46 protein-coding genes are annotated in these 96,770 nt (G+C 39.7%); 31 read left to right on the forward strand and 15 right to left on the reverse strand.

Annotated elements, in window-relative coordinates:
- Positions 1 to 516: 516 nt before the first annotated feature.
- Positions 517 to 2,208: a M3 family oligoendopeptidase gene (locus tag V7K55_RS16665; protein ID WP_334833140.1), complete on the forward strand. Its 1,692-nt coding sequence runs from the start codon at positions 517 to 519 to the stop codon at positions 2,206 to 2,208.
- A 6-nt stretch (positions 2,209 to 2,214) separates the two neighbouring features.
- Here V7K55_RS16665 and V7K55_RS16670 read toward each other — a convergent pair whose 3' ends face one another.
- The gene (locus V7K55_RS16670) at positions 2,215 to 4,314 is read right to left on the reverse strand and encodes an acylase (RefSeq protein WP_334833231.1); all 2,100 of its coding nucleotides are present in this window, start codon (positions 4,312 to 4,314) and stop codon (positions 2,215 to 2,217) included.
- Positions 4,315 to 4,667: 353 nt separating this feature from the next.
- On the opposite strand from V7K55_RS16670, the gene V7K55_RS16675 reads away from it, so the two are divergent.
- From V7K55_RS16675 to V7K55_RS16690, 4 genes are all read left to right on the forward strand, one after another.
- Positions 4,668 to 5,699, forward strand: coding sequence for a FecCD family ABC transporter permease (locus V7K55_RS16675; RefSeq protein ID WP_334833142.1), 1,032 nt, complete (start codon positions 4,668 to 4,670; stop codon positions 5,697 to 5,699).
- Entirely contained in the window at positions 5,696 to 6,736 is a 1,041-nt protein-coding gene (locus tag V7K55_RS16680; RefSeq protein WP_334833144.1) for a FecCD family ABC transporter permease, read from the forward strand. The genes V7K55_RS16675 and V7K55_RS16680 overlap by 4 nt, the downstream gene beginning before the upstream one ends.
- A 90-nt stretch (positions 6,737 to 6,826) precedes the next feature.
- Positions 6,827 to 7,645, forward strand: coding sequence for an ABC transporter ATP-binding protein (locus V7K55_RS16685; protein ID WP_334833146.1), 819 nt, complete (start codon positions 6,827 to 6,829; stop codon positions 7,643 to 7,645).
- A 230-nt stretch (positions 7,646 to 7,875) separates the two neighbouring features.
- Positions 7,876 to 9,687, forward strand: coding sequence for an ABC transporter ATP-binding protein (locus V7K55_RS16690; protein WP_334833148.1), 1,812 nt, complete (start codon positions 7,876 to 7,878; stop codon positions 9,685 to 9,687).
- Positions 9,688 to 9,850: 163 nt separating this feature from the next.
- Here the strand turns inward: V7K55_RS16690 and V7K55_RS16695 are convergent, their stop codons facing one another.
- Together V7K55_RS16695 and V7K55_RS16700 are read right to left on the reverse strand one after the other, a co-directional pair.
- Positions 9,851 to 10,972, reverse strand: a complete 1,122-nt coding sequence (locus V7K55_RS16695) for an iron-siderophore ABC transporter substrate-binding protein (protein ID WP_334833150.1) — start codon at positions 10,970 to 10,972, stop codon at positions 9,851 to 9,853.
- 128 nt (positions 10,973 to 11,100) lie between these two features.
- Positions 11,101 to 13,842 carry a TonB-dependent siderophore receptor gene (locus V7K55_RS16700; protein ID WP_334833152.1) on the reverse strand — a complete coding sequence of 914 codons (2,742 nt, stop codon included), beginning with the start codon at positions 13,840 to 13,842 and terminating at the stop codon, positions 11,101 to 11,103.
- 607 nt (positions 13,843 to 14,449) lie between these two features.
- Here V7K55_RS16700 and V7K55_RS16705 point away from each other — a divergent pair.
- From V7K55_RS16705 to V7K55_RS16815, 23 genes are all read left to right on the forward strand, one after another.
- Complete coding sequence (locus tag V7K55_RS16705; protein WP_334833154.1) at positions 14,450 to 19,843, forward strand: amino acid adenylation domain-containing protein; 5,394 nt, start codon at positions 14,450 to 14,452, stop codon at positions 19,841 to 19,843.
- A gap of 30 nt (positions 19,844 to 19,873) precedes the next feature.
- Positions 19,874 to 21,277, forward strand: coding sequence for an acyltransferase domain-containing protein (locus V7K55_RS16710; protein ID WP_334833156.1), 1,404 nt, complete (start codon positions 19,874 to 19,876; stop codon positions 21,275 to 21,277).
- 52 nt (positions 21,278 to 21,329) lie between these two features.
- Entirely contained in the window at positions 21,330 to 22,214 is an 885-nt protein-coding gene (locus tag V7K55_RS16715) for a 3-hydroxyacyl-CoA dehydrogenase family protein (RefSeq protein ID WP_334833158.1), read from the forward strand.
- Positions 22,215 to 22,233: 19 nt separating this feature from the next.
- On the forward strand, positions 22,234 to 22,485 hold the full coding sequence (locus V7K55_RS16720; protein ID WP_334833160.1) for an acyl carrier protein: 252 nt from the start codon (positions 22,234 to 22,236) through the stop codon (positions 22,483 to 22,485).
- Positions 22,486 to 22,528: 43 nt separating this feature from the next.
- Complete coding sequence (locus V7K55_RS16725) at positions 22,529 to 23,422, forward strand: cupin-like domain-containing protein (protein WP_334833162.1); 894 nt, start codon at positions 22,529 to 22,531, stop codon at positions 23,420 to 23,422.
- A 149-nt stretch (positions 23,423 to 23,571) separates the two neighbouring features.
- Positions 23,572 to 24,507 carry a cupin-like domain-containing protein gene (locus V7K55_RS16730; protein ID WP_334833164.1) on the forward strand — a complete coding sequence of 312 codons (936 nt, stop codon included), beginning with the start codon at positions 23,572 to 23,574 and terminating at the stop codon, positions 24,505 to 24,507.
- A 167-nt stretch (positions 24,508 to 24,674) separates the two neighbouring features.
- Positions 24,675 to 25,856, forward strand: a complete 1,182-nt coding sequence (locus V7K55_RS16735; RefSeq protein WP_334833167.1) for an acyl-CoA dehydrogenase family protein — start codon at positions 24,675 to 24,677, stop codon at positions 25,854 to 25,856.
- A gap of 3 nt (positions 25,857 to 25,859) precedes the next feature.
- Positions 25,860 to 26,930 (forward strand): HAD-IIIC family phosphatase, encoded by a 1,071-nt coding sequence (locus tag V7K55_RS16740; protein WP_334833169.1) that lies wholly within the window; start codon positions 25,860 to 25,862, stop codon positions 26,928 to 26,930.
- Between the two features lie 97 nt (positions 26,931 to 27,027).
- Entirely contained in the window at positions 27,028 to 31,548 is a 4,521-nt protein-coding gene (locus V7K55_RS16745; protein WP_334833172.1) for a type I polyketide synthase, read from the forward strand.
- Between the two features lie 11 nt (positions 31,549 to 31,559).
- Positions 31,560 to 32,969, forward strand: coding sequence for a condensation domain-containing protein (locus V7K55_RS16750; RefSeq protein WP_334833173.1), 1,410 nt, complete (start codon positions 31,560 to 31,562; stop codon positions 32,967 to 32,969).
- A 137-nt stretch (positions 32,970 to 33,106) separates the two neighbouring features.
- On the forward strand, positions 33,107 to 34,363 hold the full coding sequence (ectB, locus tag V7K55_RS16755; RefSeq protein WP_334833175.1) for a diaminobutyrate--2-oxoglutarate transaminase: 1,257 nt from the start codon (positions 33,107 to 33,109) through the stop codon (positions 34,361 to 34,363).
- Between the two features lie 49 nt (positions 34,364 to 34,412).
- Entirely contained in the window at positions 34,413 to 37,259 is a 2,847-nt protein-coding gene (locus tag V7K55_RS16760; protein WP_334833177.1) for a non-ribosomal peptide synthetase, read from the forward strand.
- Positions 37,260 to 37,289: 30 nt separating this feature from the next.
- Positions 37,290 to 42,029 (forward strand): type I polyketide synthase, encoded by a 4,740-nt coding sequence (locus V7K55_RS16765; RefSeq protein ID WP_334833179.1) that lies wholly within the window; start codon positions 37,290 to 37,292, stop codon positions 42,027 to 42,029.
- Between the two features lie 101 nt (positions 42,030 to 42,130).
- Complete coding sequence (locus V7K55_RS16770) at positions 42,131 to 45,394, forward strand: non-ribosomal peptide synthetase (RefSeq protein WP_442949096.1); 3,264 nt, start codon at positions 42,131 to 42,133, stop codon at positions 45,392 to 45,394.
- Positions 45,395 to 45,398: 4 nt separating this feature from the next.
- The gene (locus tag V7K55_RS16775; protein WP_334833184.1) at positions 45,399 to 51,476 is read left to right on the forward strand and encodes a type I polyketide synthase; all 6,078 of its coding nucleotides are present in this window, start codon (positions 45,399 to 45,401) and stop codon (positions 51,474 to 51,476) included.
- Positions 51,476 to 56,029, forward strand: coding sequence for an amino acid adenylation domain-containing protein (locus V7K55_RS16780; RefSeq protein WP_334833187.1), 4,554 nt, complete (start codon positions 51,476 to 51,478; stop codon positions 56,027 to 56,029). The genes V7K55_RS16775 and V7K55_RS16780 overlap by 1 nt, the downstream gene beginning before the upstream one ends.
- 170 nt (positions 56,030 to 56,199) lie before the next feature.
- Positions 56,200 to 57,837: a pyridoxal-dependent aspartate 1-decarboxylase PanP gene (panP, locus tag V7K55_RS16785; RefSeq protein WP_334833189.1), complete on the forward strand. Its 1,638-nt coding sequence runs from the start codon at positions 56,200 to 56,202 to the stop codon at positions 57,835 to 57,837.
- 15 nt (positions 57,838 to 57,852) lie between these two features.
- The gene (locus V7K55_RS16790) at positions 57,853 to 62,511 is read left to right on the forward strand and encodes a type I polyketide synthase (protein WP_334833191.1); all 4,659 of its coding nucleotides are present in this window, start codon (positions 57,853 to 57,855) and stop codon (positions 62,509 to 62,511) included.
- Entirely contained in the window at positions 62,504 to 67,063 is a 4,560-nt protein-coding gene (locus tag V7K55_RS16795; RefSeq protein WP_334833193.1) for a type I polyketide synthase, read from the forward strand. The genes V7K55_RS16790 and V7K55_RS16795 overlap by 8 nt, the downstream gene beginning before the upstream one ends.
- Positions 67,064 to 67,106: 43 nt before the next feature.
- Positions 67,107 to 71,183, forward strand: a complete 4,077-nt coding sequence (locus V7K55_RS16800; protein WP_334833195.1) for an amino acid adenylation domain-containing protein — start codon at positions 67,107 to 67,109, stop codon at positions 71,181 to 71,183.
- Positions 71,184 to 71,217: 34 nt separating this feature from the next.
- A complete protein-coding gene (locus V7K55_RS16805; RefSeq protein WP_334833197.1) occupies positions 71,218 to 72,597 on the forward strand; it encodes a cytochrome P450 in 1,380 nt (459 codons plus the stop codon).
- Positions 72,598 to 72,617: 20 nt separating this feature from the next.
- Positions 72,618 to 73,997 carry a cytochrome P450 gene (locus V7K55_RS16810; RefSeq protein WP_334833199.1) on the forward strand — a complete coding sequence of 460 codons (1,380 nt, stop codon included), beginning with the start codon at positions 72,618 to 72,620 and terminating at the stop codon, positions 73,995 to 73,997.
- Between the two features lie 37 nt (positions 73,998 to 74,034).
- Positions 74,035 to 75,063 carry a sucrase ferredoxin gene (locus V7K55_RS16815; protein WP_334833201.1) on the forward strand — a complete coding sequence of 343 codons (1,029 nt, stop codon included), beginning with the start codon at positions 74,035 to 74,037 and terminating at the stop codon, positions 75,061 to 75,063.
- Positions 75,064 to 75,392: 329 nt separating this feature from the next.
- Here the strand turns inward: V7K55_RS16815 and V7K55_RS16820 are convergent, their stop codons facing one another.
- From V7K55_RS16820 to serA, 3 genes are all read right to left on the reverse strand, one after another.
- Positions 75,393 to 76,709: a hypothetical protein gene (locus V7K55_RS16820; protein WP_334833203.1), complete on the reverse strand. Its 1,317-nt coding sequence runs from the start codon at positions 76,707 to 76,709 to the stop codon at positions 75,393 to 75,395.
- Positions 76,710 to 76,963: 254 nt separating this feature from the next.
- Complete coding sequence (gene prmA, locus V7K55_RS16825; RefSeq protein WP_334833205.1) at positions 76,964 to 77,884, reverse strand: 50S ribosomal protein L11 methyltransferase; 921 nt, start codon at positions 77,882 to 77,884, stop codon at positions 76,964 to 76,966.
- 78 nt (positions 77,885 to 77,962) lie between these two features.
- Complete coding sequence (serA, locus tag V7K55_RS16830; protein WP_334833207.1) at positions 77,963 to 79,543, reverse strand: phosphoglycerate dehydrogenase; 1,581 nt, start codon at positions 79,541 to 79,543, stop codon at positions 77,963 to 77,965.
- A gap of 399 nt (positions 79,544 to 79,942) precedes the next feature.
- On the opposite strand from serA, the gene V7K55_RS16835 reads away from it, so the two are divergent.
- Entirely contained in the window at positions 79,943 to 80,641 is a 699-nt protein-coding gene (locus V7K55_RS16835; RefSeq protein ID WP_334833209.1) for a Uma2 family endonuclease, read from the forward strand.
- A gap of 158 nt (positions 80,642 to 80,799) precedes the next feature.
- On the opposite strand, the gene V7K55_RS16840 is transcribed toward V7K55_RS16835, so the two are convergent.
- From V7K55_RS16840 to V7K55_RS16850, 3 genes are all read right to left on the reverse strand, one after another.
- Positions 80,800 to 81,654 (reverse strand): HIT family protein, encoded by an 855-nt coding sequence (locus V7K55_RS16840; protein ID WP_334833211.1) that lies wholly within the window; start codon positions 81,652 to 81,654, stop codon positions 80,800 to 80,802.
- Positions 81,655 to 81,826: 172 nt separating this feature from the next.
- A complete protein-coding gene (locus tag V7K55_RS16845) occupies positions 81,827 to 83,707 on the reverse strand; it encodes an ABC transporter ATP-binding protein (protein ID WP_334833213.1) in 1,881 nt (626 codons plus the stop codon).
- 208 nt (positions 83,708 to 83,915) lie between these two features.
- Complete coding sequence (locus V7K55_RS16850; RefSeq protein WP_334833215.1) at positions 83,916 to 84,812, reverse strand: ATP adenylyltransferase family protein; 897 nt, start codon at positions 84,810 to 84,812, stop codon at positions 83,916 to 83,918.
- A gap of 239 nt (positions 84,813 to 85,051) precedes the next feature.
- On the opposite strand from V7K55_RS16850, the gene V7K55_RS16855 reads away from it, so the two are divergent.
- Positions 85,052 to 86,317 carry an HhoA/HhoB/HtrA family serine endopeptidase gene (locus tag V7K55_RS16855; RefSeq protein WP_334833217.1) on the forward strand — a complete coding sequence of 422 codons (1,266 nt, stop codon included), beginning with the start codon at positions 85,052 to 85,054 and terminating at the stop codon, positions 86,315 to 86,317.
- A gap of 83 nt (positions 86,318 to 86,400) precedes the next feature.
- On the opposite strand, the gene aroF is transcribed toward V7K55_RS16855, so the two are convergent.
- From aroF to rpsO, 3 genes are all read right to left on the reverse strand, one after another.
- Positions 86,401 to 87,459 (reverse strand): 3-deoxy-7-phosphoheptulonate synthase, encoded by a 1,059-nt coding sequence (gene aroF, locus V7K55_RS16860; protein ID WP_334833219.1) that lies wholly within the window; start codon positions 87,457 to 87,459, stop codon positions 86,401 to 86,403.
- 272 nt (positions 87,460 to 87,731) lie between these two features.
- Positions 87,732 to 88,202 carry a PAM68 family protein gene (locus V7K55_RS16865; protein ID WP_334833221.1) on the reverse strand — a complete coding sequence of 157 codons (471 nt, stop codon included), beginning with the start codon at positions 88,200 to 88,202 and terminating at the stop codon, positions 87,732 to 87,734.
- A 12-nt stretch (positions 88,203 to 88,214) separates the two neighbouring features.
- Complete coding sequence (rpsO, locus tag V7K55_RS16870) at positions 88,215 to 88,484, reverse strand: 30S ribosomal protein S15 (protein WP_196526018.1); 270 nt, start codon at positions 88,482 to 88,484, stop codon at positions 88,215 to 88,217.
- A gap of 256 nt (positions 88,485 to 88,740) precedes the next feature.
- Here rpsO and V7K55_RS16875 point away from each other — a divergent pair, with 256 nt between their 5' ends.
- Positions 88,741 to 92,343 (forward strand): AAA-like domain-containing protein, encoded by a 3,603-nt coding sequence (locus V7K55_RS16875; RefSeq protein ID WP_334833223.1) that lies wholly within the window; start codon positions 88,741 to 88,743, stop codon positions 92,341 to 92,343.
- A 73-nt stretch (positions 92,344 to 92,416) separates the two neighbouring features.
- Here V7K55_RS16875 and V7K55_RS16880 read toward each other — a convergent pair whose 3' ends face one another.
- From V7K55_RS16880 to glyQ, 3 genes are all read right to left on the reverse strand, one after another.
- Positions 92,417 to 92,872 carry an NADAR family protein gene (locus V7K55_RS16880; protein WP_334833225.1) on the reverse strand — a complete coding sequence of 152 codons (456 nt, stop codon included), beginning with the start codon at positions 92,870 to 92,872 and terminating at the stop codon, positions 92,417 to 92,419.
- A 42-nt stretch (positions 92,873 to 92,914) separates the two neighbouring features.
- Positions 92,915 to 95,269: a ComEC/Rec2 family competence protein gene (locus V7K55_RS16885; RefSeq protein ID WP_334833227.1), complete on the reverse strand. Its 2,355-nt coding sequence runs from the start codon at positions 95,267 to 95,269 to the stop codon at positions 92,915 to 92,917.
- 405 nt (positions 95,270 to 95,674) lie between these two features.
- Positions 95,675 to 96,589, reverse strand: coding sequence for a glycine--tRNA ligase subunit alpha (gene glyQ / locus V7K55_RS16890; protein ID WP_334833229.1), 915 nt, complete (start codon positions 96,587 to 96,589; stop codon positions 95,675 to 95,677).
- Positions 96,590 to 96,770 lie beyond the last annotated feature (181 nt).

Raw genomic sequence — 96,770 nt, forward strand, 5'->3', positions numbered from 1 at the left:
TCACTAGGAGTCCTCTTATGCTCAAGCAAGCAACTCCAAAACTATTTTTCTCACTGCTGCTACTGTACTAGTTAGTCACGCAAAGTGCTGTATTTTTTGCATATTTCAGGTTTATAGGAATCATATTTGATTTTTGAAAAAATATAAGTATTTGTAGGGTGTGTTAGACGGAACGTCGTAACGCACCATAGGCTTGGGATGGTGCGTTACGCTACTAACGCACCCTACGCATATTTCAAAAATCAAATATGATTCTTATAGTATTACCTGGATCGCTAATTTTTCTCGTTATAGATGATTGTCTGATTGAATTGAAATAATTTTGGTTTTATCAAACTAAAAAGAATAATTGTAGTGAATAGGAATTCATACCAGTTTCATGGTAGGATTATAACAAATTTTACTGTTAATATCTTAATAGCTTTTTGGAAGAATGAAAGTTGGCGATTTCCTAAAATGAAAACTTTTTAGAACTCGCCCGATCGCTAAATATTTGATCGCTGAGGGAAATGATTGATGCAAGCTCCAGTAGATTTTGCCGACATCACAGCAGAAACTCCAACGCTTTTGGGCGTAACTGCCGAATACCAAGCTATCCAGGCGCAGTTTAACCAGGCTCAAACCTCACAGCAACGAAAGGCTGCCTTTCAACAGTGGGATGCTTTACGATGCAGACTCAGTACGTGGAAGGAACTCACGCAACTGCACTTTCACCAAGACACGCAAAATCCAGAGTACAAAATTGCCTTAGACTATTGCAGCGAACTTTCACCATCTCTAACTGCCCTTGAAGTAGATATAAAACTGTACCTAATTCACAGCCCCGATCGCGCCGAGTTAGAACAAAGCTTGGGACGGCAAGCCTTTTTGCTCTGGGAAGCAGACATCACAACTTTTGAAAGTGCGATCGCAGCAGATTTAGTTGAAGAATCCAAACTCATCAATGAGTATACCAAACTGATCGCCTCAGCAAAGCTAGAGTTTCGGGGTGAACAACTAAATTTATCGGGCTTGCAATTCTATATGCAAAGTAAAGAGCGAGACATTCGCCACCAGGCAGAACAGTGTCGTTGGCAGTTTTTTGAGCAGAATCAAGATCGCTTCGATCAACTGTTCGATCGATTGGTGAAACTGCGCGATCGCATGGCAAAAAAGTTGGGCGATGAAAATTACATTGCGCTAGGATATCGCCGGATGCGAAGGGTGGATTACAATCAAACCGATGTCGAACGCTATCGGGATCAAGTCGTGCAAGAGGTCGTTCCCTTAGCGATGGAGCTAATTCAGCAACAGGCAAAACGGCTCAATCTAGACACCATATATTTTTGGGATGAGTCTGTCTTTGATACAGAAGGTAGTCCGGCTCCGATGGGCGATTGTGACTGGATGCTGGAACAGGCACAAGAAATGTTTGATGCCATGAATCCATCGCTGGCAAGCTTTTTTAAGATGATGGTTGAGCAGCATTTACTGGATTTGCAAAACCGTCCCGGAAAAGCAGGAGGCGGATTTTGCACAAGCTTTCCAAACTATGATGCTCCATACGTGTTCGCAAATTTCAATGGCACAAAAAACGATGTGCAGGTGTTCGTTCACGAAATCGGTCATGCCTTCCAAATGTGGCGAAGTCGCCATTTGCCAGTTTTCGATTACCTCTGGCCCACCCTAGAATCGTGTGAAATTCACTCCATGAGCTTAGAGTTTCTCACCTATTCGCAAATGGAAAAGTTTTTTGGGGATCAAGCCGAGCGATTTCGGAGGCAGCATCTAGCGTGGTCGATTCTATTTCAGCCTTATGGTGTGGCAGTGGATCATTTTCAGCATTTAGTATATGCGAACCCAGAAGCAACGCCACAAGAACGACATCAAATGTGGCAACAAATGGAAGCTCGTTATCTGCCTTGGCGTAAATATGGAGATTTGAACTACCTCAACAAAGGTGGACTCTGGCAAGAAAAACAACACATTTACTGTTCGCCCTTTTATTACATCGATTACACCTTGGCGGGGTGTTGCGCCTTACAGTTTTGGGTGAAAGCAGAAGAAAATTATTCGCAAGCATTGGCGGAGTATATTGCATTATGCGATCGCGGTGGTTCTGCCTCCTTTCGAGAATTAGTGCGATCGGCAAATCTTATTTCTCCCTTTGAAACTGGCGCACTTTCTCAAGTCGTTGAAAAAGTGCGTCAGACTTTGAAGGCTGGCTGATTGACCTCAGAATACTTTACGTACTTCTAGATGGGCAAGAATATCTGAGCGATCGCGCCACACAGGACGTAACTTTTTGTTGGCAAACATCTGTAACTGGTCGCTAATGTGGGGCGATCCGGGTTGAGTTGCATTGCCGTAACTGGTGAGTGCCATTGCCCTTACAGGGTTAGAAAATTCAATTGCAGCAACATAAGAATCACCTCCAACAGCTTGGAACTGACCGTTTTCTCCGGGAGCGAAATCGAGTGTCCGAAAAATTCCCATGTTGCCATCCCCACCATTACTAGGCAAATCTACATCACCCAACCGTAGCCGAAAAACCTTGCCCCACGGGACATCGAGCGCACCATAAGTTTTTTCTACCTCTGCTGCAACTGCTTGCAGAGTTTTAACTGCACTTTCAGGATCGGCTAAACCATCGGGTGTGGTGCGTGGAGAATTTTCACTCCAGGGTTTACTAAACGTCTTATCCCAGTCCATCTGTTGAACCCAAAAAGCAAATAGTACTGCTCCCCGACTATCTGCATTAGCTTGTCGATCCCAGCTTTCTAAGACATTAGCTGCTTTTTCCTGACCATACTTGCGTGCAGCCGGAATTAAATCATCCAAAATCCGATCGGCTAGCTCCATCCGGGTAGAGTGTTTGTCTGCAACCATTTTGTCAAAAGAAATTTTGTCATCCTCAGCCAACATCCTTACAGAACGTTGGGAGCGGAAATCCATGAAACGAGGAGCCATGTAAGGCGGGTAATTATCTGCTTTAATCGCGGCTGGAAAGGTCGTTGTCCAAGGTGGATCGTTGGTATTTTGTAACCAGCCACTCTTAGGGTCAACTATGCGCGGTAAATCTTGGTAAGGATGTATTTTTGTCCACAAAGTTTTAGATGTATTCCCTGAGATTAGACCTTGCCAGTATTTAAAATCACCAAAGGAGCGCACTGGAACTTGACCGTTGAATAGGTGCATAATATGCCCTTCTCTATCTGCATACATCACCGTAAACATCGGCAGTTGCAAGCGTTTGAGTATTGTTTGAAACTGGTTAAGGTTTTTTGCTCGGGCCATATCCCACCACTCTTGGAGTACACCTGGCCGATCTAGACCTGCAACTCTCAGTGCTACGGCTTTACCATTTTTCTCGGTTAACACAGGCCCGTGAACAGAACTTTTCACTACTAATGGTTGTTCTTGTAAAGAGCCATCTTTCTGCTTCACCTTTAAGGAAAGAGTTTTTGTCTGGAAGCTACGAACTTTGTCATCAAAGCGGTATCCATTACCTGCCGATGTGAGTTCATAAACATCCCAACCATCGTAGGTGTTAACGGTGTGAGTCCAACCTAAGTTGTTGTTAAAGGCGATCGCTAATACGGGAATACCTACAAGTGTCGCCCCATAAGCATCAATACCTGGGGCGGTGATTTGGGCTTCGTACCACAAAAATAAATCTGACCAAGGTAGGTGGGGGTTTGCTAACAACATAGCATTCCCACTTGCAGAATGACTTGGTGCGATCGCCCAACCATTAGATCCCACTTGCAACTTTTTTTTGCTCAGGTCTAATGCTTCTCCAGGATTGACCACAAAAGTGAAATTGAGTACCCGATGTAAGTGAGCCATGACATCTTCTGCCTTGACCGGTAGCACCACCTCAACTTCATCATCAATCAAGTTAGGATTTTGGGAAGCATAAGCATTGATCCCCTTAGCAAAAGCATCCAGATAACTACGAAAACTTGGACTCTGGGCTTGATACCAAGAACGAGCGCGTTCTGGTACTCCCGCAGTCTGTACCCAACGATCTGAATCTAAGTATTCCTCTCCCCAATATTCAGCCGCGCGTCCGCGTGCTTGACCATAGAGACGCAAAAGTAAATTTCCATGACTTTGCATTTGTGCCCAGCCAAAGGCATGAAATGCACTCTGGTCATCTTTCCCGTATATATGCGGCACACCATAAGTATCCCATAATATCTCTGTGGATTTTGTTGGTACAGCTATAGTCCGGCTGCCGACAAACAAAACCAGTATCAAACTAAGTATTAAGGGTAAAACACGACGTATTGATTTTCTTTTGTAAACCCTAAATAAAATATCAATCCTCATAAACACCACCATGTCCAGATGTAATGCTGGGAATTGGGAATTGGGCATTGGGAATTGTTAGTAGTCAGTAATTATTTATTCTCCCTCATCCCCCTCATCTCCACCCAGTCCCCAATCCCCAATCCCCAGTCCCTAATCCCTAGTCCCCATTCCCCTTTGACAATACCACTTTATTGAGAAAGAATATCAAAGCTGAAACAGTATCCTTGATTCATTTTAAAAACTTGGGAAAAGTCTCCAGGATCATGTAATCTATATATTTATCAAGAAAGATTATCAATTTGCCATGCTTAAAAAGCTTTGAAAAAACAACCGACCAGTAGAGCGTAATATTTTCAAGTGACGGCAGGATCATGATAAAAGCGACTACAGTATCACCTAGAGGATTGAAAAAGCCACAAATATCACCCTTATTTGGTCTGGTTTTGGGAGTGTCTATGCTGCTAATTTGCTTGGTGTACAGTGTGATGCTAGGTGCAGCAGAAATACCTCTGGGTAAGATTTTGACATCTTTTATAGCCTTTGATGGTTCTTACGATCACTTAGTTATTCAGACTGTGAGATTACCGCGATCGCTAATTGCTATCCTTGTAGGTTCAGCCCTTGCTGTAGCGGGAGCATTAATGCAGGGTTTGACGCGAAACCCCTTAGCAGATCCAGGTATTTTAGGTATTGAGTCAGGAGCCGCCCTCTTTGTTGTTGTCGCAACTTTCGTTTTTGGCAGTTCATCCTTAAGTATTTACGCCCTTGTCGCCTTTTTGGGTGCGGGAGTAACAGCAGTATTAGTTTACACCCTTGGTTCTCTAGGACGTGGAGGAGCCACCCCACTGAATCTGACGGTAGCAGGAGCGGCCTTAACTGCTCTGATTTCTTCGCTCACTACGGCTGTCCTGATTCTTAGTCAACAAACACTTGAGCAAGTTAGATTTTGGTTAGCTGGTTCATTATCTGGTCGAGATTTTAATTTATTCTTACAAGTACTGCCTTTCGTCGGCATAGGATTAATCATAGCTTTTGCCCTTGGCAGACAAATTACCACTATGAGTTTAGGTGAAGATGTCGCCAAAGGCTTGGGTCAACAGACAGCTTGGATCAAAATATTAACTGCTATCTCCGTAGTATTACTAGCAGGAAGTTCCGTCGCCCTGGCAGGGCCAATCGGCTTTATTGGTTTAGTTGTTCCCCATATAGTGAGATTTTACATTAAAGCTGATTATCGATGGATATTACCTTATTGTGCAGTTTTGGGGGCTATTTTGCTCTTGGTCGCAGATATTGCTGCCCGTGTATTGCTCAAGCCACAGGAGATACCTGTAGGTGTAATGACAGCAATAATTGGCGCTCCTTTTTTTGTCTATCTGGCTAAATCTAAGGTGAAAAAATGAAGGTTGATTGGCTAGTCATTCGTTCGCCGGCGATATCTTTCCGAATTGACCGACGTGTACCAGTCATACTGTTATGTTTGGCAGTAGCGATTGTAGTGGCGATGGTGATGAATGTAGGGCAGGGTGAATACCCAATCTCACCTTTAGATATAGTGAAAACTGTATTGGGTATAGATACGGGAAACCCAGACCATGTATTCGTGATTGAAGATTTGCGTCTACCCCGCACCCTTGTAGCCTTTATGGTAGGAGCGGCGCTGGCAATTTCTGGTACTATCTTTCAAGGACTGACACGCAATCCCTTGGCAGACCCAGGTATTATCGGCATCAATGCTGGGGCGAGTTTGGCAGCAATTATCGTAATTGTGCTTATACCATCAGCGCCAATTTATATTTTACCTATATCAGCCTTTGGTGGTGCTTTGCTGATGGCGGCTTTAATTTACTCCCTGGCGTGGAATCAAGGTAGTTCTCCGATTCTATTAATTTTGATGGGTATTGGCTTATCTGCGATCGCAAGTGCCATAACCAGCTTGATAATTACCTATGGAGAAATTAATGATGTTAGTAATGCTTTAGTTTGGTTGGCTGGAAGCGTTTACGGCCGTACCTGGGAGCAAGTTTTTTCTTTATTACCTTGGTTAATTGTTTTTGTGCCAATGGCTTTGGCACTAGCAAGGCATTTGAACGCTTTGAACTTGGGAGATGATGTCGCCAAAAGTCTAGGTAGTCAGGTGGAATGGCAACGTGGTTTACTCATAGTGGTAGGTGTAGCCTTAGCTGGTTCAGGAGTCGCCACCGCCGGAAATATTGGTTTTATTGGTTTAATCGCACCCCATTTAGGACGACAGTTAGTAGGTGCAACCCATGAAGCCTTGATTCCTACTTCCGCCCTCTTGGGAGGAGTGATTGTTGTCATGGCAGACTTACTAGGAAGAACGCTATTTACACCTATTGAGCTTCCTTGTGGTGTGGTAACTGCTGCAATTGGCGCTCCTTATTTTCTTTATTTATTAATTCGTAACCGTAAAAAATAAGGGACTAGAGACTGGAATCGAGGATATTTTCTCAACCCCAAAATCAGGTTTTCATAAATCCAAAATCTAAAATCTAAAATGGTTTCACTTATGAAAGGGCTGTCAACCAAAAGTCTATCTTTAGCTTACGATGGGGCTACTATTATCCGTGACCTTAATTTAGCAATTCCCACCGGACAAATTACTGGTTTAGTTGGTGCTAATGGTTGTGGTAAATCAACATTGTTACGAGGTTTAGCTAGATTGCTCAAACCCAGTGGCGGTACGGTATATCTTGATGGAACGTCAATTTTTAATCTTTCCACCAAAGAAGTAGCACAGCAGTTAGGTATTTTGCCCCAAGGGCCAATTGCACCAGAAGGTTTGACAGTGCGAGATTTGGTAGCACAAGGACGTTACCCTTATCAAAATTGGTTGCAGCAGTGGTCAGCAAAAGATGAAAAAATTGTACAGCAGGCATTAGAAATTACAGATTTGTTGAAATTAGCAGATAGAGCATTAGATACTTTATCTGGTGGACAACGACAACGAGCTTGGATTGCAATGGCGTTGGCGCAAGATACAGATATTTTACTTTTAGATGAACCGACTACTTTTTTAGATTTGGCGCACCAGATAGAGATTTTGGATTTATTGTATGAGTTGAACCAAACTCAGGGACGAACAATGGTAATGGTACTACATGATTTAAATCAGGCATGTCGTTATGCTGATTACTTAGTTGCAGTCAAAGATGGTCGAATTTTTGCTGCTGGGGAACCAAAGTTAGTCATGACTCAAGAAATGGTTCAAGAAGTTTTTAAGTTAGAGTGTCAGATTATTCTTGATCCTATTGTAGGGACACCAATGTGTTTACCTATAGGGCGCAAGGGAAAAGCAAACAATAAACCAATTTACTTAAATTCATGATGCAATTTCTGGTAATACTAAACGGTGTAATCCAGCTTCGCTCATATTGTACTAAAGATATAGGAATCCGGTTTGATTTCTAAAAATATCCGTAGGATGTGTTAGCGACAGCGTAACGCATCAAACTCTTGATAATAGTGCGTTACTACAATACCTAATTTCGTTCAAAAATCAAAGAGTAATCCTATATCGCTCTCATCAATTACCCAACTACAAAGCTATAAACAGTCGTGACAATCACATCAAAATCTCCTATAGCACCTAATAAGGCTAGTAATTCAGCCCATCCTTTACAACGCGTGCTTAACTATGGAAGACGCTATCGCCCACAAGTTTGGCAAGCAATATCATTTTCAATCATTAATACCATATTAGATTTAGCACCACCGTGGTTAATTGGTACTGCGGTAGATATTCTCGTCAAGAAGGATGATTCCCTAATTGCAAAATGGGGAGTTAAAGATATATTTTCGCAATTTTTGTTGCTTTCATTGATCACTGTTATTATTTGGGTATTTGAATCACTTTCTCAGTATGCTTACGATCGGCTGTGGCGTAATTTAGCTCAAAATATTCAGCATCATTTACGCTTAGATACTTACAATCATGTACAAGAATTAGATTCAGCTTATTTTGAAGAAAGCAGCACAGGGAACTTGATGTCAATTCTGAATGATGACATCAACCAGTTAGAAGATTTTTTAAATTTCGGAGCCAATGACATCATTCAAATTAGCACCTCGCTGATAATTTTAACTATTGGTGCTTTCTGGGTTTTGCCTCCCTCCATTACCCTAGCAGTAATATTACCAATGCCCTTTATTGTTTGGGGTTCTTTAATCTATCAAAAGCGCCTAGAAGTTCGTTATGCTGATGTCCGTGATAAGGTAGGTTTTCTGAACTCACGACTAGCAAATAATCTCAGTGGAATTAACACAATTAAGAGTTTTACTGCTGAAGCTTATGAAAGTGCTAGATTAGCCGAGGAAAGCGAAGCATATAGAAAAAGTAACATCAAGGCAATCAAACTTTCGGCGGCATTTATTCCCATAATTAGAATGCTAGTTTTAATTGGGTTCACAGGCTTACTATTTTGGGGAGGTATGGCAACATCTGCTGGGATTATATCGATTGGTAATTACAGTGTTTTACTAGTTTTAGTCCAGAGGTTATTGTGGCCATTGGTATCATTAGGAGAAATATTTGACAAATATCAAAGGTCAATGGCTTCTGTCAATCGGGTAATGAATTTGCTGGATACTCCCATCAATATTATTAGGGGGGATATTTCTTTAAATGTTTCTCAATTACGTGGTGAAATTGATTTTAAAGAAGTAACTTTTGCTTATCAAGAGAGAGAACCAGTAATTAAGAAACTATCCTTACATATTCCCCAGAGCCAAACTATTGCTATTGTTGGCTCTACTGGTTCCGGTAAAAGTACTTTAGTTAAATTACTATTGCGCTTTTATGACATCTCTTCTGGAAAGATTACTATTGATGGGATTGATATCCAAGATTTAAATTTACATGATTTGCGCCGCAGTATCGGCTTGGTAAGTCAGGATGTATTCTTATTTCATGGTACGATTGCTGAGAATATTGCCTACGGTACTTTTGATGCTAACGATGAACAAATAATTAAAGCTGCCAAAATTGCTGAAGCCCATGATTTTATTATGCGACTCCCTCAAAAATATGAGACGATAGTTGGAGAACGAGGTCAAAAATTATCTGGTGGACAACGCCAAAGAATTGCGATCGCTAGGGCTGTGGTAAAAAATCCACCTATATTGGTCTTAGATGAAGCTACATCAGCAGTGGATAATGAAACCGAAGCGGCAATTCAGCGTTCTTTAGAAAAGATTACTGTTAACCGAACAACCATAGCTATAGCTCATCGTCTTTCTACTATCCGTAATGCTGACTGCATTTATGTAATGGAATATGGCGAATTAGTTGAGTCGGGAACCCATGAAGAATTGTTAGATAAGAACGGGATTTATGCTAATTTGTGGCGCGTGCAATCGGGGATAAAATAAAAGTGAGAGCGTTGCTCAAACTGGATATAAATTATCATTTTTGAGCAAAAAAAGGCGAGGCAATGCATTATCCTGATTGCCTCTTACCTACCCTCCCAAATAATTGTCAATGGTTCATAATTGGGCTTTAGCGCTAAAGCTATAATAAAATATTTGTGTGGATTTATTTTGCCTCTAAGGTGTTTTTTACTAAATATTTGAATAAGTCGTCAATTATTTTATTAGCTCCAATAGGCCCTCCAACATTCCAATTTACATTGTATACCTGTTTATTCTGAACAGCCTTGAGTTTTGACCAAATAGGCTTTTGCAAGAAAGATAAAAATTCAGGATTTGCTTGTTTAAAATCTTTGGTTAAGAAATCGGTCATAATAAATAAATAATCAGCATCGTATTCGGGTAAAACTTCAATGCTTAAAGTTAATTGACGCTCTTTTTGATTTTCTTGAATTAATCGTAAACCAGCGTCGGTAATAATTTGACCATAACCTAGAAAGTCTGCTCTGTAGCTATAGAAAACATCTGCCGAACCTGCAAGATAAATTACAGATATTGTTTTTGTTTCTAATTGTTTTCCTAGTTGCTGCCGCAATTTTTGGATGCGATTTTGGTAATGATTCAGAAGTTCTTCTGCGCGATTGCTCTTTCCCAACACCTGGGCTACATATCTTAGTCTTTCTTTAAAGTCATACATTTCGGGAAAATCGATCATTACTGTAGGTGCAATGTTGGAAAGGAGTTTATAAGAATTCTTGAGCCATGTTAACGCCAGAATTAAATCGGGTTTTAAAGTAAGAATTTTCTCTAGGGAAGGTTGGCTCCCAATACTGCCCACAATTGGAACGTCAGCAAGTAGCTCGTTGGGTATACCTCGAAAATTTTCCTCACAATCCCGACAATACATGACACCAACTGGTTTTATACCCAGCGCCAGTACAGAATCGAGAACCACATTTTCTTCTAACACAACAACTCGCTGCGGTTGAACTGGAATTTCAACTTTACCTAAAGCATCGCTAACCGTTTTTGTTTCTATGGGCGTTCGTGCAAGCGTTGACTTGTCAGTTTGTATTTGGCTTTTTTCTTGCTGCGGTGTGTTGTGGTTACAGGCTGCGATCGCTAAAACTAAAACTATTGTCAGAACGAATGGTAAAAATTTGTAATTACTCGAAATCTGTCGGGGTTGCCACAAGATACCCAAGCTAGAAAAAACAGTCTTGACAACCCAAACAAACTTAGCAAAAGTCAAAAAGCAAACAGCTTTAACAATAAGTAACAATAGCATAATTGTACTCAAGGCTCTCTTTCTCATTGCGAGGAATATTTTCCTTTAACTAATATTTGCTAGGTTGTCTACAAGACTGGTATTGCGTTTAGATAAGTCGCTCATTCAATTATCTACAGCAGAGAGAGTTAAAGCTCCCAGCTGATAGAGCCGACGATTGTAAAAGGCTCACCTGTTCTCACAAATGTTCTTAATCCCTGACTGGAACTGTAATATTCTGTATCAAATAGATTACGGATATTAATACCAGCCTTCCAACCATCTCTACGATAGTAAATTGCAGCATCGGTACGCAAGTAATCGGGTAGATCAAACGAGTTATCTAAATCTCCCGCCCGCTCACCCACATAAAATAGCCCTAGACCAAATCCCAAACCCTTCAAATCGCCATTCTGGAGTTCATAGGTTGTCCACAAACTGGCTTGATTCTCTGGTACATTCTGCAATCTATTGCCTACCGGAAAAGTGTTATCCTCACTAATTTCTGCATTGGTATAAGCATAGGAAGCACTCACTTTCCAGCCTGGTAAAATCTCACCTATCACATCTAACTCAATCCCTCGACTCCTTTGCTCACCCACCTGAATGGACAAATTTGGGTCATCACTATTGGGATCGTCTGTTGTCACATTCGTCTTGGTGATTTGATAAGCTGCCAACGTTGTCGAAAGTTTGCCTTCTAGAAAGTCACCTTTAATACCTACTTCATATTGGGTTCCTTTGGTCGGCTTGAATGCTCTATTATCAGCGTTAAATCCCTCAGTAGGGTTAAAAGATTGAGTGTAACTGGTATAGAGAGAAATAATTTTATTAGGCTGATATACCAACCCGATTCGGGGGCTGAACCCAGTATCATTCTGTTCTGGTTGATCTATGCCACTCTTTTGAGAAATCCAATCAAAGCGCCCACCAATTAATAGCTTCAGGTTATCTTGAAAGCTAATCTGATCTTGAATGTAGACTCCATAAGATTGAACAGTCTGAAAAGAACTAAAACCTCCAGTAGTAATTTGTGGCTCTGGGATATTGTAGTTTGGGTTGAAGACATCTAGAGTAGGTACACTCAGGCGAATAGCATTAAAATCTTGCACATAGCGGTTGCCATCAAAGCCGAACAAAAGTTGGTGTGCAATTGAGCCTGTATTGAACTTACCAAGCACATCGATCTGTCCGAAATAGTTGTCCGTCAAGTAGTTACGTCTTGCAGCATAAAAGCCTAAGAAGCGGTCATCCGTTAGACTTGTGCCGACACTATACTCTTCATTAGCATTAAAAGCAGATATAGAAAAATTATTACGGATCTGCCAGTTATCGCTAAACTTGTGGCTCAAGGTATAGCCATATTTTTGAGAAGTATAATCTTGACCATCAAGAGGATAAGCTAAATAGCGACTTCGAGGCAGTTTGAAGGTATTATCGCTGAAAACAGTAGCAAAACTCTCAGGAATACCATTGAAATTAGTATATTCATAATACAGATTTAAGTCTGTCCTATCTCCCAATTTCCAAGTGATTGAGGGTGCGATCGTGGTTAAATTTGAGGTGACAAAATCTTGAAACCCATTAGAACTTTGATAACTGGCGTTTAAGCGATAGAGCAGAGTTTTATCGTCATTCAATGGGCCTGAGAAATCCAAACTGGGCTGATAAAATCCCCGGTTTCCTGCCTCAAATCCCAATTTGTAATAAGGTTCACTGAGGGGTTGTTTGGTGATAACGTTGATGATTCCACCAGGTTCTACTGCTCCAAACAGAACTGAGGCAGGCCCTTTCAAAACTTCCACTTGCTCGATTGTTTCAATTCCTGTTATGGCATAGCTATTAACATCTCGATAGCCATTTCGGAAATTTCCTGCCTGTTCAAATCCTCTGATAACATAGCTGCCTCCAGGTGCGTTAAATAGAGTGCCTGCACTGGAAACGCCACTGACTGTTTCCACTGCCTGAATCACAGTTCTCACCTTGCGATCTTCTAGCACTTGCTTTGGTACTACCTGAATTGATTGGGGAATATCGCGCAAAGGTGTGTCGGTTCTTGTTGCAGTCGTAGCATCCTGCACCCGATATCCATCTTGCTCAGCTGTCACCACTAACTCAATCGGCTCATCTGGCTGTGCTGCTGGTTGCTCTTGTGGTGTCACTGGTTGCTGCGGTGGCTGCATCGCTGTTGCCGCAGAATTTATACCAAAAACTAGCCCTGCATTATCATCAAATAACTCAACTGTGGGCAAAGCCTTCTCACCTAACACTGTCACCCGCACAGTATTTGCATCAAGATTAGTAACTGTGATCTCAATGATTCCCGGACTCGGTTTATCCGAACGAAATGTATAAGTATCTCCCGATGGTAAACGCAATTGCCCGCCAGATACATCTGCAATAAAATTATTCCCTGTACTGCGATTTGTGACTTGCAGCCGAGTCCCTTGAATTGTTTCTAAAATCACTTCCACACCTTTGGCTGTGGAATTTGCCTTAACACCTGTGATTGGTACGACTCGATCCCCACCTCTTTGTTCTGGATTGGAGGGATTGGTTGGTGTTTGTACCAGCATTTGAGCGCTGGTAGCGGGAAGTTCAATTTCGCTTAGTTGGAGAATGTTTTTATTTACTTCATTCGATTTCACTCTTTGCAGTGAATTTGCAATTTGAGACTCTTTGAGTCGTGGTTTAGTGTTACTGGGAGCTAATATCGGAGATTTGGCGGTGGCTACACCCAAAGCAGACTTCGCAACTTCCCGATCTGTAACTGCAACATTTTCATCTGAAGATTTGTCTTCTTGCACTTCTTTGGCTGTAGCAGGAGCGTGAATAACAACAGCAACTGCACCTGTTAACAGCAAGCTTTGAAACAACTTATCTAACTTCATTTATCCGCTTACACTCAATCACACTACTTTGGCGTACCTGAAGACACAATGACGCTTTTTAGAAAGATTGTCATTTAAGTCTAAATTTAGTTGAATCATATTATGAAGCGATGCAAGATACAAGCTAATTAATAACTTTTTTCATTTAGGGTGAAATATCAAGCAATAATTATTCTTGAACCAGATGTTTGCTTGATACATAATCAATAGATTGTACTAGTCGCTAAAACTACTTGTGTAACAACTATTAAAAGCGCCAAAATAGCTTCTTTAATAACTAAATTGCGCTAAATAAGACGAAATAAATAATTGATGGAGTCCTAAGTAGAGCTTATAAATCTATACTCTAGATGAAAATTTAGATGTCTTCTCATTTTGTCATCTATCTAAAGTAGTATATATAATTAAAACTTATGTATTGAGGGTATTTGATACTAAATGTCTATATTTGCTCTATTGCTAAAGCCACTTATTCTCGATAGTGTAATCAAAGGTAAATAAAAGTTAGTCGCAATAACGTAGATATTTATCCAACTAAAATCAATATTTTCTGCGATCGCAATGAGAAAAAAGATCGGAAGTTTATCAGGGTTGCATCTGAGCTATTATGAATAATTTTTCTCATAGCTTCCTAGAGGCTTCTCGCAACTGCTCTACAGTTGTTGAACTCTTGAACTTCAGAAGCTCTACCCAGCCAAATCGAGATGCTTTCACCTTGTTGCTAGATGGGGAAGCAGAACAACAAACGCTAACCTATCAAGAATTAGATAGATTAGCGCGTAGAATAGCTGCTCAATTACAAGCATTGGGTTTGACTGGGGAACGAGCCTTATTGCTTTATCCCGCAGGACTAGATTTTTTAATTGCTTTTTTCGGTTGCTTGTATGCGGGAGTTGTCGCTGTAACTGCCTATCCTCCTAGAAATGAGCGCAATACACCCAGAATAAGGGCTATTGCGACAGATGCACAAGCAGCGATCGCTCTGACAACAACAGAAATTCTGTCTACAGTACGGTCTTTGATGACAGAGAAGACTGGACTAGAATCTTTACAGTGGTTGACTACCGATAATCTTGCTGTTGGAATAGAAGATACTTGGAAAGAACCCTCCATTGATGGGGATACTTTAGCTTTCTTGCAATACACCTCTGGTTCTACCGGCACACCCAAGGGTGTAATGATTAGTCATCGAAACCTACTACACAATGCTGATACAACTTACCAATTCATGGAGCATTCAGCAGAGAGTAAGTTCGTGACGTGGTTGCCGATGTACCACGATATGGGTCTAATTGGTGGGATATTGCAACCTTTGTATGGAGGTTTTCCTTGCATCTTAATGCCTCCGACTTCTTTTCTTCAACGTCCTTATCGTTGGTTGCAGACTATCTCTCAATATAAAGGTACAACTAGTGGTGGGCCGAACTTTGCTTATGAATTATGCACTCAAAAAATTACTCCTGAACAAAAACGAACTCTTGACTTGAGTAGTTGGAGTGTTGCTTTTAACGGTGCAGAACCGATTCGTCATGATACTTTAGAGCGATTTGCAGAAGCTTTTGCCGAGTGTGGCTTTCGTAAAGAGGCATTTTACCCTTGTTATGGAATGGCTGAAACGACTCTGATGGTATCAGGTGTTGACAAGGCAACATCACCAATTATCAAAACAGTCCAGAAATCTGCATTAGAATCAAATCTAGTCGTTGAATCATCCGATCGAGATGAGGATGTATACCATTTTGTCAGTTGTGGGCGTATCATCCCAGAACAAGAGGTAGTAATTGCCAATCCTGAAACATTGAGTAGTTGTAAGCCTAGCGAAATCGGGGAAATCTGGGTATCTGGGCCGAGTGTAGGACAAGGTTATTGGAATCGTTATCAAGAAACAGCAGAAACCTTCCGTGCTTATCTAGCTGATACAGGTTTAGGGCCTTTTCTACGAACGGGAGATTTAGGCTTTTTCAACAATGGTGAGCTTTTTATTACAGGTAGAGCTAAAGATTTAATTATCATTCGCGGTCGCAATCTTTACCCACAAGATATAGAATCAACCACAGAAGGCAGTCATCCATCCTTACGTTCTGGTGCTGGTGCTGCATTTGTAGTAGAGATTAACCAAGAAGAAAAGCTGGTAGTTGTACAAGAATTAGAGTTTCGTGCCAAGCCAAATTTAGCAGAAGTTGTTAGTGCAATTCGGCAAGCTGTTACTGAAGAGCATGAAGTACAAGTTTATGCAGTAGTTTTAATTAAACCAGGTAGTATCCCTAAAACTTCCAGTGGCAAGATTCAACGAAGTGCAACTCGCACTCAGTTTCAGAATGGCGAACTGAATGTAGTTTTCAGCAATATTCTCAAAATTAGTGATATTGCCAGAAAGGAAACTCGACTACAACGTTCTGAACTTTTGGCGCTTTCCCCAAAAGAGTGTCAGCCGCTTTTAGAAGCATATCTGATTGAACTCTTGGCGGCAGTACTTTCCATTGCACCAGAGGATATCAATATTGAAGAACCATTAAGCACTCTGGGACTTGATTCGTTAAAAGTATTTGAGTTGAAAAATCGGATTGAGGTTGATTTAGAAGTAGAAGTATCTGTTGTAGATTTCTTTGAAGGGATGAGTCCGATTAAGCTTGTCACTAAGATTCTTGCTCAACTGACAACAGATGCACTACCGTCAATATCCTTTATCCAAGAAGAGAAAAATACATCCATTCAGCCTCTATCTTTTGCCCAGCAGGGATTATGGTTTATCAATCAGCTAAATCCTGATGCGCCTACATATAACATTCCGATAGTTATTAGCTTCAAAGGTTGCATTAACTTAACAGCCTTACAAGATAGTCTGAACGAAATTATTAGACGACATGAAGTATTACGGACAAGCTTTGTAGTGGTTGATGGAGAATCCGTCCAAGTTATCAATCAAACTGTACCTTTAACTTTGGTGGTTGAGGATTTGGGTTGCTTTTCTGATAGCGAGAGTCTTTTGGACACGCTACGCGATCGCACCCAAGCAGCACAACGTTTGGCCATAGAATTAGCACAGCAGCCTTTTGACTTATCGGCTCAATCGCTTTTACGGGCTAAAATTTTAAAAATAAATGATAAAAATTATCAATTATTAGTCACTCTGCATCATATAATTGCAGATGGTTGGTCTATCAGCATTCTGATTAAAGAACTAGCTGCCCTATATGAAGCATTTTCCAAAGGTAAAGTCTCCCCACTAGCTGAATTACCCATTCAGTATAGAGATTTTGTTAATTGGCAACGAAAATCGCTTGAACACAGCGAGAGCGCTACGCGCACGCTACGCGATCGCATTCAGCCAAAACTGACCTATTGGAAACAAAAGTTAAGTGGTGAACTGACTGTATTAAATTTACCAACAGACCGGGCGCGATCGCCAGTTCAAACCTTCAAAGGCGCTCAAACGAAATTAGTTCTTCATCAAACTCTGACAAAAGAACTAAAAAATTTCAGCCGTCAGCAAGGAGTAACTCTCTTTATGACCTTGCTTGCAGCCTTTAAAACCTTGCTGCATCGTTACACAGGTCAGACTGATATTTTAGTCGGTTCGCCAATCGCCAATCGGAATAGAGCAGAAACCCAATCATTAATAGGATTTTTTGTCAATGTTTTAGTGCTGCGTACAGACCTTTCTGGCGATCTGAGTTTTCAGGAGTTGCTACAACGGGTGAAGTCAACAGCTTTAGAGGCTTACGTTCATCAAGACTTACCTTTTGAGAAATTAGTAGAAGAACTACAGCCAAATAGAGACTTGAGTTACAATCCCCTATTTCAGGTGATGTTCGTTCTCCAGAATGTGCCAATATCAAATCCCACACTGTCAGATGTCACTATTACTTGTGAGGAGGGTTACAACGGGACATCTAAGTTTGATTTGACATTGTACATGGAAGATTCCGAGCAAGGGTTAGTTGCAACTTGCGAGTACAACACGGATTTATTTAACGCAGATACCATCACCCGGATGTTGGGACACTTCCAGAGTTTACTGGAAAGTATAGTTAGCGATTGCCAACAACCCGTAGCAAACTTGCAACTACTAACCGCACCAGAAGTACAACAATTATTGATTGAGTGGAATGATACCAAGACAGACTATTCTCAAGATGAGTGTATTCATCAACTATTTGAAGCACAGGTAGAGAAAACACCAAATGCGATCGCGCTTATCTTTGAAAATCAGCAATTAACCTATCAGGAGTTAAATAACCGAGTCAATCAGCTAGCACATTACTTACAAGAACTAGGAGTAAAGCCAGAAGTAATTGTAGGTGTCTGCATCAAGCGCAGCCCAGAAATGCTGATTGCATTGTTGGCGATCTTAAAAGCAGGTGGGGCTTATGTGCCGCTAGATCCAGCCTATCCCCAAGAACGCTTGGCTTTCATGTTAGAAGACAGTCAGGCTAAGGTACTGCTGACTCAAAGCCATCTAATGGAGTTGTTTGATAACCCGAACGTGAATGTCGTCTGTATCGATAGAGACTCAGAAGTAATTAGCCAACAGAGTAGAGAAAATCTGTTTAGTGAAATCAAACCCCATCACTTAGCTTATGTCATCTATACTTCTGGTTCTACAGGTGTACCAAAAGGGGTTGCGATCGCGCATCAAAGTTGTGTTGCTTTATTAACATGGGCAAGACAGGTTTTTACTGATGAAGACCTAACTGGAGTTTTAGCATCAACCTCTATTTGCTTTGATTTGTCAGTATTTGAATTGTTTGTTCCTCTAAGTTGGGGTGGTAAAGTAATTCTAGTAGAAAATGCTCTCCATTTACCCTCTATAGCTGCTAAGGTTAGCTTAGTTAATACAGTCCCAAGCATCATTGCAGAATTACTACAAATAGATGGTTTACCAACTTCAGTTAGGACAGTTAATCTGGCTGGTGAACCATTACAAAATCGATTGGTGCAGCAGATTTATCAAAATCATCATATTCAGAAAGTTTTGAATCTTTACGGCCCCTCTGAAGATACGACTTATTCCACATTTACTCAAATAAATAAAGGAGATAATAGCGTAACCATTGGCCGTCCCATTGCCAATACACAAATTTATCTTTTGGATACTAAGTTACAACCAGTACCAATTGGTGTACCAGGAGAGATTTATATTGGTGGTGCAGGTTTAGCTAGAGGCTATTTGAACCGACCAGAGTTAACAAAAGAACGGTTTATACCTAACCAATTTAGCAATGATATTGACTCGAAACTATATAAAACTGGAGATTTAGCTCGTTATTTAGCAGATGGAAATTTAGAATATTTAGGTCGAATCGATCGTCAAGTCAAGATTAGAGGATTTCGGATTGAGTTAGGTGAAATTGAGAATGCATTGCTCCAACACCCAGCCGTGCAGACAATTGTAGTTTTGGCGCGAGAAGAGAAACTAGACGAACAGCAATTGGTGGCTTATATTGTTCCTTCGCTAGACAAAATACCCAAAATTAATGAACTACGAACCTATCTCAAAGAACTATTACCTGAATATATGGTTCCTGGTGTTTTTATCTTTCTAGACACCTTACCAATCTTACCTAACGGAAAAATAGACCGTCGTGCTTTGCCTGTACCAGAAGCCTTACGTCCAACATTGACAACTGCTTATGAAGTCCCTCAATCGGAAATGGAACAGCAGATAGCAAAGCTTTGGCAAGAAGTATTACATGTTGATAAAGTAGGCATTCATGATAACTTTTTTGATTTGGGCGGACATTCACTACTGATGCTTCAAATCAATCATAAACTGCGGGCAATTTTGCAGCGAGATATATCAGTTGTTACCATGTTTCAAAACCCAACTATTTACTCTTTAGCGCAATATTTAAGTAAAGCAAAAGAGGATAAATTAGCTTTTGAAAATCTCCGCGATTCTCCTTTTGAGAGGCTGCACCAACGCACCCAGAAGCAAAAAGAAGCGAACAATATGAAAAAACAATTACTAATGAGGAAATCACGCAATAATTCTCACTGAGATTAAGTGAAAAGTTTGGAGTTTTCAAAAATGCTTAATAGCCCTTCTCGTCCTTGGCAGTTATTAGTACTTTCCGCTCAGACTGACTCATCACTAAAAACTGCAACTGTCAACCTTGCAGATTATTTGAGAGAGCATTGTGACTTAAATATTGCCGATGTTGCTCATACATTGCAATGCGAACAACAAGCTTTTAAACATCGGCGGATGGTTGTTTGTCGGGATATAGAAGATGCTCTCATTGCCCTTGAAGATCCCAAACGGGTACTTACGAACATCCCAGAAACAAAAAAACGTCCTGTAGCCTTTATGTTTCCTGGACTTGGTACTAATTACGTCAACATGGGTTGGGAACTTTATCAAGTTGAACCCCTATTTCAAAAGCAAATTGATTATTGTTGTGAATTTCTTAAACCTCTTCTTGGCCAAGATTTGCGAGATGTAATCTATCCCCATAGAACCCAACAATACCAGCAGTCACCTCAAGAGAATTCTCCTGGTTTGGATTTGCGAAAAATGTTAGGTCGCAACCAGACACCAGGCGATGCAAAGATAGTAGCTGCAACATCTTTACTCAATCAAACTCACCTCGCTCAACCAGCTATTTTTGTTATTGAATATGCCTTAGCACAGCTATTGATATCTTGGGGAATTCGTCCATCGGCAATGATTGGCTATAGCATTGGTGAATATGTAGCAGCGACTTTAGCAGAGGTTTTATCTTTAGACGAAGGTTTAACCCTGATTGCCGCCAGAGCGCAGATGATTCAAAAGTTGCCAAGGGGAGCAATGCTTGCAGTTCCACTTTCGCAAACAGAGATATTCCCCCTACTCAATGACCAACTCTCGCTCTCTGCGGTGAATGGGCCATCTATGGGCGTAATCGCAGGTGAAACCAAAGCTATAGAAGTTTTAGAACAACAGTTGACTCAAAAAGGTTTAGCTTGCCGCCGTCTGGAAACTTCTCATGCTTTTCACTCCCATCTCATGGAGGGTGCTACCTCTGACTTACATGAGTTGGTAACAACATTTAACCTCCAAGCACCAAAAATTCCTTACATCAGTAACGTTACAGGAACTTGGATAACAGCAGCAGAAGCCACAAATCCCGATTATTGGGTTAAGCATTTGTGTCAACCCGTTTTATTTGCTCCAGGTATACAAGAATTGTGGAAAAAAGAGTATCCAATTCTGTTAGAAGTAGGCCCTGGACAAACTCTAGGTAGCTTTGCGCTGCAATGTATAGAAAATAATCCCGCAGTCAGCCAGATTATTTTGCCCTCTCTGAGATATTCCTACGATAGGAAACCAGACTTAGCATTCTTACTTAAAACATTGGGTAGGCTTTGGCTAGCAGGAGTGCAAATAGATTGGTCGGAATTTTATGCACAGAAACATCGTCATCCTATTCCTTTACCTGCGTGTATCTTTTAACCGAAAAACTACCTGAAATACAAGAATATCCAAGTGGAGATGAGTTGAAGTTATGAATATTCAAACAGTAGGTGTTGTTGGTGCAGGAGTTATGGGAATAGGGGTTGCACAAAACCTTGCTCAAACTGGTCATCAAGTTATTCTGGTAGATATTTCAGAAAATGTCCTAGATAAAGCTAGACACGAAATCAAGAACAATATCCGCTTTCAGGGTTTTTTCAAAAAAAGCTATAAAAGCGTAGGCGAAGCCAGCCAAAGGCATCGCCAAGAGTCTCCAGATAGTATCATTGAGAAAATAGATTTTTCAACAAACTATAAATTTTTAGAAAATGTAGATTTTGTTGTAGAAAATACCACCGAAAAATGGGATATTAAAAGAGAAGTGTATCCTCTTCTAGATTCTATCTGTCCAGCAGATTGTGTATTCGCTGCTAACACATCAGCAATTCCCATTACTCGAATAGGTTCAGTTACCAAACGTGCCGATAAAGTTGTTGGGATTCACTTTATGAATCCTGTACCTATGAAGCCGATGGTAGAGATGATTCGTGGATATCATACCTCTGAAACAACAATTGAGACAGCAAAGCAAATGCTGACTCAGATGGATAAAGAATGCATCATTGTTAATGATTCACCAGGTTTTGTTTCTAATCGCGTGTTGATGTTAACTATTAACGAAGCTGTTTTTCTGCTGCAAGACCAAGTTGCTACAGCAGAAGATATAGACAAAATTTTTAAAAGCTGTTTTGGTCATAAAATGGGGCCTTTAGAAACAGCAGATTTGATTGGTCTAGATACCATTTTATTTTCTATCGAAGTCTTGCACGAAAACTTTAACGATAGCAAGTACAGACCATCCCCCTTACTCAAAAAAATGGTGGATGCAGGATTATATGGTAGAAAAAGCGGTCAAGGATTTTACGTGTATCAATAATTAGGGAATATCAAGACTCATGAGCGAAATTCAAGCTAAAATCAAAACTTTTCTTTCCAAAATTTTCGGTAATCATGACTTACAGCCAGATGAAGATATATTTGCTTTGGGTTTTGTCAATTCTATGTTTGCCATGCAACTTGTTCTGTTTGTAGAGCAAGAGTTTAAGATTACCATTGAGAATGAAGACTTGGAGTTTGAAAATTTCCGAACAATCAACTCTATAGCCAATCTAGTTGAACGTAAAAGTATGCTCACAATCCATTCATAAATGAATAAAAGTTAGCATTCCTGAAAGTAGGTCTGGAGTATCTATGAATATTAAAACCAGTCAATCAATTTTAAGGTTAAACAATCCTAGTACAAGAGAATTTTTAGATAGATGGAAACAATATCAGCCTTTTATAATTGAAGATATTGCTAAAAATTGGGATGCTTGTAATAATTGGTCAAATGATTATCTGATAGAACACTGTGGAAACAGTATGGTTACTGTACGTTTTTTTAAAAAAGATTTTTTGGAGGATTACAAAAAATTTGCTTATCAAGATGGTTATAGCTTGGTCAAAGAAATGACATATAAAGAATATATAAATGACTATATAAAAGATAGAAAAAATGATGATTTAGGATGTTATTTACCTGAAGCAAGCTTTGAAGATTCTTTTTCTGAAATTATTGGAGATGTAACTTATCCAGAATATTTAAATAGTAAGCCATTCGTTAGTTTATGGCATGGATTTTCAAGTAATAACTTTACTTCAGCTAGTCCGCTTCATTTTGACAGAATACATAATCTTTTTGTTCAAATTCGGGGTAAAAAAAGAATCCTTTTATTTCCTCCTTCAAATTATTTATCATTCTATCCACCTCTTGAAGATAGTTCTGGTATGGGACATAATAGTAAGGTAAATCCAGATATGGTCAATTTGGAATTATTTCCAAAGTTTCCTTGGCAAGAAAGAATAGAAGTTGTACTTGAACCAGGAGAAATGCTTTATATACCACCTTTCTGGTGGCATCATGTCACAGCAGTTGATGAGAATATATCGTTATCATTTTGGTACGATGTCAAAATTAAAGATTTTTTTAAGCAAAAAAGAATATTTTCAAGTGTTTTAAATATCGCACCTCATTATCTTTATCATGCAATCTCTTCTGGAGAATCTTTAATGCATACTATAAATTTATTTAAAGGTATCGTCTGACAAGATAGTTTCATTTAGTAGTAAAAAATCCAACGGTGACTACTCTCATAATCAGTTTGTAAGTGAATTAAAAGTTAATATTTACTATGGCAATAGCCATAAAATAGCAAAAAAATCCCAGTAAAAGAAAGTAGAATATTAGGGTGTCTATGAAAGTTCAAGCTAGTGAATCAATTTTAAAGTTAAACAATCCTAGTACAAAAGAGTTTTTAGATATGTGGAAACAATATCAACCTTTTGTAATTAAAGATGTTGCTAAACATTGGAGTGCGTCTAAAAATTGGTCTAATGATTATCTGATAAAGCACTGTGGAAATAATCTGGTTAGTATACGTTTTTATACAGAAAAATTCTTTAATGATTATAATAACTTTGCACTTGAAGGTGGTGATTATGATGCTCTTGAGGAAGAAATGGAATATCAGGAATATATAAACAACTATGTAGAAGTTAGAGGTAATAATAAGAACGATCGTGATATTGTAGGATGTTATTTACCTCAAGCAGATTTTGAAGAACGTTTTCCAGAAATTGCTGGAGATATAATTTATCCCGAATACTTAAATAGGAAGCCATCTGTTTTTTTATGGCAAGGTTTATCAAGTAAAAACTTTTCTTCAACTACCAACCTTCACTTCGACGGATTTCATAATATTTTTGCTCAAATTCGAGGTAGAAAAAGAATACTCTTATTTCCTCCTTCAAATTATTTGTCATTCTATCCACCTCTTGAGGATAGTGTTGGCATCCCAGAGTATAGTAAGGTAAATCCCGATCTTCTCAATTTAGAATTATTTCCTAAGTTTCCTTGGAAAGAACAAATAGAAGTTGTACTTCAACCTGGAGAAATGCTCTATATACCACCTTTCTGGTGGCATTATGTGACAGCAGTAGATGATAATATATCATTGTCATTTTTTTATGATATTAAAATAGGAGATATTTTTCATCAGAAAAAAATGCTATCAAGTATTCTAAATATCGCACCTCATTTTATCTATCATGCAATCTCTTCTCCAAGGACTCTAATGAATTTCCTATCTTTCATTAAAGGTAGTTTGAGCAACGAAAGAATGCCAGGTTAAAAAGTGATTTCAAATTAGGATTTGCCCTGTTAGTTAACAAGATATACAGTGCAAAACCAAAGCAAATTTTAAACCAATTTCTTGGAATTGATTTAAAATCCCTGAATGAATATCTACAAGTCTCGCTACTTTGGAGCATTACTCGATTTGTTGAAAAAAGTCGTATTATGAAACTAGAACTATCTGCTCAACAAAAAAATGCTCAATATGAGTTTAGAGCTTTTGTAAATGAAGAAATATTTCCTAATGCAGGCGAATGTGATAGGAAAGAATTTACTCCGCCAGAAATAATTAAGAAAATAGCTAAATGTGGTTTTCTCGGTGCCATATTACCCCAAGAATATGGCGGTATAGGAATGGATATGATTACCTATGGCATTCTCAACGAAGAAATTGGACGTGGGTGTTCTTCCATTAGGAGTTTGCTGACAGTTCATAACATGGTTGCTCATGCTTTGCGTAAATGGGGTAATAAATCTCAAAAAGAGTATTGGCTTCCCAAATTTGCATCTGGAGAAATCATAGCTGCTTTTGCATTAAGCGAACCCAATGTAGGTAGCGATGCAAAAAGTGTAGAAACAACAGCAACGCTTGTTGGTGATGCTTATATCTTAAATGGACAAAAGAAATGGATTACCTATGGACAAATAGCAGATATATTTTTGGTCTTTGCTAAATGTGAGGGGAAACCTACTGCTTTTTTAGTTGATAAAAATAGTCCAGGGTTTTCAGTTAAACCAATGTCTGGTATTTTAGGTGTTAGGGCTTCAATGTCAGCAGAATTGCAGTTTAATAACTGCCAAATTCCTCAAGAAAACTTAGTCGGTAAATTAGGTTTTGGATTTTCTTACATTGCTGCTTCTGCCCTTGATTATGGTAGATATAGTGTGGCATCAGGTTGTGTAGGTATTGCTCAAGCTTGTTTAGAAGCTTGTCTCAAGTATACAAATGAACGCAAACAGTTTGGCGTTTATCTTAAAGAACATCAATTAATCCGTCAAAAGATTACTCAGATGATAACTCAAGTAAAAGCAGCAAGACTATTATGTTATCAAGCTGGTTATCTCAAAGATATTAACGATCCTAACTCGATTACAGAGACTTCTATCGCTAAGTACTTTGCATCCACAGTAGCTACCAAAATAGCAAATGATGCAGTGCAACTTCATGGTGGTAATGGTTGTAGCAGTGAGTACCCAGTTGAGAGATATCTACGAGACTCTAAAATCATGGAAATCATTGAAGGTAGTACTCAAATTCAAGAAATCACTATTGCAGAGTCAGGTTATCAAGATTATCTTTTTGCAATTACTACTGGTTTAGATAATAAATTAACTGAGAGAGTTTAAGATATGGTTAGTATTCAAGAACAAGACTTAGATAGTAAGCAAAAAGACAAAAAGTTTATTAAATGTGTCGTATGGGATCTAGATAATACTCTCTGGGATGGAGTTTTGCTGGAAGATAAAGAAGTTTCTTTGCGAGAAGATATAATAAATATTATTCACACGTTAGATAATCGTGGTATATTACAATCTATAGCTAGCAAGAATGATTATGCTACAACAATAGCTAAACTGGAAAAGTTTAGTTTAAAAGAGTATTTTTTATATCCCCAGATAAATTGGAATTCTAAAGCTTATTCTTTACAAGAAATTGCTAAGTTGATTAATATTGGAATGGATGCGATCGCATTTATCGACGACCAATTATTTGAGCTGGAAGAAGTTAAATTTACTTGTCCAGAAATTCTGTGTATAAATGCAGATGAAATAGGCAGCATTTTAGATATGCCAATCATGAATCCACGTTTTATTACGGAAGATTCACGAATTAGAAGATTGATGTATATTAGTGATATTGAGCGTCAAAATGCTGAGAAAGAATTTGTTGGCACAACGGACGAATTCTTGGCTACTCTCAATATGAATTTCACTATCTCTTCTGCTCAAGAAGAAGACTTGCAGCGTGCAGAAGAATTAACATTACGAACTAACCAGTTAAATACAACTGGTTATACCTACTCTTATGATGAACTTAATAAGTTTCGTCAATCAGAAAATCATAAGCTGCTAATTGCAAGTCTGGACGATAAGTATGGAAGCTACGGAAAAATAGGTTTGATTCTGATTGAATGCCAGTCTAAATTATGGACGATAAAGCTTTTGCTGATGTCTTGTCGAGTCATGTCGAGAGGAGTGGGGACAATTATGTTGAATCATATTATGAGTCTGGCTCAAAGCAATAATGTCCGTCTTTTGGCTGAATTTGTACCAAACGATCGCAATCGAATGATGTACATATCTTATAAGTTTGCTGGGTTTAAGGAAGTTGAGAAGAAAGGTAATTCGGTTATTTTTGAAAATGATTTGACTCGGATTCAGGCTGTTCCTGGGTATGTACAGTTTCAAGTGATTGATTAGGTTAGACGAACCGCAGAGACGCAGAGAACACAGAGGAAGAGAGAATTTAATTTTTAATATTGGTAATCAGTTCACGAGTTTTTAGGTAGCAAATGATATGAATAAACAAGATGAGACTGAGATAAATTATGAATTAATGGAGGGAGTGGCTATTATTGGGATGGCTGGGCGTTTTCCAGGAGCCACCAGCATAGAATCTTTTTGGAAAAATTTACAAGATGGCGTGGAGTCGTTATCCTTATTTACAGATGAAGAGTTAATAAATGCTGGTGTATCTCCGGTGTTTGTTAATGATAGTAATTATGTGAAAATTGGCGGTATTTTAGAAAATATTGATTTATTTGATGCTGCATTCTTTGACCTGAATCCGAAAGAAGCGGAAGTAACAGATCCTCAACATCGTCTATTTTTGGAATGCGCTTGGTCAGCTTTGGAAAATGCTGGTTACGACTCAAGTAAGTGTGAAAGTCGAATTGGTGTTTATGCTGGTGCTAGCTTAAATAATTATTTATCTTTTGATTTGAAAAATGACCAATTAGGGTCAGCGCAATCATACCAAAAGTTAATTGGTAATGATAAAGGGTTTCTCTCTACTCGTGTTTCTTATAAATTAAATTTAACTGGGCCCAGTATTACTGTTCAAACAGCTTGTTCTACATCATTAGTTGCTACTACTCTCGCGTGCCAAAGTTTGCAAAATTATCAATGCGATATGGCCTTGGCGGGAGGGGTTTCTATTCGATTGCCCCAAAAAACTGGTTATTTATATGAAAAAGGAGGGCCACTATCTCCTGATGGTCATTGTCATGCCTTTGATGCTACAGCGCAGGGAACAACTGTTGGTAACGGTGTAGGGATAGTTGTTCTTAAACGAGTCAGAGATGCGATCGCAGATGGTGATTGCATATATGCTGTAATTAAAGGCGCTGCAATTAACAATGACGGTTCGATGAAAGTTGGCTACACAGCCCCTAGTGTAGATGGACAAGCAGAAGCGATCGCAGAAGCGGTAATGTTAGCAGAGGTAGAACCGGAGACAATCAGCTATATTGAAGCCCACGGTAGCGGTACAGCGCTGGGAGATCCGATTGAAATTGCTGCGCTGACTAAAGTTTTTCGTGCCAGTACCGAGAAAAAGAATTTCTGCGCCATTGGTTCAGTCAAAACGAATATTGGACATTTAGATGCCGCCGCCGGAGTTGCAGGATTAATCAAAACGGCTTTGGCTCTCAAGCATGAGTTAATTCCGCCAAGCTTAAACTTTGAACAGCCTAATCCTGAAATTGATTTTGCCAACAGTCCTTTTTACGTCAACACCAAGCTAACGGCATGGAAAACAGGCTCGACTCCGCGCCGTGCCGGTGTTAGTTCTTTAGGGATGGGTGGAACTAATACCCACGTAGTTCTAGAAGAAGCCCCAACACTTCCAGCTTCTAGCCCTTCCCGTCCTTGGCAATTGTTAGTCCTCTCTGCGAAAACCGAGTCTGCATTAGAAACTGCCACGCAGAATCTAAGCCAACATCTAATGCTACATCCCGATTTGAATCTTGCAGATGTAGCTTACACCTTACAAATGGGGCGTAGAGACTTTAATTATCGGCAAATATTAGTTTGTGCCGATACCCAAGATGCAATTAAGGCATTGAATCAGCCAGCATCAGAGCGAGTTGTAACTCAATTTCAAGAGTCAGGAACTCGTTCCGTTACCTTCATGTTTCCTGGAGAAGGTGCGCTGTATGCAGACATGGGCAAAGAAATTTACGAAACAGAGCCGATGTTCCGCAAGCAGATAGAAGAGTGCTGCCTCATCTTAAAACCACATTTAGAGTTAGATTTGCGTTCCGTAATTTATCCCAACGAATCTGAGCAGAAAACCGCAGTAGAAAAACTTCAACAAACTTGCTTTTCTCAAAGTGCGCTGTTTGTTATTGAGTACGCTTTAGCTAAATTGTGGATGTCCTGGGGAATTTCTCCTCAAGCAATGATTGGGCACGGTATTGGTGAATATGTTGCTGCTACTTTAGCTGGTGTTTTTTCTCTTGAAGATGCTCTTGCGTTAGTCGCAAATGAATCTTCCACAGAGTTATTAAAAAAAGTCAGACTCAATCCTCCAGTAATTCCATTTATATCTAATATTAGTGGCACTTGGATTACTAAAAATGAAGCAATAGATCCTAACTATTGGGAACAAATACAGCAATCCAAAAAAATAAATGCAGAATTTCCAGAGTTACTCAAAGACAATCAGAAAATTCTACTAGAAATTGGTTGTGGAAAGACTTGGAATCCTGAAGAATTAACTATGCTGTCCTCAATCCCTCATCCTCACAACCAGCATTCAGATGTAGCATTTTTACTTAACACTTTGGGTCGCTTATGGATGTTGGGAATTAAGATAGATTGGTCAAGTTTTTATGACAACGAACGCCGTCATCGTCTTCCCTTACCAACCTATCCCTTTGAACGTCAGAGTTACTGGATTGAGTCAATACCATTAGATAAAAATTCACCGATTCATCCCGTTGAAAATCAGCGTTATTCTATTGAACTAGATTCCATTTCACAAACAGGATCACAGCAATCATTAGATAAAAAATCAAATATTGCTGACTGGTTTTATATTCCAGTATGGAAACAATCCATCCCTTGTGACTTTTTTCAAGAACAACTAATCCAAGAAAAGTTGCGTTGCTTAGTCTTTGTGGATAACTATGGAGTAGCATCTGAATTTTCTCAACGACTTGAACAACAGAATCAAGATGTAATTACTGTACGGGTGGGTGAACAATTTAGCAAGCTCGACGAAGGGATGTATATCATCAATCCTCAACAAGCAGATGATTATGATATGTTACTTCAGGAACTTCAAAAGCAGGGTTTTAAACCAAATGCGATCGCTCATTTTTGGAGCGTTACGCCAAACGATTGTTTGCTCAACAACGAGCTTGCAGATTATCAACATCTCGGCTTCCATAGCTTGCTATTTTTAGCACAAGCAATAGGAAAACAAGATATTTGGGATTCCCTCAAGCTGATGGTTGTAACTAGTAACATACATGATGTCATTGGAGATGAAAATTTATGCCCAGATAAGGCTACGGTATTAGGCCCATGCAAGGTAATTCCCAAGGAATATCAGAATATCAATTGCAGTACTATTGATTTAGTAATGGATTCTGCTCAAACTCCTGTATCTCAAAAAATCATAGATAATTTAGTAGCAGAATTAACATTACAACAAACTAATAAAATAGTTGCTTATCGTGGTTCTCACCGTTGGATTCAAAGCTTTGAAGCATTGCCATTAGATGAGTCTATCGCCGGAAAAACTAAGTTAAAGCCAGATGGAGTTTATTTAATTACTGGGGGACTTGGAGGCATTGGTTTAGTATTAGCGGAACATCTAGCAAAAACACTAAAAGCTAAGTTAATCCTCATCGGACGAGGAGGGCTACCTGAGCGCGAGGAGTGGCAACAATGGCTAGAAACCCATGATAGTCAAGATTCTATCAGTCGGAAGATCCAAAAAGTGCGATCGCTTGAAGAATTAGGGGCAGAGGTAGAAGTTAAAAGTGCCGATGTAACTAATTTTGAGCAGATGCAAGTAGTAATTGCTGAAGCATTACAAAAATTTGGTCAAATTAATGGTGTAATCCATGCAGCTGGTATTGCTGGTGGTGGTGTTACCCAAGTCAAGACGCAGGATATAGCCAGCAATGTTTTAGCAGCAAAAGTCAAAGGTACATTAATATTAGAAGAGGTTTTAAAGAATATCAATCTCGATTTATTTGTGCTTTGTTCATCTAAAAGTTCTATTTTAGGTGAATTTGGACAGATAGATTATTGTGCAGCTAATGCTTTTCTAGATGCTTATGCTCACCATCATACTTCCACGTCCAACCGATTAACAGTATCGATCAGTTGGGATACTTGGCAAGAAGTTGGGTTTGCAGTAGAAACAGTATTACCAGATAATATTAAACAAGAGCGTGCGGAAATTATCAAAAAGGGCATATTACCTCAAGAGGGTATCGATGCCTTTAATCGCATTCTGGGAATTAAACTACCTCATGTTGTTGTTTCAACCCAAGATTTACCAGCTTTAATTAGGCAAAATAATTCTCCCCAATATTTACAAGAAAAATTAAGGCTTTTGGATTCAACATTATCTACAGTCAATCTTTCCAAAGCCGAACATCCTCGCCCGAATTTAGGGAATGATTACATTGCTCCAGAAAACGAAATAGAGCAAATGCTAGTTGATATTTGGCAAGAAATTTTGGGAATTGACAAGATAGGTATCCATGACAATTTTTTTGAGTTGGGCGGAAATTCTATCAACACAATTCAAATTGCTGCCAAAGCTAACCAAGCAGGTTTAAAGTTAACATCTCAACAGTTTTTTCATTATCAGACAATTGCTGAGTTAGCAACAGACTTATGTATTACTGAAATTATCCAACCCGAACCGGATTTAAAAACAAAAGAGTTATACCTCACACAAATTCAAGATCAGCCTGTAGAAGCAGAAAAATATACACCATCTGACTTCCCAAGAGCCAAATTGAACCAACAACAATTGGATAATTTACTCTTAAAAATTAACCAAAAGAGGTAAAAAGTAGCTAAATGGAAACAAAAAGTATTGAAGACATATACGAACTAACACCTGTACAAAAAGGTATGCTATTTCACTGTTTATTTGATAGTGAATTATCCTTATACTTTTTCCAGCATGTCTTTACAGTGAGTGGCAATCTGAATATAGAGGCGTTTGAAAAAGCTTGGCAACTTGTAATAGATCGACATCCAATTTTACGTACTGGGTTTTATTGGGAAGAAATTGAAAATCCACTACAAATTGTGTACAATCAAGTAAAAGTTCCCCTAAATTTTTATGATTGGTCTAATATAAATTCATCTAAACAAAAGGCGCAACTTGACTCTTTCATTGTTAGCGATCGCCAAAAAAGTTTTGACTTTTCTCAACCATGTTTGATGCGTCATACTTTAATTCGCTTTACTGATGATAAGTATCTATATATTTGGAGTTTTAACCACATCATTATCGATGGTTGGGGTGGTTCATTAGTATTCCAAGAGTTTGTAGAAACTTATGGAATACTTTGTCAGGATAAAGAAATTTATTTAGCACCTATTCGTCCTTTTAGGGATTATATTGATTGGTTACAGCAACAGGACATATCAAAAGCGGAGCTTTTTTGGCGGCAAGCATTACAGGGTATCAAAGCACCAACTTCTTTAACTTATATAGAAAAAATAGATCAAATTGACCAATCATCTACCGAGAAAGTAAGGTATAGTGAAGAAATAATTCAGTTATCATCGACTAGTACACAAGCCTTACAGTTTTTTGCTACACAAAATCGTCTTACATTTGCTACCATAATTAATGGTATTTGGGCGATTCTTCTTAGCCGCTATACTTGTTCCAAGAATATATTGTATGGCTGCACTGTTAGCGGACGACCAGCAGATTTGCATGGAGTGGAATCAATGGTTGGTATGTTTGTTAATACCTTACCCATCCATGTCAATATAGATAGCGAACAACTTTTCTTATCATGGCTACAACGTTTCCAGCTTCAATTAGTTGAGGTGCGCGATTATGAATACACTCCATTAACAGAAATTCATCGTTGGAGTGAAGTTCCTCAAAAATTAACTTTGTTTGAAACTATTGTGGTGGTTGAAAACTTTCCAGTCAGCGAATTTATCCGAGATTGGCGAGGAAATATAGAATTTCAACATACAGAATTATATTACCGAAATAATTACCCTTTGAACGTGGTTGTATATCCAAATAAAGAGTTATTAATAGCTCTTTCTTATGATTCTAGGAGATTTGAAACTACTACTATTGCTGGCATACTCAAAGATATTCAAATGCTGCTGCAAGGGTTGATCGATAATCCTAATTTCAAAATTAAAAACCTACCACTATTGACTCCAGAACAACAAAAGATCGCATCAGTATTAGAGAAAGAAGCAAAAATTAATTGGGCTTTTGCTTCATAGAGTTAGATGTTATCAAAACCCACTTATTGGGGAATAATAGGTTTTAGTTTATCCAAGTCTTGAACTGAAATAATGCCAAGCCAAATATATGTAAATTCATCAATTACTGTACTTTGTCACTACAACACAGCAATATCATGAATGTATTTGAAAAATGTGAATCAAACGTTAGAAGCTATTGTCGTAATTTTCCTGGTATATTCCATAGAGCCAAAGATTCTATAGTTTATGCTGAGTCAGGCGAAGAATATATTGATTTTTTTGCAGGTGCAGGTGCTTTAAATTATGGTCATAATCATGACTATATAAAACAAAAGGTCATGTCATATTTAGATGCTGATGGGATTGCCCATGCTTTAGATATGTATACCTCTGCCAAAGAAAGGTTTTTAACCAAGTTTGATGAGGTAGTATTAACTTCAAAAAAACTAGATTATCGCATTCAGTTTTGCGGGCCAACAGGAACAAATGCAGTTGAAGCAGCTTTAAAGTTAGCGAGAAAAGTCAAACAAAGATCCGGCATTTTTTCTTTCATGGGAGCATATCATGGAATGACTTTGGGTAGTCTAGCTATTAGTGGTAATGTCGGAATTCGAGCAGGTGCAATTGGGACATCGAGTGATGTAACTTTTATGCCTTATCCTTATGGATTTATGGAAACTTTTGACACAATAGAATATATAGAAACAGTATTAAATGATGTAAATTCGGGAATTCAAAAACCAGCAGCAATCATCTTTGAAACAGTGCAGGCTGAAGGTGGAGTTATTGTAGCCCCGATTGACTGGATGCAACGACTCAGAAAGTTATGCAACGAGCATGATATTTTATTAATCTGCGATGATATTCAAGTCGGTTGTGGTCGAACGGGGTCTTTCTTTTCTTTTGAAAGAGCCGATATAGTTCCTGATATGGTAGTACTCTCCAAGTCTATCAGTGGGTATGGTTTTCCTATGTCGCTATTATTAATTAAGCCAGAGTTAGATATATGGGAACCAGGCGAACATAATGGCACTTTTAGGGGTAATCAATTGGCATTTATCGGAGCAACAGCTGCTCTTGAGTATAGAGAAAGTAGCAATCTTGAGCAGGATGTCAAAACTAAAGAGCTTTTCTTAAAAAGTTTTTTATCTCAAGAGATAGCATCAATTAGTGAAAAAATTGCAATTCGGGGAATTGGGATGATTTGGGGAATTGATGTTAAAAACTTTGGCGGTAACACTTTTGCCAAAAGCATAACTTCTCGTTGTTTTAAACTAGGATTAATAGTTGAGCTAGCAGGTAGAAATGATACTGTAATTAAAATTTTGCCCCCGTTGGTAATTGATATGTCTACATTACAAAGGGGTTGTGCAATTATCAAAGCAGCTTTTAATCACTCTTTGGCAGAATAGATGATTATTACTAGCTTTTTCAAAATTTAATTATAGTGAGGGAGTAAAAATGATTTCCAATAAAATTAGAAATAGCCTGACTGCGGAAGATTTATTTTCTCAGAAAATTTACTGGTTAAATCAAATCTCTGACGAGTTACCTGAGACTGCTTTCATTACAGATTATGTCCGACCAGTAATATTTGAAGGTAAAAAAAAGTCAGTAAGCTTTGAAATACCAAGTAATTTATCGGAAAAAATCCTTAAGCTTGCAGATAACTCTGATTTTTCTGTTTATTTATTTCTAGTAGCAGTATTAAGTATTTATCTCCAAAAATATAATGGAACTAGCGATATTATAGTTGGCTCTCCAACTTATAAAAAAATCAAAAGCAGTGAAGATTTACTGACTAAATTAATTCCTTTACGCTTTAACGTTGACAATCAGCTTACTTTTAAAGATTTACTTATCAAAATTAAAGAAGTAGCTATTAATGGCTATATTCATCAAAATTATTCTTTTGAGAAGTTTATTGAGTTATTAAAATTACCAAACAATCCAAATCGCTGTTCATTTTTTGACATAGTAATTTTATTAGAAAACATACATTCCTTGGAGGATGTTATAGAAATACCAAATGATTTAACTTTTTCTTTTAGAATTAATGCTAGTTTAATTGAAGGAAGCATCTATTACAATAATTCATTGTTTCTAGAAGAAAATGTTAAAGCGATTGCAAAATATTACATCAATATATTAGAGACTGTTATAAATAATTGTTCAATCTCGATCTCAGACATCCCTGTTTTAAGCGAACTTGATATAAACAATTTATTGCAAACCTTTAATAATAATACAAAAGTATATCCAACAAATCAGACAATTGATAAGTTATTTGAAAAGCAAGTAGAAAAAACACCTAGCAATTTTGTTGCTGTTTTTGCAAATACTCAAATAACATATCAACAATTAAATCAAAAAGCGAATCAGCTAGCTACTTTTTTGTCTAAGTTAGGAGTCAGAAAAGGTGATTTTATCGGAATTATTAAAGAAAGAGATATAAATTTTTTAATAGGCATACTTGCTATAAGTAAGGTTGGTGGAGTCTATGTACCAATTGATAGTACATATCCGCCAGATAGAATCAAATACATGATATCTAATAGCCAAGTGAGAATTCTATTAACAGACTCATCCTGTTTAGATGTTTTAGCTAGTTCACAAGAAGATTGTCTGCATTTGGAATGCTTAATATGTTTAGATATCAAGTCAAATAAGCAAGCGATACCTGTAGTAAATTCCTTGGGTAACGGGCTAATAAATGGTATCAAAATATATGATGAACTAGATTTTGCTAATTTCTCTAAAGAGAATTTGGAAGTAAATCATCAGGGAACCGATCCGGCTTATATGATTTATACGTCCGGTTCGACAGGATTACCAAAGGGGGTAATTATTAGGCATGGTAGTGCGATTAATCATATATATGCTGAATTTGATGCTCTTGGGTTAACTGAAAACTTTAATTTTCTCCAAACTGCTCCGGCTTCATCTGATATTTCTGTTTGGCAGTTTTTAGCGCCTGTTTTAATTGGTGGTAAGACTATCATCGTCGGTACTGAAACTATTTGTAATCCAGAAAATTTATTCCAAGTTATCAAAGAAGAAAAAATTACTATTGTTGAGTTAGTGCCAGTCGTTCTTTCAGGTTTACTAGATTACATCTCCCGTCTACCAATAAGTGAAACATTGTTACCTAACTTGAAGTGGATGATGGTGACAGGAGAATCTGTATCAGTAGAACTGGTAAATAAGTGGCTGAGAATGTATCCTTCAATTAAGGTAGTGAATGCTTACGGGCCAAGTGAAGCTGCTGATGATATTACTCAATATATCATTGACAAACCCTTACCAGAAAATCAACGTACAGTTCCCATTGGTAAACCATTAGCAAACCTAAATATCTATATTCTTGATGCTCAAATGCAACTGCTACCAATTGGATCTCCTGGGGAAATTTGTGTATCAGGATTTGGGGTAGCTGAAGGATATTGGCAGAATGAAGAGATGACAAAATCAAGTTTTGTTCCTAATCCGTTTTCTACTAATGCCAAACCACTACCAGGAATACAAAGAGATTTAATTTATAAAACTGGAGATTTAGGAAGATGGCTTCCTGATGGAAATATTGAATTTCTGGGACGTATTGACCATCAGGTAAAGATTCGTGGTTTCCGAATCGAATTAGGAGAAATTGAGATGCTACTGAGTCAGCATCCGGCTGTGGGTGAGAATGTAGTTGTTGTCACAGAAGATAGTCTAGGCGACAAACGCTTAATTGCTTACATTGTTCCCAGTGCTGAATATACAGATTTTCAGGATAGTTTAGCATTCAAAATTTATGATTCAGAACTACGAAATTATTTGAAAGAAAGATTACCAGACTATATGTTGCCCTCTACTTTCATGATGTTAGAGTCACTACCTTTAACTCCCAGTGGAAAGTTAGATCGTCGGGCATTACCTCAACCAGATTATCTTCGCCCGGAATTAGAAACTACTTATGTAATGCCGCGAAACGACGTGGAACGTATAATCGCTGAGGTTTGGCAGAATATACTTAATATTAAAAAAGTAGGTATTCAAGATAACTTTTTTGATATCGGCGGTCATTCGTTAAATATACTTCAGGTTTACAGTAAGCTGCGCGAACTGTTGAAAGCGAATTTAGCAATAACTGACCTGTTTAAATATCCGACTATTAGTGCTTTATCACAATATTTTAGTCAAGAAGAAAATCATGATGAAGCATTTGTTGCGGAAAGTAATGAACTAAATGAAAAGTTAGAAGCTGGTAAAGCTAGATTCAAACAACGTCTAGTACAAAAACAACGACAAAATATTGAAATGGTTTAGAAGTCTTTTTATAAAAATAGGAAATTATTGATGGCAAATTTAGTAGATTATATAAACGAACAAACTGGGTTAGAAATAGCTATTATTGGTTTAAGTGGCTGTTTTCCAAAAGCTCAAAATATTGAGCAATTTTGGCAAAATCTCCGAAATGGAGTTGAGTCAATTCATTGTTTTACTGAGCAAGAGCTAAAAGATTTAGGTGTAGATGCTGCTGTTATTGCAGACCCTAATTATGTTAAGGCGCAGGGTGTAGTTGAAGGCATAGATTTGTTTGATGCTTCATTTTTTGGCATAAGTCCCAGAGAAGCTGAAATCATGGAGCCATCAATGCGTTTCTTTTTGGAATATGCCTGGACAGCACTTGAAAATGCTGGCTACAGTTGCGAAGCTTATAATCAGCCTATTGGAGTTTATGCTGGGACTAATTTCGGCAGTTATTTACTAAATATTTATTCAAATTACGATATTGTCACTTCTGTTGGTGAGAAACAAATAGAAAAAGGTATTTCTCCGGCTTACGTTACTACACTTGCTTCTTACAAATTAAACTTGCAGGGGCCAAGTTATGGAGTTCAAACTACCTGCTCAAGTTCATTAGTGGCTTTACATTTAGCCTGCCAAAGTTTGCTCAGTGGAGAATGTGATATTGCTTTGGCTGGAGGAGTGTCAATATCAGAAGCAGTTGGTTATATGTATCAGCAGGAAGGAATTGAATCTCCCGATGGGCATTGTCGTGCTTTTGATGCCAAGGCTAGGGGAACTGTCAGAGGAAGAGGCTTAGGTATTGTAGTCTTAAAACGTTTAGAGGAAGTGATCGCAGATGGGGACTGTATCCATGCAGTTATAAAAGGTTCTGCCATCAATAATGATGGTGCTAACAAAGTTAGTTACACTGCACCCAGCATTTATGGTCAGGCCAAGGTGATTAGAGCCGCTCAGGTTATGGCTGAGGTTGAACCCGAAACAATTACCTATATAGAGGCTCACGGAACTGGAACAACTCTTGGAGATCCGGTTGAAGTTGCGGCGCTGACACAAGCTTTTCGCGCCAAAACTCAGAAAAAGGGCTTTTGTGCAATTGGTTCTGTGAAAACTAATATTGGACATTTAGACGAAGCGGCTGGGATTGCAGGTCTAATCAAAACCGTCTTCGCCCTGAAAAATAAACAGATACCGCCTAGCTTGAACTTTGAAGAACCCAATCCTCAAATCGATTTTACTAACAGTCCTTTTTATGTCAACAATACGCTGTCTGAATGGAAAACCAACGGCATTCCCCGTCGTGCGGGAGTAAGTTCTTTTGGTTTTGGCGGGACAAATGCCCATGTAATTCTAGAAGAAGCGCCAGAAGCTAAACCGTCTAGTTCTTCTCGGACTTGGCAGTTATTATTACTTTCAGCTAAGACGAGTACAGCGCTGGAAACTGCTACAGAAAATTTGGCTGATTATTTTCAGAAGCATCCAGATTTAAATCTCGCTGATGTTGCTCACACTCTGCAACAGGGTCGCTGGACTTTTAATCATCGCCGAATGGTAGTTTGTCAAGACCAAGAAGATGCTCTCATAGCGCTGCAAGATTCTCAAAGAGCTTTCACTCAGTATCAAGAACCTTGTAATCGCTCTGTAGTATTTATGTTTTCTGGGCAGGGTACGCAGTATGTAAATATGGGTCGGGAATTATATGAGAGTGAAACAGTATTTAGAGAGCAGGTTGATTACTGCTGCGAACTGCTCAAACCTCTCTTGGATGTTGACCTGCGGACAATTCTCTATCCCAGCGAAGAACAAGTGTTAACAGCAACGCAAAAGTTGCAGCAAACAGCAATTACTCAACCAGCGCTATTTGTAATTGAATACGCTGTAGCTAAGTTATGGATGGCGTGGGGCGTGCAACCTGAGTCGATGATTGGTCACAGTATAGGGGAATACGTAGCTGCAACTATAGCCGGAGTTTTCTCTGTGGAAGATGGCTTGGCGATCGCAGTAACACGCGGAAAACTAATGCAGCAAATGCCAAGTGGTGCTATGCTCTCAGTTCAGCTTCCAGAACAAGAGCTACAACAACTCCTAGAAAAGGAGATCTCTCTAGCTGCAAGCAATACACCTTCTTCTTGTGTGGTATCCGGTTCAGAAGAAGCAATAGAGCAATTGCAACAAAAGCTACAACAAAAAGGTGTCAGCCATAGGCGTTTACGTACTTCCCACGCCTTTCATTCTCGAATGATGGAACCCATTATTGAGACTTTCACCCGGTCGTTACAAAAAGTAAAACTCAATCCTCCAAAAATTCCGTTTGTGTCCAATGTTAGTGGTACTTGGATTACCGCAACCGAAGCAACAGACCCTAACTATTGGGCGAAGCATTTAAGGCAACCAGTACGCTTCACTCAAGGGATAAGTGAGTTGCTCAAACAGCCAGAGCGAATCCTGTTGGAAGTTGGGCCGGGACGGACGTTAAGTAGTTTGGCTAAACAACATCAAACAGATGAACTGATAGCACTAACCTCTATACGGCATCCTCAAGAGCAACAATCAGATGTCGCATTTTTACTTGATACCTTGGGTAGGCTTTGGTTGCTAGGGGTTAAAATTGATTGGCAAAGTTTTTACGCAAACGAAAAGCGTCATCGTATACCCTTACCTACTTATCCTTTTGAGCGCCAGCGTTACTGGATTGAGGTAAATCGAAATGCGGCTCTGGCTATGATGTCACCAAAAACTTCCGATAAAAAGCCAGATATTGCTGATTGGTTCTACGTTCCTCGCTGGGAAGAATCTACACCGCTCGATCTGATCCAGAAGGAAAAACTGGTAGAACAAAAGTCACGTTGGTTAGTTTTTATTGATACCTATGGAGTTGGAGCAGAAATTGCCGAACGACTCAAACAACAAGCTCATGATGTAATTGTCATTAGGATTGCAGATAAATTTGCGAAACTTGATGACTGCACATATACAGTTAATCCCCAACAAAGGGATGACTACGATCGCTTACTGCAAGCATTACAACAACAGAATTGGATTCCCCAAGCGATCGCTCATTTTTGGAGCCTTACTCCCAAGGATATTTTATCCAATCAAGAGCCAGACGAACAAACACAAGATAAATTTTTTGAAGATTGTCAATCTCTTGGTTTCTGGAGTCTGCTTTTTTTAGCGCAGGCGCTAGGAAAACGAAATGTTCGAGATTCTCTGAAGCTGATGGTTGTAACCAGTAATTTATATGATGTAACTGGCGAAGAAAAATTATGTCCCTCGAAGGCAACTATATTAGGGCCATGTAAAGTCATTCCCAAGGAATATTCAAACATAAATTGCCGTATTCTTGATGTAATAATTTCGTCTTCAGAAACTCCACAACGGCAACGAGTTTTAGACAATCTGATAATAGAATTTGCTGCAAATGAAACTGATGATATAGTTGCCTATCGTGGGTATCATCGCTGGATTCAATCTTTCCAATCGGTGCGTTTAGAACAGAGCATTGCTGAGAAAACTAAGTTAAAACAGCAAGGTGTTTATTTAATTACTGGTGGGCTAGGTGGCATTGGTTTAGTATTAGCAGAACACCTAGCAAAAACAGTACAAGCTAAGTTAGTTTTAGTCGGACGAAAGAGTATTATCAAAAAAGATAATTGGCAAGAATGGTTAACAACTCATGATGAACAAGATAGAGTTAGCCAGATAATTACGAAAGTACAATTATTGGAAACTCTTGGTGCAGAAGTACTGGTAATTAGCGCCGATGTAACTAATTACGAACAAATGCAATCTGTAATTGCTCAGTCAGTAGAAAAATTTGGTCAAATTAATGGTGTCATCCATGCAGCTGGTATTGCTGGTGGCGGAATCATTCAACTCAAAACTCAGGATATCGCAAGTAGCGTACTAGCACCAAAAGTTAGAGGAACAATAGTACTAAAGCAAGTTTTTCAAAATATCAATCTAGATTTTTTGGTGCTTTGCTCATCGCAAAGTTCGATTTTAGGTGAATTTGGACAGGTAGATTATTGTGCGGCTAACGCATTTTTGGATGCTTATGCATATAACGCTTATAAATCTGGGCTATTAACAATATCAATTGATTGGGACACTTGGCAAGAAGTAGGTATGGCAGTGGAGACTGTTGTACCAGATAAAATTAAACACATTAGGGAACAAGAGCGGAACAAAGGAATAATATCTCAAGAAGGAAGTGATGCTTTTAATCGCATTTTGGGAACTAATTTACCTCATGTTATTGTTTCAACCCAAGATTTTCCAGCTTTAATTGAGTATAATCATGCTTTCAAATATCTGGAAGCAGGATTAACAGTTTTAGAAGATAAATTAGCTTCAGGAAGTGTTTCTCAACAAAGCCATCCCCGCCCTAATCTCCGTAATGATTATGTTGCTCCTCGCAATGAAATTGAAGCAACTATGGCTCAAGTCTGGCAAGAACTCTTGGGGATTGAGCAAGTAGGCATTTATGATAATTTTTTGGAATTAGGAGGAGATTCTTTATTAGCTACTCAAATTATCTCTCGGTTATATAAAAATTTCGATGTAGAACTTCCTCTACATAGCCTCTTTGAAATACCTACTATTATTAAACAGGCATTAATAGTTGAACAGAGACGAGGTTTGAGAGAAAGTAATAATATCAACACCATTACAAGAGTCGAGCGGGATAATGCTTTACAGGTGTTAGCAAAGCTTGATGAAATTTCCAATCAAGAAGTTGAGTTATTGCTGAATCAGATATTAGCAGAAAAGGAGGCTAGCTCATGACTAATACTCACGGAAATCTGACTGGGCTTTCACCAGAAAAAAAACGTGAAATCTTGACACAACTCCTTCAAGAAAAGGTGAGCCAGCCTCAGATTTTCCCAATGTCTTTTGCTCAACAACGACTTTGGTTTATAGATCAATTACAACCTGGTAACTTTGCTAATCATATCTGGGCAGCTTTGCGTCTTACAGGTTTCCTTAATCAAGCTGCATTATTGCAAACCTTAAATGAAATCGTGCGCCGTCACGAGGTTTTGCGATCTACTTTCACAATCATGGCAGAAAAACCTGTTCAGGTAATTCTTCCTAGTTTAAGCTTGACTTTACCTATTATCAATATTGAAGATTTATCTGAGGTTGAGCAAGAAGTTGAAGTTAAAAAATTAGTTATACAAGAAATACAGCAACCCTTCAATTTAAGCCAAGCTCCATTACTGCGAGCTACTTTGCTGCGTCTAAAGGAAACAGAACACATTTTGGTGTTCACAATGCACCATATTATTTCTGATGGTTGGTCAGTAGGAGTATTAATTAAAGAAGTTGCAGCACTTTACGAAGCCTTCTCGAAAGGGCAAGCGTCTCCACTTTTGGAACTGCCAATACAGTATGTAGACTTTACGAATTGGCAGCGCCAATGGTTGCAAGGAGAGGTTTTACAATCACAAATATCTTATTGGAAAAACCAGTTAGAGGGCGCACCAACATTATTAGATTTACCCACTGACTACTCAAGACCTGCCGTTAGCAGTTTTCAGGGTGCTACATATTCATTTCAGTTATCTAATGAGTTATATGCAGCTTTAAATAAGTTGAGTCAGCAGCATGGAAGTACTTTGTTTATGACCATGCTAGCAGCTTTTCAAACATTATTATGGCGTTATACAGGTAGTGAAGATATTGTTGTTGGTTCACCAATTGCCAATCGGAATCGCACAGAGTTAGAAGGATTAATTGGTTTTTTTGCTAATACAATTACGCTACGAACTAATTTAGCAGATAATCCTACTTTTGAAGAATTATTAACTCAGGTGCGGAAGGTCGCAATAGGAGCTTATGCCCATCAAGATTTACCTTTTGAACAACTAGTAGAAGAACTGCAACCACAACGTAACTTGAGCTACACGCCAGTATTTCAAGTTATGCTTGTGCTTCAAAATACACCAATATCGGTTTTAGAATTGCCTGGTTTGACTATAACTCCCTTGCCAATTGATAATGGTAGTACCAAGTTTGATTTGACCCTAGAAATAACAGAAACAGCAGAACAAATTTTTGCTAGTCTAGAGTTTAATAAAGATTTATTCCAAGAAAGTACTATCAAACGGATGGCTGGACATTTCCAGACCTTGTTAGAAGGAATTGCTTTAAATCCGCAGCTACGGCTTTCAGAATTATCACTGCTAACAGAAACTGAAAAACATCAATTACTACTGGATTGGAATAATACAGAGGTTATATATCCTCAACAACAATGTATTCATCAATTATTTGAGGTTCAAGTAGAACATACGCCTGATGCGGTAGCAGTAGTATTTGAAGATGAGCAGTTGACCTATTGCGAACTGAATACTAAAGCAAATCAGTTAGCGCATTATTTGCAAAATTTAGGAGTAAAACCAGAGGTATTGGTAGGGATTTGTGTAGAGCGATCGCTATCTACGATTATTGGAATTTTAGCCATCCTCAAAGCAGGTGGTGCTTATGTGCCACTTGACCCAGCATATCCACCAGAACGTTTAGCTTTTATATTGCAGGATGCTCAGGTTTCTGTATTACTTACACTGCAACATTTTATAGAGAATTTCCCGCAACACCAAACTAATGTTGTTTGTTTAGATACTGACTGGGAAAGGATCGTTCAGCAAAGCCCACAAAATCCAATCAGTGGATGTACAAGCGATAACTTGGCTTATATCATTTATACATCCGGCTCAACAGGTCAACCCAAGGGCGTGTTAGTCAATCATAGCAATGTAGTTCGTCTGTTCGCAGCAACAGAAGACTGGTATAAATTTAATCAAAATGATGTTTGGACACTGTTCCATTCCATAGCCTTTGATTTTTCCGTTTGGGAACTTTGGGGGGCGCTGCTGTATGGCGGCAAAATAGTTGTAGTACCTTACTGGCTAAGTCGTTCGCCGGAAGATTTTTACAAATTGTTGTTAAAGCAGCAAGTGACGGTACTTAACCAAACGCCTTCCGCTTTTTCTCAACTCATACAGGTAGAGGAATCTTTGGGAACTGCCGAAGGGCTAAATCTGCGATTGGTAATCTTTGGTGGAGAAGCGCTGCAACTGGAAAGCTTAAGACCTTGGTTTGAGCGTCATGGTGATGGCATTCCCCAGTTAGTCAATATGTACGGCATTACAGAAACAACCGTCCATGTTACATATCGTCCACTGACAAAGAGAGACTTAGAATTAGGATTAGGCAGCATTATTGGCCGTCCGATTCCTGACTTGCAAGTTTATTTGTTAGATGAATATCGCCAACCAGTACCCATTGGAGTAAAAGGTGAGATGTATGTTGGTGGTGCTGGTGTGGCACGGGGTTATTTAAATCGACCAGAATTAACAACTGAAAGATTTATTTCTCATCCTTTTAGCGATGGGCTACGCCCCGCCGTAGGCGATCGCCTTTATAAATCCGGTGACTTGGCGCGTTATCTCCCCAATGGAGACATTGAATACCTGGGACGAATTGACGATCAGGTGAAAATTCGCGGCTTCCGCATTGAATTGGGAGAAATTGAAGCACTCATCAGCCAACACCCAGCAGTACGCGAAACTGTAATTGTGGTAGCCGAATCTCAGCGAATAGTTGCTTATGTAGTCCCGCAAACCGAGCAAACACTTGAAATCCTTGAATTGCGAAGCTTTCTAGAATCAAAGCTACCAAGTTACATGATGCCAGCAGCTTTTGTATTACTAGAGGCATTCCCACTTACACCTAATGGGAAAATCGATCGCAAAGCTTTACCCAAACCTGATACAGCGCGTCCAGAATTGGAGGCGGCTTATCAACCACCCCAAACTGAGATAGAAAAAACTATTGCTGAAATTTGGCAAAAAGTACTTCAACTTGAAGATGTTGGAATTCATGATAACTTCTTTGAACTTGGTGGTCATTCATTACTTTTAGTTCAAGTTCATAATCAGTTACGGGAAATATTTCAGAGAGATTTATCTGTACTCGACCTATTTAGATATCCTACTATCAACTCTTTAGCCAATTATTTGAATCAAGTTAAAGAGCAACAACCATCTTCTTCTGTGACAGATATTGTCATCGAAAAAATTACAGATGGGAAAGCTCAACAAAGAAAGCGATTACAAAAACTTAAATCTATTGGAAATATTATTTAAAATTATGAATATTACTACAAAAGCAAATTCTTTCACTGGTTCAGAAATAGCAATTATCGGCTTATCAGGGCGTTTTCCGGGAGCCAAAGATATTGATGAATTCTGGGATAACCTCCAAAATGGCGTAGAATCAATTTCTTTCTTCACTGATGAAGAATTATTGTCAGCAGGGATAAGTTCATCGATATTAAATGATCCTAACTATGTCAAAGCCCAAGCTGTATTAGAAGATGCAGAATTATTTGACGCAGAGTTTTTTGGCTTTAATCCCAGAGAAGCAGAAATTACAGATCCACAACACCGAATTTTCTTAGAGTGTGCTTGGTCAGCCCTAGAAAATGCGGGATATGATTCCCAAAATTATCAAGGTGCGATTGGGGTTTATGCTGGCTCTGCTTTGAACACTTATTTACTTAACATTTATCTCAATCCAAATATCATTAACTCTATCGATCCTCAGCAATTAATTCTTGCAGGTAATAAAGATTTCTTAACTACTCGCGTTTCTTACAAACTCAACTTAGAAGGGCCAAGTTATGCGGTGCAAACTGCTTGCTCAACTTCATTGGTTGCTGTCCACTTAGCTTGTCAAAGCTTACTCAATGGTGAATGTGATATCGCTTTAGCTGGTGGAGTTGCTATCAGCGCCACAAGAAAAGAAGGGTACGCATACACAGAAGGGGGAATATTGTCCCCTGATGGACATTGCCGAGCTTTTGATGCTGATGCACAGGGTTCTGTGGGCGGTGAAGGTGTGGGCATTGTCGTGTTGAAACGATTGGAAGATGCTTTGAACGATCGCGATCGCATTCATGCTGTAATCAAAGGATCGGCAATCAATAATGATGGTTCATTCAAAGTCAGCTACACAGCGCCCCGCATCGATACCCAAGCAAAGGTAATTAAAACTGCCCAAATAGTTGCCGAAGTAGAAGCAGAAACTATCACTTATGTGGAAACTCACGGTACTGCAACAGCTTTAGGAGATCCCATTGAAATCGCTGCTCTAACACAAGCTTTTCGCTCTAGTACCGAAAATATTGGATTCTGCGCCATTGGTTCTGTGAAAACGAATATTGGGCATTTGGATACTGCGGCTGGTGTGACGGGATTAATCAAAACCGTTCTCGCACTCAAACATAAACAAATACCTCCCAGTTTACATTTCGCTTCCCCTAATCCCGAAATTGACTTTGCCAATAGTCCTTTTTACGTCAATACCAAACTTGCGGAATGGGAAACAAATGGCAGTCCCCGACGTGCGGGGGTTAGTTCTTTTGGGTTAGGGGGAACTAATGTGCATCTGGTTGTTGAAGAAGCTCCAGTTGTGGAGGAGCAGGGGAGCAGGGGAGCAGGGGAGCAGGGGAGAAAATATCATCTATTAGTTCTTTCTACTAAGACGGAATCGGCACTAGAAACTGCTACAAGAAATCTTGCTAATTATCTGCAAAAGTATCCCGATTTAAATCTTGCTGATGTCGCTTATACATTGCAGGTTGGACGGAGAAATTTCGATTATCGGCGTGCAGTTGTCTGCCGAGATATGCAAGATGCTGTCAATGCACTTCAAGAACCAAAGCGAGTTTTAACCAGTACTCAGAAAACTCAGGAACGTCCTGTTGCTTTCATGTTTTCTGGGCTGGGAACTCATTATGTTGATATGGCTTTGGAACTTTACCAAACTGAGCCAACATTTCGCGCCTGTGTTGATAAATGCTGCGAACTTCTCAAACCCCAGCTTAGTCTTGATTTGCGAGATATCCTGTATCCTCAAAATGGAAAGAAACCAAGTACTCTCTCTGCTGGGCTAGATTTGCGAAAAATGTTAGGACGAGGAACGGAACAAACTGATGTCAGCAGTCAAAAGCTGAATCAAACTTTTCTCACCCAACCAGCTATTTTTGTCATTGAATACGCTTTAGCTCAGTTGTGGATATCATGGGGAATTCGCCCTTCGGCAATGATTGGCTACAGCATTGGGGAATATGTAGCGGCGACTTTAGCCGAGGTTTTATCTCTGGAAGACGCTTTAACTTTGGTAGCGAAAAGAGCGCAAATGATTCAAGAGTTACCAAGTGGGGCAATGCTAGCGATCGCTCTTTCAGAACAAGAAATAAAGCCTCTACTAAATGATAAAATCTCCATGTCTGCAATTAACGGCTCATCGTTATGTGTAATTGCAGGTTTCACCGACGCGATTGAAGAATTAGAACGACAGTTGAGTGAACGGGATTTAGTTGGTAAACGTTTACAGACCTCTCATGCTTTCCATTCTGTGATGATGGAAGCGATCGCACCAACTTTTCACGATTTAGTTAACACATTCAGCCTCAAACCCCCAAAAATCCCCTATTTATCCAACGTTACAGGAACTTGGATTACAGCAGACCAAGCAACAGATCCCAGTTATTGGGTAAAACATCTCTGTCAAGCAGTATGCTTTGCTGATGGGGTAAAACAGTTATGGCAAAAAGATCATCCAATTTTGCTGGAAGTCGGCCCCGGTCAAGCATTGAGCAGTTTTGCATCACAATGTCTAGAAAGTGACGAGAGAGCTAAATCTGTGATGCTCCCCTCCCTGCGACATTCCTACGAGCAACAGTCAGATGTCGCCTTTTTAATGAACACATTAGGCCGCCTTTGGCTGGCAGGAGTAAAAGTAGATTGGTCTGGTTTTTATGTTCGTGAACAACGCGATCGCATTCCCTTACCGACCTATCCTTTTGAACGTCAGCGTTACTGGATTGATGCTAATCCTGAAGCTCAGTTAGCGTTCGCATCGCCACAAGCATTACACAAAAAACCAAATATTACCGACTGGTTTTATATCCCTTCTTGGAAACGCTCGCCACATCTAGGAGCAAAATCAACACAAAAGCTACGTTGTGCAGTATTTATTGATACTGTTGGATTTGGTTCACAAGTTGCCAAACAGTTGGAATTGCAAGGACATGATGTGATTACGGTGACTGTGGGAGAGAAGTTTAAGCAACTCAGTGATAACTCTTACGCAATTAATCCCCAATCGAGCCGCGACTATGATGCTTTGGTGAAGGAACTATGGAATTTTAAATCAAATGCGATCGCAGGATGGCATTTCGTCCATCTTTGGAGTCTCATCCCCAACGCGCAATCATCCCATCAGTTCTTTGAAGAATGTCAAAATTTAGGTTTTTATAGTCTACTTTTCTTGGCGCAAGCATTGGGTAAACAAGAAGTTACCGATGTCCAAATTTTGGTAGCAACCAACAATGTCCAAGAAGTGAACGGTGATGAACAATTGTGTCCAGAAAAGGCGACTGTCTTGGGAATTTGTAAAGTGATTCCCCAAGAGTATCCGAATATCACCTGTCGTCAAATTGATGTAGTTATTCCTGAATCAGGGACACGTCAAGAAAATCAACTCATCGACCAACTTGTAACAGAATTCACTCAAACCGCATCTGAAAATATAATTGCCTACCGTGGCAAACATCGCTGGGTACAAACTTTTGAACCAATACAACTAGAAGAACCAAATCAAGAAACAATTCCCATCAGAGAAGGGGGAATATATTTAATAGTCGGCGGTTTGGGGGATGTTGGGTTGGTGTTGGCAGAATATCTTGCCCAAACAGCGCGTACCAAACTAATTCTCACAGGGCGTTCAGGTTTGCCCCCAAAAACAGAGTGGTTGCAATGGCTAGCAACTCATGATGATAACGATGATATCAGCCGCAAAATCCAGAAAATCCAAGCATTAGAAGCCTTGGGTGCGGAAGTTTTGATTTGTCGTGCCGATGTTGCTAATCTCGAACAGATGCAAGCGGTAATAACTCAAGCATCAAACTGCTTTGGTGAGATTCATGGTGTCATTCATACCGCAACCGTGAGAGTGTACAACACTGTTCAACATATAAGTAAAACTGAGTGTGAAACTCAATTACGCTCCACAGGCTACGGGTTATTTGTATTAGAAAAAATACTACAAGAAAAACAACTCGATTTCTGCGTAATCATATCATCATTAGCATCAGTTCTGGGCGTAATGGGCATGGCTGCCTATCCAGCAGCGCACATATTCACAGATGCTTTTGTACACAAACATAATCAAACAAATCTTGTTCCTTGGTTGAGTATCAATTATGGCGATTGGATAACTCAAGAATTCTCAGAATCTATGACTGTGCCCAAAGGTGCAGACTCGATGATGACGCGGACAGAAGGTTTGGAGGTTTTTAAACGTACTTTAATAGTAAATAATTTTACGCAGATAGTTACATCAACAGTAGACTTACAAACTAGTATCAAGAGATGGATTCAACTAGAATTTAATCAAAATTCTCAACCTGCATCAAAAAGCAATTCCGCTTCATCTTATGTAAGACCTAATTTAGATAATGCTTATGTTGCTCCCAGAAGTGAGGTAGAGGAAACTATTGCTCATATCTGGCAAGAACTCCTTGGCATTGGACAAGTAGGCATTGACGATAGCTTTTTCGAGTTGGGTGGGGATTCGGTACTTGGCATTCAAGTTAGCGCTAGAGCCGCTAAAGCAGGTTTTCGGCTAACTCCTCAGCAATTATTTGAGCATCAGACGATCGCTAAATTAGCAGGGGTAATCACTACCAGTCAAGCTGTCCAGGCTGAACAAGGCTTAGTAACTGGTTCACTACCCCTTACGCCGATTCACCATCGGTTCTTTGAACGGAATATATCAGAACCGCACCACTGGAACCAGTCAATTTTTTTAGAAGCCGCAGAAGTTATCGATTCAGCAGTGTTAAAGCAAGCGTGGCAGCAATTACTATTACACCACGATGCATTGCGCTTACGGTTCAAGTTTTCTGAGTCTGGCTGGCTGGCAATGAATACTGGCTATGAAGAGATTCCATTTACACACATAGATTTATCGCCATTGTCATCGGATGCTCAAGAAGTAGAAATAAAAACAATTACTGTTCAACTACAAACTAGCCTCAACCTGTCAGCAGGGCCGATTGTGCGGGTAGCGCTTTTTGACTTGGGTGCGAATAAATCCAGCCGCTTGCTTATCGTCGCCCATCACTTGGGAGTAGATCCTGGTTCTTGGCGAGTCTTGCTAGAGGATTTGCAAACGGCTTATCAGCAAATCCGTCAGGGTAAGGCGATTGAACTGCCACCAAAGACAACTTCTTACAAACAATGGGCTTTGCGGCTAGAAGAATATGCTAACTCGGCAAATTTACAGAAAGCCCAAAATTATTGGTTGAGCGATCGCCACAAGCAAGTTTATCCTCTGCCAATAGATTATTCTGATAGCATCAACAATGTGGCATCAGAGCAAATTGTATCAGTAACGCTGAGTGCCAAAGATACTCAAGCCCTGCTTCAAGAAGTTCCAGCAGTATATCGAACTAATACCCAAGAAGTTTTGCTCACTGCTTTTGTTCAGGCTTTTGCCCAATGGACGGGCGAAAATTCACTCCTAGTTGACTTAGAAGAAAATGGGCGAGAAGTTAGTACTAGTGGTATAGATAATGTTGATATATCTAGAACTGTAGGATGGATTACTACTACCTATCCTGTACTTTTGGACTTGGAAAAAGCTGACAATCCAGGCGATGCATTGAAAGTAGTAAAAGAGCAACTGCGTAGTATTTCTGGCGAAGGTCTGGATTATGGAGTGCTACGTTATCTCAGTCAGGATGAGGTAATTCAAGAGAAAATTTGGTCAATTCCTCAAGCAGAAATAGCGTTCCTTTATGTTGGTCAGCTTGCTAAAAGTTTAGCTCAAGATTCTTTGTTCCAATTGAGTGAACAAATACCAGAAGGAATGAGTAGTTTAGAAGCTACTCGTCAACATAAATTACATCTGATTGCGTCAGTTGTGGAAGGTCAATTGCAACTAGATTGGTACTATAGCAAGAATGTTCATGAACATCAGACAATAGAAAATTTATCAGATAATTATGTCCAAGCGCTATTATCTTTAATTACTCACTGCCAGTCTTTAGAAGCAGGAGATTATACCCCTTCAGATTTTTCAGCAGCAAATATTAATCAAGACAATTTAAGCAAGTTACTAGCTCAGGTGGGTCAATCAAGTAGGAGGAATTCTTAATGAAACAAAATAATATTGAAGATATATATGAACTTTCATCTATGCAGCAGGGTATGCTTTTTCACAAGCTTGCTGCCCCCGATTCAGTAGTATATTTTGAGCAAAATTGCTTGACTTTGCAAACTCAGCTTAATATCCCAGCCTTTCAGAAAGCTTGGCAACGAGTTGTAGATCGCCATCCAATTTTACGTACTTCTTTCTATTGGGATAATCTTGATAAACCATATCAGGTTGTTCATCAACAAGTAGACTTGCCATGGGAATTCCAAGATTGGCGAGAATTATCTTTTCCAGAACAACAAAAGCAGCTAAAAGAGTTCTTAAAAATAGATGGCGATCGCGGCTTTGCACTTTCCGAAGCTCCTTTAATCCGAATAACATTAATTCAAGTGGCTGATGACACTTATGAATTTGTTTTCAGCTTTCACCACATATTAATGGAAGGATGGTCTATAAATTGGCTGTGGAAGGAATGCTATGAGTTTTATAATGCTTTTTGTCAAGGTCAAGATTTACATCTAGAACGCCCACGTCCCTACAAAGAATATATTGCTTGGCTACATCAACAAGACCTAGATAAAGCAGAAATTTTTTGGCGGCAGAAGCTGAAAGAATTTACACTACCAACACCAATTATCACAGCAAAAAATTCTGCTAGTGACCAAAAAGAAGATTATCAAAGGCAAGAAGTTTTGATATCAGCAGAGATGACAACTGCTTTAAAATCCTTGGCGCGAAAACATCAGCTTACCTTAAATATCCTAATTAAAGGAGCTTGGGCTTTGCTGTTGAGCCGTTATAGCCAAGAGTCAGATATAGTTTTTGGATCTACATCTTCAGGGCGGCCGACTGCGCTAGCAGATGCAGAGTCTATGGTGGGACTTTTTATCAACACACTGCCACTCAGAGTTGAAGTAGATAGTAATGCTTTTCTCACACCTTGGTTGAAAAAAGTACAAGCTGAAGAAGTTCAGATGCGTGAATATGAATACAGCCCATTAATCAAAATTCAACAATGGAGTGAAATCCCCCGTGGATTACGACTATTTGATAGTATTTTAGTTTTTGATAATGAGTTAGTAGATTACAATCAAGGAGAGCTTGCTGAAAGTATAGGGGTTGTTGAATCTCAGTTATTAGGCGAATCTCGCTCATTATTTGACTGGACAAACTACCCTCTAACCTTGGGCGTAGTACCTAATTCAGGTTTATTAAATCTCTCCATTTCTTATGATATCCGTCGTTTTGATAGTGATACCATTAGCCGGATGTTGGGGCATTTAAAAACCTTGCTAGAAGAGTTTATCGCCAACCCCGAAAGAAAACTTCGAGAATTGCCGATGTTGACGGCAAAAGAAAGTGAGCAAATTCTTCAAGAATGGAATAATACAAAAGCTGAGTATTCTCAGGATAAATGTATCCATGAATTGTTTGAAGCACAGGTAGAAAAAACACCCCACGCGGTAGCAGTTGTTTTTGAAGATCAACAATTGACCTATCAGGAACTCAACACAAAAGCTAACCAATTGGCACATCAGTTGCAATCGCTCGGAGTCAAGCCAGAAGTCTTGGTAGGGCTTTGTATGCAGCGCTCAATGGAGATAATAATTGGGTTATTGGCTATCCTAAAAGCTGGGGGAGCCTACGTACCAATTGACCCAACCTATCCGCAGCAACGATTGGAAATGTTGCTAAATGATGCTCAAGTGTCAGTATTATTTACCCAAAATTACCTCCTCGATAAGTTACCAGCACATACAGCAAAAGTCATCTGTTTAGACGATATTCATTGGCAATCAGGAATCACAGAAAATCCTGTCAATCAAACCACCCCGACAAATTTAGCTTATGTAATTTATACATCAGGCTCTACTGGAATACCCAAAGGTGTGGCCATTCAACATCAGTCTTTGGTAAACTTTGTGCAAGCTGCGATCGCAGAGTACAAAATACAACCACAAGACCGCATCTTACAATTTGCCTCTATTAGCTTTGATGCCGCTTGTGAAGAAATTTTTCCTTGTTTGCTCAACGGTGCAACTTTGGTATTGCGAACTGATGAAATGTTGGTTTCCATCAAAGCTTTCAATGAAAAATGTCAACAGTATGGTATATCAGTTTTAGATTTACCTACTGCTTTTTGGCATCAACTAACATCTGAACTGGCAACATCAGCGTTAAAGTTACCAGAATCACTACGCCTAGTTATTATTGGTGGCGAAAAAGCTTTACCAGATGCAGTTAACACGTGGCGAAAGCAAGTAGATTCACGTGTACGTTTAATTAATAGCTATGGGCCAACAGAAACTACAGTAGTGGCTACAATTTGCGATGTGGCAACTGTAGAAGGGGAAGTGCCAATTGGACGAGCGATCGCTAACATGCAAACATATCTGTTAGATGCTGATTTACAACCAGTTCCCATCGGCGTTTGGGGCGAATTGCATATTGGCGGAGTTGGCGTAGCCAGAGGCTATCTGAATCAACCAGAACTCACAGATCAGAAATTTATACCAAATCCTTTTAGTGAGCAGCCAGGTTCTCGTCTTTACAAAACAGGCGATCGCGTCCGCTACCGCAACGATGGTCAAATTGAATTTAGCGATCGCATTGATAACCAAGTCAAAATTCGCGGCTTCCGTATTGAATTGGGGGAAATCGAAGCACTCATCAACGAACATCCATCTGTTCGGGAAGCTACAGTGATTGCTAGAAAAGATGTCTCCTCTAAGCAGTTAGTTGCTTATGTGGTTGGCAATACATCTGATGTTGTCAAAGGACAGACAGCAGGCGTTGATTTGAACACTCAACAAGCCTCCCATTGGCAGGCAGTTTTTGATAGTCTTTACAACGAATTAGACTCAGAGCAACAGTCAGGTTTTTATATCAAAGGTTGGGAAAGTAGCTATACAGGCTTGCATATCCCTGATGAAGAAGTACGCGAGTGGACAAAGCAAACAGTTGAGCGAATTTCAGCTTTACAACCAACCCATGTACTAGAAATTGGCTGTGGTGGTAGCGGTCTTATGCTCTTGCGTTTTGCTCCCCATTGCAGACAATACTGTGCAACTGATATTTCCCAAAATGCTCTCAATATTCTTCAGCAACAATTGGGCAACTTAGGGCAAGATTTATCGAGAGTCAGTTTTATCAACAGAGGAGCAGATGACTTTACTGGGATGAGTCCAGATACTTTCGATTCTGTATTCATCGTCTCAGTAGCTCAGTATTTTCCAAGTATTGACTACTTATTAAAAGTCTTGGAAGGTGCTGTAAATGTAGTAGAACCTGGAGGCTTTATATTTTTAGGAGATGTTCGTAATTTCAGCTTACTAGAAGCTTTTCACACCTCTGTTCAACTATATAAAGCACCAGACTCTCTCTCTGTAGCAAATTTACAGCAACATGTGAAAAAGCAAATATTAGCAGAGAAACAATTAGTTATTGATCCAGGATTCTTCATCGCCTTAAAACAGTATCTACCCAAAATTAGTCATGTGGAAATTCATCTCGAACGCGGGCAGTTTCATAATGAATTGACTAAATTCCGGTACGATGTGGTTATCCATGTCGGACATGAAATTTATCCCACAGTAGATATTTCATGGTTAGATTGGCAGCAAGAAAAGTTTACCCTTGCATCTGTTCGCCAATTACTCATAGAGACTGAGCCAGATATTTTAGGAATTGTTAATGTGCCTAATGCTCGTGTCTTACCAGATGTCAAAGCTGTGGAATTACTCAAAAAATCCAAAGGTGTGACAACTGTTGATGAGTTACGCCAAGCTATCCAAGCGATCGCAACAACAGGTGTAGACCCTGAAGAACTATGGACTTTGAGCGAAGAATTACCTTATATCGTCGATATTAGCTGGTCAGAGAATAGTGTTGATGGTCAATTCCAAGTAGTATTCAAGAAGCGCACCTTAGCATCACAAATCCAGCATATAGCGATCGCTCCTCCAAGAAAAACAATTAGCTCTCAGACTTGGAGTGATTTTGCTAATACTCCACTACAACAGATGTCTAATACTCAGGTTGTGTCCTTATTACGGCAGCATTTAGAAGCAACGCTGCCGAACTACATGATGCCATCAGCCTTTGTAATGCTAGATAAGCTCCCACTGACACCCAATGGTAAAATCGATCGTCATGCATTACCTGCACCGGATACAACAAGACCTGAATTAGAAGCAGCTTATCAGCCACCCCAAACCGAGGTAGAAAAAACTATTGCTAGCATTTGGCAAGAAATACTAAATATTGGGGACGTAGGAATTCATGACAATTTCTTTGAACTTGGTGGTCATTCATTGCTCTTAATTCAAGTTCATAGCAAATTACAAAAAGTATTTCAGCGAGATTTCACCTTAGTTGATATGTTTGAATATCCCACTATCAGCCACTTGGCTAAATATTTTAGTCAGGAATCTAGCGAAGAAATATCTATTTCACCCCATCCTCATCACTCAGAGAACAGAACAGCCTCAGTACAGCGACGAAAACAAGCGAGGAAAGAGCATCGAGCAGCAACAAACCAAAAAAATGTTTAGTTTTAAGTAACTTACAAATAAAAAATATCCCAAAGTCGATCGCAAAATCTCTCTATTCCTCTTCACTCTGCGTTCTCTGCGTCTCTGTGGTTCGTTTATTTCTTAGAAAGCCCTAACCAAACAACCTCTAATCCCAACAATCAACTAAAAAATATTGCGGAAAACACAACATGACATTAAGCAAACAAGAAATGCTAAATAAAAGTTACTTTGTTGAATCTGAACAGTTAGATGATGGCATAGAAGAAAAAGTAATGCAAATGTTTGCTTCATGCAATCAGGTAAGCTCTCTTGAAAAACAAATAGATGAAATAACCGATCAAATATCTCAAGATTTTTTAAACACTATTGATTCTAATACCAACATTGATTTAGACTCATTACTAGAAGAATTTTCAGATAGTAAAATTCCTGTCCAACCGACTAACTTTGAAACCTATCTCAAGTACATAGGCAACAATGTCGTTGCCCATTCAATACATACATCTTCACCACGATTTATTGGTCACATGACCTCGGCGCTCCCTAGTTTTGTGCGCCCTTTAGCTAAACTAATGACGGCAATGAATCAAAACGCCGTCAAAATAGAAACCGCTAAATCCCTCAGCTTCTTTGAACGTGAGGCTTTAGCAATGTTGCATCGACAAATTTATAACCTTTCTGAAGGTTTCTACACTCAACATATTCAAAATAACTTAAGTACGCTAGGAATCTTGGTTTCTGGCGGAACAGTGGCAAATATTACAGCCCTTTGGTGTGCGCGAAATGCTGCATTAGGGCCAAAAGATGGATTTCTTGGTGTAGAGAAAGAAGGTTTAGCAGCTGCTCTAGATTTCTATGGCTACAAAGGAGCGGTGATTATTGGCTCTGACTTAATGCACTACTCTTTTGATAAAGCTGCGGATTTGATGAGTATTGGTACACAGGGGTTGCTCAGAATTCCTGCTGATTGTAATAATCGAATTAACTTACCAGCACTGCGCCAAACTGTTGCAGAATGCCGTAAGCAAAACTTACTAATTATCGCAATTGTTGGGGTTGCTGGTACAACAGATTCAGGTGGAGTTGATTCCCTAAAAGATATTGCAGAAATTGCACAAGAAGCCAATGTTCATTTTCATGTAGATGCTGCTTGGGGTGGGCCGCTAATTTTTTCTGAACAATATCGGCATAAGCTTGCTGGTATAGAAGAAGCTGATTCAGTCACTATTGATGGACATAAACAATTGTATCTGCCAATGGGGATTGGTATGGTATTTTTTCGCGATCCCTATCTAGCTTCTTCAATTGAAAAGCAGGCTAGTTATACCATGCGTAAGGGATCATTTGATTTAGGTAAACGTGCTTTAGAAGGTTCTCGTCCAGGCATGGCCTTATTATTACACGCTGGTTTAAAGCTGATTGGACTTAAGGGATATGAGTTTTTAATTGATGAAGGAATCCGAAAAACTCAATATATGGCTGCTTGTATTTCAGCTATGCCTGAATTTGAATTACTGGCAGAACCTGATACAAATCTACTAATTTATCGGTATATTCCAGGGCAATTGCGAGGGCTGGTGGCTAAAAAAGCATTGACAGACGTAGATAATCAAATAATCAATAATGTCAATGAATCTTTACAAAAAAATCAGCGCCAAATTGGTCATACTTTTATATCCAGAACTATCAAGAAGAATATTAATTTTGGTAATGACAATCCTGTGGTTGCAATGCGGGCAGTTATTGCCAATCCTTTGACTACTGAAGAAGACATTCAAGCAGTTTTAAACGATCAAATACAAATTGCTGCCACAATATCAATTTAAAATTTTATAAAAACTATGGATAACTTAAATGCTTTGCAAAGTTTCAATGAGCAAGATGAAATAGCAATTATCGGTATGTCCGGGCGTTTTCCTGGATCAAAAAACGTTGATATTTTCTGGCAAAACCTGCGAGATGGCGTAGAGTCTATTGCTTCTTTTACGGATGAAGAATTAATATCTGCTGGCGTGAATCCAACATTGCTGAATGACCCTAGTTATGTGAAATCAGGCGGTGTATTAGAAGATATAGAGTTATTTGACGCTTCATTTTTTGGCTTTTCTCCCAGAGAAGCCGAAATTACAGATCCTCAACACCGGCTTTTTATGGAGTGTGTTTGGCAAGCTTTAGAAAATGCTGGTTATAACTCGGAAATTTATAGTGGTTCAATTGGTATATTTACAGGTGTTGCTATCAGCACATACTTACTATCGAATTTATATCCTAATCGGGATTTAATGGAATCAGAAGATGGTGTTATTATTGGTAACGAAAAAGATTTTTTACCAACACAAATATCTTATAAATTAAATTTAAAAGGGCCAAGTATTAATGTTCAAACTGCCTGTTCTACATCATTAGTTGCTGTTCATTTAGCTTGCCAGAGTTTAATGAATGGTGAAAGTGATATTGTTTTAGCGGGCGGTGTTTCTGTTGGAGTACCGCAAAAACTTGGTTATCTCTATCAACCAGGAGGAATTCATTCTCCTGATGGACACTGCCGAGCTTTTGACGCTCAAGCAAAAGGAACTAATGGTGGCAATGGTTTAGGTGTAGTAGTTTTGAAAAGATTAGAGGATGCCATTGCTGATGGTGACTTCATTCATGCAGTAATTAAGAGTTCAGCAGTTAATAATGATGGTTTTTTAAAGGTTGGATATACAGCCCCCAGCGTTGAGGGACAAAGGCAGGTAATTTTAGAAGCTTTAGCTTTAGCTGGAGTTGAACCTGAAACTGTTAGTTATATAGAAGCTCATGGTACAGGAACTATCTTAGGAGATCCGATTGAAATTAAGGCACTCACACAAGCTTTTGCTGCTAGCACAAATAAAAAAGGCTTTTGCGCTATTGGTTCAGTAAAAACTAATATTGGACACTTAAATACAGCAGCAGGTGTGACAGGCTTAATTAAGACAGCCCTAGCATTAAAGCATCAACAAATACCTCCTAGTTTGCACTTTCAGCAGCCAAATCCTCAGATAGACTTTGCTAATAGTCCGTTTTATGTCAACACTAAATTATCGGAGTGGAAAACTAACGGTACGCCACGCCGAGCAGGTGTGAGTTCTTTTGGGATTGGCGGAACTAATGCTCATGTCATCTTAGAAGAAGCGCCAGTGATTGCAGCTTCAAGTCCCTCACGTCCTTGGCAATTATTATTACTATCAGCCAAAACAAGCACAGCCTTAGAAACTGCGACAGCAAATTTAGCTGCTCATTTGGAGCAAAATCGAGATATTAACCTACCGGATGTTGCTCATACTTTACAAGTAGGTCGTTGGGCTTTTGAACATCGTCGCATAGTAGTTTGCCATGACTCAGAAGATGCAGTAAAAACGCTGACTTCTCTTGATCTTCAACGTATTTTTACTTACTATCGGAAACCAAGTCACTGTCCAGTAATCTTCATGTTTTCAGGACAAGGAGCGCAATATGCAAACATGGCACGAGAACTGTATGAAGTAGAACCAGTATTTGCTCAACATGTAGATACTTGCGCCGAAATTTTGGAAGCATACCTTAACCTTGATATCCGCTCTCTACTTTATCCCAAAGAAGAAGATATTGAAATTGCTGCAAAGCAACTACAGCAAACAGCCCTGACTCAACCAGCATTATTTGTGATTGAGTACGCCCTAGCTCAGTTATTAATCTCATGGGGAATACATCCACAAGCCATGATTGGGCATAGTATCGGGGAATATGTCGCAGCTGCGATCGCAGGCGTATTTTCCTTAGAGGATGCTCTACTAATTGTCGCAAAAAGAGGACAACTAATGCAACAGTTGCCTTGGGGAAGTATGCTGGCAGTAGGATTACCAGCAAATAATGTACAGTTGCTATTAAAAGAAAACTTAGAAATCGCAGTTATTAATAGTCCATCTTCATGTGTTGTTTCTGGCACAAATGAAGCAGTTGTACAACTGCAAAAGCAATTAATCTCTCAAGAGATTGAATGTCGGCTGTTGCATACATCTCATGCCTTCCATTCGGCAATGATGGAGCCAATATTAAACGAGTTTGTGCAGTTGGTGAAAATATGTAAACTCCATTCTCCAAAAATCAAGTTTATTTCTAATGTTACTGGGAATTGGATTACTGATGCCGAAGCGACAAATCCCAACTATTGGGGTCAACATTTACGCCAAACGGTGAGATTTTCTGATGGTATATCTATATTGATAAAACAGTTTGAAGGTGTTTTTGTTGAGGTGGGACCGGGACGAACTTTAAGTACTTTGACGACACAGCATTTAGATAGAAATGCTAAACAACAAGTGTTGACTTCATTACGCCATGTTAAAGAGCAACAATCTGATATTAGCTTTTTATTACAAACGTTAGGTCGCTTGTGGCTTTCTGGTGTAGATATCAACTGGTCAGGATTTTATGCTCACGAGCAACGCCATCGTTTACCTTTGCCTACCTATCCTTTTGAACGGCAAAGATACTGGATTGAGCCTCAAAAGCAACAAAATAGTGACGAGCTACGCTTACTCACTCCTGCCTCACTGGGCAAAAAACCTGATATAGCCGACTGGTTTTATATTCCCTACTGGAAACCTTCTTTACGCCCTGTACAACTCGAACATCAAGAATTCCCGTCTCCAAAATCTTGCACTTTGGTGTTTCTCGATGAGTGTGGCTTGGGTATCAACTTGGTAAAACAATTAGAAGAACAAAACCATGTAGTTACGGTAAAACGAGGTGACAAATTTACCCTAATAAATGAATCTCAATATATTATCAATCCTGCAAATAATCGGGATTACGATGTATTGATTCAGGAGCTTATTAGAGTAAATCAGTTACCAAAAACTATTGTTCACTTATGGAGTGTTACACCAACTAGTGACCAAGAATTAGAAATTGGAAATGTAGATCAAGCCCAGACAACAGGATTTTACAGCCTCCTATATCTTGCCCAAGCTTTAGGAAAGCAAGAAACTACCGATGATTTTAAAATCACAGTTATTTCTAACAACTTACAGCCAGTCACAGGAACTGAAGTTATTTGTCCAGAAAAAGCTACTTTGCTTGGAACAATTAAAGTTATCCCTCAAGAATATTTAAATATAAACTGTCGTAGTATCGATGTTATTCTTCCTGTAAGTGGAAGCTGGCAAGAACAAAAACTCATAGAAAACTTACTAGCAGAATTAACAGTTGTTGATTCTGAAAAGCTCATTGCTTATCGAGGCTTAAATCGTTGGGTGCAAAGTTTTGAGCCAGTGCGCTTTGATAAAACTAAGCTAGAAAAGCCTCGACTTAGAGAAAAGGGAGTCTATTTAATTACAGGTGGACTCGGAGGGATTGGATTTGTTTTAGCAGAATACTTGGCTAGAAATTTACAAGCAAAGCTACTGCTGGTAGGACGTTCTGCTTTTCCTCAGCGAGACGAATGGGAAAAATGGCTAGCTAATCATGATGATACTGACAGTATTAGCTGCAAAATTCGCAAAGTTCAAGAACTTGAAGATTTAGGTGCAGAAGTTGTAGTGGCGATCGCTGATGTTAGCAATACAGAACAAATGCAAAGTGCGATCGCTCAAGCTGAACAACAATTTGGTTCGCTCAACGGTGTCATCCATGCTGCTGGAATTACTAAAGGTGAGTCTTTTGAAGCGATCGCAAAAATAAATCGCAGCAATTGTGAGGAACAATTTCACCCAAAAGTACATGGGCTTATAGTTTTACAAAATGTTTTACAAAATAAAAAACTTGATTTTTGCTTTTTATTCTCTTCATTGTCTTCTGTTTTAGGAGGATTAGGACATATTGCTTACTCGGCAGCAAATGCCTTTATGGATACTTTTGTATACCAGCATAATCAGAGTTATCCTATTTCATGGAGTAGTATAAGTTGGGATGGTTGGCAAATTGAAAAACCTACATCTTCAGATATAAATTTGATGGAGCTAACTCTTAATTCTGAGGAAGGATTAAAAGCTTTTCAAGCTATTATAAATACTAGTCAATATAACAATATTGTTGTTTCAACTGGAGATATTCAAGCTAGGATTAAAAAATGGATTAAGCTTGAATCATTAGAAGAAAAAGAGAGTAGTCCAGCAAATTTAGTCTTACACTCCAGACCAGATTTGCAAAATCCTTTTGTTGCTCCTAGAAATGAAATTGAGCAAAATATAGCTAATATTTGGCAGGAACTACTGGGAATAAAAAACATAGGATTATATGATAATTTCTTTGAATTAGGAGGAGATTCTCTTTTAATAATTCAGGTTCGAGATAAAATTTTAAAGAAATTAAATAAAAACTTGTCAGTTGGCGAGATATTTGAATATTCAACAATAAATGCATTGGCTGAATATATAAGCGGAAATAATATTGAGAAGCCAATATTTCAGCAAGCTGATGAACGTGCCAATAAAAAAGAAATGGCTATGCAAGAAAAACGACAATTGATGAAACAAAGGAGAAAGATAGATGTCTAATCAAGAAATGGACAATTCTATTAAAGGCATAGCCATAATCGGTATAGTTGGCCGTTTTCCAGGAGCCAAAAATGTTGGTGAATTTTGGGAAAACTTGTGCAATGGACAAGAGTCAATATCTTTCTATAGTGATGAAGAATTAAAGATTTCAGGTGTAGATCCAACATGGCTGAGTAACCCTCAGTATGTAAAAGCTGGTGCTAGTTTGTCAGATATTCAGATGTTTGACGCTTCTTTCTTTGATTTCTCACCAAGGGAAGCTGAAATCATCGACCCCCAACACCGGATTCTTCTTGAGTGTGCTTGGCAAGCATTGGAAAACGCTGGTTATGAACCTGGATCTGCTCAGGGTTTGACTGGTGTTTATGTGGGAACCAATATGAGTAATTACTTTATGAGTAATTTAAATTCCCATCCCGATCTCATTAAATTGACAGATTTAGTTGCATACGGTAATTGTCAGGATTTTGCCGCCACACGAGTTTCATACAAATTGAACCTAAAAGGCCCAAGCATCAATATTCAAACTTCCTGTTCCACATCATTAGTTGCTGTTCACTCAGCTTGCCAAGGATTACTAAACTATGAGTGCGATCTAGCTTTGGCTGGTGGTATTTCTATAGAATCTCTGCAAAAGCAAGGTTATTTTTATCAAGAAGGGGATATAACTTCTCCTGATGGTCATTGTCGCGCCTTTGATGCTCAAGCAAAAGGAACTATTTTCGGGGATGGAGTCGGTCTTGTTGTCTTGAAGAGATTAGAAGATGCTTTGACAGAAGGTGACTATATTCACGCAGTAATCAAAGGTTCAGCTATTAATAACGATGGTGCTGCTAAAGTGGGTTATACGGCTCCTAGTGTGGTTGGACAAGCTGAGGTGATTGCAGAGGCTCAGGCGATCGCAGGGGTTGCTCCAGAAACCATTACTTATATTGAGGCTCACGGAACTGGTACAGCCTTGGGAGATCCGATTGAAATTAGTGCCTTAAAAAAGGCGTTTGCAGGCCGCACTCAAGAAAAGGGATTTTGTGCTATTGGTTCAGTAAAAACTAATATTGGGCATTTAAATACAGCAGCAGGTGTGACAGGTTTAATGAAAACAGCCCTGGCATTAAAACATCAACAAATACCTCCTAGTTTGCATTTTAAAGAGCCAAATCCTGAGATAGATTTCACCAATAGTCCGTTTTATGTCAACACGAAATTATCGGAGTGGAAAACCAACGGTACACCACGCCGAGCAGGTGTTAGTTCTTTTGGGATTGGCGGAACTAATGCTCACGTCATCTTAGAAGAAGCGCCATTGATTGCAGCTTCAAGTCCCTCACGTCCTTGGCAATTATTATTACTATCAGCCAAAACCAGCACAGCCCTAGAAACTGCAACAGCAAATTTAGTTGCTCATTTAGAGCAAAATCCAGATATTAACCTACCGGATGTTGCTCATACTTTACAAGTAGGTCGTCGAGCTTTTGAACATCGTCGTATAGTAGTTTGTCATGACTTAGAAGATACAGTAAAAACACTGACTTCTCTCAATCCTGAACGTCTTTTTACTTATCACCATCAGCCAATTCACTGTCCAGTCATCTTCATGTTTTCAGGACAAGGGGCGCAATATGCAAACATGGCACGAGAACTGTATGAAGTAGAACCAGTATTTGCTCAACATGTAGATACTTGCGCCGAAATTTTGCAACCATACCTTAATCTTGATATCCGTTCTCTACTTTATCCCAGACGAGAAGATACTGAAACTGCTGCAAAGCAACTACAGCAAACAGCCCTGACTCAACCAGCATTATTTGTGATTGAGTACGCCCTAGCTCAGTTATTAATGTCATGGGGAATACATCCACAAGCAATGATTGGGCATAGTATCGGGGAATATGTCGCAGCTGCGATCGCAGGCGTATTCTCCTTAGAGGATGCTCTACTAATTGTCGCAAAAAGAGGACAACTAATGCAACAGTTGCCTTCAGGAGGGATGCTGGCAGTAGGATTACCAGCAAATAATGTAAAAGAAAACTTAGAAATTGCAGTTATTAACAGTCCATCCTCATGCGTTGTTTCTGGTACGAATGAAGCAGTTGCAGAACTCCAAAAACAATTAATTTCTCAAGGGATTGAATGTCGGCTGTTGCATACATCTCATGCTTTCCATTCGGCAATGATGGAGCCAATATTAGGGGAGTTTGTGCAGTTGCTAAAAACATGCAAACTCCATTCTCCAAAAATCAAGTTTATTTCTAACGTTACTGGGAATTGGATTACTGATGCCGAAGCGACAAATTCCAACTATTGGGGTCAACATTTACGCCAAACGGTGAGATTTTCTGATGGTATATCTCTATTGATAAAACAGTTTGAAGGTGTTTTTGTTGAGGTGGGGCCGGGACGAACTTTAAGTACTTTGACGACACAGCATTTAGATAGAAATGCTAAACAACAAGTATTGACTTCATTGCGCCATGTTAAAGAGCAACAATCTGATATTAGCTTTTTATTACAAACGTTAGGTCGCTTGTGGCTTTCTGGTGTAGATATAAATTGGTCAGGATTTTATGCTCACGAGCAACGCCATCGTTTGCCTTTACCTACCTATCCTTTTGAGCGCCAAAGATACTGGATTGATGCTAAATCACCATCACCTTCTTTAAAGAATAAACAAGATATCGCCGATTGGTTTTATATTCCTTCATGGAAACGCTCTTTGCTTCCTAATTCATCTTCTTATCAAAAAGAATCAACGCCAGAAGAATGGCTATTTTTTATTGATGACTTGGGAATTGGGGACAAATTAATTAATCTATTTATTAATCAAAATGTAAATGTCATTACTGTTAAACAAGCAGAGCAATTTAGAAAGATCAGTGATAGAGCTTATACAATTAATCCATATAGATGTGAAGACTATAAAGCTTTGTTTCAAGAATTAGAATTGCATGGTAAACTTACCCAAAATATTGCTTATTTATGGAGTATTAACAAACTTGATAATCGGCAATCGAGAAAATATTTGGAATTTAATAGTCTGTTATTTTTAACACAGAGCTTGAGTAAGTTAAAAGTTAATAGCCAGTTACAACTTTGCATTATATCGAATAACATTCAAGATGTTAATGGTAATGAAAAACTAGACCCTGAGAAAGTAGTTATATTAGGTTTATCTAAGGTAATTTCTCAAGAATATCCTAATATTAATTGTCGATGTATTGATCTTGATTTTACGAACCGCAGAGGCGCGGAGAACGCAGAGGAAGGAGAAGGAGATTATAAGAGTGTTATTTTTGATCAACTCTTAAATGAGTTAACGGCTGTATCTTCAGACTTAGTTGTTGCTTACCGCGATTCTTATCGCTGGATACAAACATTTGAGGCAATTCGCTTAGAGTCAATAGGTGAAGAAAAAACACCATTGAGAAAAGAAGGTGTTTACCTATTTCCTGGTGGTTTAGGAATTATTGAATTTGTAATTGCAGAATATTTAGCAAAAACTCTACAAGCAAAACTCATATTTATTGAAGATTCAGACTTTCCAGAAAAGAATGATTTTTTACAATGGATAGAAACTCATTCTCAGCAAGATGAAGTGAGTTGCAAAATTCAAAGATTGGTAGCATTAGAAAAGTTAGGTGACAAAGTTTTTGTCATCCCTATAGATACAAGTAATGAGACACAAATTCATCAAATCTTTTCATCTGAGAATATTGGTCAAATTAACGGGGTGATTTCTTCAACTGGAATCAAAACCGAACATATCTTTGGCTCAATTCCAGAAATTGACAATATAGAATCAGAGAAATTATTCGAGTTTCAACGTGATAAAATTAATATATTAGAACAAATATTAGAGAATCAAAAGTTAGATTTTTGTATTATTTTTTCTTCTCTATCTTCCATTTTAGGAGGATTTGGACTAGCCTTAGATTCGGCAGCTAATCATTTTATAGATACCTTTACTAACCAACACAACCGGAATAATAATCTGCCGTGGGATATTATAAACTGGGATAAATTAGAAATCAATTCCAGCGAAGTACCTGGAGCAGAATTAGCAATTGATGCCACAGAAACTGTAGAAGCATTTAAACGAATATTTTCTCTAAAGAGAGGAGCTCAGATTTTAATTTCTCCAGTAGATATTAATGCTAGGAAAAATCACAGAATTAGTATTGGTTCTAGCAAAAGTTTTACAAATTTAAATAAATTAGAGCCATCACCGCGTTATTTTAGACCTAACCTTCGTAATGCCTATATCGCTCCAACAAATGAGTTGGAAAAGCAAATTACAGAAATATGGCAAGAGGTACTTGGAATTGCAGAAGTTGGTATCTATGATAATTTCTATGATTTAGGAGGAGACTCATTGATTGCAACTCAATTAGTTTCTCGATTGCGAGCCAAATTTCCTGTAGAGTTCCCACTGCGTGAATTTTTATTAGAAGCAATGATCCCAGCTAAACAAGCAGAAATGATCGAAGAACTTCTGTTAGAAAAAATAGAAGAATTATCTGAAGAAGAAGTAGAGTTACTTTTAAATAGGTCATAACACCCCCCTCTAGATTGAAGCAGTTCACAAATAATCATTACTAATGGATAAACAATCTTCTAATTTATCACCTGCGAAAAAAGCCCTTCTAGAAAAATGGAAGGGAGGAAAATTTAAAACTGATACTATTCCCAAACGCCAAACATCTCAAAATATTCCCTTATCTTTTTCTCAACAAAGGCTATGGTTTATTGACCAACTTTACCACGGGAGTTCTTTCTACAATATTCCTATTGCTTTCCATATCAAAGGAAAACTGAATATTACAGCACTTCACCAAAGTTTGAATGAAATTATCAATCGTCACGAAGTTTGGCGGACAAATTTTCAGATTATAAATGGAGAACCATCGCAAAAGATTGTAGCTCAATCCACTTTGGGTTTACCTATCATTAATCTTGAACATTTATCCGGTCAAAATTGGGAATCTGAGGTTAAGCAACTTGTAGCAGATTCAGCAAAGAAACTCTTTAATTTAGCTAAAGAACTTTTAGTCAGAGCAACTTTACTGCGCTTAAGTCAAGAAGAACATGTTTTGCTTGTTACCATGCATCACATTATTACAGATGGATGGTCTTGTGATGTGTTCCTGCGGGAGTTGTCAACGCTGTACGCTGCGTTCTCTACAAATCAGCCCTCTCCCTTACCTGAACTTACCATACAGTATGCGGATTTTGCAATTTGGCAACGCGATCGCATTCAAGGTGAATTCCTTGCAACTCAACTAAATTATTGGCAGCGACAACTTCAGGGTGAGCTACCCATACTACAATTACCTACAGATCGTCCACGGCCTACCGTTACATCTTTTACTGGTTCCAAGCAATATTTTACATTATCAAAATCTCTAACTGATGCATTGAAACAATTAAGCCAGCAAGCAGACGCTACATTATTTATGAGTTTGCTGGCAGCATTTAATATATTATTAAATCGCTACACAGACCAAGAAGACATTTTAATTGGTTCTCCAATTGCGAACCGCAACCGAGCCGAATTAGAAGGGATGCTGGGCTTATTTGTGAATACTTTGATATTACGTAATAACCTCAGTGATAATCCTACATTTGGGCAATTTCTCCATCGAGTGCGTGAAGTAACTCTTGATGCTTATGCACATCAAGATTTGCCCTTCGAGATGCTAGTAGAAAAATTGCAGCCCGAACGCGACTTAAGCCGGAATCCCCTTTATGAAGTCATGTTTGTACTGCAAAATACTCCAACAACTGTGCAAGAAGTGTCTGGTTTAACTTTGCGTACTTTGGAATTTGATAGCGGTACGGCTCAACTAGATATTTTCTTATCGATGTCTGAATTCCAAGAGGGATTAACGGGATGTTTGGAGTACAATACAGATATTTTTGATTCAACAACGATTACCCAATTCATCAATAATTTCCAAACTGTGTTGGCAAATATCGTTGCCAATCCTGAGCAACGTTTGAGTGAGTTATCCCTATTAACAGCTTTTGAGCAAGAACAACTATTATTTAAGTTTAATCAAACTCATGTTGATTATCCTCAACATGTATCTCTCCATCAATTATTTGAGGAACAAGTTCAACTAACACCGGATTCTCTAGCATTAACTAGCCAATCTGAGAAACTTACTTATCGTCAACTTAACCACAGAATTAATCAGCTTGCACATTACTTACAAAAACAGGGTGTCAAGAATGAAACCCTCGTTGCTATCTGTCTGGAACGTTCCATAGATATGGTGGTGGGAATTTTAGCCGTTCTCAAAGCGAGTGGTGCATATATTCCCCTTGATTCTACTTATCCAGTTGAACGTCTAAGCTTTATGCTCTCCGATTCTCAAGCATCGGTGCTAATTACCCAACAACAAATATTAGAAAAACTATCATTATCTTCAGCTAAAACCGTTTGCTTAGATATCCACAAAGATGAAATTTCTCAAGAAAGTCAAGAAAATCCCACTAACACTGCTGGTAATTTAGCCTATATTATCTATACTTCAGGCTCAACTGGTACTCCTAAAGGCGTTCTTGGCACTCATCGCGGTACAATAAATGGCTTACACTGGCTCTGGAAAACTTACCCTTTCACTTCAGAAGAGGTTTGTTGTCAGAAAACAGCTATTAGTTTTGTAGATTCTATTTGGGAAATTTTTGCTCCTTTACTTAGGGGAATTCCACTTGTAATTATTAATGATGCAACTGTACTAGACTCACAATTATTTATAGAAACTTTAGCGCATCACAAAGTTACCCGGATAATACTTGTTCCCTCATTACTGCGCTTATTTCTAGATAATTACAGTCATTTAACTAATAAATTATCGCAGCTAAAACTTTGGATAACTAGTGGAGAAGCACTATCAGTCAGATTAGCTCAAACTTTTCGAGAGTTCATGCCATTTGCCAAACTAATCAACCTTTACGGCTCATCGGAAGTTTCTGCAAATGCCACTTATTATAACACCAGTTTATTCCCCGAACAAGGAAATAGTATCCCTATCGGTCGCCCTATTGACAATACCCAAGTCTATGTGTTGACTCGCTACTTAAAACCAACACCTTTGGGATGTGTTGGTGAACTGTACATTGGTGGCGATGGATTGGCAATGGGTTATTTACACCGTCCTGAATTAACCCACGAAAAGTTTATTGATAATCCCTTTATTTCAGGAACAAAGCTTTATAAAACAGGTGATTTAGTTCGTCATCTTAAAGATGGTAATCTTGAATATTTGGGTCGCAATGATGAACAAGTAAAAATTAGAGGTTTTCGAGTAGAATTAGGCGAAATTGGCACTGTTATTACACAACATCCAGATGTCCAAGAATCTGTTGTAATTACCAGCAACGATCCTCAAGGTAATCCGCGTTTGATTGCATATTTGGTAACAAATAAACCAGATATATCTGTACAAATATTACCTTATTTGCAACAGAAATTGCCTAATTATATGCTACCTTCTGCCTTCGTTGTACTGGATGAGCTACCACTTACACCAAATGGTAAAGTAGATAAGCGTTCTCTGACAAATAACAAAGTTATTCACTCAAATACTACTCGAAACTTCGTTGCTCCTCGCAATTTTACAGAATTATCATTAGTAAAACTTTGGGAAAATATCCTAAATACTAACCCGATTGGGGTAACAGATAGCTTTTTCGACTTAGGTGGCCACTCATTTTTAGCTGTACGTTTGATGGCTCAAATTCACGACAGATTCGAGCATAATCTTCCTCTATCCACTCTTTTTGAAAACCCCACAATTGAACAGCTAGCAAACATTGTCAGTCAGCCATCCCGTCAGAGTTCTAACTCTCCTTTAGTTGCAATTAACTCTTCTGGTTCTAAGATACCTTTCTTCTGTATGCATGGTGCTGGTGGAGGTATTAGTCACTACTTTAACTTATCCAGAAGACTTGGTGAAGATTATCAATTTTATGCATTAGAGGATACTCAAGAGCAAAACCAACTAGAAATTATTTCAGTGGAAGAGACAGCAATTCGTTACCTCAAAGAGATTCGTCAAGTCCAACCAAATGGCCCTTATCTTTTAGGTGGCCATTGTTATGGCGGTGTACTTGCTTTTGAAATAGCCCAGCAATTACAAAGCCAGGGTGAAACTGTAAGTTTATTAGTTATTATCGATGCCATACTATCAGAAACACACATTGAATTTACAGAAGATGATGATGCCAAATTTTTACTCCGCATAGCTGAATCAATGAAAACCGATAATGATGTAGACTTTTCAGTACCTTTTGAGGAACTTCGAGATATACCACTAAATGAGCAACTTCATTTGATTAATAAAAAAGCAAACTTCATTTTTAGCGATACAGAAATTAAAGATTTTCTCCGTCATTATAAAGTTTTCAAAGCTCATGTCCAAGCGATGCGAAATTATGTTCCACAGATTTATTCTGGAAAAATGACTTTATTTAGAGCGAATGAAGCTATAATTCATGATTTTGAAAGTTCAGAATGGAATACTGACGATCCATTTCTAGGCTGGGGTAAATTTTCTCAGCAACCTATAGAAGTAATTGAAGTTACAGGCGATCATTTCTCGATGTTTGTTGAACCTTATATTCAAGACCTAGCTAAAAATCTCAGAAGTTGTATCGAGAATTTTGTGTGAAATCTATTGTAAACAATGTGAGTAACAAATACTAATGAAACTACCTCCAAAACCCAGAACTCCTTCTTGGTTACTATATCTACAATTTGAGGCTAATCCCTTTGCCTATATGGATGCCATTTTCAAACGCTATGGTGACATAGTAATGATAACGCTTGGTTCTACACCCATAGTTTATGTTAGTAATCCTTTAGGTAATAAGCAAATTTTTAGCAATACTAAAGAAATTACAGCTTCTGGGAAATTGAATCAAGATTTCGCTTTATTCACAGGAAATCAAGGAGTTCTTCAACTAGATGGCTTAATTCATAAAAATCGGCGGAAGTTACTAATGCAGGCTTTTCATGGAACGCGAATGCAAGCCTGTGGACAACGTATTTGCGAACTTACAGAAAAAATTATGAATCAACAAATGATTGGGAAGCCTTTTGTAGCTTATCCAATCATAGAAGAAATCACTCTGCCAATAGGTATAGAGGTTGTGTTGGGATTACGTGAAGGCGAAATTCATGACAAAATCAAACATTTATTTGTTTCGATGTTTCAATTGGAGCAATCTAAACTATTTCAATTTATATCAAAATTACCTTTACTAAACCAAGATTTAGGTCGGTGGAGTCCCCAAGGATATATGCTTCATCTTCGAGAGAAGATTTTTGAATTGCTATATTCGGAAGTTAAAGAACGTCGCCGAGTGGCTGATTCTTCACGCACTGACATGCTTTCTGATTTAATATTTGCTCATGATGAAACAGGTGAACCCTTAAGTAATGAAGAGGTGCGTGATCTACTTCTATCACCCATATTCGCGGCTCAAGATGCTTCAGCAACTGCAATTAGTTGGTCACTATATTGGATTCACCGTTTACCTGCTATTCACAAACGACTGCTTGAGGAACTTGATAGCCTTGGTGAAAATCCAGACCCGATGAGCATTATTGCACTACCTTATCTAAGCGCTGTTTGCAACGAAGCTTTGCGAATTTATCCAACTCAGTTGTTTGCATTTCCCCGGTTAGTAGAATCTCCTGTTGAAGTGATGGGCTACGAATTACATCCCGGCACAGTACTTATTAGTAATATTTATTCAACGCATCAACGCGAAGATTTATACCCAGAACCAAAAGAATTTAAGCCTGAACGCTTTTTAGAAAAACAGTTCTCTCCTTATGAATTTCTCCCTTTTGGGGGTGGCTCTCGTGTTTGTATTGGCGGAAGTTTTGCCTTATTTGAAATGAAGCTTGTATTAGCAACAATTATTTCACGCTATCAATTAGAACTAGTAAGTAAACGACCAGAACGCCCCAAGTTTGGCGGTCTTATTTGCTCCCCTGCTAGTGGTGTAAATATGATCCTGCATGGACGGCGTAAACATCAGGAACAGTCAAAATTATCGGTTTTTAGTTCAGTTTAGTAAATTTTAACGCAATCCTAATGAAACTACCCGAAGGCCCAAAAACTCCAGCTTTATTGCTTGCTTATCAATTTGAAACCGATCCTCTTCGCTTCATGGATGCTATGAGCGATCGCTATGGTGATATTTTTACTATTATGGCTGATTCCACACCAATGGTCATAGTCAGCAACCCGGAAGGGATGAAGCAAATTTTTACCAATAGTAAGGAGATTACAGCCTCTGGTAAGTTAAATCAAGATGGAGCATCTATTGTTGGCAGTAACGGATTGCTGGCCTTAGATGGATTACCCCATAGAAATCGCCGTAAGTTGTTGATGTCGCCTATGCGCCAAACTCAAACACAAGCTTACGGTCAGCATATCTGTAAAACAACAGAAAAGGTAATGAGTCAACTAGCTGTAGGTAAATCTTTTCTTGCTTACCCGACTATGCAAAAGATTACCCTAGAAGTAGTTTTGCCATCATTGTTTGGATTGCATGAGGGGGAGCGTTATGAGCAATTCCGAGAACTGTTTTCTAAGCTTATAAGTTATGCTCGTTCTCGCTGGCTAGATATATCTCTGTCTTATCCTTTTCTCAAAAGGGATTTGGGTCGATGGAGTCCTTGGGGATATTGGCTTTATCTACAACGGCAATTTGATAAGCTACTCCACGCTGAAATTGAAGAGTGTCGCCAACAAGTAGACCCTTTGCGTACCGACGTATTATCAGAATTAGTGTCTGCTTGTGATGAAACGGGTCAACCAATGGCCTATGAATATATCCGAGATTTATTTCCATCATTACTATTTGGTGGTCAAGATGCATCAGCCACTGCTATCAGTTGGGCTTTGTACTGGATTCACAGTACACCTGGTGTTCGTGAACGATTATTAGAAGAACTTGATAGCCTTGGTGAATCTCTAGACCCTGCGAAGATTATCACATTACCTTATTTAAGTGCGGTTTGTAATGAATCTCTACGAATTTATCCAACTCAGGTTATTACATTTCCTCGACTTGTAGAATCACCAATTGAAGTAATGGGCTACAAATTAGACCCAGGTACAGTAGTTAGAGGATGTATATATTTAACTCATCAACGCGAGGATTTATATCCACAACCAAAGCAATTCAGACCAGAACGGTTTCTAGAAAAAGAATATTCTCCCTATGAATTTCTCCCATTTGGTGGTGGCGCTCGTCGTTGCCCAGGTGAGTTATTAGCACTTGTTGAAATGAAACTAGTATTAGCAACAATTCTCTCACGCTATCAATTAGCATTAGCACATCAAAAAGTAGAAAAACCTAAAGCTATAGGTGTTAACTATCCCCCTGCTAGCGGCTTGAAAATAGTAATGCTTGGTCAGCGTCCACGCCAAGAGCGCTCGCAACAGCTTTTAAGTAGTATTAATTAATATTTTTTTACTGAGATCAGACAACTTATTTACCAATATGCAAACTCAACAAACCGATCAATTTTCCCTTACAGATTGTCGTTTTTGCTCATTAGTTTCTAAAGCTAGTGGAGAAGATCCAATTGGTACGGCAGGAACTTATGACTATTGGCTGATTATGGAAATTCCCCAACCTTGGCCGCAAGAAATTTTTTATGAAAATCCAACAATCAAGCCATTAATAAGTTTGTTCCAAGAGGTTGAGGAGCAGGGAATCAACATCCGACCAATGTTAATTGCCCCTGATAGCGAGTACTCTCACCCTGGCTTTACCCGTGTGTTGTACTACTATCGTCCTGCCAAATTATTTTCTCAGTTTGAGAAACAGGAGTTTGTTGTTCCAGAAGAAAAAGCAACTGTTCTAGTAACAGCAATACTCAAACAGTTGATGCAACAGCCCAACGATTTATCACAGTTTCAGGAGTATGAGCAACAAACGAGTCACATTCGTGAACTTATGGTTTGCACTCATGCTCAAGTTGACCTTGCCTGTGGTAGATTTGGCAATCCTATATATCGGCGATTACGTAAAGAATATGCTCCAGTTTCTCAGGGAAAGTTAAGAGTTTGGCAAACCACTCACTTTGGTGGTCATCAATTTGCCCCCACTTTAGCTGACTTACCCCAAGGGTGTTTCTGGGGACATTTAGAACCAGAAGCCCTTAATTTACTGGTAAATAGAAATGGTTCGGTTTCTGGTTTGCGTCAGTTCTACCGAGGATGGGCAGGTTTAAGCAAATTTGAGCAAATTGCCGAACGCGAAATTTGGATGCAATTAGGTTGGACTTGGCTCAATTACTTGAAAAGTGGACAAGTCGTGGCAAAACAAGAAGTCTCTCAAGGAGAGGATGAAGATTGGGCAGAAGTTCAGATTGATTTTGCAGTTCCAGATAAGAGTCTATTAGGTGCTTACAAAGCCAGAGTTGAAGCTTGCGATCGAGTCATAAGTGCATTGAATTCAGCCAAAGAAATGCAACTAAAAGCAGTTAAGCAATATCGCGTTAGCAGTTTGATTAAAGTTGAGTAAATAATCAAAGTTTAGAACAAAAAACGACTTCACAAAAACAATTCTACCTCTTTCAGTATTTTCTCTTAGTCTTATTCAAAAATCAAATATAGCGGTTCTCAGTTGAGTGAGGTACAAGAACCCCACCCCCAACCCCCTCCCCGCAAGCGATGAGGGGGCTATGATGTACCTTGTATGATTAGGAAACGCTATAGGAGTCCTATATTAATTAAAAATTATCTATTTTAGATGGAAAAATAAGAAATAGCAATTTTAAAGGATATACTGGCGATCCAAGGGGCAGAGTGGTTGCCTTGTTGTAATCATTGTACAAATGAGTTAGTCTGGAATTATTGATTTTGATTGTTCGAGATTGTAGTACTAGTTTTATTTTTTTCTAGTTCTCTTATTAAAGAATCAAAACCACTAGTGTTGTTTCCACCTTTGGCTAATAAAGACTGAATTTTATTTATTATCGCACTCATATTATCCGAGAAAAATCTCCCAAGATTATTAACAAAGTTTTTCAGCTTCTCAAATATACTAATTTCTACAGTTGAGTACTTATTCACAATTGGATATACAATTTTCCCTTTTTCTGTTTCATAGTACTCTTGCTCAGGCATCAGCATAGATGTAAGTGGTTGCACCTGTTTTGCCATATCTGCTTCAGTTCGTTTATGGCTTAGGAATAAAACATCGTAAACTTTACCATTCCAAGTAGCCCAATAATGATTTTGGAAAAACCACCGCTTACCATCATCACAATTAGGTTTTTTACCTTGGTATGGTGTAACTCCAGCTTCACTTAAAAAAGGTTTAGCAATGCTTTCAACTGTTATTTTTTCGATGCCAAAATATTCTTCTGCAACCTTTTTAAAAGTCCGAGCTAATGTTTGACAATCTCCTTCTGGAGAGCCTTTCAAGAGAGTTTCTGGACTCTTGCTCACCATTGTGTATTGAAATTGGATGTTTGCAAAGTTTTTGAATAGTTGTTCCAGAATTTTATCTTCTGGCAATGTGTCATCTATGCCATTTACTAGTGTTTTGGCTAGTGAGTAATCTTGTAAAAATTTTTGTTTTTTATCTGCTGAGTTATTTGCTGCTAATATTTCTTCAGGGCTTGTTTGTTCGTTTCTGCTACCTGGTAGGTTCCTTTGCTCTCCTTCCTGGGTTTGCAGAGTAGGTAGATTAATTTGGCTAACTACAGAAGTAGCTACTCTATCCGCTTCTTGCTCATACCGATCTCCTTGTTGACCAATAGTGAGTTTTGGCTGTATTAGTGGTTCTAGGAGGGGTTGCATTTGTGCTAGTGAGACAGTATCGGCACGTTTTATCGCCATTTTGTCAATGTTATGACCAAATTGGGCAGAGTGTTTCTTTCCTTGCTGCAACGACTCATTCATCTTTGCTTGTAATACAGTGAGTCGTTCTTGTCCTTCTGGCGTGATAGTGCCGTGCTTGGCTTGAATTTGGAGTTTTGTTGCCTCAAACCGATCCTGTTGAAATTTCTGATTCTCTAATTTTGCCTGTACTATAGGCTTGTGGGAGCCAAGTTGAGAGTGATTAGTTAACAGTTGCGTAGGCGTAAAACATCGCAACTGACTTTGTTCTGACTTAGAAGCGGATGAGTCAGCTTTTTTGTGGATTTGTAGCCGTTCTTTCATCGCTGGTTTCAAAAGTCAATAGTGGGTAATTTATATATAGCGTTTCCTAATCACATGAGTTACATCATAGTCCCCTCATCGCTTGCGGGGAGGGGGTTGGGGGTGGGGTTCTTGTACCTCACTTAACTGAGAACCGCTATATTATGTCACTTCAGATTGCTTGATTACTTATACTTAAGTCGAATAGCTGAAACTTTCATTTTCAGGCAGGGGCAATTTATATATTGCCCCTCCAGTGTGTATTTTTCCGTAGGTTAAGAACGCCGTACATTCAAGCAACACCATTCTTTTCGTTTCCACAGGGTAGCTACGACCCAACCATGTTTTTCTAAAGCGTCAGCAACAGCTTTAGATTGTTCTAGTAAAATACCACTGAAGATCGCCCAAGTTTCAGGTTTAGCGATCGCACTCATTTCTGGAATCAACTCAATAATCACATTAGCCAAAATATTGCATACAATACCGTCCACTGGTTTCTCAATCAGTTTTGTCAAAACGTCTACACTTCCCAGTGCAGGTAGTAAACGTTCTGAGCCAATGTCATTCAGGACACCATTACTGATAGTTGATTGCACCGCCAAAGGATCGTTATCTACTGCATAGACTTTCTCTGCTCCCAGTAGCAGCGCTCCAATGGAAAGGATACCAGAACCACAGCCAATATCCGCAATTATCAGGTGTTCATGTTTCCCACTATTACCCACAAAGGATTGAGAAACTCCACTTAGCCGCATTTCCAGGGATTCCAAACATAACTGGGTGGTGGCATGGTTGCCCGTACCAAATGCTACACCTGGGTCAAGACGAATCACTAACCGTTCCGTTATTTCTGGTAATGGTAGCCAAGCGGGATTAATTAAGAAGCGATCGCCTATTTCTTGCGGATGCCAATATTGTTTCCAGCTAGTTGCCCAGTCTTCCTCATCAATTAACTGCCATTGCAGCGAAGGAGATGAAAGTCCTACACAAAGGGCATCTTGACGCAGCCACAGTGACAGCGCTGCCAAATCTAGTAGCTGTGTTTGAATTGTGGATAAATAAGCCTTGACTAAAAATGAATTTCCCTTATTTTCACTAGCTGTCCCACGACAGCCAAAATCTTCCAGTCGCCAAAAGATCGAATCTTCTAGGTCTGGCTCACATAAAATCTGTAGTTCCCACCAGGTGTTTGCCATCTTTCAGAATTCAGGAGTCAGAATTCAAGAGTCAGGAGGAATTATTTCTTTTGACTCCTGGCTCCTGACTCCTGACTCCTAAAGTGTTACTGTATACGCGTCCCGAATACCAGGGACTTTTATAATCTCATCCAAAATGCCTTCAGGTAAAGGGTCATCTATACTCAGAGCCATTACCGCATCACCACGGACGATTTTACGACCTACTTGCATACTGGCAATATTCACATTGAAACTGCCGAGTAATGAACCAAGTTTGCCGATAATCCCCGGCATATCGCGGTGCAGGGTAAACAGCATATATTTGCTAGGTGGGACGTTAATGGGGAAACCATCAACATCAGTCAGGTGGATTTCCCGTTCACCCAGCAAAGCACCTGTGACAGAATGAGTACCTAAAGTACCTGTGGCTTCTAGATGAAGCGTTCCGGCATAGTCTCTGATAGAAGCATCGCGGGTTTCAATTACCCGAATTCCGCGTTCTTTGGCTTCTATGCTGGCATTGACGTAATTTACCCGTTCCCGCAGAGCTTGGTAAAGTAATCCTTTGAGGGCAGCTACTATCAAAGGCTGACTTTTGTTGGTCGCGAGTTCTCCTTGCAGTCGAATATTGAGTACTTCCACCCGTCCGCCAGCTAGCTGTCCTACCAGATTACCTAGAGTTTCTGCTAGTTGCATGTAGGGTTTGAGTTCTTCCAACACGTCGGGGCCGAGTCCGGGAATGTTGACGGCTGAACGGGCTGGTAATCCTAAAAGGACATCCCGAATTTGTTCGGCAACATCAATAGCCACATTCACTTGAGCTTCTGCGGTAGAGGCTCCCAAGTGGGGGGTGAGGATAACTTCTTTGCCTAGCGATCGCAATTCCGATTCACCCAGTGGTTCAGACTCGAACACATCTAAGGCTGCACCCCCAATCTTACCTGCTTTTAAAGCTGCTGCTAAAGCTACTTCATCAATGATCCCACCACGAGCGCAGTTGATAATCCGGGCTGTGGGTTTCATCTTTGCCAGAGTTGTGGCATTGATTAAGTGGGTGGTTTCTGGGGTTTTGGGGATGTGCAGGGTGATATAGTCTGCTTGCTGGAAAAGTAAATCTAACTCCACCAACTGACAGCCAATTTGTTCGGCTCGTTCTGTAGAAATAAAAGGGTCATAAGCTAGGAGTTTCATCCCCATTGTCTTAGCTACAGCCGCAACATGGGAGCCAATTTTACCCAAACCGACAACGCCGAGAGTTTTTTTGTAGACTTCCGCGCCGACAAAGCTATTGCGATCCCATGCACCGCGTTTCACCGAGGCGTTAGCATCGGGGATGTGGCGAGACAAAGCCAAAATCATTGCTAGTGCATGTTCTGCGGCGGCAATTGTATTTCCCTCTGGAGAATTGACTACCACAATTCCCCGACGTGTGGCAGCCGGGACATCCACATTATCCACACCCACGCCAGCACGACCGATGATTTTTAGTTGAGTGCCGGCTTCAATGATTTCTTGAGTTACCCGCGTACTAGAGCGAATCATCAGCGCATCATATTCACCAATAATTTCGAGCAGTTGGGCTGGTTTTAGACCTAGTTTGACATCAACGGTAGCAACTTGCGAAAGAATGTCAATTCCAGCTTGGTCAATAGAATCTGAGACAAGAACCTTAGACATGATTACTTCATTTAAAGCTACAGGTTTTGCTGCACAAGACTTTTTAGTTTAGTCTTTATCTGTCGCAATTCAGCAAAATTATTTGTTTGAATATCAACTTAACCTTTACTGACGCTACGTGGCGATCGGATCGAAGGGTGAGTTCTTCGCGATGGGTACTGCCTCCTAAGTATTTTGAACATGAGTGGCTATTTGCGCCACCCTGTCGCTAAATATAAAACATTAATAACACTAAGCACTTATATATTTATTAATAGTTAAGAGTCACCAAAATTTTATCACCTTCGTGTGGCAGAAACGCTTGCATTCTTGACTGGAGGGCAACTTTTGATATAGTTGCGGAGAAATCGCTATAATTCTGGTGAGCCAAATATCCTTTGAGTTTTGGGGAAACCAGCCATGTTAGAGTACAACTTGCCAAGGTACTTGCCCTCAGCCGAGGAGCTACCAGACTCTGACGAAACACCTGTGGATAATGAACTGCAAGAATTGATACCAGGTTTGCTAAAGGCGATCCTGCTGATACTTTGGGCAGAACGCATGGACTGGCTATTTGCCATAGATATGGGTGTTTATTATCACCCCGATAAACCGGCCATTGTACCAGATGGGTTTTTGAGCTTAGGGGTAGAGCGGTTTTATGATGAAGAGTTGCGTCCCAGTTATGTGCTGTGGGATGAAAATGTTGTACCGATTTTCGTCCTAGAAGTAGTTTCTCAAAATTATCGCAAGGAATACACTACTAAACTGGATGAATATGAGGCTTTGGGTGTACTTTATTACGTGATTTATTCCTCTCGCCGCCGCCGCAAACCGCATCTGGAAGTACATAAGTTAGTTAATGGTAAGTATGAATTACAAGAGGGAAATCCCGTTTGGCTACCAGAGATTGGCTTAGGAATTGGTTGCGAAAGAGGAAATTATTGCGGTGTAACGCGGGAATGGATGTATTGGTATGATGAACAAGGACAACGTTATCTCACGCCCGCAGAACAAGTAAAACAAGAGACACAACGCGCTCAACAAGCAGAAGAACGGGTGCAACAATTGACAGAACAATTAAGAGCGCTAGGAATAGATCCAGATAATCTGGGTTAAGTAGGTAGGCATAATTAAATATTAAGATGTCTGTCATTGCGAGCGAAGCGAAGCAATCACAAAGTCTCTGGGATTGGTTCACTTTGCTCGCAATGACGGAACATACAGCAGTTAACGAGAAGTATTGTAATTCTGGCTCATGAATTCTTAGAGAAAAACTATTGTTTTTTGGGAATAACATTCCTGATTCCACTTTTATTAGAGACAGTATCACCTTTGTAGCGAGGGATAATATGAATACTGGCGTGCATAATATTTTGACCGGCGGCTCGATTGATATTCATTCCTATATTAAAGCCATCAGGTTCAAATTCTGCTTTGAGAATTTCTTGTACTTTATTCACCATAAACCAGCAAGCAGATTGCTCTTTCAATGGTAGTTCAAAATAACTGCTAACATGACGTTTGGGAATAACTAAAACGTGTCCTTTACTTATAGGATAGCCATCAAAAATAGCATAAGCAGTTGCTGATTCAGTTACTAATTTAAGAGTTTTATGGGGATTACAGAATATACAATAATTAGATGAATTTCGCTGATGATTATAGTGAACATACTCATATAATTCCCGATATTCATCTAAGCAAACTGAAGTAAAGGGAAGTTTTACAATACACTGATAAGTAGCCTTTTTATGGACATAATGTTCTCGAAATCCTTCTTTTTTAAGATCCCTTCTTACAGCATAATAAGCCTTCCCTCCTGGTTTTAATAAGTGTGATACTTCCATAAGAACATTAGTTTGTTCTTCAGTAAATAAAACATTTAAAACATAAAAGCAAATTATTGTATCAAATTTAGTATCAGGATATTCTGGAAAATAATAAGGGTCATAGCCTGTAATATTACAACCTTTTCGGCGTAATATCTTAACATCATTACCAAAGCCACAACCAAAGTCTAGTATTTTGCCTTGGAGAAGGTTTTGATTTAATAAAAACTGTGCAGGAAATGATAGATAACTTCTTTCGATCGCAGTAAGATGGCTGAACTGATTTTTTTGCTGTTTCATGGAATTTTTGGTGCTGATGTCCCAAAATTATTATTCCCAGCATCTCTTGAGGTTATGCGATGTCTACGACGGTTTATGACGCTCGTTCGCCGCGCCAACGTGCCGTACCGTAGGCACAGAGTCAATACCTAGCTCACGCAACTATTCATCTTAATTTTTTCCTACCTATTTATTAGGTTCCCAACATCTGTAAGTTATGCAAAGTGGCATAAAGCCCTCCTTGTTTCAGTAGTTGATCGTGACTTCCCTGTTCGATTAATTCGCCACGCTTCAAAACAAAAATCCGGTCTACATTGCGAATTGTAGAGAGGCGGTGAGCGATAATAATAGCAGTACGTCTGAGCAATAGCTGGTTTAATGCCTCTTGAACTAAAGCTTCTGTGCCAACATCTAAACTAGCGGTAGCTTCATCTAATACTAAAATTTGGGGATCGCGAATGGCAGCCCGTGCAAAGGCTAAAAGTTGTTTTTGACCACTAGAAATATTTGTGCCCCGTTCTCGAAGTTGAGTATCATAACCTTGGGGTAGTTCTTCTATAAACTGGGCAATATTGGTTTGCTCTGCTGCTTGTTGAATCTGTTCAATGGTATAGCCATCTCCTAAAGAAATGTTGCTTTTAACATCGCCTGCAAACAAAAAGCCATCTTGTAAAATCACTGCCATATAGCGCCGCAGTTCTGCCTGTGGGACTTCTCGAATATCTACGCCATCGATGAGAATGCGTCCTTGGGTGGGTTCGTAGAGGCGGCACAGAAGCCGGATGATCGAAGTTTTACCCGCACCTGTGGGGCCGACTAAGGCCACTTTTTCACCAGCACGAATGGTAAAATCTAAGTCTTTAATTACATAATCATCATTTTTGTAAGCAAACCAGACACGATCGAAGCGAATCTCGCCAAGTTCAGGTGGGGAAGTTATATCTGGGGATTCTAGATTTGCAACGATCTCGTCTATGTAGCCGAATTTAGCATCAAATATTGAAAAGCGCACATTGGCGCGATCGCGGATTTCTATCGGTTCATCTAATATATCGCCTACGCGTTCAATGGCGGTAAAACCAGCTTGAATGACTGTAAATTTTTCGGCAAAATCTCTTAAAGGGTCAAATAATCGCTGGGCATACAAGATAAATGCAGATAAAGTCCCAAAAGCTAAACTTTTTCCTGAGAGTAACGAACTACCCATGTACAAAACAGCTGCGATCGCAATCAGCCCAATCCATTCTAAGGTTGCTGAAATAAATGAATCATAAAAGATGGTTCGATCCATTTGCTGAGTGTAGTGGCTGTTGGTGGCGCGAAACAATTCGGAATTAAATTTTTCTCTGCGAAATAACTGCACTACGTTAATGCCAAGGACATTTTCTTGTAACTGTGAGTTCAATATAGAAAGTTCTTCCCGCCCTTTGTAATTAGCTTTGCGGTACCGTTGCTGAATGTAAACAATTAACCAGGTAACTGGTAACAGCATCAATAGCAACAAGCAAGTGAGTTGCCATTGGATGGAAAACATTAAACCCAAGATCACCAGCATGGAAAACAAATTAGATACGATGCCAATTGCCCCAGTAGAAAAGACATCGCCTAATACTTCCACATCGCTAGTAATTCTGGTGATTAATTTACCTACAGGTGTGCGATCAAAAAAGCGTACTGCTAGGGATGTTACGTGTTGGAATAAGTCTTGGCGAATTGCTACGGTGATTTCTTGCCCTAGCTTCTGTACTAAATAACCCTGGTAGCCTGTCAAAAACAATCGGATTGCGATCGCAACGAACAACAATCCCTCCAGAATATTTAGCCCTTGGGACAAGGGGCGATTTTTGAGAAATTCGTAAGTGCTTGGTTCATTGCGAATTAGGGAGATAATTTGGCCAATCAACAGAGGTTGTATGGCATTAGCTAGTGCAAGCGGTACAAGTAGGCACATCGACAGCGTTAACAGTCGTCCGCTACGACGGGCATAAGGCACTAAACGCAAAAACAACCGCCAGTCATTTTCACGCCGACGAGGTTGTGTATAAGATTTTTTGAGGAATTGGTAGATGCTCATAGTAAGAGCATTATAGTTAACTACCCCGCTATATTATACGATGAGGCTTCCCAATTTATCGGGAATAACCTCCAGGACTCTTTAGTTCTATTGGTCTGACTTCCCTTCAAGGGCAGGAGTCCTGATTCCCAAGACCCAAATCTTTTACCCAGGCACTTCAGGGTAACTACCCAAATAACTTTTTAACACGGACATCGTACCAACTTGATTAAGATATAGCAACGTTTTTGAGAATGGTCATCGGCCCTTGGGCTTTGAGAATCTCCATTTCTGCTGCGTTTCGCACTAGCAAAGCACCAGCGAATCCTAATGAATTCACAGAGATAGATTGGAAATGCTCCTGCCTTCGCGGTACGATTAACATCCATTCTCGTGTTGCTAGCAGGTTGTAAGCACCACATTGCCTTGTATCTAAACCCACAGTCCCTAGCAAAGTGCGATAAACTTCTAGTGTTCCTTCGGCTGCTGTGAATGGCGATCGCATCCAATCAGGATTTAGTGGCGCAAAAGCGTGTACAAAAGGAAGCTTTGTTAAAGTTGCCTTCGAGTCTTGAAATTGTGCTGCTGTCAGTAAAGGTTCAATAGGTATCTGTAACCCTGAAGATGCAAGGGGTAGTGGTACTAATTGCAAGTGTTTGTGTCGCTGACTAGCACCTGCGCTTTTGCCACTGTTGTAAAATGCTAAACCATTAAAATCAGCTAAACACGCCCACATAGCGGCAAAATCTTCCAAATTCAGCAAACTTTCCTGTTCCTCGAAGGCACGGGTAACGATCAGCAGGTGATAATCGACAACATTGTATTTATTGAAGATACATACATGAGTATCGGAGATATCTGCCACAAATAAATCTTCTTCATAAGGCAAAAAAGGGTTAAACTCTTCACCAGAGAGAACAGATTGTTTTTCTTGTTTCTCCTTAGCTGCTTTTTTGCGATTCAGATTAGACAAAATCCGCACCAAAAAGCGCACGCCATCCTGTTCGACAAATTCAAATTCTGTCGGTATCGACAGTAGCGCCCCACATTGCAAAGCATGATTAGTCCGTTCTTTAACACTTGTCCATAAAGTGCCAGGTTTCAATAAGATTTTCCCCTGTGGCATTTTTATTCCTTCAGGCATGGTACAGAAACACGCAGTCAAGTTAACCTTAAATTAGCGATTATAAATTTCTCTGGCTCTAAGTTTACACGCATGACAACTGTGTGTCCCTACGAATGAGTATATTTCAAAACGGTTTAATAAAATACCAAAGCTTTCACAACAACGCAATACCTCCGCAACAAAACTGTCACAAATCATATCTACATTAGTAATACATCTAAATATCCTTCCAGACAGCAATGCAAAACCAATCTCGTGATGGAGAACACCCATCAAATAGCATTTTATCTAACACTGCTGATGTCAAATACCATAATCGAGCACCCTGGAAAAAGGCTGCCGCCTCTCTATCGCTGGTGCTGCTGGGATCGGGTATGACATTTGCAGGCGGCTATATGGCTGGACACCCTCAGATGGTGTCTGAAAATGCATCTAATTTGGCTGTGAGTCGAGTAAATGCTGCTCCTCCATTACCAGCTGCCACAGATCCTAACTTTGTTACCAAGGTGGTACAAAGGGTTGGGCCGGCTGTAGTGCGAATTGATTCTTCCCGAACAGTAAAAACCCAGAGACCAGATGAATTTAACGATCCATTTTTCCAACGCTTCTTTGGCTCTCAAATGCCACAACAACAGAATCGCGTAGAACGGGGTACTGGTTCAGGTTTTATTATTAGTGCTGATGGTCGTATTCTCACTAATGCTCACGTAGTTGATGGTGCTGACACGGTAACAGTAACACTTAAGGATGGACGTAGCTTTAAAGGAAAGGTTTTAGGAAAAGATGACTTGACTGATGTTGCTGTTGTCAAGATTCAGGCGGACAATCTGCCTTTAGTAGCATTGGGTAACTCAGATAAACTGCAACCTGGAGAATGGGCGATCGCGATCGGCAACCCACTTGGACTAGATAATACAGTAACTACCGGAATTATCAGTGCTACTGGACGAAGTAGCAATTTAATAGGCGCTCCCGATAAACGAGTAGAGTATATTCAAACTGATGCAGCCATTAATCCCGGTAACTCTGGTGGCCCCTTGCTAAATTATCGTGGTGAGGTAATTGCCATGAATACAGCCATTATCCAAGGGGCACAAGGATTAGGTTTTGCTATTCCCATCAATACAGCACAACGCATTTCCAGCCAACTAATAGCTACAGGCAAAGTAGAACATCCTTATTTGGGAATTCAGATGGTAGGGTTAACGCCTCAGCTAAAACAAAACATCAACTCAGATCCTAATAGTGGTTTGAGTGTAAGTGAAGATAAAGGTGTATTAGTTGTGAAAGTTGTGCCAAATTCACCAGCTGCTAAAGCAGGGATACGGGCTGGTGATGTTATCCAAAAGCTCGGCGGGCAAACAGTCACAGATGCCAGCAGTGTCCAAAAGGTAGTAGAAAATAGCCAAGTCGGGGGTGATTTGCGCTTAGAATTACGTCGCAATGGACAGAATCTTAACGTAGCCGTACAACCAGGTGCCTTCCCCACCCAACCAGTACAATAAAAGTTTTTCTATTGAGTAAAAGTGAATTTTCTGGGATGGGTATTTTGCCCGTCCTTTTTTTTGCCGATCGAGAAGACTGATTTTTAAGCTAGAGCAACTGCTGATTGCTGCCAGCGTCCTACTGCTTTACCAATTACCGCTAATTCTTGCATCAAGTTATCGAAACGGTCTGGAGTCAGAGATTGAGGCCCGTCTGATAAAGCTTTGGCAGGATTGGGGTGAACTTCTATCATCAGGGAATCTGTGCCAGCTGCGATCGCAGCCATTGCCATTGAAGGCACAAACTCAGACCAACCTACGCCGTGGCTGGGGTCAATCATAATTGGCAGGTGAGTCAGCTTTCGCAACACTGGCACTACCGATAAATCTAGCGTATTTCGCGTATACTGGCGGTCAAAGGTACGTATTCCCCTTTCACACAAAATTACATTGGGATTACCAGATGCCAAAATATACTCGGCTGCCATCAACCAATCTTCAATAGTAGCCGCCATTCCCCGCTTTAAGAGAACTGGTTTCGGCTGCGCTCCCACTTTTTTGAGCAAGGAGAAATTCTGCATATTTCTTGCCCCAACCTGAATCACGTCAGCAACTTCGGCAATTTTATCCAGGTCAGCGGCATCCATTACTTCTGTAATAATACCTAGTCCACTAACTTCTCGCGCCTTCGCTAATAAATCCAAAGCACTCTCGCCGTGTCCTTGAAAGGCGTAAGGTGAAGTCCGAGGTTTATATGCCCCGCCGCGCAAAAACTTAGCTCCAGCCGTCTTAACGCGCCGTGCTGTCTCCACAATCATTTCTTCATTTTCTACGGAACAGGGGCCAGCAACAACTACCAAAGGCTGGTGTTCGCCAAATATCACATCTCCATTGGGAGTATTAACTACTACTTCTGAAGCTTCACCGTGACGGTATTGGCGGCTGGCTCGTTTGTATGGCTGCTCTACCCGCAATACCTGCTCAATCCAGGGACTAAGTTCCTGAATTTGTAGTGGATCTAAGCTAGCAGTTTCACCAACAAGACCAATAACTACTTTGTGTTGACCAACAATTTTTTCTGGAGTTAGTCCCCAGCTAGTTAATTCCTGATCGATGCGGTTTATTTCCGCCTCTGGGGAACCACTTTTCATTACTATAATCATGTGAAAGTTCCTGATTAATCGAGTAAATTTTTTTTGTAAATGGCCTAACCTTATTGTTGCTTATTGCATTAATTACGAGTAGTTAAAAATAAAATTTATTTACAAACAAAATATAGCGCTCAGTCAGTAGTTTTACTACTGGGTAGCTGGATGTAGGTATAAAAAGATTATATAATTTTAATTAGCAATGTTGAAGTTATAAAATTTCAACTTCAACATTCACTTCTTAATTTACCCAATACCGCAGTTACCTAATACCTGAGCGCCATTAATTATGAGTTTTTTTGCCGAGTTTCGCGCCAAACTTCCACCATTCGTCCCCAATTGGTGTTGAACTCACTCAAACCTAGCAAACTTCCAACTCTTTCTTCATCCCAAGAGGCAGAAAGAACGCCATAAGTTATCCCTAAGACTCCCAAACCAAATAATCCCATGTTCACCAATAACACAGCGATGGGAGGTAGTTGGATGTCGGAGTAGATAGCAAGCAAATAGCTTACAACCAGGGCGCTAATGCCCAAAGCTGTTGGTACGCCACAGAACACAGCTACCCGTCGGATCATCCTCTGGCTGACTACTTGGGGAATAGCCATCTCTTGTTTGGTGTAAGTCTGTTTTTTATCAGCCTGTTTGCCTGATTCTTGTGGCTGTGCTGCTGGTTTACTTTGAGTTTTTGCGGGTTTTTGGCGCTTTTTGTTTGGTTCAAAGGGCAGACGACTGCGTTCAGATTCTTCAGCAGACATAAGCTTTAGTCCCTATCCACGAATACCGAGGCGAGCGATCAAAGCTTGATACTTTTCGCGGCTTTCCTGCGATATGTACGCTAGAAGGCGCTTGCGCTGACCAATTAGCTTCAACAGTCCCCGGCGAGAAGAATGGTCTTTTTTATTTGCTTGGAGATGTTCGCTGAGGCGGTTAATGCGCTCAGTTAGCATGGCAACTTGGACATCGGACGATCCCGTGTCGGTTTCGTGAACTTGGTAATTGGAAATGATTTCTTGTTTCCGCAGTTGCGTCAGAGCCATGATTGATTCAATTTCTAGTTTTTCTAAATGTATGTAGCAGTCTCCCATAATATCACAGCCCTTAAGCTGGATGTCGAATCATCTTTGCTGCTACATTTTGCACTCTAGGATACTAAGTAAAAAATAGCGATCGCATCTTAACCGCCTTGCGAACTCCACCATGCTGATTTGGCCAAACAATTATAGTTTCGCAGAATTCTACAATTCAATTACTATTCGTTGTGTTAATGTCTTTGTTTGATAATCTTACTTCAATATGAGATACCAGGTAGGGGGTAGTCTTCGCAGTGACGATCCCACTTATGTTATCCGTCAGGCAGACGAAAGGCTTTATACAAGCCTGAAGGCTGGTGATTTTTGTTACGTCTTCAATTCTCGTCAGATGGGCAAATCATCGCTACTACAGCGTACAAGTTATCGTCTTAGACAAAAAGGCTATAGCTGTGTTTACTTAGATATGACCACATTGGGTAGCGAGGATACTACACCGGAACAATGGTATAAAGGGATTATTATCAGCTTGTTCTACGCCTTAAATCTGGTAGAAAAAGTCAAATTTCAGCAATGGTGGGAGATGCAAGCAGGTCTTTCCTCAGTGCAAAAACTCCACCAGTTCGTAGAAGAAGTGTTGCTGCCAAACACCAAACCCGAACGGATTTTCATCTTCATTGATGAGATTGATAGTTTGTTAAGTTTGGGTTTTCCTGTTGGTGACTTTTTTGCCTGGATTCGTCATTGTTATAATCAGCACGCACACAACCCTAATTTTCAACGCTTGGGATTTACGCTATTTGGGGTAGCCAGTCCATCGGACCTAATCTCTGACAAACATCGCACACCTTTTAATATTGGTACAGCGATAGATTTACACGGCTTTCAACTCCATGAAGCCACGCCATTGATAAAGGGATTAGAGGAAGTTATTACTCAACCGGAAGCAGTACTTCAAGAGATTCTTTACTGGAGTGGGGGACAACCATTTCTTACCCAAAAACTCTGTCAGTTAATTGTCCACACAGCTTTAGAAACATCTAATCGAAAAATTGATTTACCGCTAGAAACTGAAGCATCTTGGGTAGAAGAATTTGTGCGATCGCAGATTATTCAACACTGGGAAGCCAAGGACGATCCCGAACACCTCCGCACAATTCGCGATCGCCTACTTTTTAACAAACACCGAGCCGGAAGATTACTAGGGCTTTATCAACGAGTGTTGCAATCAGAAGAAGTAGGGGAGCAGGGGAGCAGGGGAGCAGGGGAGAAAAGTTTTCCTCTTTGCGTGTTTCCCCGTATGCCCGATCTTTGTGTGCCGACAGATGATAGTCAAGAACAGACAGAACTGTTGTTATCTGGTTTAGTCGAGAAACACAACGGCTATCTCAAAATTAAAAATCCCATCTATCAGAATGTTTTCAATGCTGAATGGGCAATCAAGCAGTTAGACAATCTCCGCCCCTACTCTCAAACATTCAATTCTTGGGTAGCTTCTTCCTTTAAAGATGAATCGCGTCTTTTGCGAGGACAGGCTCTAAAAGACACTCAAAATTGGGCGCAGGGCAAAAGTTTGAGCGATTTAGATTATCAATTTTTAGCTGCAAGTCTTGAATGTGAACAACGCGAAGTGCAAACAGCATTAGAGGCAGCCCGTGCGAAAGAAGTAGAAGCACGACTAGAACAAGAGAAAAAAACTGCTAAACTGCAAAGATTTTTGCTAATTGCAGTGTGTATTGGCTTGCTCATCTCTTCCTCCTTGGGCATAGGAAGTTTCATTTTGTACCGTAAAGCTCTTAAAAGTGCAAGTCAAGCCAGAAGCAGCGAAGTCCGAGCGCTTGCATCCTCTTCTGAGGGATTATTTGCCTCAAATCACAGATTGGATGCGCTTATAGAAGCAATTAAAGCCAAACATAAACTGCAAAAACTAGGTGAGCCAAACACAAATATTCAGCGTCAGGTTGACAATGTATTACGTCAGGCAGTTTATGGAGCAGACGAGTACAATCGTTTTTCGGGTCATACAGCAGCTATTTTAGCAGTAGATGTCAGCCCTGACAGTTCTCTAATTGCCTCAGCAAGTGTAGATAAAACAATCAAGCTTTGGCGACGTGATGGTACAGAAGTTGCAACTCTCAAAGGTCATCAGGCAGCAGTTAGGGCAATCGATTTTAGCTCTGACGGCCAGATACTCGCCTCGGCGAGCGAAGATGGCACTATAAAAATCTGGAAGCGAGATGGCACTTTGCTAAACACTTTCAAAGGTCATACTGCTTCAGTCTGGGGAGTAGCTTTTAGTCCCGATGGTCAGTTCCTTGCCTCTGCCAGTTTCGATAAAACTGTGAAACTCTGGAAACGAGACGGTATGTTACTCAAAACGTTTCAAGGTTACACAATGGGGTTTTGGGGTGTCACCTTTAGTCCTAATGGTCAAATAGTTGCCGCTGCAAGTCTCGACAAGACAGTAAAACTCTGGAAACGGGACAGTTCGGGCTGGCAAAATGCCAAGTCTTTAAAACCTCTCCAAGGTCATACTGGTTGGGTTGTAGGAGTAGCTTTCAGCCCCGACAGTCAGACCATTGCTTCAGCGAGTGAAGATGCAACTGTCAAACTTTGGCAGCGAAACAGCACAGATAGCAGCTACCATCCCGATAAAACTCTTAAAGGTCATAGCGCTGGGATTTCGGGAGTCGCTTTTAGTCCAGATGGTCAGACTATTGCCTCCGCCAGTCTTGACAAAACAATTAAACTTTGGAACATTCATGGTACAGAATTGAGAACGCTGAAAGGAGACACTGCATCCGTTTGGGGAGTGACTTTTAGTCCAGATGGGAGCTTTATTGCTTCAGCAGGTGCAGAAAACGTTGTTAGACTCTGGCAGAGTCAAAACCCATTTCAAAAGTCTATCATTGCCCATAAAGCTGGGATTTGGTCAATAGCGATCGCCTCCGATAGTTCAGCGATCGCCACAGCTAGCCACGAAAACACTGCTAAAATTTGGAGTCGCCAAGGTAAATTGCTCAAAACTTTTACTGAATCTGGGGGCGCAATCTTTGAGGTTTCATTCAGTGAAGACGGCAAATTAATTGCGCTTCGGACTTACGATGATAAGGTAAAACTCAAGAAGCGAGACGGCACTCTGATCGCTACTTACAAAGATCCTCTCGGTAAACTCTTAGCAGCAGTGTTGAGTCCCGATGGACAAACGATCGCAATGGCAAATGTTGACAAAATTTCTCAAATATGGAGGCGCGATCGCCCTGCACCACAGATTCTCAAAGGACATCAGGCAGAAGTCTGGCACATCGTATTTAGTCCAGATGGTCAGCTTGTTGGTTCAGCTAGTGGCGATAGTACTGCTAAATTGTGGACGCTTGATGGTAAGTTATTCGAAACCCTTGTAGGTCATTCCGCGACAGTATGGAGAATAACCTTCAGCCCTGACAGTAAGATGGTAGCTACTGGAAGTGGCGACAATACTGTTAAGTTATGGACAGTTGAAGGTAAATTGCTGAAAACTTTTAAAGGTCATACAGCTGCAATTTGGGGAGTTGGGTTTACTCCCGATGGAAAAATAGTTGCTTCTGGGAGTGTGGATGCTACCGTCAAACTTTGGAAGCTGGATGGTACAGAAATAACAACTCTCACAGGACATACCGCAGCAATTAGGGATATTGCAATCAGTCGGGATGGGACAATGCTTGTCTCAGGGGGTGATGACAACACACTGATTCTATGGAATTTGCCGCGAATTCTCAACTTAAATGCACCAGCTTATGCATGTGCCCTAGTGCAAGATTATTTGAAAACTAACACAGCATTAGAGGAGAGCGATCGCACAATTTGCGATCCCATACATTTAAACTAAAACTCCAAAGGCTGCCTTTTTTTCATCCTCAAAATTACTTTTTTTGCTAAGTGTCTTAACTTTACTTGTATATTCACTCTGATGCTGTACTGTATGTATGGTGCAGGATCTCTCGCACCTCCATTAAAATTTTTCCTAGCATGTTTTTACCACTACCATCAGATCCGCAACCCCAGTAAAAATCGATGGGCGAGTTTTCAACAATTTCTGCCTTGGCTGTGGAAAGTAAGATATCTCTAATATCTGTATGAGTTTGAAATTTATATAGCATAGCTTGCCGCATTATATCGTCTTTAACTTGTTCCCAATCTTGACGGAGGGGACGGGTTCTTTCACGCCCCATTTTTGCGGCATCTTTAGGTGTTTTAACTAGACGGATTTTTTCTAGATGAGGTGTATCCACAAACTTTTGCGCTTGGAAGTAGTGTTCGCTAGTTGACCAATATAATCCATCTAATTGAAAGCCGTGCGGCGAAAAGTTTGAGAAACAGCCATATTCTTCGCGGGTGCTATAAAAGTAGATTGTCATATAAATTTATACCGCTTTTAATTTACTTAATTTATGAGTTTTTTATAAAACAGATGATTTATTTTCTGCTGCTTCAATAAACGCCTCAAACTGACCATCAGGTGTCCATTGAATCGCCCCATCTCGGCCAGTAAAAAATAGTTTTGTTTTGCTTTGATTCAGTTCAGATAAAACTTTTGGATCGAAGTTAGCCGAAGAAGCGATCGCTACTTGTGGTTGCAGAGCTATAACTAAATCTTTTAATGACTGAGGGGAACACCATAGCACTTGTGGACGAGGCAAACTCCCATTTTTAACTAATTGCTGTACCTCTTTAGACTTGACATTACCAACTAATAACCAATTTTGGTCTAAAATTTGCAATTGTAAGATAGGTAATTGGTCATTAATTAATTGTGCCACTATTGAACCAGCTTTTACTGCTTGACCAACTGCCATCGGTTGGTAATATCCCTGATATTTTTGTAATTCTTGTTGAATTGCCTGAGTTGCAATAGAATTCTCTGGATTAGAGGAATATTCATAGAAATTTTTGATTGGTAAACGTTGCAGTAATTCCAACCAAGCATTACTTTCATTGCCTTGAAAATCAGTTGCGATCGCCCAATTAATTTGATTTACACCCTGCTGTTGCAAAAAGGGAAGAATTGTAAAACGCCCAGTCCCCTCATCTCCACTATTAATTACAGTTACAGTCCCTCTATCTTGAACAACTACAATTGGTTCCGTACCAGATTCTAATACCGTTATTCTAAATAATGTATTTGTAGAATGCCAAAGGGGAATAAATACTAAACCAATCGCCATCACATTAGCAACCCACCACCGACGCTGCCACCAAGGGACTAGCCAAACCAGTATAATCAGTGCGTAAATCGCCAAAAGCTGCCAAGTAGATATACTACCGATAGCAACAGAATTTCCTGGCAACTTGCTAAAAAATTCCACTAATTTAATTAGCCAGTCTGTCGGGTAATGTAGCACCGCAGCCAGGAAACTTCCTGCCTGAGTCCAAATTAAACCCACTAAGGCACTAATGATTCCACCGATACTAATGATCGAAATTAATGGGGTACTAATCACATTCAGCAACAGACTATAAGATGGTACAACCCCAAAGACAAAAAGTTGTACAGGTAAAGTCCAAAGAGTCGCAGCAAGAGGAACGGCAATCAAAGCAGCGATCGCAGGTGGTAGCCATGCTAGGCGATTAACTAACGCAGGTACTGTTACAATTAATCCCAGTGTTGCTAAAAAACTCAATTGAAAACCTAAATCCCAAATCCATAGAGGATTAAACACTAATAACAGAGTTGCTGCCAATAGTAACGAACCGAACTGTTTTACCTTCCTTTTTAATAGCAGCCCAACTAATGCCGCAAAACCCATAATTACGGCTCTGAGAACCGCAGGTTGAAAACCTGTTAAACTCAGAAAAATAATTAAAGCCAAAAAGCCAAGGGTAAATTGCGTTCCCTTTTTTGCCCGCCTCGTTAACTGTAAAATCACACTCAAAATCAAAGAAGTTTGGAACCCAGAAGCTGCCAAAGCATGAGCTAATCCTGCTTGTACAAACAAATCGCGGATATCGTAGGGTAAATCAACAGCTTTACTACCTAAAACCATTGCACTCACAAGAGGCCCTTCAGGAATACCCAACCACCGAACTTGCGATCGCACAATTCGCTCCCGAATTTGCCACCATCCCCATTTACGTTCCTGATCCAAAACATTTATTTGTCGCCCAATCAAACCAGCAAACGTTCCTTCCTGCTTGAGAAACTTCTGAAAATCGAAACCACCAGGATTGGAAGCCGCCTTTGGTTTGTACAAAATCCCAGTCACAGCAATTTGTTGACTAGGGTATAACCCAGTAGCCTGAAGTATAGGCACTGTCACATATAATTTACCCGTTACCCCTTTTGAAACACCTGCTGAACCTTTTTCATTTTTAACCTCATCTATCTGAGTCGCTTCCAGCCAAAATTGTCCTCGCTGACTACGAGTTAATCGGGGATTACTCGCCACTTCCCCACGAACAATCACAAGTTGCTCTTGATTATTGCTATTTCCAGGCGGAACAAACTGACTAATATCTTTTGCACCTGGTTGCGGCACTCGCCATTGAAAATATAAAGTTGCTAATAATCCCACCAAACCAGCAGCTAACCATATTCGAGGATGGGAACTAGTTTGCCAAGTGTTAGATACAGCCTTATTTTTGCTTCCAGCCTTTTCTGCTTTCTGATCGAGTTGCCGTGGGCTGGTACGTCTTCTAAAAACAATTGCTCCCACTATCCCCAAAACCAAAATCCACACACCACCCCAAGGAACTGCTGTAAACAGCAACCCAAAAATATAACCAAGACAAATAATTACACCACTAGTTTGAATCATAAGATTTTTTGTAAAAGCACCTGACACCCCAAATTTGCATTTTGCTTAAAAATAGCTAGGGCAGGAATAGAGAAAAACCCACGTTGCTGAAATTGGCAATGAAATTCAAAAATAAAATCTTCTAAACTCTTATTATCTAAATCTAGATTCTCTCTACATAAGCTTGGCATCTCTTTAATCAGCAACAGTGACAAATTTTTATGCTTGTGGTGAAGTATAGTCCATCAAGTTTATACAAACAAAGCCCGCACAGGCGAGGCGGGCCTTATCCTTGTAGCCTTAATGTTCTAGACTCAAGATTTAACAGTATTTTTGAGCTTTAGCAATAGCCACATTATTAAAGATGTGCCTAGCTTGATAGAATGCAAAATCAAGGGTTTATTAACTTACTGAGGCAAGTTTTGTCTATGTAGGCGCGACTTCTACTTGCCCACCAGGTATAACTGGTTTTAAATCTTTGAGCAACGGAAAACCCAACTTCTCCCTTTGCTCAACATATAAATGAGCAACCTTCCTAGCCAAATGCCGAATCCTGGCAATATAGCGAGTTCTCTCTGTCACTGAAATCACACCTCTAGCATCCAGTAGATTAAAGGTGTGCGAACACTTCATTACATAATCCAAACTGGGTAACACCAAACCCTTTTCTGTTAACTGAGTAGCTTCCTGCTCATATAAATTAAACAGTGTCAGCAGCAATTCTGGATTAGACGCTTCAAAATTGTATGTACTCTGCTCAATCTCATTTTGCAGAAAAACATCACCATAAGTAATATTGTCCGTCCAATGAATCTTAGTAATTGCCTCCACTTCCTGGAGATACATGACCAATCGCTCTAAACCATAAGTAATTTCAATAGACACCGGACGGCAATCAATACCCCCACACTGCTGGAAGTAAGTAAACTGAGTAATTTCCATACCATCTAACCATACTTCCCACCCAGTACCCCAAGCTCCCACCGTCGCATCTTCCCAGTTATCTTCCACAAACCGAATATCGTGATCTTCAGGACGAACACCTAAAACCCTTAATGAATCAAGATAAATATCCTGGATATTGTCTGGCGAAGGCTTAATCAGAACCTGGTACTGATAATAGTGTTGGAAACGGTTAGGGTTTTCACCATAACGCCCATCCGTCGGGCGACGACACGGTTCAACATAGGCAACAGCCCACGGTTCCGGCCCCAATGCTCTTAAAAATGTCTGGGGATTCTTAGTACCTGCCCCCTTCTCTATATCGTAAGGCTGGGCAATCAAGCAACCGCGATCGCTCCAGAACTGATGCAAGAAAGCTATAACGGATTGAAAATTCACACTTCCCCCTTTGTTTATGACTGGACACAGAGCATAAACCATTGTTGCCTAGAAGGGTTGGCAGTGGGGAGTTAGAGGGGACAAAAAAACATTCCAAAAGAAATTTGGAGAAAATAGTTGACACGAGGAGTTGTGTTCGGTATATTGAATAAGTGCCTGAAGCGGAGCGTTGAAAAGCGAC

The sequence above is a fragment of the Nostoc sp. genome, from assembly GCF_036919895.1.
Lineage (GTDB): Bacteria > Cyanobacteriota > Cyanobacteriia > Cyanobacteriales > Nostocaceae > Nostoc.

Excerpts from the sequence above, each read along its gene's own strand:
- V7K55_RS16715 (WP_334833158.1), top strand. The coding sequence starts at position 21,330 with ATGAATATTCAAACAGTAGGTGTTGTTGGTGCAGGAGTTATGGGAATA.
- V7K55_RS16700 (WP_334833152.1), bottom strand. The coding sequence starts at position 13,842 with ATGAAGTTAGATAAGTTGTTTCAAAGCTTGCTGTTAACAGGTGCAGTT.
- V7K55_RS16810 (WP_334833199.1), top strand. The coding sequence starts at position 72,618 with ATGAAACTACCCGAAGGCCCAAAAACTCCAGCTTTATTGCTTGCTTAT.
- V7K55_RS16780 (WP_334833187.1), top strand. The coding sequence starts at position 51,476 with ATGAAACAAAATAATATTGAAGATATATATGAACTTTCATCTATGCAG.
- V7K55_RS16720 (WP_334833160.1), top strand. The coding sequence starts at position 22,234 with ATGAGCGAAATTCAAGCTAAAATCAAAACTTTTCTTTCCAAAATTTTC.
- V7K55_RS16805 (WP_334833197.1), top strand. The coding sequence starts at position 71,218 with ATGAAACTACCTCCAAAACCCAGAACTCCTTCTTGGTTACTATATCTA.
- V7K55_RS16790 (WP_334833191.1), top strand. The coding sequence starts at position 57,853 with ATGGATAACTTAAATGCTTTGCAAAGTTTCAATGAGCAAGATGAAATA.
- V7K55_RS16765 (WP_334833179.1), top strand. The coding sequence starts at position 37,290 with ATGGCAAATTTAGTAGATTATATAAACGAACAAACTGGGTTAGAAATA.
- V7K55_RS16745 (WP_334833172.1), top strand. The coding sequence starts at position 27,028 with ATGAATAAACAAGATGAGACTGAGATAAATTATGAATTAATGGAGGGA.
- V7K55_RS16710 (WP_334833156.1), top strand. The coding sequence starts at position 19,874 with ATGCTTAATAGCCCTTCTCGTCCTTGGCAGTTATTAGTACTTTCCGCT.
- V7K55_RS16835 (WP_334833209.1), top strand. The coding sequence starts at position 79,943 with ATGTTAGAGTACAACTTGCCAAGGTACTTGCCCTCAGCCGAGGAGCTA.
- V7K55_RS16880 (WP_334833225.1), bottom strand. The coding sequence starts at position 92,872 with ATGACAATCTACTTTTATAGCACCCGCGAAGAATATGGCTGTTTCTCA.
- V7K55_RS16875 (WP_334833223.1), top strand. The coding sequence starts at position 88,741 with ATGAGATACCAGGTAGGGGGTAGTCTTCGCAGTGACGATCCCACTTAT.
- V7K55_RS16670 (WP_334833231.1), bottom strand. The coding sequence starts at position 4,314 with ATGAGGATTGATATTTTATTTAGGGTTTACAAAAGAAAATCAATACGT.
- serA (WP_334833207.1), bottom strand. The coding sequence starts at position 79,543 with ATGTCTAAGGTTCTTGTCTCAGATTCTATTGACCAAGCTGGAATTGAC.
- V7K55_RS16800 (WP_334833195.1), top strand. The coding sequence starts at position 67,107 with ATGGATAAACAATCTTCTAATTTATCACCTGCGAAAAAAGCCCTTCTA.
- V7K55_RS16740 (WP_334833169.1), top strand. The coding sequence starts at position 25,860 with ATGGTTAGTATTCAAGAACAAGACTTAGATAGTAAGCAAAAAGACAAA.
- V7K55_RS16760 (WP_334833177.1), top strand. The coding sequence starts at position 34,413 with ATGATTTCCAATAAAATTAGAAATAGCCTGACTGCGGAAGATTTATTT.
- V7K55_RS16770 (WP_442949096.1), top strand. The coding sequence starts at position 42,131 with ATGTCTTTTGCTCAACAACGACTTTGGTTTATAGATCAATTACAACCT.
- V7K55_RS16815 (WP_334833201.1), top strand. The coding sequence starts at position 74,035 with ATGCAAACTCAACAAACCGATCAATTTTCCCTTACAGATTGTCGTTTT.
- prmA (WP_334833205.1), bottom strand. The coding sequence starts at position 77,884 with ATGGCAAACACCTGGTGGGAACTACAGATTTTATGTGAGCCAGACCTA.
- V7K55_RS16820 (WP_334833203.1), bottom strand. The coding sequence starts at position 76,709 with ATGAAAGAACGGCTACAAATCCACAAAAAAGCTGACTCATCCGCTTCT.
- aroF (WP_334833219.1), bottom strand. The coding sequence starts at position 87,459 with ATGATTATAGTAATGAAAAGTGGTTCCCCAGAGGCGGAAATAAACCGC.
- V7K55_RS16730 (WP_334833164.1), top strand. The coding sequence starts at position 23,572 with ATGAAAGTTCAAGCTAGTGAATCAATTTTAAAGTTAAACAATCCTAGT.
- V7K55_RS16885 (WP_334833227.1), bottom strand. The coding sequence starts at position 95,269 with ATGATTCAAACTAGTGGTGTAATTATTTGTCTTGGTTATATTTTTGGG.
- V7K55_RS16865 (WP_334833221.1), bottom strand. The coding sequence starts at position 88,202 with ATGTCTGCTGAAGAATCTGAACGCAGTCGTCTGCCCTTTGAACCAAAC.
- V7K55_RS16680 (WP_334833144.1), top strand. The coding sequence starts at position 5,696 with ATGAAGGTTGATTGGCTAGTCATTCGTTCGCCGGCGATATCTTTCCGA.
- V7K55_RS16850 (WP_334833215.1), bottom strand. The coding sequence starts at position 84,812 with ATGCCACAGGGGAAAATCTTATTGAAACCTGGCACTTTATGGACAAGT.
- V7K55_RS16695 (WP_334833150.1), bottom strand. The coding sequence starts at position 10,972 with ATGCTATTGTTACTTATTGTTAAAGCTGTTTGCTTTTTGACTTTTGCT.
- V7K55_RS16705 (WP_334833154.1), top strand. The coding sequence starts at position 14,450 with ATGAATAATTTTTCTCATAGCTTCCTAGAGGCTTCTCGCAACTGCTCT.
- V7K55_RS16665 (WP_334833140.1), top strand. The coding sequence starts at position 517 with ATGCAAGCTCCAGTAGATTTTGCCGACATCACAGCAGAAACTCCAACG.
- V7K55_RS16845 (WP_334833213.1), bottom strand. The coding sequence starts at position 83,707 with ATGAGCATCTACCAATTCCTCAAAAAATCTTATACACAACCTCGTCGG.
- V7K55_RS16735 (WP_334833167.1), top strand. The coding sequence starts at position 24,675 with ATGAAACTAGAACTATCTGCTCAACAAAAAAATGCTCAATATGAGTTT.
- ectB (WP_334833175.1), top strand. The coding sequence starts at position 33,107 with ATGAATGTATTTGAAAAATGTGAATCAAACGTTAGAAGCTATTGTCGT.
- V7K55_RS16775 (WP_334833184.1), top strand. The coding sequence starts at position 45,399 with ATGAATATTACTACAAAAGCAAATTCTTTCACTGGTTCAGAAATAGCA.
- V7K55_RS16685 (WP_334833146.1), top strand. The coding sequence starts at position 6,827 with ATGAAAGGGCTGTCAACCAAAAGTCTATCTTTAGCTTACGATGGGGCT.
- panP (WP_334833189.1), top strand. The coding sequence starts at position 56,200 with ATGACATTAAGCAAACAAGAAATGCTAAATAAAAGTTACTTTGTTGAA.
- V7K55_RS16855 (WP_334833217.1), top strand. The coding sequence starts at position 85,052 with ATGCAAAACCAATCTCGTGATGGAGAACACCCATCAAATAGCATTTTA.
- V7K55_RS16840 (WP_334833211.1), bottom strand. The coding sequence starts at position 81,654 with ATGAAACAGCAAAAAAATCAGTTCAGCCATCTTACTGCGATCGAAAGA.
- V7K55_RS16725 (WP_334833162.1), top strand. The coding sequence starts at position 22,529 with ATGAATATTAAAACCAGTCAATCAATTTTAAGGTTAAACAATCCTAGT.
- V7K55_RS16750 (WP_334833173.1), top strand. The coding sequence starts at position 31,560 with ATGGAAACAAAAAGTATTGAAGACATATACGAACTAACACCTGTACAA.
- V7K55_RS16795 (WP_334833193.1), top strand. The coding sequence starts at position 62,504 with ATGTCTAATCAAGAAATGGACAATTCTATTAAAGGCATAGCCATAATC.
- rpsO (WP_196526018.1), bottom strand. The coding sequence starts at position 88,484 with ATGGCTCTGACGCAACTGCGGAAACAAGAAATCATTTCCAATTACCAA.
- V7K55_RS16675 (WP_334833142.1), top strand. The coding sequence starts at position 4,668 with ATGATAAAAGCGACTACAGTATCACCTAGAGGATTGAAAAAGCCACAA.